Annotated in this window: 84 protein-coding genes and 1 riboswitch; of the genes, 34 read left to right on the top strand and 50 right to left on the bottom strand. The window is 73.9% G+C overall.

Translation table 11 applies throughout. From position 1 onward, the window contains the following. Positions 1 to 419: 419 nt before the first annotated feature. The gene (tyrS, locus tag ABZY91_RS11740; protein ID WP_355401709.1) at positions 420 to 1,685 is read right to left on the bottom strand and encodes a tyrosine--tRNA ligase; all 1,266 of its coding nucleotides are present in this window, start codon (positions 1,683 to 1,685) and stop codon (positions 420 to 422) included. A 316-nt stretch (positions 1,686 to 2,001) separates the two neighbouring features. On the opposite strand from tyrS, the gene ABZY91_RS11735 reads away from it, so the two are divergent. Next, positions 2,002 to 2,538, top strand: coding sequence for an HNH endonuclease (locus ABZY91_RS11735; RefSeq protein WP_355401705.1), 537 nt, complete (start codon positions 2,002 to 2,004; stop codon positions 2,536 to 2,538). An 85-nt stretch (positions 2,539 to 2,623) separates the two neighbouring features. Here the strand turns inward: ABZY91_RS11735 and ABZY91_RS11730 are convergent, their stop codons facing one another. From ABZY91_RS11730 to ABZY91_RS11700, 7 genes are all read right to left on the bottom strand, one after another. Next, entirely contained in the window at positions 2,624 to 4,537 is a 1,914-nt protein-coding gene (locus ABZY91_RS11730; protein WP_355401703.1) for a PQQ-binding-like beta-propeller repeat protein, read from the bottom strand. A 160-nt stretch (positions 4,538 to 4,697) separates the two neighbouring features. Further along, positions 4,698 to 5,000, bottom strand: a complete 303-nt coding sequence (locus ABZY91_RS11725) for a 4a-hydroxytetrahydrobiopterin dehydratase (protein ID WP_329883459.1) — start codon at positions 4,998 to 5,000, stop codon at positions 4,698 to 4,700. A gap of 42 nt (positions 5,001 to 5,042) precedes the next feature. Further along, on the bottom strand, positions 5,043 to 5,219 hold the full coding sequence (locus tag ABZY91_RS11720) for a DUF1272 domain-containing protein (RefSeq protein ID WP_355401701.1): 177 nt from the start codon (positions 5,217 to 5,219) through the stop codon (positions 5,043 to 5,045). Between the two features lie 17 nt (positions 5,220 to 5,236). Further along, on the bottom strand, positions 5,237 to 5,995 hold the full coding sequence (locus ABZY91_RS11715) for a sulfite exporter TauE/SafE family protein (protein ID WP_329883457.1): 759 nt from the start codon (positions 5,993 to 5,995) through the stop codon (positions 5,237 to 5,239). Positions 5,996 to 6,193: 198 nt separating this feature from the next. After that, the gene (locus ABZY91_RS11710; protein WP_327682004.1) at positions 6,194 to 7,249 is read right to left on the bottom strand and encodes an SPFH domain-containing protein; all 1,056 of its coding nucleotides are present in this window, start codon (positions 7,247 to 7,249) and stop codon (positions 6,194 to 6,196) included. Positions 7,250 to 7,259: 10 nt separating this feature from the next. Beyond that, positions 7,260 to 7,682 carry an NfeD family protein gene (locus ABZY91_RS11705; RefSeq protein WP_329883456.1) on the bottom strand — a complete coding sequence of 141 codons (423 nt, stop codon included), beginning with the start codon at positions 7,680 to 7,682 and terminating at the stop codon, positions 7,260 to 7,262. 215 nt (positions 7,683 to 7,897) lie between these two features. After that, a complete protein-coding gene (locus ABZY91_RS11700; RefSeq protein ID WP_329883455.1) occupies positions 7,898 to 8,689 on the bottom strand; it encodes an ABC transporter ATP-binding protein in 792 nt (263 codons plus the stop codon). Positions 8,690 to 8,837: 148 nt separating this feature from the next. Here ABZY91_RS11700 and ABZY91_RS11695 point away from each other — a divergent pair, with 148 nt between their 5' ends. Further along, entirely contained in the window at positions 8,838 to 9,635 is a 798-nt protein-coding gene (locus ABZY91_RS11695; protein WP_355401698.1) for a hypothetical protein, read from the top strand. A 131-nt stretch (positions 9,636 to 9,766) separates the two neighbouring features. On the opposite strand, the gene ABZY91_RS11690 is transcribed toward ABZY91_RS11695, so the two are convergent. The 3 genes from ABZY91_RS11690 to ABZY91_RS11680 all read right to left on the bottom strand — a co-directional run bounded on the left by ABZY91_RS11690 (position 9,767) and on the right by ABZY91_RS11680 (position 14,424). Next, positions 9,767 to 10,420 (bottom strand): response regulator transcription factor, encoded by a 654-nt coding sequence (locus tag ABZY91_RS11690; protein ID WP_329883453.1) that lies wholly within the window; start codon positions 10,418 to 10,420, stop codon positions 9,767 to 9,769. Continuing rightward, the gene (locus ABZY91_RS11685) at positions 10,413 to 11,510 is read right to left on the bottom strand and encodes a GAF domain-containing sensor histidine kinase (RefSeq protein ID WP_329883465.1); all 1,098 of its coding nucleotides are present in this window, start codon (positions 11,508 to 11,510) and stop codon (positions 10,413 to 10,415) included. Before ABZY91_RS11685 ends, ABZY91_RS11690 begins: the two co-directional genes overlap by 8 nt. Before the next feature lie 337 nt (positions 11,511 to 11,847). Then, positions 11,848 to 14,424 (bottom strand): FHA domain-containing protein, encoded by a 2,577-nt coding sequence (locus ABZY91_RS11680; RefSeq protein WP_355401696.1) that lies wholly within the window; start codon positions 14,422 to 14,424, stop codon positions 11,848 to 11,850. Positions 14,425 to 14,739: 315 nt separating this feature from the next. On the opposite strand from ABZY91_RS11680, the gene serB reads away from it, so the two are divergent. After that, positions 14,740 to 15,996 carry a phosphoserine phosphatase SerB gene (serB, locus tag ABZY91_RS11675; protein WP_355401694.1) on the top strand — a complete coding sequence of 419 codons (1,257 nt, stop codon included), beginning with the start codon at positions 14,740 to 14,742 and terminating at the stop codon, positions 15,994 to 15,996. Positions 15,997 to 16,135: 139 nt separating this feature from the next. Here the strand turns inward: serB and ABZY91_RS11670 are convergent, their stop codons facing one another. The 3 genes from ABZY91_RS11670 to ABZY91_RS11660 all read right to left on the bottom strand — a co-directional run bounded on the left by ABZY91_RS11670 (position 16,136) and on the right by ABZY91_RS11660 (position 18,335). Continuing rightward, positions 16,136 to 16,663 (bottom strand): histidine phosphatase family protein, encoded by a 528-nt coding sequence (locus ABZY91_RS11670; RefSeq protein WP_329883450.1) that lies wholly within the window; start codon positions 16,661 to 16,663, stop codon positions 16,136 to 16,138. Between the two features lie 111 nt (positions 16,664 to 16,774). Further along, complete coding sequence (locus ABZY91_RS11665) at positions 16,775 to 16,897, bottom strand: SGM_5486 family transporter-associated protein (RefSeq protein ID WP_329883449.1); 123 nt, start codon at positions 16,895 to 16,897, stop codon at positions 16,775 to 16,777. A 118-nt stretch (positions 16,898 to 17,015) separates the two neighbouring features. After that, positions 17,016 to 18,335, bottom strand: coding sequence for an MFS transporter (locus ABZY91_RS11660; protein ID WP_355401692.1), 1,320 nt, complete (start codon positions 18,333 to 18,335; stop codon positions 17,016 to 17,018). 86 nt (positions 18,336 to 18,421) lie between these two features. Here ABZY91_RS11660 and ABZY91_RS11655 point away from each other — a divergent pair, with 86 nt between their 5' ends. The 3 genes from ABZY91_RS11655 to ABZY91_RS11645 all read left to right on the top strand — a co-directional run bounded on the left by ABZY91_RS11655 (position 18,422) and on the right by ABZY91_RS11645 (position 21,759). Next, positions 18,422 to 19,096, top strand: coding sequence for a FadR/GntR family transcriptional regulator (locus ABZY91_RS11655; protein ID WP_329883447.1), 675 nt, complete (start codon positions 18,422 to 18,424; stop codon positions 19,094 to 19,096). Positions 19,097 to 19,249: 153 nt separating this feature from the next. Then, positions 19,250 to 19,597 (top strand): hypothetical protein, encoded by a 348-nt coding sequence (locus ABZY91_RS11650; RefSeq protein WP_329883446.1) that lies wholly within the window; start codon positions 19,250 to 19,252, stop codon positions 19,595 to 19,597. A 2-nt stretch (positions 19,598 to 19,599) separates the two neighbouring features. Then, positions 19,600 to 21,759, top strand: coding sequence for a DUF6571 family protein (locus ABZY91_RS11645; protein ID WP_355401690.1), 2,160 nt, complete (start codon positions 19,600 to 19,602; stop codon positions 21,757 to 21,759). 174 nt (positions 21,760 to 21,933) lie between these two features. Here ABZY91_RS11645 and fabI read toward each other — a convergent pair whose 3' ends face one another. Both fabI and fabG read right to left on the bottom strand, forming a co-directional pair. After that, on the bottom strand, positions 21,934 to 22,701 hold the full coding sequence (gene fabI / locus ABZY91_RS11640) for an enoyl-ACP reductase FabI (protein ID WP_329883444.1): 768 nt from the start codon (positions 22,699 to 22,701) through the stop codon (positions 21,934 to 21,936). A 1-nt stretch (position 22,702) separates the two neighbouring features. Continuing rightward, positions 22,703 to 23,422: a 3-oxoacyl-[acyl-carrier-protein] reductase gene (fabG, locus tag ABZY91_RS11635; protein WP_355401688.1), complete on the bottom strand. Its 720-nt coding sequence runs from the start codon at positions 23,420 to 23,422 to the stop codon at positions 22,703 to 22,705. A 333-nt stretch (positions 23,423 to 23,755) separates the two neighbouring features. Between fabG and ABZY91_RS11630 the strand changes: the two genes are divergently transcribed. The 6 genes from ABZY91_RS11630 to ABZY91_RS11605 all read left to right on the top strand — a co-directional run bounded on the left by ABZY91_RS11630 (position 23,756) and on the right by ABZY91_RS11605 (position 29,617). Beyond that, positions 23,756 to 24,901 (top strand): MBL fold metallo-hydrolase, encoded by a 1,146-nt coding sequence (locus tag ABZY91_RS11630; RefSeq protein ID WP_355401686.1) that lies wholly within the window; start codon positions 23,756 to 23,758, stop codon positions 24,899 to 24,901. A gap of 141 nt (positions 24,902 to 25,042) precedes the next feature. Further along, the gene (locus ABZY91_RS11625) at positions 25,043 to 26,590 is read left to right on the top strand and encodes a TldD/PmbA family protein (RefSeq protein WP_355401707.1); all 1,548 of its coding nucleotides are present in this window, start codon (positions 25,043 to 25,045) and stop codon (positions 26,588 to 26,590) included. Next, positions 26,590 to 27,993, top strand: coding sequence for a metallopeptidase TldD-related protein (locus ABZY91_RS11620; RefSeq protein WP_355401684.1), 1,404 nt, complete (start codon positions 26,590 to 26,592; stop codon positions 27,991 to 27,993). Before ABZY91_RS11625 ends, ABZY91_RS11620 begins: the two co-directional genes overlap by 1 nt. Positions 27,994 to 28,023: 30 nt before the next feature. Then, positions 28,024 to 28,569 (top strand): RNA 2'-phosphotransferase, encoded by a 546-nt coding sequence (locus ABZY91_RS11615; RefSeq protein WP_355401682.1) that lies wholly within the window; start codon positions 28,024 to 28,026, stop codon positions 28,567 to 28,569. A gap of 105 nt (positions 28,570 to 28,674) precedes the next feature. Beyond that, entirely contained in the window at positions 28,675 to 29,058 is a 384-nt protein-coding gene (locus ABZY91_RS11610) for a DUF3099 domain-containing protein (protein ID WP_329883439.1), read from the top strand. Positions 29,059 to 29,356: 298 nt separating this feature from the next. Next, a complete protein-coding gene (locus tag ABZY91_RS11605) occupies positions 29,357 to 29,617 on the top strand; it encodes a hypothetical protein (RefSeq protein WP_329949593.1) in 261 nt (86 codons plus the stop codon). Positions 29,618 to 29,653: 36 nt separating this feature from the next. Here the strand turns inward: ABZY91_RS11605 and moaA are convergent, their stop codons facing one another. From moaA to ABZY91_RS11585, 4 genes are all read right to left on the bottom strand, one after another. Continuing rightward, positions 29,654 to 30,643 carry a GTP 3',8-cyclase MoaA gene (moaA, locus tag ABZY91_RS11600; protein ID WP_355401680.1) on the bottom strand — a complete coding sequence of 330 codons (990 nt, stop codon included), beginning with the start codon at positions 30,641 to 30,643 and terminating at the stop codon, positions 29,654 to 29,656. 92 nt (positions 30,644 to 30,735) lie between these two features. Then, the gene (locus ABZY91_RS11595; RefSeq protein WP_355401678.1) at positions 30,736 to 32,394 is read right to left on the bottom strand and encodes a cation acetate symporter; all 1,659 of its coding nucleotides are present in this window, start codon (positions 32,392 to 32,394) and stop codon (positions 30,736 to 30,738) included. Further along, a complete protein-coding gene (locus ABZY91_RS11590; protein WP_355401676.1) occupies positions 32,391 to 32,747 on the bottom strand; it encodes a DUF485 domain-containing protein in 357 nt (118 codons plus the stop codon). The genes ABZY91_RS11595 and ABZY91_RS11590 overlap by 4 nt, the downstream gene beginning before the upstream one ends. Positions 32,748 to 32,996: 249 nt before the next feature. Further along, positions 32,997 to 34,040, bottom strand: coding sequence for a zinc-dependent alcohol dehydrogenase family protein (locus tag ABZY91_RS11585; RefSeq protein ID WP_355401674.1), 1,044 nt, complete (start codon positions 34,038 to 34,040; stop codon positions 32,997 to 32,999). Between the two features lie 182 nt (positions 34,041 to 34,222). Between ABZY91_RS11585 and ABZY91_RS11580 the strand changes: the two genes are divergently transcribed. Beyond that, positions 34,223 to 35,221 (top strand): DEDDh family exonuclease, encoded by a 999-nt coding sequence (locus ABZY91_RS11580; RefSeq protein ID WP_355401672.1) that lies wholly within the window; start codon positions 34,223 to 34,225, stop codon positions 35,219 to 35,221. Between the two features lie 31 nt (positions 35,222 to 35,252). Further along, positions 35,253 to 36,050, top strand: a complete 798-nt coding sequence (locus ABZY91_RS11575) for an SURF1 family protein (RefSeq protein ID WP_329883432.1) — start codon at positions 35,253 to 35,255, stop codon at positions 36,048 to 36,050. A 25-nt stretch (positions 36,051 to 36,075) separates the two neighbouring features. Here the strand turns inward: ABZY91_RS11575 and trxA are convergent, their stop codons facing one another. Both trxA and ABZY91_RS11565 read right to left on the bottom strand, forming a co-directional pair. Further along, positions 36,076 to 36,408: a thioredoxin gene (trxA, locus tag ABZY91_RS11570; RefSeq protein WP_329949590.1), complete on the bottom strand. Its 333-nt coding sequence runs from the start codon at positions 36,406 to 36,408 to the stop codon at positions 36,076 to 36,078. Between the two features lie 3 nt (positions 36,409 to 36,411). Continuing rightward, positions 36,412 to 36,849 (bottom strand): MerR family transcriptional regulator, encoded by a 438-nt coding sequence (locus ABZY91_RS11565; protein ID WP_355401670.1) that lies wholly within the window; start codon positions 36,847 to 36,849, stop codon positions 36,412 to 36,414. A 165-nt stretch (positions 36,850 to 37,014) separates the two neighbouring features. Here ABZY91_RS11565 and ABZY91_RS11560 point away from each other — a divergent pair, with 165 nt between their 5' ends. Next, positions 37,015 to 37,788 (top strand): SDR family oxidoreductase, encoded by a 774-nt coding sequence (locus ABZY91_RS11560; protein WP_355401668.1) that lies wholly within the window; start codon positions 37,015 to 37,017, stop codon positions 37,786 to 37,788. Positions 37,789 to 37,854: 66 nt separating this feature from the next. On the opposite strand, the gene ABZY91_RS11555 is transcribed toward ABZY91_RS11560, so the two are convergent. The 9 genes from ABZY91_RS11555 to ABZY91_RS11515 form a co-directional block, all read right to left on the bottom strand. Continuing rightward, positions 37,855 to 38,499 carry an alkaline shock response membrane anchor protein AmaP gene (locus ABZY91_RS11555; RefSeq protein ID WP_355401666.1) on the bottom strand — a complete coding sequence of 215 codons (645 nt, stop codon included), beginning with the start codon at positions 38,497 to 38,499 and terminating at the stop codon, positions 37,855 to 37,857. After that, positions 38,496 to 39,029 (bottom strand): DUF6286 domain-containing protein, encoded by a 534-nt coding sequence (locus ABZY91_RS11550; RefSeq protein WP_355401665.1) that lies wholly within the window; start codon positions 39,027 to 39,029, stop codon positions 38,496 to 38,498. Before ABZY91_RS11550 ends, ABZY91_RS11555 begins: the two co-directional genes overlap by 4 nt. A 245-nt stretch (positions 39,030 to 39,274) precedes the next feature. Then, a complete protein-coding gene (locus tag ABZY91_RS11545) occupies positions 39,275 to 39,634 on the bottom strand; it encodes a hypothetical protein (RefSeq protein WP_355401663.1) in 360 nt (119 codons plus the stop codon). Further along, positions 39,634 to 39,825 (bottom strand): hypothetical protein, encoded by a 192-nt coding sequence (locus ABZY91_RS11540; RefSeq protein ID WP_329883425.1) that lies wholly within the window; start codon positions 39,823 to 39,825, stop codon positions 39,634 to 39,636. The genes ABZY91_RS11545 and ABZY91_RS11540 overlap by 1 nt, the downstream gene beginning before the upstream one ends. Positions 39,826 to 39,880: 55 nt before the next feature. After that, a complete protein-coding gene (locus tag ABZY91_RS11535) occupies positions 39,881 to 40,393 on the bottom strand; it encodes an Asp23/Gls24 family envelope stress response protein (protein ID WP_355401661.1) in 513 nt (170 codons plus the stop codon). A 158-nt stretch (positions 40,394 to 40,551) separates the two neighbouring features. Next, on the bottom strand, positions 40,552 to 41,358 hold the full coding sequence (locus tag ABZY91_RS11530) for an enoyl-CoA hydratase/isomerase family protein (RefSeq protein ID WP_355401659.1): 807 nt from the start codon (positions 41,356 to 41,358) through the stop codon (positions 40,552 to 40,554). A 222-nt stretch (positions 41,359 to 41,580) separates the two neighbouring features. Then, positions 41,581 to 41,814, bottom strand: a complete 234-nt coding sequence (locus ABZY91_RS11525) for a helix-turn-helix domain-containing protein (protein ID WP_030059940.1) — start codon at positions 41,812 to 41,814, stop codon at positions 41,581 to 41,583. Positions 41,815 to 42,205: 391 nt separating this feature from the next. Continuing rightward, a complete protein-coding gene (gene abc-f, locus ABZY91_RS11520) occupies positions 42,206 to 43,804 on the bottom strand; it encodes a ribosomal protection-like ABC-F family protein (protein ID WP_329883422.1) in 1,599 nt (532 codons plus the stop codon). Between the two features lie 211 nt (positions 43,805 to 44,015). After that, positions 44,016 to 44,945, bottom strand: coding sequence for a hypothetical protein (locus tag ABZY91_RS11515; protein ID WP_329883421.1), 930 nt, complete (start codon positions 44,943 to 44,945; stop codon positions 44,016 to 44,018). A 360-nt stretch (positions 44,946 to 45,305) separates the two neighbouring features. Here ABZY91_RS11515 and ABZY91_RS11510 point away from each other — a divergent pair, with 360 nt between their 5' ends. After that, positions 45,306 to 46,592 (top strand): glycosyl hydrolase, encoded by a 1,287-nt coding sequence (locus ABZY91_RS11510; RefSeq protein ID WP_355401656.1) that lies wholly within the window; start codon positions 45,306 to 45,308, stop codon positions 46,590 to 46,592. 33 nt (positions 46,593 to 46,625) lie between these two features. Here the strand turns inward: ABZY91_RS11510 and ABZY91_RS11505 are convergent, their stop codons facing one another. The 9 genes from ABZY91_RS11505 to ABZY91_RS11465 all read right to left on the bottom strand — a co-directional run bounded on the left by ABZY91_RS11505 (position 46,626) and on the right by ABZY91_RS11465 (position 57,822). Then, the gene (locus ABZY91_RS11505; RefSeq protein WP_355401654.1) at positions 46,626 to 47,792 is read right to left on the bottom strand and encodes a GNAT family N-acetyltransferase; all 1,167 of its coding nucleotides are present in this window, start codon (positions 47,790 to 47,792) and stop codon (positions 46,626 to 46,628) included. Continuing rightward, positions 47,789 to 48,625, bottom strand: coding sequence for a hypothetical protein (locus ABZY91_RS11500; RefSeq protein WP_355401652.1), 837 nt, complete (start codon positions 48,623 to 48,625; stop codon positions 47,789 to 47,791). Before ABZY91_RS11500 ends, ABZY91_RS11505 begins: the two co-directional genes overlap by 4 nt. Before the next feature lie 61 nt (positions 48,626 to 48,686). Continuing rightward, complete coding sequence (locus tag ABZY91_RS11495) at positions 48,687 to 49,802, bottom strand: glycosyltransferase (RefSeq protein ID WP_329883417.1); 1,116 nt, start codon at positions 49,800 to 49,802, stop codon at positions 48,687 to 48,689. Then, the gene (locus tag ABZY91_RS11490; protein ID WP_355401650.1) at positions 49,799 to 51,016 is read right to left on the bottom strand and encodes a polysaccharide deacetylase family protein; all 1,218 of its coding nucleotides are present in this window, start codon (positions 51,014 to 51,016) and stop codon (positions 49,799 to 49,801) included. Before ABZY91_RS11490 ends, ABZY91_RS11495 begins: the two co-directional genes overlap by 4 nt. Continuing rightward, positions 51,006 to 52,739 carry a lipid II flippase MurJ gene (locus ABZY91_RS11485; RefSeq protein WP_355401649.1) on the bottom strand — a complete coding sequence of 578 codons (1,734 nt, stop codon included), beginning with the start codon at positions 52,737 to 52,739 and terminating at the stop codon, positions 51,006 to 51,008. Before ABZY91_RS11485 ends, ABZY91_RS11490 begins: the two co-directional genes overlap by 11 nt. Then, a complete protein-coding gene (locus ABZY91_RS11480) occupies positions 52,736 to 54,070 on the bottom strand; it encodes an O-antigen ligase family protein (protein ID WP_355401647.1) in 1,335 nt (444 codons plus the stop codon). The genes ABZY91_RS11485 and ABZY91_RS11480 overlap by 4 nt, the downstream gene beginning before the upstream one ends. A gap of 63 nt (positions 54,071 to 54,133) precedes the next feature. Then, positions 54,134 to 55,657 carry a sugar transferase gene (locus tag ABZY91_RS11475; protein ID WP_355401645.1) on the bottom strand — a complete coding sequence of 508 codons (1,524 nt, stop codon included), beginning with the start codon at positions 55,655 to 55,657 and terminating at the stop codon, positions 54,134 to 54,136. 333 nt (positions 55,658 to 55,990) lie between these two features. Beyond that, entirely contained in the window at positions 55,991 to 57,145 is a 1,155-nt protein-coding gene (locus ABZY91_RS11470) for a glycosyltransferase (protein WP_355401643.1), read from the bottom strand. A 236-nt stretch (positions 57,146 to 57,381) separates the two neighbouring features. Next, positions 57,382 to 57,822: an SRPBCC family protein gene (locus tag ABZY91_RS11465; RefSeq protein WP_329883411.1), complete on the bottom strand. Its 441-nt coding sequence runs from the start codon at positions 57,820 to 57,822 to the stop codon at positions 57,382 to 57,384. Positions 57,823 to 58,004: 182 nt separating this feature from the next. Between ABZY91_RS11465 and ABZY91_RS11460 the strand changes: the two genes are divergently transcribed. Next, entirely contained in the window at positions 58,005 to 58,898 is an 894-nt protein-coding gene (locus ABZY91_RS11460) for a HipA family kinase (RefSeq protein WP_329949576.1), read from the top strand. A 125-nt stretch (positions 58,899 to 59,023) separates the two neighbouring features. Here ABZY91_RS11460 and ABZY91_RS11455 read toward each other — a convergent pair whose 3' ends face one another. From ABZY91_RS11455 to ABZY91_RS11445, 3 genes are all read right to left on the bottom strand, one after another. After that, positions 59,024 to 60,511, bottom strand: a complete 1,488-nt coding sequence (locus tag ABZY91_RS11455) for a S8 family serine peptidase (protein WP_329883409.1) — start codon at positions 60,509 to 60,511, stop codon at positions 59,024 to 59,026. Between the two features lie 405 nt (positions 60,512 to 60,916). Next, positions 60,917 to 62,035, bottom strand: a complete 1,119-nt coding sequence (locus ABZY91_RS11450; protein WP_355401641.1) for an amidohydrolase family protein — start codon at positions 62,033 to 62,035, stop codon at positions 60,917 to 60,919. 2 nt (positions 62,036 to 62,037) lie between these two features. Beyond that, entirely contained in the window at positions 62,038 to 63,501 is a 1,464-nt protein-coding gene (locus ABZY91_RS11445; RefSeq protein ID WP_355401639.1) for a glutamine synthetase family protein, read from the bottom strand. Between the two features lie 507 nt (positions 63,502 to 64,008). On the opposite strand from ABZY91_RS11445, the gene ABZY91_RS11440 reads away from it, so the two are divergent. The 9 genes from ABZY91_RS11440 (at position 64,009) to ABZY91_RS11400 (ending at position 75,564) form a co-directional block, all read left to right on the top strand. Next, positions 64,009 to 65,784, top strand: coding sequence for a 3-hydroxybutyryl-CoA dehydrogenase (locus ABZY91_RS11440; RefSeq protein ID WP_355401637.1), 1,776 nt, complete (start codon positions 64,009 to 64,011; stop codon positions 65,782 to 65,784). A 185-nt stretch (positions 65,785 to 65,969) separates the two neighbouring features. Next, positions 65,970 to 66,878: a TetR family transcriptional regulator gene (locus ABZY91_RS11435; protein ID WP_355401636.1), complete on the top strand. Its 909-nt coding sequence runs from the start codon at positions 65,970 to 65,972 to the stop codon at positions 66,876 to 66,878. A 375-nt stretch (positions 66,879 to 67,253) separates the two neighbouring features. Next, a complete protein-coding gene (gene ccrA / locus ABZY91_RS11430; RefSeq protein WP_355401634.1) occupies positions 67,254 to 68,591 on the top strand; it encodes a crotonyl-CoA carboxylase/reductase in 1,338 nt (445 codons plus the stop codon). Continuing rightward, complete coding sequence (locus tag ABZY91_RS11425) at positions 68,591 to 70,666, top strand: protein meaA (protein WP_355401632.1); 2,076 nt, start codon at positions 68,591 to 68,593, stop codon at positions 70,664 to 70,666. The genes ccrA and ABZY91_RS11425 overlap by 1 nt, the downstream gene beginning before the upstream one ends. 25 nt (positions 70,667 to 70,691) lie before the next feature. After that, on the top strand, positions 70,692 to 71,663 hold the full coding sequence (locus tag ABZY91_RS11420) for a CoA ester lyase (RefSeq protein ID WP_329949570.1): 972 nt from the start codon (positions 70,692 to 70,694) through the stop codon (positions 71,661 to 71,663). A gap of 22 nt (positions 71,664 to 71,685) precedes the next feature. After that, entirely contained in the window at positions 71,686 to 72,189 is a 504-nt protein-coding gene (locus ABZY91_RS11415) for a MaoC family dehydratase (RefSeq protein WP_329883401.1), read from the top strand. Between the two features lie 147 nt (positions 72,190 to 72,336). Then, positions 72,337 to 73,539 carry an acyl-CoA dehydrogenase family protein gene (locus ABZY91_RS11410; RefSeq protein WP_355401629.1) on the top strand — a complete coding sequence of 401 codons (1,203 nt, stop codon included), beginning with the start codon at positions 72,337 to 72,339 and terminating at the stop codon, positions 73,537 to 73,539. Between the two features lie 467 nt (positions 73,540 to 74,006). After that, on the top strand, positions 74,007 to 74,699 hold the full coding sequence (locus ABZY91_RS11405; RefSeq protein WP_329883399.1) for a phosphatidylserine decarboxylase: 693 nt from the start codon (positions 74,007 to 74,009) through the stop codon (positions 74,697 to 74,699). Positions 74,700 to 74,739: 40 nt separating this feature from the next. Then, entirely contained in the window at positions 74,740 to 75,564 is an 825-nt protein-coding gene (locus ABZY91_RS11400; protein ID WP_329883463.1) for a CDP-alcohol phosphatidyltransferase family protein, read from the top strand. 96 nt (positions 75,565 to 75,660) lie between these two features. Here ABZY91_RS11400 and ABZY91_RS11395 read toward each other — a convergent pair whose 3' ends face one another. Next, positions 75,661 to 77,163: a hypothetical protein gene (locus ABZY91_RS11395; protein WP_329883398.1), complete on the bottom strand. Its 1,503-nt coding sequence runs from the start codon at positions 77,161 to 77,163 to the stop codon at positions 75,661 to 75,663. Between the two features lie 247 nt (positions 77,164 to 77,410). Next, positions 77,411 to 78,526 carry an alpha/beta hydrolase gene (locus ABZY91_RS11390; RefSeq protein ID WP_355401627.1) on the bottom strand — a complete coding sequence of 372 codons (1,116 nt, stop codon included), beginning with the start codon at positions 78,524 to 78,526 and terminating at the stop codon, positions 77,411 to 77,413. Between the two features lie 264 nt (positions 78,527 to 78,790). Next, positions 78,791 to 78,922, top strand: a riboswitch (cobalamin riboswitch). Positions 78,923 to 79,020: 98 nt separating this feature from the next. Between ABZY91_RS11390 and ABZY91_RS11385 the strand changes: the two genes are divergently transcribed. The 7 genes from ABZY91_RS11385 (at position 79,021) to ABZY91_RS11355 (ending at position 88,298) form a co-directional block, all read left to right on the top strand. Next, positions 79,021 to 79,989: a cobalamin biosynthesis protein gene (locus ABZY91_RS11385; protein WP_355401625.1), complete on the top strand. Its 969-nt coding sequence runs from the start codon at positions 79,021 to 79,023 to the stop codon at positions 79,987 to 79,989. Beyond that, on the top strand, positions 79,986 to 81,500 hold the full coding sequence (locus ABZY91_RS11380; protein ID WP_329883395.1) for a cobyric acid synthase: 1,515 nt from the start codon (positions 79,986 to 79,988) through the stop codon (positions 81,498 to 81,500). Before ABZY91_RS11385 ends, ABZY91_RS11380 begins: the two co-directional genes overlap by 4 nt. Before the next feature lie 9 nt (positions 81,501 to 81,509). After that, positions 81,510 to 83,651 carry a putative cobaltochelatase gene (locus ABZY91_RS11375; RefSeq protein ID WP_355401623.1) on the top strand — a complete coding sequence of 714 codons (2,142 nt, stop codon included), beginning with the start codon at positions 81,510 to 81,512 and terminating at the stop codon, positions 83,649 to 83,651. 6 nt (positions 83,652 to 83,657) lie between these two features. Further along, positions 83,658 to 84,263, top strand: coding sequence for a cob(I)yrinic acid a,c-diamide adenosyltransferase (cobO, locus tag ABZY91_RS11370; protein ID WP_329883393.1), 606 nt, complete (start codon positions 83,658 to 83,660; stop codon positions 84,261 to 84,263). Positions 84,264 to 84,279: 16 nt separating this feature from the next. Continuing rightward, positions 84,280 to 85,710: a cobyrinate a,c-diamide synthase gene (locus ABZY91_RS11365; RefSeq protein WP_355401621.1), complete on the top strand. Its 1,431-nt coding sequence runs from the start codon at positions 84,280 to 84,282 to the stop codon at positions 85,708 to 85,710. Between the two features lie 204 nt (positions 85,711 to 85,914). Further along, on the top strand, positions 85,915 to 87,393 hold the full coding sequence (locus tag ABZY91_RS11360) for a M6 family metalloprotease domain-containing protein (RefSeq protein ID WP_355401619.1): 1,479 nt from the start codon (positions 85,915 to 85,917) through the stop codon (positions 87,391 to 87,393). Positions 87,394 to 87,821: 428 nt separating this feature from the next. After that, positions 87,822 to 88,298 (top strand): OsmC family protein, encoded by a 477-nt coding sequence (locus ABZY91_RS11355; protein ID WP_355401618.1) that lies wholly within the window; start codon positions 87,822 to 87,824, stop codon positions 88,296 to 88,298. 20 nt (positions 88,299 to 88,318) lie between these two features. Here the strand turns inward: ABZY91_RS11355 and ABZY91_RS11350 are convergent, their stop codons facing one another. After that, positions 88,319 to 89,359 (bottom strand): oxidoreductase, encoded by a 1,041-nt coding sequence (locus ABZY91_RS11350; protein WP_355401616.1) that lies wholly within the window; start codon positions 89,357 to 89,359, stop codon positions 88,319 to 88,321. A 115-nt stretch (positions 89,360 to 89,474) separates the two neighbouring features. On the opposite strand from ABZY91_RS11350, the gene ABZY91_RS11345 reads away from it, so the two are divergent. Beyond that, positions 89,475 to 90,095 carry a TetR family transcriptional regulator gene (locus tag ABZY91_RS11345; RefSeq protein ID WP_355401614.1) on the top strand — a complete coding sequence of 207 codons (621 nt, stop codon included), beginning with the start codon at positions 89,475 to 89,477 and terminating at the stop codon, positions 90,093 to 90,095. Positions 90,096 to 90,538: 443 nt separating this feature from the next. Here ABZY91_RS11345 and ABZY91_RS11340 read toward each other — a convergent pair whose 3' ends face one another. The 4 genes from ABZY91_RS11340 to ABZY91_RS11325 form a co-directional block, all read right to left on the bottom strand. Beyond that, complete coding sequence (locus tag ABZY91_RS11340; protein WP_355401612.1) at positions 90,539 to 91,813, bottom strand: HAMP domain-containing sensor histidine kinase; 1,275 nt, start codon at positions 91,811 to 91,813, stop codon at positions 90,539 to 90,541. Next, positions 91,810 to 92,598 carry a response regulator transcription factor gene (locus tag ABZY91_RS11335; protein WP_355401610.1) on the bottom strand — a complete coding sequence of 263 codons (789 nt, stop codon included), beginning with the start codon at positions 92,596 to 92,598 and terminating at the stop codon, positions 91,810 to 91,812. Before ABZY91_RS11335 ends, ABZY91_RS11340 begins: the two co-directional genes overlap by 4 nt. Continuing rightward, entirely contained in the window at positions 92,595 to 93,521 is a 927-nt protein-coding gene (locus ABZY91_RS11330) for a hypothetical protein (RefSeq protein ID WP_355401608.1), read from the bottom strand. The genes ABZY91_RS11335 and ABZY91_RS11330 overlap by 4 nt, the downstream gene beginning before the upstream one ends. 264 nt (positions 93,522 to 93,785) lie before the next feature. Beyond that, on the bottom strand, positions 93,786 to 94,613 hold an 828-nt coding region (locus ABZY91_RS11325; protein WP_355401606.1), incomplete at its 5' end, for a class F sortase.

Here is a 94,613-nt window from a genome sequence, read left to right as displayed (position 1 = left end):
TTTTGGCACGCTGTTGAGTTCTCAAGGAACGGACACTTCCTTCAGGCGGCTTTCACACCGGCCCTCCGGGCGCTTCGTTCTTTCGTGTTTCCAGCTTACCAGACGTTTTCCGCTCCGTTTTCCGGAGTTTCATTCATCCGATTTCCCGAACTGGCCGGGTCCGCTTTTTGCGGCGACCTCCACATTAGCGCATTCCGAGTGTTGCTCGAAATTCACTCCCGCCTCGGCCGGCGGAAAAGCCGACCGACCCAATCGAAATGAGATTCGAGTGGGAGTGGGACTTGCTGAGTGGGGTGGCCGCTCCAGCGACTCGTTCAACACTAGGCCACCTGGAGGACATCGTCAAACATCGAGGGCGGGATCCGGCTGGATCCCGCCCTCGATGGTCGAAGCCGCAGCTCAGCGGCGTCGAGATTCAGTCACGAAGCGGTCAGCTCCGCCGCCGCCAGGTTCCGCTTGCCCCGACGCAGGACCAGCCACCGCCCGTGCAGCAGATCGGCCTCGGTCGGGACCGCCTCCTCGTCCGTCACCTTGACGTTGTTGAGGTAGGCGCCGCCTTCCTTGATCGTCCGACGGGCCGCCGAACGGCTGGGCGCCAGACCGACGGCGACCAGCAGGTCGACGATCTGCTGAAGCTCACCGACCTGGGCCTTCGGGACCTCGGCCAGTGCCGCCGCCAGGGTCGGGGCCTCCAGGTCGGCAAGATCGCCCTGGCCGAACAACGCCTTGGACGCGGCCACCGCGCGCTCGTACTGCTCGGCGCCGTGGACGAGGGTGGTCAGCTCCTCGGCGAGCGCGCGCTGGGCGAGGCGGGCGGCGGGGCGCTCGCCGGTCTCGCGCTCCAGTTCCTCGACCTCCTCCTTCGAACGGAAGCTGAAGATCCGCAGGAAGTTGGAGACGTCCCGGTCGTCCGCGTTCAGCCAGAACTGGTAGAAGGCGTACGGAGTGGTCAGCTCCGGGTCGAGCCAGACCGTGCCGGACTCCGTCTTGCCGAACTTGGTGCCGTCCGCCTTGACGATCAGCGGCGTGGCCAGCGCGTGCACCGACTTGCCGTCGGCCTTGCGGATCAGGTCCGTGCCGGCGGTGAGGTTGCCCCACTGGTCGCTGCCGCCGGTCTGCAGCGCACAGCCGTAGCGGCGGTTCAGCTCCAGGTAGTCCATGCCCTGGAGGATCTGGTAGCTGAACTCGGTGTAGCTGATACCCGCGTCGGAGTTGAGCCGCCGGGAGACGGCCTCCTTGGCGATCATGTTGTTGACCCGGAAGTACTTGCCCACGTCGCGCAGCAGGCTGATCGCGGACATCCCGGAGGTCCAGTCGAGGTTGTTGACCATGCGCGCCGCGTACGGGCCCTCGAAGTCGAGGAAGCGCGAGATCTGGCCACGCAGGCGCTCCACCCAGCCGGCCACCGTCTCGGGGTCGTTGAGCACGCGCTCGGCGGTGGGCTTCGGGTCGCCGATCAGGCCGGTGGCACCGCCGACCAGGCCCAGCGGGAGGTTCCCCGCCTGCTGGATGCGGCGCATGGTGAGGATCTGCACCAGGTTGCCGAGGTGCAGGCTGGGGGCCGTCGGGTCGAAGCCGCAATAGAACGTGACCGGGCCGTCCGCGAACGCCTTGCGCAGTGCGTCCTCGTCGGTGGACAGGGCGATCAGCCCACGCCACCGCAGCTCGTCGACGATGTCCGTCACGGTCACGCTTCTCCTTCGGTCGGACGTCCGCCCGGTGTGGGCCCGGTCCGGTCGGGCCCCGGTGCAGGACGGCTCCAGCGTGGTAGAGCCTACGCGGTCGGGGCCAGCGAGTTTCGCCCGGACCGACATGAACACGCTCCCGCCTCGGGCTTCGCGGGAACGGCCCCGGAAGGGCCCGGCCCCGCACCGCCACCGGAAATTCCGTTGTTCGACTGCCTTGAGCCCCTTCACAGTGGTCCCACCGCCGTGCGGCGGCAGTGACGTGTGTAGAGACGGTCGTGCCGCCGTGGCACGCCCGTTGAGAAGGGTGGCCGAGGTGCGCAGCACGCTGGTTCTGAACGCAAGCTACGAGCCGCTGACGACGGTGTCGCTCCAGCGCGCCGTGGTCCTGGTGCTCCAGGACAAGGCCGTGGTGGAACAGGCGCATCCCCTGCGCACCATCCGCGGGACGGGGGTCTCCGTGCCGGTACCCCGGGTGATCAGACTCCAGCGGTACGTCCGGGTGCCGTTCCGACAACAGGCTCCGTGGTCACGGCGTGGGGTGCTCGTCCGGGACCAGTACCTGTGCGCCTACTGCGGGCGGCGGGCCACCACCGTGGACCACCTGCACCCCAAGTCGCGGGGCGGTGAGGACAGTTGGCTAAACACCGTGGCCGCCTGCGCCGAGGACAACCAGCGGAAGGCCGCCCGGACGCCCGAGCAGGCGGGGATGAAGCTGCTGCGCAAGCCGTTCGTGCCGACGCCGCAGGCCACCCTGATGATGGCGCTGGGGCTGCGTGGCTCGGACGTCCGGGAGCTGGCCGACTGGCTGCCCGCCCAGGTCGTCCCGGCCGCCGCGCACTCCGCGGCCTGAGCCCGGAGCCCGGCCCGACCGCGCCACGCACGAGCGGTCGGGCCGGGCGGGTGAGCTGGCCGGACGGGCGAACCGACCGGCCCGGTCAGCCCTTGGCCTGGTATCCGGTCGCGGTGCCGAAGTTGGTGGAGTGCTCGGGGACGGCGACGACCCGGCCGCCGCCGATCAGCACCCGGCCGGAGACCAGCAGGGAGCCCGTCCCCGGCGGGAAGTTGCCGCCGACCGTCTCCCGGCCGCCGTCCAGGGCGAAGCGGCTGAGGTGCGCGGGCTGGTCCAGGCGTTCGTCGAAGGCGAGCACCAGCGCGCCGCCGTCGATGCCGACCGCCCTGGCCGCTCCCTTGCCGGAGGCGACCGTCCTCCAGCGCTGCTTGCCGCTGTCCAGGTCGTAGCCGACCACCGCGGCCTGACCGCCGCCGTTCGGCACCGGTGTGACGGTGGTGACCATGGTGCGCTCCCGGAAGTACACCCCCGGGGTGGCCGAGAACGCGCCGTGGGCGACCTCCAGCCGGCCCCCGGTGTCGGCGACCGGGATCTCGACCGCCGGGTCGCCGGCCCGGCCCCAGGCGAACACCCGGTCGTCCTCGGGCTTCTCCCCGGTGGTGAGGACGACAGCCGGCTCGGCGGAGAGCACCGTCGCCGTCCTCGGCCGGTTGTTCAGGCCGCGCCACCAGGCGACCGTGCCGTCGACGGTGTTCAGCGCGACGGCCTGGTCGACGGGAGTGGAGTCGGCGCAGGAGCTGGCCACCAGGACGGTCCGGCCGGCCACGCCACCGGACAGCGTGCAGAACTTGCCCTGCCCGGTGTACTGCCAGACGTCCTTGCCGTCCGCCGACTCCCACGCGACGACGTGGTCGTCGCCGACGGCTATCACCTTGTCCTCGGTGACGCCGATCCGGGAGTTGTAGGGGCCCTTGGCCTCGGAGAGCGTCTTGGTCCAGGTGGTCTTCCCGGCCTTGGTGTCGACGGCGGTCACCAGGGCGCAGGGGCTCTTCGGGTCGGCCTGGGCCCGGAACAGCACCGCTCCCACGCCCGCCGCGTTGACGTCCGGGGAGAGCCCGCAGGGCACCGCACCCGCGGCGGGGGGCTCGACCGACCAGACGGGCGTGCCGGCCTCCAGGTCGTACGCGTGCACGCCGGTCGCGTCGGCGCGCACCACCGAGTCGGCGAGCAGCCAGCTGCCGACCAGGGTGTCGTCACCGACCGGCCGGTCGGACCCGGTCCGGGCGGACCACGTCTTGGCATGGGCGACGGTGAACCCCGGCTCCCCGCCGGCGGCGGCGCCGGCGGACGCGCGGCCGCCGCCCTCCGAGCCGACCGTCAGTCCGGCCGCGACCAGGACGCCGAGCGCGGCGACCCCGGCTCCGGTCCGGACGGCCAGGGCCCGCCTGCTCGGCGCGTGCTCGGCTGAGACGACGGCGCCGGTGGCGGCCCGGGCCCTGGCCGCGAGGCCGGTCCGGGTGGGCGACGCGACGGCGGGACCGGCGGCCGGTACCGGCCGCTCCGCCTCCGGGTCGGCGTCGGGAGCCGGCTCGGGACCGGGCTCCGGTTCCGGTTCGCGATCGGGTTCCACGTGCACGTAGCCGTCGGCGGAGTACTCGGCACCGACGGGCGCGTACAGCTCCTCCCCCGCCGGCTGCGGCTGCTGCGGGACGGCGTACGGGGCGTACTGCTGCTGCTCGTAGTCGGTGTACTGGTAGTACGGCTGGTACTGCTGATAGGGCTGGTACGGCCGGTTCTGGTCGTACTGGCTCTGGTCGTACTGGCTCTGGCCGTACTGACCGTAGGGCCCCTCGACGTACCCGCCCTGCCCGTAGGCGGCCTCGCCGTACCCCTGTTCCGGGTGCGGCGTGCCGGGACCGTGCGCGTACCCGGGCTCGCCCGGCCGGCTCTGGTCGGCGTACTCGCCGTACCCGGCGGGCCACTCCTGCGGCGCCTGCTGCGTCTGCCACTGGTCCTGGTACTGCTGCGGCCGACCGTCACCGAGGGGGTCCTGAGCCATCCGTTCCGTCCCTCCCGACCGCCTGTACTACGGCAGTCAGCATCTCACGGCCCCGGAGCGGACGGTTCCGGTGTGCCCGCAGGGGCATCGGACCGCCGGCCGGGGCAGCGGAAGGGGCGGGACCGGGCAGGACGGGGCAGGGCGGACCGGGCGTCGCGCGCTAGCGGGCGGACTCCGTCCGCAGGATGGTGTCGATCCGGGCCGCGAGGGCGAGGTCGAGGGCGGTGAGCCCGCCGGCGCTGTGGGTGGAGAGGGCGAAGCGCAGCGTGCGCCAGCGGATGTCGATGTCGGGGTGGTGGTCCATCGCCTCGGCGGCCTCGGCGACGGCGGTCACGGCCCGGATCCCGGCCGGGAAGTCGGGCGCCTCGGCGGTGCGGACCAGGGAGTCCCCGTCGCGCGACCAGTCGGGCAGGCCGGCCAGTCCGGCCTCGATCTCGTCCTCGGTCAGCCGTGCTCGGCTCATCGGCCCGCTCCCATCACCAGAACCAGAAGGAGAAAAGGGGTGTCAGCTCCGCCGGCGCGGACGGGGCAGCAGTTCGCCGCCGCAGTTGGGGCAGCCGGCGGCCATCGCCTCGGTGCACGCCGGACAGAAGGTGCACTCGTAGGAACATATAGAGGCCGGGCCGTCCGGCGTCAGCGACACCTCGCAGCGCTCGCAGATCTCCCGCATCTCCAGGGCCATCGGGGTCCTTCCCGGTTCTAGGTCGCGAGCAGTTTGACGACGGCCGCGAGGCCGACGACGACGATCACGGCGCGCAGGGCCTGCGGCGGCAGCTTCCGGCCGACCTTGGCGCCGACCAGGCCGCCGACGAGCGAGCCGACCGCGATCAGTCCGGCGGCGGCCCAGTTCACGGTCGACGTGAAGAGGAAGAACAGGGCGGCGACGCCGTTGACGATCATCGCCAGGGCGTTCTTCACCCCGTTGATCCGCTGCAGGTCCTCCTGGAGCATCATCCCCATCAGGGCCAGCAGCAGGACGCCCTGGGCGGCGCCGAAGTAGCCGCCGTAGATGCCGGTGAGGAAGATGCCGACGAGCAGCAGCGGGCCGCCGTGCGGGTCGCCGTCGGGCCGGCGGCGGGCGGCGACGGCCTTGGCCACCCGGGGCTGGACGATCACCAGGACCAGGGCGAGCAGGATCAGGACCGGGACGATCGCGTCGAAGGCGCTGCTGGGCAGCTCGATCAGCAGGTAGGCGCCGAGTACGCCGCCGAGCAGGGAGGCCGTGCCGAAGCGGGCGAGCCGGCGGCCCTGGCCCGCCAGCTCCCGGCGGTAGCCGATCACGCCGCTGAGCGAGCCGGGGACCAGGCCGAAGGAGTTGGAGACGTTGGCGGTGACCGGGGGGAGCCCGACGGCGAGCAGGACGGGGAAGGTGATCAGGGTTCCCGAACCGACGATCACATTGATCATTCCGGCACCGACACCTGCCACCAGGACGGCGATCGCCTCCCAGGTCGTCATGAGCCACCTCCCGCGCTGGTCCTGTCCCGTCCGCGGCGATCATGCCGGACCACGGGGTGGGCGATCCAGCCTCGCCCACGATTCGGGATGTTCGACACACCCTCGCGGAAAACGCCCGAGGGCCCGCCCCGTGCGGTACGGGAGGCGGGCCCTCGGGCCTCGGGCGGTCCCCCGGCCACCGGGGCCGGGGGCGGAGGATCACTCCGGGTCGCTCTTGCGGTACTCGCGGAGCGGGTCGATCCGGGGCCGGGCGGAGCCCTTGGTGTCGGTGTCCAGCGGGCGCGGACCGGCCGCCGGGTCGAGCGGCACCTGGGTGGCGGCCGGCGGCGCGGCCGGGGCACTCGGGGCGGCGACCGCGGCGCCGTTGGCACCGCCGCCGAGGCCGGACGCACCGGTGAACGCGCCGCCGATGCCCTTGAGCGCGTCGCCGATCTCGCTCGGGATGATCCAGAGCTTGTTGGCGTCGCCCTTGGCCAGCTCGGGCAGCGTCTGCAGGTACTGGTAGGCGAGCAGCTTCTGGTCGGCGTCGCCCTCGTGGATCGCCTCGAAGACGGTCCGGATGGCGGCAGCCTCACCGTCGGCGCGCAGCACCGCGGCCTGGGCCTCACCCTCGGCCTTGAGCACCTCGGCCTGCTTCTCACCCTCGGCGCGCAGGATCTGGGACTGCCGGTTGCCCTCGGCGGTGAGGATCGCGGCGCGCTTGTCACGCTCGGCGCGCATCTGCTTCTCCATCGAGTCCTGGATGGAGGTCGGCGGCTCGATCGCCTTCAGCTCGACGCGGTTGACGCGGATGCCCCACTTGCCGGTGGCCTCGTCCAGCACCCCGCGCAGGCCGGCGTTGATGACCTCGCGCGAGGTGAGGGTGGACTCCAGGTCCATGGAGCCGATGATGTTGCGCAGCGTGGTGACGGTGAGCTGCTCGATGGCCTGGATGTAGCTGGCGACCTCGTAGGTGGCCGCGCGGGCGTCGGTGACCTGGTAATAGATCACCGTGTCGATGTTGACCACCAGGTTGTCCTGGGTGATCACCGGCTGCGGCGGGAACGGCACGACCTGCTCACGCAGGTCGATCCGGTTGCGGACGCGGTCGATGAACGGGACGACGATGTTCAGCCCCGCGTTGAGCGTCCGGGTGTAGCGGCCGAAGCGCTCCACGATCGCGGCGCTGGCCTGCGGGATGACCTGAATCGTCTTGATCAGCGCGATGAAGGCCACCACGACCAGGACGACCAGGACGATAAGGACGGGTTCCACGGACTCTCCCCTAGACGACCAGGGCGGTCGCGCCCTGGATTTCGACGACGTCGACCTGCTGCCCCGGCTGGTAGACCTGCTCGGGGTGGAGCGCGCGGGCCGACCAGATCTCACCGTTGAGCTTGATCCGTCCGCCCTCCCCGTCGACCCTTTCCGCGACGACCGCGGTGGCGCCCTTCAGCGCCTCGATGCCCATTCTGATCTGCGGGCCCTTCCGCAGCGCCCGGTACGCGATGGGGCGGACGACGACCAGCTGCGCGACCGTGGCCGCGACGAAGGCCAGTACCTGCCAGACCGGGTCGGCGCCCAGACCGGCCACGCCGGCCGCGACGAGCGCGCCGACGGCGAACATGGCGAACTCCGGCATCACCGTGATCACCAGCGGTATACCGAGGCCGACGGCGACCAGAAGCCACCAGATCCAGCTGTCCACGTGTCCATCCTAGGGAGGGAAGGGCCTACCAGGCGGTCAGTTCCCGCAGGTGGAGGGGCGGAAACCGGTCGCACGTGCGACCGGTTCCAGTTCAGTGGAGTTCAGTGGGTCCGGTGCCTCCCCGGGGCGGCCCCGGCCCGGCCCCGGGAACCCGCCGTTCGCCGGCCCTTCCCGGACGCCGCCGACCGCCGCCGACCGCCGCCGACCGCCGCCGGTCAGCCGAGCGGCAGGCCCTGGGCGGACCAGCGGTCGCCGTGCCGCTCCAGCATGAGCGGCAGGCCGAAGCACCTGGACAGGTTGCGCGCGGTCAGCTCGGTGTCGATCGGCCCGGCGGTGAGCACCTTGCCCTGGCGGATCATCAGCACGTGGGTGAAGCCCGGGGCGATCTCCTCGACGTGGTGGGTGACCATGGCCATGGCCGGCGCGAACTCGTCCTGGGCCAGGGCGCCGAGGCGGCGGACGAGGTCCTCCCGGCCGCCGAGGTCGAGGCCGGCGGCGGGCTCGTCCAGCAGCAGCAGCTCGGGGTCGGTCATCAGGGCGCGGGCGATCAGGGTGCGCTTGCGCTCGCCCTCGGAGAGGGTGCCGAACTTGCGGCCGGTCAGGGCCGACATGCCGAGGCGGTCGAGCAGCGCCAGCGCCCGGGACTCGTCGGACTGCTCGTAGGTCTCCCGCCAGCTGACCGTCATGCCGTAGGCGGCGGTGAGGACGGTCTGCAGCACGGTCTGCTCGGCGGGCAGCTTGTCGAACATGGCGGCGCCGGCCAGGCCGACCCGGGAGCGCAGCTCGAAGACGTCGACCTCGCCGAGCTTCTCGCCGAGCACGGTGACCTTGCCGGAGGTCGGGAAGAGGTACGTGGAGGCGATCTGCAACAGGGTGGTCTTGCCGGCGCCGTTCGGGCCGAGGATGACCCAGCGCTCGCCCTCGGAGATGGACCACGAGACCTGGTCGACCAGCGCGCGCTCCTCCCGGACCACGGATACGTCCACCAGCTCCAGCACGTCGCTCATGACCTACGCCTTCCCCAAAACAGAAATACGGCCGTCGGTGCGGGCGGGCAGCCTACTCCGGCGGCCGGTGGGCACGGAGTGGGTGCGCCGCACGCGCATGGGCAAACCTACGCCACGCGGATGACCGCCGATTCCGTAGGCTGGCCGGATGCTCGCGACTCCTGCCGACAATCCGTACGAAGAGCCCCGTTCGGGACGGCTGGCCGCCTGGGGCAACGCCCTGCTGGCCGGTCTGGTGCCGCCCGACAACGCCGCCGCGGCGGTCCTGGGGGACGACGAGAGCCACCGGGTGGCCGGTCTGCCCGGGGACGGCCCGGGCGAGCGGCACGGGCTCACCTGGGCCCTGGGCCGGCTGCGCGTCCTCGGTGTGAAGGGGCTGCGGCTGGCGCTGCCGTCGGCCGGGCACCCGCTGGGCCTGACCGGACCGGCCCCGTTCAACGCGAGCGCGCTGGCCGCCGGCGAGGCGGTGCTGGCCGTCGGGGTGCCGCTGGGGCTGGTGCCCGAGGTCGAGGTGTTCGGCCCGCCCGGGGACCGCTCGGCTACCGTGCTCTGGCGCTGCCTCGACGTGAACGACGCCCCGCCGGCCGACGTGCCGTCGCTGCACGAGGCCGAGTTCGAGCTGACCGACGGGCTGCGCCAGGCGACGCTGCTGCTGACCCGGCTGGACGTGGCCGGAGCGGGGCCGGAGGCGCTGCGGGCGCTGGAGGCGTACCGCCGGCGCGGGCACGCCGAGCTGCTCGCACCGGGTTACCCGCCGCGCGCCGTCCGGGTGCTGGAGTCCGCGCGCCAGGTCGCGGCGTTGTTGTCGATCGCCTCCGGCAGCCACGGCGCGGCGGTCAGCGCCTCCGAGATCGCGGCCCGGCAGGCGGTGCTGGCGCCGCTCTGGCGGACCGCCCGCCGCGCGCAGGTGGCGGCCTACAACGCGCTGGTGGACGAGCGCCCCTAGGAGCGGTGCGGCCCCGGGAGCGGTGCGGCCCCGGCGGGCCTCCCCGGGGCCGACCCCGCCGACGTCCGCCGAGATCGGCCGGAATCGGCCGGGTCGGCCGGGTCGGCCGGCCCGGGCCTCGGCCCGCGGGTCTACGGCCGGGACTCACCATGCCGGACGGCCCAGAGCGCGGCCTGGGTGCGGTCGGCGAGGTCCAGCTTCATCAGGATGTTGGAGACGTGCGTCTTCACCGTCTTCTCGGACAGGTGCAGGCTGCGCGCGATCTCCCGGTTGGAGCGGCCGTCCGCGATGTGCCCGAGCACCTCGCGCTCGCGCTCGGTGAGGGTGCCGCCGCGGCCCTGCGGGGCACGCGGGCCGTCGTCGGCGAGCAGGGCCTCGGCCAGCTCCGGCTGGAGCAGCACGTGGCCCGCGTGGACCGAGCGGATCGCACCGGCCAGCGCCTCCGGGTCGACGTCCTTGTAGACGTACCCGGCGGCGCCGGCCCGCAGGGCGGGAACCATCGTGCGGTGCTCGGTGAAGCTGGTGACGATCAGGATCCGGGCCCGGCTGCCCTCCTCCTTGAGCGTGCGCAGCGCCTCGATGCCGTCCACGCCCGGCATCTTGAGGTCCATCAGCACGACGTCCGGGTCGAGCGCGCGGGCCCGGTCGACGCCCTCCGCGCCGTCGGCGGCCTCGCCGACCACCTCGATGTCGTCCTGCACCTCCAGGAAGGTGCGCAGGCCCCGGCGGACCACCTGGTGGTCGTCGACCAGCAGGACCCGGATCGCGGACACGGTGTCAGGCACCGGGGACCTCCATCTCGACGACCGTTCCCCTGCCGGGGGCCGAGTCCAGGGTGAGCCGGCCGCCGACGGCGGCGGCGCGGTCGCGCATCGAGGCCAGGCCGAGGTGACGGCCGGCCCGGCGTACGGAGTCGGGGTCGAAGCCCCGGCCGTTGTCGCTGACCCGCAGCACGGCGCCGCGACCGGGCGTGCCGGCCAGGGTGACGGTGACGCGGCGGGCCTCGGAGTGGCGCAGCGCGTTGTGCAGGGCCTCCTGGGCGACCCGCAGCATGGCCGCCTCCTGGGCCGCCGGCAGGGCGCGCACGCCGTCGGCGGCGAAGGCGATGTCGGCGCCGTGGGCGCGGTCGAGGACCTGTACCTGGGAGGCGAGGGTGGCGCTGAGGCCGTCCTCCTCCAGGGCCGCGGGGCGCAGCTCGACGACGACGGCGCGCAGTTCGTCGGCGGCCTCCGCGGCGAGCCGGCCGACCTCGGCGAGTTCGGCGCGGGCGCGGACGGGGTCGCGGTCGACGAGCTTGGCGGCGGCCTTGGCGGTGAGGCGCAGCGAGAACAGCTTCTGCGAGACGGCGTCGTGCAGGTCGTGGGCGATCCGGGCGCGTTCGCCGGCGAGGGTGAGCTCGCGGCTGCGCTCGTACAGGCGGGCGTTGTAGAGGGCGAGGGCCGCGTGGGCGGCGAGTATCCGCAGGAGTTCCTCGTCGTGGTCGGTGAAGCCGCCGCCGCCCTGCTTGTTGGCGAGGTAGATGACGCCGAGGACCTCGGGTTCGTCGTCGGCGTGGTCGGTGTCGACGATGGGCATGCCGAGGAAGGCGCCGAGCTCGGGGTGGGCGGAGGGCCAGCCGCCGAAGGAGGGGGCCTGCCGGACGTCGGCGAGCCGGACCGGGCCGCTCTCGTGGAGCATCGCGGCGAGGACGCCGTGCTGGCGGGGCAGCGGGCCGATGGCCTTCCACTGCTCGTCGGTGACGCCGTCGACGACGAACTGGGCGAAGCCGCCGTGGTCGTCGGGGACGCCGAGGGCCGCGTACTCGGCGCCGAGCAGGCGACGGGCGGAGGCGGTGATCCGGCGCAGGACCTCGCGGACCTCCAGGTGGCGGCTCATCCCGAGGAGGGCCTGGCTGACGGCCTCGATGCCGGCGAGGCACGGTTCACAGGCGGGCAGGGAGCCGTCCGGCGGCGGGCCGACCGGGATGCGGTCGACGGGCAGCAGGCCGGCGTGCCGGTGGTTGCTGGGCACGGGGGGCATACGGCCAACCTACCGCCGCCCGCGCGGCGGTCGCGTCGGTCCCCGGCAGGGCGGGGCCCGGGTCCGGAGACCTAGGTCGCACGGCGCGGTCGTGCCCGGGCACTGCCCTGAAACGGTCCGGGAACGGCCCGGGAACGCCGGGGGGCGGCCCACCCCGGTCGGGTGGGCCGCCCCTCGGCGGAACGTGAAGGGGTCAGCCCTTCTGCATGACCTCGGGCTCGTGCCGGCGCTGGAGGCGGGTCACGATGACGCCGATGACGACCGACATCGCGATCAGCACGCCGGCGTCGAACCAGAACTGGCCCGAGTTGTGGCCCCAGAGCGCGTCGTACTCGGGGTTCTGGAAGTCCTTGTTCCAGGGGCCGAGCAGGTGCGAGAGGTCGAGCGTGGTGGCGACCATGCCGGTGCCCCAGCGGGCGGGCATCAGCCAGGCGAACTGCTCCAGGCCGGGCTTGGAGAAGATCTGGAAGAGGCAGCCGGTGAAGACGACCTGGATGATCGCGAACATGACCAGCAGCGGCATGGTCTTCTCGGCGGTCTTGACCAGGGCCGAGATCGCCAGGCCGAACATCATCGAGGCGAAGCTCAGCAGGATGAGGCCGAAGCTCATCTCGATGATGGGCAGGTCCTTGAAGACCAGGCCGTGCTCGGGCAGCTTGCGCGGCAGGAAGCCGACGGCGGAGATGATCGCGCCCTGGATCACGCTGAAGAACCCCAGCACGATGATCTTGGACATCATGTACGCCGAGCGGGAGAGCCCGGTGGCCCGTTCCCGTTCGTAGATCGCCCGTTCCTTGATCAGCTCGCGGACCGAGTTGGCCGCCCCGGAGAAGCACGCCCCGATCGCCAGGATCAGCATGATCGTCGCCGCGCCGCTGTTGAGGCCGAGCTGCGACTTCGGGTTCGGGGCGAGGCCGGGTTCGTTCGGGATCAGCACGCTGACCGCGCCGAGCACCGCGGGCAGCAGCACCGACAGGGCCAGGAAGCCGCGGTCGGAGGCGAGCACCGAGGCGTAGCGGCGGATCAGCGTCCACAGCTGCGAGCCCCAGCTCTGCGGCTTCGGCGGGCGGACCGCCTCCTGCACGATCTGGGCGGACTGCACGGCACCGGATTCCACGTCGGCCGAGTACTGCTGGTAGTGCACCGAACCGCGGTAGCGGCCGGCCCAGTCGTGGTCCGGGTAGTTCTCGAAGGCCTGGAAGACGTCGGCCCAGGTCTCGTACCCGAAGAAGTGCAGCGCCTCGTCCGGCGGGCCGAAGTAGGCCACCGAACCGCCCGGCGCCATCACCAGCAGCCGGTCGCAGAGCGCGAGTTCGGCCACCGAGTGGGTGACGACCAGGATGGTGCGGCCGTCGTCGGCGAGGCCGCGCAGCATCTGCATGACCTCGCGGTCCATGCCCGGGTCGAGGCCCGAGGTGGGCTCGTCCAGGAAGATCAGCGACGGCTTGGTGAGCAGCTCCAGGGCGACCGAGACGCGCTTCTGCTGACCGCCGGAGAGCGCCGTGATCCGGTTGTCCGCGCGCTTGTCCAGGCGCAGCTCGTAGAGCACCTCGTCGATCCGCGCCTCGCGCTCGCGCGCCTCGGTGTCACCGGGGAAGCGCAGCCGGGCCGCGTACTTGAGGCCGTTGCGGACGGTCAGTTCCTTGTGCAGGATCTCCGACTGCGGCACCAGGCCGATGCGCGAACGCAGCTCGGCGAACTGCTTGTAGAGGTTGCGGCCGTCGTAGAGGACGTCGCCGCGGTCGGCCGGGCGGTAGCCGGTGAGGGCGCGCAGCAGGGTCGACTTGCCGGAGCCGGACGGGCCGATGACGGCGACCAGGGACTTCTCCGGGACGCCGAAGCTGACGTCGTTGAGCAGGACCTTCTTGCCGCCCTTGAAGTCGACCTCGACGGTCAGGTGGCGGGCGGAGAAGGAGACCGCGCCGGTGTCGACGAACTCCTGGAGCTGGTCCCCGACCAGGACGAAGCTGGAGTGGCCGACGGTCAGGCGGTCCTGCGGGCCGATGAGCTGGCGCTCGACCCGCTGGCCGTTGAGGAAGATGCCGTTGTGGCTGCCGAGGTCGACGATCTCGTACCGGCCGTCGGGCAGCTGGCGCAGCTCGGCGTGGTGGCGGGAGACCTGGAGGTCGGAGACGACGATGTCGTTGTCGAGCGCGCGGCCGATCCGGATGGTGTTCATGCCGGCGGTCAGGTTGCGGATGACCGTCGGCTGCGGGCCGCCGGGGCCCTCGTGCGGCGCGGCGCCCTGCTGCGGGAACCCCTGCTGGTGCGGGAAGCCCTGCTGCGGCGGGTACGGCTGCTGCGCCTGCTGCTGCGGGAACGGCTGCTGCTGACCCGGCCACTGGGGCTGGGCCTGCTGCGGGTACGGCTGCTGGGCCCACGGCTGCTGCGCCTGCTGCTGGGCGGCGTGGGCCTCCGGTGCGGCGCTGCGGCTGGTGGCGGCCTCGTGCCAGGCCGGGGCCTGGGCGGCGGCCTGGGCCGGCGCGGAGAAGGAGAGCCGGGGGCCGTTCTCGGCGTTGCCGAGGTTGACCACGGCTCCCGGGAAGAGCTGGGCCTGCATGGTGCGGGCGCCGGCGGTGTAGGTCCCGTTGGTGCTCCCGTGGTCGTCCAGCTGCCAGCCGGCCCCGTTGAAGGAGATGGTGGCGTGGTGCCACGACACCCGCGCGTCGTCGAACGGGAAGTCCGACTGCGGGTTGCGACCGATGGTGTAGGACCGCCCGGGCTCCAGAGTCCGCTGCTGTCCGTTGATCTCGATGACGAGTTGCGGCACTGCTCGCCTGCCCCGCTCTCTCGGTTCCCCCGATGGTGCGCCCCGTCCCGGGGCGAAATGATCGTCAATCTGACGGGGGAATCATTCCAGCCCCCCGGTCGTCCGTGAAAGTCACCCCCGGTGACTGTGACCAGGCGGCAACGATTCGCGGACGGCCCCCGAACCGTGCGTCCACGGCGCGTACGCGGCGCACACGCGGCACGTCCACCGCATGTCCACGGGCGCGCGCCCGGCGCCGCCCGGTGCGTCCCGGTGCGTCCACGACGCGGACGGGTGCCGTGGCCCCGTCGGGCGGCGGGTAGCGTGGGAGGCACCATGAACGCATCGCCCTTGGCCGCAGAGCCGTTCCCCGCCCCGCAGCCCCGGACCGAGGACGAGCGCACCCTGCTCGTCAAGGTGTTCGGCAAGGACCGCCCCGGCATCACCGCCGGCCTCTTCGCCACCCTGGCCGGGTTCGGCGTCGACGTCATCGACATCGAGCAGGTGGTGACCCGTGGCCGGATAACGCTCTGCGCCCTGGTCACTCCTCCCGGCGCCCCCGGCGCCGAGGGCGGGCTGCGGTCCGTCGTGCACCGCTGGGCCGAGGAGCAGAAGCTCCAGGCCGAGATCCTCTCCGGCATCGGCGACAACCGGCCGCGCCGCGAGGGCCGCTCGCACGTCACCGTCCTCGGCCACCCGCTGACCGCCGCCGCCGTCGCCGCGCTCACCTCCCGGATCACCGCCGCCGACGGCAACATCGACCGTGTCTTCCGGCTCGCCAAGTACCCGGTGACCGCCGTCGAGCTGACCGTCTCGGGTGTGGCCACCGACCGGCTGCGCGCCGAGCTGGCGCAGGAGGCGGCCACCCAGCGGGTGGACGTCGCGGTGGTGGCGTCCGGGCTGGAGCGGCGGGCCAAGCGGCTGGTGGTCATGGACGTCGACTCGACCCTGATCCAGGACGAGGTGATCGAGCTGTTCGCCGCCCACGCGGGCTGCGAGCAGGAGGTCGCCGAGGTGACCGCGGCGGCGATGCGCGGCGAGCTGGACTTCGCGGAGTCGCTGCGCGCCCGCGTGGCGCTCCTGGCCGGCCTGGACGCCGGGGTGACGGAGAAGGTGCGCGCGGAGGTCCGGTTCACGCCGGGGGCGCGCACGCTGATCCGGACGCTTCAGCGGCTGGGATACCAGGTCGCGGTGGTCTCCGGCGGGTTCACCCAGGTCACCGACCACCTGGTGGAGCAGCTGGGGCTGGACTACGCGGCGGCCAACACCCTGGAGGAGAAGGACGGCAAGTTCACCGGCCGGGTGGTGGGCGACATCGTCGACCGGGCGGGCAAGGCGCGCTGGCTGGCCAGGTTCGCCGAGCAGGCCAAGGTGCCGCTGGAGCAGACGGTGGCGATCGGCGACGGCGCCAACGACCTGGACATGCTGAACGCGGCCGGGCTGGGCGTGGCGTTCAACGCCAAGCCGGTGGTGCGGGAGGCCGCGGACACCGCGGTGAACGTGCCGTTCCTGGACACCGTGCTGTACCTGCTCGGGATCACCCGCGAGGAGGTCGAGGCGGCCGACGTGCTGGACGGCCAGCCGGCCGAGTAGCCCGTACCCGGCACGGAGAACGACGAGGGGCGCGCGGACCAGATCCGCGCGCCCCCTTGTGCGTCGGCCGTCCGTCAGCGACGCATCAGCTGTCCGTCCGCCGTGCGCGTCCGTCGCACGGCCGCACCGGCGTCCCGGCTCACTCCTGCGGCGTGAAGTACGAGACCAGTGCGGCGACGCCCGGCTCGACGTTCTTCCACGAGCCGCTGAAGCTGAGCACCGCGACGCCCGCGGTGGGGAAGCCCCCGAGCCGCAGCCGCTCCAGCGCCTCGCGGTCCCCCTCGTCGCCGGCCAGGACCTGGGTCAGACCGAGCACACCCGGGTTGTGGCCGACCAGGACGAGGTCGGCGTGGTCGTCCGGGGTCTCCTGGAGGACGGCGATGATCTCGCCGGGGCTGGCCTCGTACACCCGGTCCTCGTACACCGTCTTGCGGGAGCGCTTGGGCAGCTCGTGGGCGGCGAGCTTCCACGTCTCACGGGTGCGCAGGGCGGTGGAGCAGAGCACGTAGTCGGGGTTGAGGGCGGAGTCGGCGAGCCAGCGTCCGGCCTCCGGTGCCTGGTGTCGGCCCCGATCGGCCAGCGGCCGCTCGTGGTCGTCGACGCCGTTCGGCCAGTCGGCCTTGGCGTGGCGGAGAACGATGATCCTGCGGGGCGTGTCGGCGCTCATACCCAGCAAGCTTGGCAGAAAAGCCGCCCGGGAGCGCGGTGCTGCCCGATGCCACCACTCTCCGGAGTGGGAGTGCCGTCCTGCGTGTTCACCCGGACGTGGGTGCGGGGTTCAGCCCAGGTTCCGGGCGATGATCGCCACGATCACCAGGAGCACGACGATGCCGCCGATCGCGGCGGCGAGCTGGCCCAGCTTCTTGTGGCCGTCGGTGGGGTTCGGGTCGAGTACGGGCATGACCGGATTCTCCCACCCCGGTCGTCCCCGCCCGTCACCGGCCCCGGGCCGGTGACGGGGCCGGACCGGGATCGGACCGGGGCCCGCGCCCGTCCCGTCCCGGCCGCGCGGCGCGGCCTCAGGCCCCCGCCGCCGCCGGCAGGACCGCCTCGTCCTCGATGTACCGGGCCCGCGCCGCCCGCAGGCCGAACAGCATCTGCGGCACCAGCAGCACCGCCAGGAAGCCCAGCGGCAGGTACCACTCGCCGGTGGCCTCGTAGAGGCGGCCGATCAGGATCGGCCCCGGGATCGAGATCAGGTAGCCGACGCCCTGGGCGAAGGCCGAGAGCTGGGCCACGCCGCCGGCCGTCCGGGCGCGCAGGCCGATCATGGTCAGCACCAGCGGGAACGCGCAGTTGGAGAGGCCCACCAGGATCGCCCACGCCCACGGCGCGGTGGACGGGGCCAGCGCGAGCCCGGAGTACCCGGCGATGCCGCAGGAGGCCAGGACCACCACGAAGAGCCGCTGGTCGCCCCGGCGGGCGGCCAGGTTGGGCAGGACGAAGGAGACCGGCACGCCGATCACCATGGTCAGCGCCAGCAGCACGCCCGACGTGCCCTCGGAGACGCCGGCGTCCTGGAAGATCTTCGGCAGCCAGCCCATCACCACGTACGCGCCGGTGGCCTGGAAGCCGAAGAAGCAGGCCAGCGCCCACGCGGTCCGGCTGCGGGTGATCGGCAGCTTCCCGGCCCCCCGGCCGTTGGCCTGCCCACCGCTCTCGCGCCGCCGGGACAGCAGGACGGGCAGCCAGAGCAGCAGGGCGACCGCACCGAGCGCGGCCCAGACGCCCAGGCCGAACCGCCAGTCCCCGCCGAGCGCGCCGGTCAGCGGCACGGTGACGGCGGCGGCGAGCGCGGTGCCGGCCGACAGTGCCATCGAGTACAGGCCGATCATCGGCCCGACCTTCTCCGGGAAGTACCGCTTGATCACCACCGGGATCAGCACGTTGGCGACCGCGACACCGGCCAGCGCCAGCGCGGTGAGCAGCAGGAAGACGGCCGTGCCACCGGCGAAGGAACGGGCCAGCACGCCCGCGGTGATCGCCCCGAGCCCGGCCGTGACCACCGCGATCGGGCCGAGCCGGCGCGCGAGGCCGGGCGCGGCGAAGCCGAAGAGGGCGAAGCAGAGCGAGGGCACGGCGGTGAGCAGCCCGGCCACGGTGGGGTTCATCCCGAGGTCGGCCCGGACCTGGTCGAGCAGCGGCCCGAGGCTGGTGACCACCGGGCGGAGGTTGAAGGCCGCGGCGGCGATCGCGACGGCGAAGAGCCAGCCGAGGTGGCTGCGGCGGGGCGGGGCGGGCCGCTCGGTCTGCGGTCGGGTCCCGGTACCGGCACCGGGACCAGCGTCGGTATCGGTATCGGTATCGGGCGAGGCTGCGGTGTCTGCTGCGGACGACATGCCGGCCATCATAGAATGATGGGATGAATTAGCGCATCCTTGAGTTGGCATGATGGCCCGACCCACTCGACCCCAAGGAGTCCCCCGTGGCGCTGTCCTCGCCGAGGCGCACCCCGCTGTCCGACCAGGTGATCGCCCAGCTGCGCGCCCAGATCACCTCCGGCGAGTGGCCCGTCGGCTCCCGCATCCCCACCGAGGCCGCCCTCGTCGAGCAGCTGGGTGTGGCGCGGAACACCGTCCGCGAGGCCGTCCGCGCCCTCGCCCACAACGGGTTGCTCGACATCCGCCAGGGCTCCGGCACCTACGTCCTCGCCACCAGCGAACTGGCCGGCGTCATGCACCGCCGCTTCGCCGACGCCGACCAGGCCCACGTCGCGGAACTGCGCGTCACCCTGGAGACCTCCGCCGCCGGCCTCGCCGCCGACCGCCGCACCGACCGCGACCTCGCCCTCCTCGACGCCGCCCTGGCACGCCGCGAGGACGCCTGGCGCTCCGGCGACGCCGAGGACTTCATCCAGGCCGACGCCGCCTTCCACCAGGCCGTCGTCGCCGCCGCGCACAACGACGTCCTCGCCGCCGTCTACGCCGACCTCGGCGAGGTCACCCGCGCCCACCTGCGCCACGACGTTGGCCCCGAGCTCATCGCCGAGCGCTACCTCGGCCACGACAAGATCGTCGACGCCATCCGCGCCCGCGACCCCCGGCGCGCCTCCCACGAGGCCGGCCGCGCCATCGGCACCTGCACCGACGGCCGGCCCTGACCCGCACGGACCCAGCCGGTCCGGACCCCGGCCGGAACGCCCCCGGAACGGCCCGCGAACCCGGCGGGAGGGGGGTTTCGGCGTGCTAACGTCCCGTCACACTTCGTAGACGGCCGGGTTGCGACCCGGGTGCGGGCACGACGGGGAGCAGCGATGGCGGATCCGGACCTGAAGTCGGGCCAGGGCCAGGGCCCGGGCGGCGGAACGCCGACGAAGGTGTCCACGGCGGCGATCGACCGGGCGGCCACCGCGCTCGACGGCATCGCCGGCGACAGCACCGCGGCCGGGAGGACCGCCGACGAGGCGACCGGAGCGGCCGCGGCGGGGCTGAGCGGGTGGGACACCGCCGCCGCGTTGCGCGGAGCACTCCGGGAGTGGCACGAGCAGGTGTCCCAGCTGAACGGCCGGCTCAACCAGGAGGCCGGGATGATGCGCCAGACCCACACCAATTACCTGGACGTCGAGCACGGCATCGCCACCTCGTTCACCGGAAAGGCTTGACCGTGCTCGGCTTCGAGGACGTCGTCGGGGCGGACCTCTCCGCCATGGCCAAGGCCGCCGCCGACTGGACCGAGATGGCCCGCAGGTACCGGCTCGTCCAGCACCGGCTGGAGAACGAGGTGCTCTCCGTCACCGGCAACCAGGGCCTCTGGCTCGGCTACACCGCGCTCACCGCCCACCGGCACGTCGGCCACACCCGGCAGCAGACCCTCGACGCGCAGACCGAGGCCGCGGCCGTCGCCTCGATCATCGGCGACGCGCACGACGACTTCGGGTCGGCGCAGCAGAAGCTCAGGCGGACCGTCACGGACGCCCAGGCAGACGGCATGAAGGTGACCGGCACCGGCGCCGTCGTGTTCGACGTCACCACGCTCGACGAGGGGGGCAGGTCCGCCTACCGCCACGAGCCCGACTACCGGCGCGAGCGTGACCGAGCGGCCGTCGCCTGGGCGCAGAAGATCAAGACCTACCTGGAGGAGGCGACCGCCGCCGACTCCCGGGCCGCCCGCGGACTCCGGCGCGCCGCCAAGGTCGGCGACCTGGTGAACGAGTTCAACGGCCGGGCGGTCGGCGGCGGGGACGAGGCCGACGGCAGGCGTGCCGCCTCGCTCGCCCGGAAGCTCAAGGACGGCAGGACCCTCGGCCCGGAGGAGCTCGCCGAGCTCGACAACCTGATGAAGGCCGGCTCCGGCAACCCCGTGTACGGCCGGACCCTGCTCGGCGCGCTCGGCGCCGAGGGCACCCTGCTGCTCGCCGACGAGCTGGACCTGCGGATCAACGACCGGAGCGGCAGGCTCAAGGGCGAGTACGACGGGTTGCGGGCCAACCTGGCCGACACCGTCGCCGGCGCCACCCGCGACACCGGGTCCACGTTCTACCGGGAGTTCCGCGAGGGCCTGCGGGAAGCGGGCGTCAGGAACATCGACGACCGCCACCTCGGCGGCGGTCCGGCGCCGGTCCACGGCTACCAGGCTCTCGTCACCCTGCTCCGGAAGGGCACCGCCGGGTACGGCGCGCAGTTCCTCGACGACCTCGGCACCGACGTCCTCGCGGCCGACCGCAGGGGCAACCACTGGAGGGTCCACCAGTTCAACGGCCCGCGCCCCGACCTGGTGCACGACCCGGTGGACGGCGTGCTCGGGCTGATGGGCCGGAGCCCCGAGGCCGCCACCCGGTTCCTCGACCCGAGGGCGCCCGGGGCCGAGGACCGCCTCGGGTACCTGCTGCGCGAGCGCGACTGGCCCACCTCCTGCACCACCGCCCTCGTCGGCCCGCCGATCCAGGACAGGGGCACCCACCAGGCCGGCCTCGCCGCCGCCCTGGAGGCCGCCGCCACCGGCGACGCCCCCGGCGGGGGCAGCCACCGCGGAGGCCCGCACACCCCGGCGCAGGCACGGGTCATGCAGGGCGTCGTCGACGCGCTGGACGCGGACGGCAGGGGCGCCGAGGTCCACGAGGACCTTCGCGTGCCGCTGGCCAACGCCCTGTCCGACTACGTGGCCGACACCCACCCGGTCCTCGGTCAGCACCACACCGGCGCGCGCCGCACCGGCGCGTGGGAACAGGACGGCGAGGGCCACCTCGGCGGCAGCGCCGACCACCTCGTCCGGGTCATGCGCGGTGCCTCCGAGGAGCCGGAGGCGTACGCCACGCTCTACAACGCCGAACGGGCCGAGGCCGCCGTGGCCCTGGCCGCCGTCCCGCCCGATCCGCAGGCCGGACCGGCGGAGCGGCAGGGGCCAGCACGGAACATCGGGACGGCGCTCGGGGCGTTCGACGCCATCCGGTCGGACATCGTCCTGGACGAGAAGGACGACCGGATGGAGTGGGCCGAGAAGGCCGGCGCGTTCGCCTCCTCGGTGAGCGGCACCGTGACCGGGTTCGTCCCCGAGGTCGGAGGCGTCGCCGGCGCCTTCGTCGACGCGGGGATCAGCGGCTGGGTGGAGGACGTCAGGAAGGACGCCCAGGACGCGGGCAACACCGCGAACTCCCAGGCGCACTTCGCCTCGCTGACCGAGAGCCAGGAGATGGCCGGCGCCTGGGGCAGGGCCAACCACCTGAACGAGGACGAGACCGAGCTGATCTCGACCGAGCTGGGGACCGGCCACACGAGCGGCAACACCAACGCGCTGATCGCCCTCGGACGGAACGTCCAGCAGTGAGGCAGCCCCGACGCACCCGGACGATCCGCGCCGGCCCCCTCCCGGGCCGGCGCCGTGGCCGCCCGGCTCGGGAGCGAACCGACCGCCCCGCAGTCGTGCCGCGCCGCGGACAGCACACCGCCCGGCCCCTTCCTCGACGAAGGAGAGCCGGGCGGTGGCGCGGGACGCGGGTGGTCAGGCGCCGATGGCGTGCAGTCCGCCGTCCACGTGGACGATCTCGCCGGTGGTCTTCGGGAACCAGTCCGAGAGCAGGGCGACGACGCCGCGGCCGGCCGGCTCCGGGTCGCTCACGTCCCACTTCAGCGGCGAGCGGTTGTCCCAGGTGGCGGCCAGGTCGCCGAAGCCCGGGATGGACTTGGCGGCCATCGAGCCGATCGGACCGGCCGAGACCAGGTTGACGCGGATGTCGCGCGGGCCGAGGTCACGGGCCAGGTAGCGGGAGGTGGCCTCCAGCGCGGCCTTGGCCGGGCCCATCCAGTCGTACTTCGGCCAGGCGAACTGGGCGTCGAAGGTCAGACCGACGACCGAGCCGCCGTCCTGCATCAGCGGAAGCAGCGCCATGGTCAGCGACTTCAGCGAGAACGCCGAGACCTGCATGGCGGTCGCCACGGACTCCCACGGGGTGTTGAGGAAGTTCCCGCCGAGGGCGTCCTGCGGGGCGAACCCGATCGAGTGGACGATGCCGTCCAGGCTCGGCAGGTGCTCGCGGACCTGGTCGGCGATGCCGGCCAGCTGCTCCTCGCTGGAGACGTCCAGTTCGAGGACCTTCACCGGGTGGGGCAGCTTCTTGGCGATGCGCTCGGTGAGGCTCGGCCGCGGGAAGGCGGTGAGGATGATCTCCGCGCCCTGCTCCTGGGCCAGCCGGGCCGTGTGGAACGCGATGGAAGACTCCATCAGCACACCGGTGACGAGGATCCGCTTGCCCTCAAGGATTCCGCTCATGTCAGTGACCCATGCCCAATCCGCCGTCGACGGGAATGACGGCTCCGGTGATGTACGCGGCCTCGTCCGAACCGAGGAACCGCACGGTGGAAGCGACCTCGGCGGGCGCCGCGTAGCGGCCCAGGGGCACGCCGGCGACGATCTCCGCGCGGCGCTCGTCACTGAGCACCGCGGTCATGTCGGTGTCCACGAAGCCGGGGGCGACCACGTTGACGGTGATGTTGCGCGGGCCGAGCTCGCGCGCCAGCGAGCGGGCGAAGCCGACCAGACCGGCCTTGGAGGCGGCGTAGTTGGACTGGCCCGGCGAGCCGGAGAGGCCGACCACCGAGGAGATCAGCACGATGCGGCCCTTGCGGGCGCGCATCATCAGCCGGGAGGCGCGCTTGACGACGCGGAACGTACCGGTGAGGTTGGTGTCCAGGACGGAGGTGAAGTCCTCCTCCGACATGCGCAGCAGCAGCGTGTCGTGGGTGATCCCGGCGTTGGCGACCAGCACCTCGACCGCGCCGTGCGCGCCCTCGACCTCGGTCAGTGCCGCGTCGACCTGGGCGCTGTCGGTGATGTCGCAGCGAACCGCGAGCACGTCGTACTTGGCCAGCTGCTCGGGCACCTCGCCCGACCGGCTGGTGATGGCGACCTTGTCGCCCGCCTCGGCGAAGGCCAGGGCGATCGCGAGGCCGATGCCCCGGTTACCTCCGGTGACGAGAACCGAGCGGCTCAACGATCCACCTCTCTCCGTAGTGTGCGTACGCCGTGATGTCCGCGTACGTCGCAATCATGTACGCGGTGTGACGCTATCGGTCGGCCCGGCGCGGCGGCGAATCGAGCTCCCACAGCGCCGCACCAAAGGAACTGTCGGTATCCGACAATCCGTGCCCATGCCATTTTCGCCCGATCCGCCGGACCGCCGGCGCGGCGTTGTGGTGTCCGCTGCGTGCCGGATCGGGAACCCGGCGGCGGGGTGCACCCGTTGCCCCCGTGGTGCGGTACGAGTCGGGGCCGCCGCACAGCAACGCCGGACCAGGCCCCGGCGACGAGCGGAGGCAGAGCGCGGATGAGCGAGGCACAGCCGGGGACCACCCACCGGCGCGGACGACTGCTGGCCCTGGCCGCGCTGGCGGCCGGTGCGGGAGCGGTCGCCTGGGCGCTGCGCGACCTGCCGGCGGCGTTCGGTCGGCGGCCGGACGGGGAGCGGGAGGAGCGGCTGCGCAACTCGCCGCAGTACCGCGACGGCGTCTTCCACAACGCGCCCTCCGAGCTGGCCCGGCCGGCCGGCGCTCCGTCCTTCGACGGGGACACGGTGCGCCGGATGCTGTTCCAGCGCGAGGGCCGGACGCCGCGCCTCCCGGTGCCGACCGTCCGGCCGGCCGGCGGGGCGGGCCCGGCCGCCGAGGGTGTCGCGATCACCTGGTACGGGCACGCCTCGGCGCTGGTCGAGATCGAGGGCTCCCGCGTGCTGCTCGACCCGATCTGGAGCGAGCGCTGCTCCCCCGCCACGCAGGTCGGCCCGCGCCGGCTGCACCCGGTACCGGTGGAGCTGGAGGAGCTGCCGCAGGTCGACGCGGTGCTGATCTCGCACGACCACTACGACCACCTGGACATGGCGACCGTCCGCCGGCTGGTGCGCAGCCAGTCGGCACCGTTCGCGGTGCCGCTCGGCATCGGCGCCCACCTGCGCCGCTGGGGGGTGCCGGAGCACCGGATCATCGAGCTGGACTGGGACGAGACCTGCACGCTCGGCGAGCTGGCGCTCACGCTGACCGCCGCCCACCACTTCTCCGGCCGCGGTCTGACCCGCAACACGACGCTCTGGGGTTCGTGGGTGGTCGCGGGGGCGAGCCGCAAGGTCTTCTACACCGGCGACTCCGGCTACTTCGAGGGCTACGGGCGGATCGGCGCCGAGCACGGCCCGTTCGACGCCGCGCTGGTCCAGGTCGGCGCCTACGACCCGGCCTGGGCGGACATCCACATGACGCCGGAGGACGCCGTGCTCGCCCACCGCGAGCTGGGCGCGGACCTGCTGGTGCCGGTCCACTGGTGCACCTTCAACCTCGGCCTGCACCCGTGGGCCGAGCCGGTCGAGCGGCTGCTGGTCGAGGCCAAGGAGCAGGGCGTACGGCTGGCGGTGCCGCGCCCCGGTGAGCGCGTGGACGTCGACAACCCGCCGGAGCTGGACGGCTGGTGGGAGGCGGTCGGGTAGCGGAACCGCGGAGCTGCGCGTGTCACGGGGGAAATGCGCTGGCCCAAAGCCCTTTGACGGGAAATGATGCCGTGCGGGTACCCCTGCATCCCGGGTGCCCGCACCGCCATTCCGCCCGACCAGGGAGCCCGATTGCCTCCGCTGCCCCCGACCAGCAGCGCCGGCGCCCCGCGCGCCGTCGACCCGCTCTTCCTCGGCTATCCGCTGCGCGCCCTCGCCGACGCCGCCCTGGACCGCGCGCGCCGGCTCGGCGCCGAGCACGCCGACTTCCGCCTGGAGCGGGTCCGCAGCGCCTCGTGGCGGCTGCGCGACGCCCGGCCGTCCGGCACCTCCGACAGCCTCCAGCTCGGTTTCGCCGTCCGGGTGCTGCTGGACGGCGCCTGGGGCTTCGCCGCCGGGGTCGACCTCACCCCGGAGGCGGCGGCGGGCGTCGCCGAGCAGGCCGTCGCGGTGGCCCGGCTCTCCGGCGGGATCAGCCGTGCGGCCGGGTCGACCGACCGGGTGGAGCTGGCCGACGAGCCGGTCTACCCGGACGCCACCTGGGTCTCTGCCTACGACGTGAACCCGTTCGAGGTGCCGGACGCCGAGAAGACGGCGCTGCTGGCCGACTGGAGCTCGCGGCTGCTGGCCGCCGGGGGCGTCTCGCACGTCCAGGCCACCCTGCTGACCGTCCAGGAGAACAAGTTCTACGCGGACACCGCCGGCACCGTCACCACCCAGCAGCGGATCCGGCTGCACCCGGTGCTGGAGGCCACCTCGGTGGACGAGCGCACCGGCGCCTTCGACTCGATGCGGACGCTGGCCCCGCCGGTCGGGCGCGGATTCGAGTACCTGACGGGCACCGGCTGGGACTGGGACGCCGAGCTGGCCGAGCTGCCGGTCCTGCTGGCCGAGAAGATGAAGGCGCCGGGCGTCCGGCCGGGCCGCTACGACCTGGTCGTCGACCCGTCCAACCTCTGGCTGACCATCCACGAGTCGATCGGCCACGCCACCGAACTGGACCGCGCGCTCGGCTACGAGGCGGCCTACGCCGGGACGTCCTTCGCCACCTTCGACAAGCTCGGCTCGCTGAAGTACGGCTCCGAGCTGATGCACGTCACCGGCGACCGCACCGCCGAGCACGGCCTGTCCACCATCGGCTTCGACGACGAGGGTGTCGCCACCCGGTCGTGGGACCTCGTGAAGGACGGCGTCCTGACCGGCTACCAGCTCGACCGCGGCATGGCGAAGCTGAAGGGTTTCGAGCGTTCCAACGGCTGCGCCTTCGCCGACTCGCCGGCGCACGTCCCGGTCCAGCGGATGGCCAACGTCTCGCTCCGGCCGGCCGCCGACGGCCCGTCCACCGAGGGCCTGTTCGAGGGCGTCGAGAACGGCCTGTACATCGTCGGGGACCGCTCCTGGTCGATCGACATGCAGCGGTACAACTTCCAGTTCACCGGGCAGCGCGCCTACGCCATCCGGAACGGCGAACTCGCCGGCCAGGTCAAGGACTTCGCCTACCAGGCCACCACCACCGACTTCTGGGGCTCGATGACGGCCGTCGGCGGGCCGCAGACCTACGTGCTGGGCGGCGCCTTCAACTGCGGCAAGGCGCAGCCGGGCCAGGTCGCGGCGGTCAGCCACGGCTGCCCCTCGGCGCTGTTCCGCAACGTCAACGTGCTCAACACCCAGCAGGAGGCGGGTCACTGATGACCGCGATGCAGCCCCACGAACTCGTCGAGCTGGCACTCGGACTCTCCCGCGCCGACGGCTGCGTGGTGATCGCCGACGAGGAGTCGACCGCCAACCTCCGCTGGGCGGGCAACGCGCTGACCACCAACGGCGTCACCCGGGGCCGCCGGCTCACCGTGATCGCCACGGTGGCCGGCGCCGAGGGCACCGCCTCCGGCGTGGTCTCCCGCGAGGCCGTCACGTCCGACGACGTGGCGGACCTGGTCCGGGCCGCCGAGGAGGCCGCCCGCGCGGCCGGGCCGGCCGAGGACGCCCAGCCCCTGGTCACGGTCGCCGACCAGCCGGCCTCTCCGCACTTCACCGAGCCCCCGGCGGAGACGTCGGTCGCGGTCTTCGAGGAGTTCGCGCCGGCCCTCGGCACCGCCTTCGCCCGGGCCGCCGCCCAGGGCGAACTGCTGTACGGCTTCGCCCGGCACGAGCTGGTCTCCAGCTACCTGGGCACCTCCACCGGCCTGCGGCTGCGCCACGACCAGCCGACCGGCACGGTCGAGCTGAACGCCAAGACCGCCGACCTGTCCGGCTCGGCCTGGGCCGGCGCCGCCACCCGGGACTTCTCCGACGTGGACGTCACCGCCCTGCACGCCGGGCTGACCACCCGGCTCGGCTGGGGCGCCCGGCGGATCGACCTGCCGGCCGGCCGGTACGAGACGCTGCTGCCGCCCTCCGCCGTCGCCGACCTGATGGTCTACCTGAACTGGTCCGCCGGCGGCCGGGACGCCTTCGAGGGCCGGACGGTCTTCTCCCGGCCCGGCGGCGGCACCCGGATCGGCGACAAGCTCAGCGGGCTGCCGCTGACGCTGCGCTCCGACCCGGACGAGCCCGGCCTGGAGGCGGCGCCGTTCGTGCTGGCGCACGCCACCGAGGGCGACGCCTCGGTCTTCGACAACGGCCTGCCGCTGTCGAGGACCGACTGGATCCGGGACGGCGAGCTGGCCGGGCTGGTCACCAGCCGCCACTCGGCCGGCCTGACGTCGCTCGCCCTGCGCCCGGCGGTCGACAACCTGGTCCTGGAGACGGCCGACCAGGCGGCGGCGCCGACCCTGGAGGAGATGATCGCCCGGACCGAGCGGGGGCTGCTGCTCACCTGCCTCTGGTACATCCGCGAGGTGGACCCGGCGACGCTGCTGCTCACCGGTCTGACCCGGGACGGCGTCTACCTGGTGGAGAACGGCCGGGTGGTCGGTGCGGTGAACAACTTCCGGTTCAACGAGTCGCCGGTGGAACTGCTCGGCCGGATCACCGAGGTGGGCCGCACCGAGCGCTGCCTGCCGCGCGAGTGGAGCGACTGGTTCACCCGGACCGCGATGCCGCCGGTGCGGGTCGAGGGCTTCAACATGAGTTCGGTCAGCCAGGCGTCGTAGCCGGGCCGGCCGGGGGAGGGAACGAGGAACGTGGACGAGAAGCGCACGGTCAGGACCAGCAAGATGCTGTCCCGCATCCTGCGGCACGAGCCCGAGCGGGTGGGGGTGACGCTGGACGGGGCCGGCTGGGTCCGGGTGGACGTCCTGCTGGCCGCCCTGGCGGCCCGGGGCACCCGGCTCACCCGGGTCGAGCTGGACCACGTGGTGGCGACCAACAACAAACGCCGCTTCGCCTACTCGGAGGACGGCCTCTCGATCCGGGCCAGCCAGGGGCACACGGTGGCGGTCGACCTCGGTCTGGCCGCCGCCGCGCCCCCGGCGGTGCTGTTCCACGGCACCGCCGCCCGGAGCCTGGACGCGATATTCCGCGAGGGCCTGCGGCCGATGGCCCGGCAGGACGTCCACCTGTCCGCCGACACCGGGACGGCCACCCGGGTGGGCGCCCGGCACGGCCGTCCGGTGGTGCTGGAGGTCGACGCCGCCGCGATGGCGGCGGCCGGCCACGAGTTCCGGATCAGCGCCAACGGCGTCTGGCTGACCGACGTGGTGCCGCCGGAGTACCTCTCCCAGCCGTAGGGGCGCGTGTCCGTCCGACCCGGTCTCGTCGCCGGTCGCCCCGCGGCGTACCGTGAGAAGGCCGCGCGGCGAGGCGCGCGGGTGCGCGGACGAGGGCGGTTGGACATGGGAAAGAGCGCCGGCGACGACGAGGTCTTCCGGATCACGGGGGCCCGCAGCAGCCTGACCGAGGACGTCCGCGGGCGGCAGCGCCGCTACGTGGCCTCGATGCTGCTGCGCACGGTCTGCGTGCTGCTCGCGGTGGTGCTGTGGGACGTCCAGCGCTGGGTGGCGGTCGCGGCGCTGGCGGGCGGGGTGCTGCTGCCGTACTTCGCGGTGCTGATCGCCAACGCGGGCCGGGAACGGGCGCCGGGTCTGCCCTCCACCTTCGACGTGCCGCCGACCACTCCGCTGATGCTCGGCCCCGGCGGGAGGGGCGGGTCCGGTGTGACGCACGGTACCGATGTGGCCGAGCGCATGCCCACCGATTCTTCACAGACGTCGAACTGACTGCCCGTTTTGAGCTGTTTTCCACCGTTGCATTCCACAGAAAGCTCAGAAGAAGCTCAGATTAATCATGCAAGACCTCCCCATGCCCGGGTCGGACCGTGACATACTGCGTACGCGCTCCGCATCCCCCGTCGGAGCGACGGACCGACGCCGGGCGGCTCCCCCCGTGGCTGCCCGGCGTCGCCATGCCCGCGCGCACCGCGGGGCCGCAGGCCCGCCGGACGGCGGACGGACCCCCTCCGGGCGCGTGACAGACTGGCGGTGACGACCCACCCGCCGACCGCCTGAGGACGACGCCATGCTGTTCCCGGACACCCAGCCGCAGACCCCGATCTGCTCCGCCAAGGGCTGCCGGTCCGACGCCGCGTGGGTGCTGGTCTGGAACAACCCCAAGCTGCACACCCCGGACCGCCGCAAGACCTGGCTCGCCTGCCCGGAGCACCGCGAGCACCTCTCCCAGTTCCTGGGCGTGCGCGGCTTCCTCAAGGAGGTCGTCGCCTTCACCGACCGGAGCGCCGAAGAGGGCGCCCCCACGGACGGCACCCCCGCAGAGGGCTGAGCCCGGCACGGTCCGACCGGCGACCAGGGCCGGACCCTAGCCGCCGATCGCCGACATCGGGCGGTCGGGCTGGTGGAACTCCGGGTCGTCGATCCCGGCACCGGCCTTCTTGCCCCACATCGCCTGGCGCCAGAGCGCCCCCAGCTCGGCGTCGTCGGCCCCCGAGCGCAGCGCCGTCCGCAGGTCGGTCTCGCCACTCGCGAAGAGGCAGTTGCGCACCTGCCCGTCGGCGGTCAGCCGGGTCCGGTCGCAGGCGCGGCAGAACGGGCGGGTCACCGAGGCGATCACCCCGACCCGGGCCGGACCCCCGTCCACGACCCAGCGCTCCGCGGGAGCGGCGCCCCGGCCTGCGGACGACTCGGGGGTGAGCGTGAACCTGGTGGTCAGCCGGTCCAGGATCTCCTCCGCGGTGACCATGGCCGAGCGGTCCCAGCCGTGCTGGGCGTCCAGCGGCATCTGCTCGATGAACCGCAGCTCGTAGCCGCGCTCCAGGCACCAGGCGAGCAGCTCGGGCGCCTCGTGGTCGTTGACCCCGCGCATCAGCACCGCGTTGAGCTTGACCGGCGTCAGCCCGGCGTCCTCGGCGGCGGCCAGTCCGTCCAGCACGTCCTGGTGGCGGCGGCGCCGGGTGAGGGTGTGGAAGGTGTCCGGGTCCAGCGTGTCGAGCGAGACGTTGACCCGGTCGAGGCCGGCGGCGCGCAGCGCCCCCGCGGTCCGCGCCAGGCCGATGCCGTTGGTGGTGAGCGAAAGCTCGGGGCGCGGCGCCAGCTCGGCGCAGGCGGCGACGACGGCCACCAGGCCGGGCCGCAGCAGCGGCTCCCCGCCGGTGAAGCGGACCTCCTGGACGCCGAGGTCGCGGACGGCGACGGTCACCAGCCGGACGATCTCCTCGTCGGTGAGCAGCTCCGGCTTGGCCAACCACTGCAGGCCCTCCTCCGGCATGCAGTAGGTGCAGCGCAGGTTGCACCGGTCGGTGAGGGAGACCCGCAGGTCGACGGCGCGGCGGCCGAAGGTGTCGAGCAGCACGGCAGTCCCTTCCCGAGAGTGGCGGCCCTGGACAGCGACCGGCCCGGCCCGCCGTCGCGGCGGGCCGGGCCAGCTTAGCCATCGGCCGTTCGTCAGTGGGCGCCCAGTCCGGTCAGCGAGCGGACCTCCAGTTCAGCGTACTTCGCCGGGTCGGCCGGCTCGCGCGAGAGCACGGTGCCGATCCAGCCCGCCAGGAAGCCGACCGGGATGGAGACCAGGCCGGGGTTCTCCAGTGGGAACCACTGGAAGTCGGAGTGCGGGAAGAGCGAGTTCTTGCCACCCGAGACGACCGGGGAGAACGCCACCAGCACCACCGAGCTGATCAGACCGGCGTAGACCGAGCTGACCGCGCCCGCGGTGTTGAAGCGCTTCCAGAACAGCGAGAAGAGCAGCGTGGGCAGGTTGGCCGAGGCGGCCACCGCGAAGGCCAGTGCGACCAGGGCGGCGGTGTTGAGCTTGTCCGCGAAGAGGCTCAGCACGATCGCCACCGCGCCGATCGCGGCGGCGGCCCACTTGGCCGCGTTGACCTCCTCCCGCTCGGTGACCTTGCCCCGCCGGATGACGTTGGCGTAGAGGTCGTGCGCGAAGGAGGCCGAGGAGGCCAGGGTGAGGCCGGCCACCACGGCGAGGATGGTGGCGAAGGCGACCGCGGAGATCACCGCCAGCAGGACGGCCCCGCCGGTGGTGCCCGAGCCGCCGCCGAGCGTCTCGGCGAGCTGCGGGGCCGCGGTGTTGCCGGCCGCGTTGGCCGCCTTGATCGCCTTGGGCCCGACCAGGGCCGCCGCGCCGAAGCCGAGCGCCAGGGTCATCAGGTAGAAGCCGCCGATGATCCCGATGGCCCAGAGCACCGACTTCCGGGCCGCCTTGGCGGTGGGCACGGTGTAGAAGCGGACCAGGATGTGCGGCAGGCCCGCGGTGCCCAGCACGAGCGCCAGGCCGAGGCTGATGAAGTCGAGTTTGCTGGTCCCGGTGGCGCCGTACTTCAGCCCGGGTTCGAGGAAGGCGTTGGCCTTGCCGCTGGCGTCGGCGGCGGCGCCGAGCAGTGCGGAGATGTTGAAGTTGTACTTGGCCAGCACCAGGACGGTCATCAGGGCGGTGCCGGCGATCAGCAGCACGGCCTTGACGATCTGCACCCAGGTGGTGCCCTTCATGCCCCCTATGGCGACGTAGACGACCATCAGGGCGCCGACGGCGACGATCGTCCACCGCTTGGCGCTGTCCCCGCTGACGCCGAGCAGCAGGGCGACCAGGGTGCCCGCGCCGACCATCTGGGCGAGCAGGTAGAAGATCGACACCACGATGGTGGAGATGCCCGCGGCGGTGCGGACGGGCCGCTGGCGCATCCGGAAGGCCAGCACGTCGGCCATGGTGTAGCGGCCGGCGTTGCGCAGCGGCTCGGCGACCAGCAGCAGCGCGACCAGCCAGGCGACCAGGAAGCCGATCGAGTAGAGGAAGCCGTCGTAGCCGAAGAGCGCGATGGCTCCGGCGATACCGAGGAAGGACGCGGCCGACATGTAGTCGCCGGAGATGGCCAGACCGTTCTGGAAGCCGGAGAAGCTGCGGCCGCCGGCGTAGAAGTCGGCAGCGTCCTTGGTCTGCCGCCCGGCCCAGACGGTGATGCCGAGGGTGGCGAGCACGAAGAGGCCGAACAGGGTCATCGTCAGACCGCGGTGCTCGGTGGCGCCCGCGGCGAGGGTGAGGGGGTCGGCGAGCGCGACGGCGCTCGCGGTATGGCTGGCGAGCAGGGTCATTCGGCGGCCTCCCGGGGGGCGTGGACCACCGCGCCGCGCGCCTCGCGGATGGCGGCGGCAGGTGGGTCGAGCCTCCGGTCCGCGTAGCGCGCGTACCAGGCCGCGATGGCGAAAGTGGTGACGAACTGCAGTAGTCCGAGGACCAGGGCGATGTTGATGTGCCCGACGACCTTGGTGCCCATCAGGCCGGGGGCGTAACTGGAGAGCAGCACGTAGAGCAGGTACCAGAGGACGAAGCCGATGGTGACCGGGAACGCGAAGTTCCGGAACGAGCGCCGGAGGGCGCGGAACTCCGCGCCCTCCTCGATGAGTTGGGTTTCCCTAGCGGTGGTGGTGATCGGCGGCGATTCCACTCTGACTCCTCACTCCTTCGGCGTAGTGGTCGCACCAGTGGAACGATCGGACGTGAGCGGCGTCACAGTCCGGATGCGCGCCGCGCAATGCTAGGAGGGTGGCGCGCGGGCCGAAAGAGGTTGACCGTGATCAGCCAGACGTTCACTCCGTTGCACTAGCCGATTGGCCGAAAACAGACGTATCCGGACATGCCGAAGGGCGGCACCGGACTGCGGTGCCGCCCCTCGAAAAGCGTCAACTTGGAGGCGTCAGAACGTGATCCGCACCTTCAGCGCCGAGCGGTCGTCCATCGCCCGGTAGCCGTCCGGCACGCCCTCCAGGTCCACCGTGCGGTCGAACACGAGGCCCGGCTCGATGGCCCCTGAGAGGACGTCCGGCAGCAGCTCGGGGATGTAGGCGCGGGCCGGCGCGACCCCGCCGTTCAGCGAAACGTTTCGGCCGAACATCTGCCCGATGTCGACGCCGGCGCTGCCGCCGTGCGGCACCCCGACGTAACCGACCGCGCCGCCGTCCCGGGCGATCGAGACGGCGGTGCGCATCGACTCCTCGGTGCCGACCGCCTCCAGCACGGAGTGCGCGCCCTGGCCGCCGGTCAGCTCCCGGACCGCCTCGATCGCCGCGTCGCCGCGCTCCGCGACCACGTCGGTGGCCCCGAACCGCCGGGCCAGGTCGGTCCGGGCGGTGTGCCGGCCGAGCGCGATGATCCGCCCGGCGCCGAGCCGGTGCGCGGCCAGCACGCCGCACAGGCCCACCGCGCCGTCACCGACCACCGCCACGGTGGATCCCGGCCGGACCCGCGCGGAGACCGCGGCGTGGTGCCCGGTCGCCATCACGTCCGAGAGCGCCAGCAGGCCCGGCAGCAGCTTCTCGTCGCCCTGGGCCTCCCTGGGCAGCTTCACCAGCGTGCCGTCCGCCCACGGGACGCGCACCGCCTCGCCCTGCCCGCCGTCCGAGCCGACCTGACCCCAGAAGCCGCCGTGCGGGCAGGAGGTCTGCAGCCCCTCGCGACAGAAATCACACCTGCCGTCCGACCAGACGAACGGCGCGACCACCAGATCGCCGACCTCGAAGTCGCGCACCTCGGCGCCCGTCTCCTCGATCACACCGAGAAATTCGTGCCCGATCCGTTGCCCGGCGACCCGCGCCGCGACACCGCGGTACGCCCACAGGTCGCTGCCGCAGATGCAGGCGTTCACCACCCGCACCACCGCGTCGGTCGGCTGCTGCACGACCGGGTCCGGCACCTGCTCGATCCGGATGTCACTGGGGCCGTGGATCACGGTGGCGCGCATGAGGGTTCGTCCTTCGGAGAGGCGCCCGCGGGGTGCGGCGGGCGACCGGCAGATATTCGACCAGGTGTACGACGAATACTCCGCCCACTCTATTCCGGCCCGCCCCGTCCAACATTCCGAGCGGCACCGGTCCCACCCGTATCGCGGCGGCGCACCGCCCGCGGGCCTTATTCTGTTGGACCATGTACGCGATCCAGCCCGAGACGCCCGGCGCGGTACCGCGGACGGCTCCCGTCCCGGCCCAGCGCTCCGCCGCCCCCGCCGAGGGCTTCGCGGTGGTGGACGTCGAGACCACCGGCCTCGGCCGCTCGGACCGCGTCATCTCGGCGGGCGTCTACCAACTGGACGAGGACGGCACCGTCACCGACCACTGGTACACGCTGGTGAACCCCGAGCGCGACCCCGGACCGGTCTGGATCCACGGCCTCACCAGCGACCTGCTGGTGGGCGCGCCCACCTTCCCGGAGATCGCCGGCGAGTTCGCCGAGCGGCTGCGCGGCCGGGTGATGGTCGCCCACAACGCGCTCTTCGACTGGAACATGATCTCCCGCGAGTTCTCCCGGGCCGGCCTGCGCGCCCCGGTCGACCAGCGGATCTGCACCATGGTGCTGGCCCGCGACCTCCGGCTGCCGCTGCCCAACGGCAAGCTCTCGTCGCTCGCCCGGCACTTCGGCGTCCTCCAGCAGCAGGCGCACAACGCGCTGGACGACGCCCGGGTGCTCGCCGAGGCGTTCCGGCCCAGCCTGCACCTGGCCCGTCAGGGGGGCGTCCCGCTGCCGCTGCAGACCTGCGTGGCCGTCACCGACCTCGGCGACGACCAGCCGGCCTCGCCCGCCCGGGGCAACTGGACCGGTGCCGCCTACCGCCAGGCCCGCAAGCGCCCCGCCTGCCCGTACCCGAACCCCGGGCGCTGGGAGGACGGCGGGCCGCTGGTCCAGGGCATGCGCGTGGCGTTCACCGGCGACACCTCCACCGACCGCGAGCTGTTGGAGGACCGCGCCGTCGAGGCGGGCCTGCACATCGCCTCGTCGGTGAGCCGGCTCACCAGCCTGCTGGTCACCAACGAACCGGGCAGCTGGAGCGGCAAGGCCCGCAAGGCCCGCGAGGTCGGCACCCCGGTGATCGGCGAGGACGCCTTCCTCCAGCTCCTGCGCGAGGTCGCCCCGCACCCCGGTGCGTGAGCCGGTTGTGAGGTGGGCGTACCGTGCCCATGTGTACCGTTTTCTGCTCTCCCGGCGCTGGCTGATCACCCTGTTGGTCGCCGTGCTGCTGATCCCCACCACCATCCGGCTGGGGTTCTGGCAACTGCACCGCCACGAGGCGCGGGTGGACCGCAACGAGCTGATCGCCCGGGCCCTCACCGACCGGCCCGTCCCGTACGAGACCCTTTCGGCGGAACCCGGCTTCGCCGTCCCCAAGGGGCTCACCTGGCGCGCGGTGACCACCACCGGGCAGTACGACCCGGAGCACGAGTTCGTGGTCCGCAAGCGGACCGACTCCAGCGGTGACAAGATCGGCTACTTCGTGATCACCCCGCTGGTGCTCGACGGCGGCAGGGGCACCGTCCTGGTCAACCGCGGCTGGGTGGCCTCCGGCACCTCCGCCGTCACCTACCCGGACGTCCCGGCCGCGCCGTCCGGCCAGGTCACCCTGACCGGACGGCTGCGCGCCGACGAGGCCGCCGGCAACGGCCTCAAGGACCGCGCCGGCCTGCCGGACCGGCAGTTCAACCTGATCAGCTCCACCCAGCAGGCCAGGGAGACCGGTGCCGCCCTCCTCGGCGGCTACCTGGAGCTCACCGCGACCGTGCCGGCGCCGGCCGACGAGCCCGAGCTGCTGCCCGAGCCCAACCACTCCGACATCGGCCCGCACATGGCGTACGCGATCCAGTGGTGGCTGTTCACCGCGATGATCCCGGTCGGGTTCTGGGTGATGGCGCGGCGCGAGGCCAAGGACCGGCGCAAGGAGGCCGGCGAGGCCGAGGTCGCCCCGGTCGCCGTCCCCGCCTGAGCCCGCCTGAGCCCGCCTGAGCCCGTTACAGGACGTCCGCGAGGTCGCGGAGCAGCCGGGCCTTGGCCCGGGCACCGACCACCGACTTCACCGGCTCCCCGCCCCTGAACACCATCAGCGTCGGCATCGAGAGCACCCCGTACGCGGCCTGGGTCTCCGGGTTGCGGTCGACGTCCAGGCTGACCACGGTCAGCCGGTGCGCCTCCTCCCTCGCGATGTCCGCCAGCACCGGCACCATCTGCCGGCAGGGCGGGCACCAGTCCGCCGTGAAGTCCACCAGCACCGGCCCCTCGGCCGCCAGGACCTCCGCGGCGAAGGTCTCGTCCGTGACCTCCGCGACCCCTGCGATCTGCACCATGGTCTACTTCTCCTCCCACTCGACTGCCGGCTGCGCGGCCCATTCGCACTGCGGCGGCTCTCCGACGGTGCCGACCGCCAGCTCGTCCCGCTCCCGCTCGGCCCGGGCGAACTGCCCGGCCACCTGGGTACGGACCTCCTGGAGCCGGTCGATGCACTCGTCCAGTTCGGCCAGCTTCCTCCGGTAGACCTCCAGCGAGGCCGGGCAGGAGTCCCCGTGCGGGTGACCGGCCTGCAGGCACTCCACGAACGGCCTGGTCTCCTCCAGGCCGAACCCGAAGTCCTGCAGCGTGCGGATCTGCCGGAGCAGCCGCAGGTCCTCCTCGCCGTACGCGCGGTAGCCGTTGCCGGCCCGCCGGGCCGGGAGCAGCCCGAGCTGCTCGTAGTACCGCAGTGCCCGGGTGGTCGTCCCCGCCCGCCTCGCCAGTTCACCGATCCGCATGACCGCATCCTCGCCCTTCCGGCCGCCGTCCGAAGGCCGCTGTCCGAAGGGCGCCGGGAACGACGGTAGACCTTGACGCCGACGTCAACGCCAGGGGCGGCGCGGGCCCGGGCCCCGCCGCGTCCGCACTACCTTCCGCCCGCCCTCACCCGGCAGGATGGCCCCATGGATCTTGGACTGCAGGACAAGGTGTACGTGGTCACCGGCGCCACCCGGGGCCTGGGCCTCGCGACCGCCCGCGAGCTGGCCGCCGACGGTGCGCGGGTGCTGGTGAGCGGCCGGAGCCGGGAGTCGGTGGACGCGGCGGTCGCCGAACTCGCCGGACTCGGCGGCGGAGCGGACGCGGTGCACGGGCTGGTGGCCGACAACGCCGCCCCGGAGACCGCCGAGCGGCTGGTCCGCGAGGCCGTCGAGCGGTTCGGCCGGCTGGACGGCGTGCTGATCAGCGTCGGCGGTCCGCAGGCGGGCCCGGTGGGCACCGTCCCCGAGGAGGCCTGGCGCGACGCGTTCGAGTCGGTGTTCCTCGGCGCGCTGCGGATCGCCCGGACCGCCGCCGCGACGCTCGGCGAGGGCGGGGTGATCGGGTTCGTGCTCTCCGGCTCGGTCCGCCAGCCCATCCCGGGTCTCGGCATCTCGAACGGTCTGCGCCCCGGCCTGGCGATGGCCGCCAAGTCGCTGGCCGCCGAGCTCGGTCCGCGCGGCATCCGGGTGGTCGGCCTGCTCCCGGCCCGGATCGACACCGACCGGGTGCGCGAGCTCGACGCGCTCGGCGGCGACGCGGAGGCCTCCCGCGTCCACCACAGCGCCGCCATCCCGCTCGGCCGCTACGGCACCCCGGAGGAGTTCGGGAAGGTCGCCGCGTTCCTGCTCTCCCCCGCCGCTTCCTACCTCACCGGTGTGATGATCCCGGTCGACGGCGGCGCACTGCCCGGGCTGTAGGACGGCGTTCGCCGGCCGCGCGTGGAGGCATCCGCCCGGCGCGCGGCCGGCGGATGCGCCGGGCGGTCAGAGCACGCGCGGGTGCTTGTCGCGCCGTCCGCCGCGCCGCGCGGCGGTCTCGTGCCTCGCCGGCACCACCCGGATCCGCAGGTCGGCCGGAAGGTCCGACAGCCCGAGACTGACCAGTGCATCGGTACGCGGGCCGGTCTCGAAGTGCTCGGCGAGCGCCGCCGGATCGCCGCCGGACGTCATCCGGACGGCCGCCCGCAACCGGGGGTGCCGGGCTCCGCGCAGCAGCCGGACACCCACCCGCTCGACCTCGGGGAGCGCCACGGTGCCGGTCTCCAGAGCGTCCTCCAGTGCTCCGGTGCGCAGCCGCAGCCGCAGCCCCGGCGTGCCGGGGGTCGGCACCGGCACGGTCGCCGGCCCGCTCCGCCGCAGCTGGGCGAGCAGCCACCAGGCGGTCCCGACGACCACCACGGCCAGCCCGGCGATCACCGCAGGCCACCACCAGGCCTCGGCCACCCAGCGGGTCCGCGCCCGCGCACCGATCACCGGCCGGTCCGGCGAGGCCTGCGGCCACCGGTCCGGCAGATCCACGCCCAGCCTCCGGTACAGGTCGAGGCCCCCGGCCAGGACCAGCAGCCCGGCCACCAGCAGGACCACCCCGACCGCACCCACCAGCACCCGGTTGACGGTGCTCCGGCTCACCCGCTCCCACCACCCTCCACGACGGCGCCCTGCACTCCCCCGCCGGACCCGCGCCGGCGCCCGCGCCGGGTCCTGACGTCCAGCCGCAGCGGTCTCGCCAACCCGACGACCGCCAGCTCGTCCCGCAGCTTCCGCTGCACCGAGGCCGGATCGGCCGGGCCGGTGAGGGTGATCCGGACCCGTCGGCGGCCGGTCCGCACGCGCAGGTGCTCGACGCCCGGCAGGTCGGCGGCCCGGTGGACCAGCAACGCGGTCACGCCGGACCGGTCGATGGCCGCGGAGGTGCCGCCGACCGGGCGGAGCGGGAGCCAGCGGCTCAGGCCGGGGGCGAGGGCGAGCCAGAGCAGCCAGCCGCCGAGCAGGGTGGCCGCGCCCGCTCCGAGCAGCACCCAGGTGTCGTCGAGGTGCCGGGTGGCCAGTTCGTCGGCGATCTCGGCACGCCAGCGGCGGGCGGCGTGCCCGGTGCGGACGGCGACCACGTCGTAGAGCAGCGCCACCGCGGCCACCAGGACCACCGTCGCGACCACCACGGCGGCCGTGGTCCGCGGTGCCCGCAGCCGCGGCACCCGGACCGCGGCGGGCCCGGGCTCCGGAGCCGGTCCCCCGGCCGCACCGGCCTCCGCCGGCACGGCGGGCCCCGCAGGCCCCTCAGGACCCCCAAGCACCTCATGCGCTCCGGACTGCGTATGCGCTCCTGACGCCGCCGCCCCGGCAGCCTCCGCCGGTACGGCGGGCTCCACGGGCGGCGCCCCCGGCTCCCCCTCCGCCGGCCCGGTCATCCCGTGCCCTCGGTGACGAGCCGTTCCACCACGACCACCACCTCGGCCACCCGGGTCCCGGTCAGCGCACCGACCTGGGCGGCCACCCGGTCGCGGACGGCCCGGGCGAGGGCGGCGAGGTCGGCGGGGAACGGCAGGTCGACGGCGACCCTGACGGTGACGGCGGCGGAGGGCGAAGCGGGGCCGGTGACGGAGACCTTCGGCGGCCCGCCCGGTCCGCTCCGGCCCGGCCGGACCTCGGCGAGCGCCTCACCGGCGGCCCGGGCGGCGATCCGCGCGTAGACGCGGTCGGCGATGCGCAGCCGGCCGCGCGCTCCGGGTTCGCGGGTGGCGGGCACCGGGACGAGGGCCGCCATCAGCGGCGCCGGTCGCGGCCGCGCAGGAGGTCGCCGAGGTCACCGAGTTCGAGGTCGCCCTCCAGCAGGCGGCCGACCACGAAGCCGACCACCCCGAGGGCCGCCACCAGCAGGAACGCCGCGAACCCGCCGAAGTAGCCGGCGAAGCCGAGGGCCATTCCCACCACCAGGCCGATGAGGGCCAGGTTCATCCGTTCCACCTCGTCTTCCGCCGCCCGCCGCTCCGGGCGTGCTGCCGCACAGGGACTACTTCAGCTTGGGCCGCTGCTGGCCGGAGGAGGGGAGCTCCTCTTCCTCCTCCTCGATGTCCGGCTCGTCGGGCAGGTGGACGTCGTTGACGGCGATGTTGACCTCGACGACTTCCAGCCCGGTCATCCGCTCGACCGCGTCGACGATGTTCTCCCGTACCTGCCGGGCGAGTTCGGGGATGACGACGCCGTACTCGACGACCAGCGCGATGTCGATGGCGGTCTGCTTCTCCCCCACCTCCGCCTTGATGCCGCGTCCGATGTTGCCGCGCCCGCCGGGGACCCGGTCGCGCATCGCGGCGAAGGTGCGGGCGAGCCCGGAGCCGAGGGAGTGGATGCCGGTCACCTCGCGGGCCGCCATCCCGGCGATCTTCTCGACCACGCCGACGGCGAGCGCGGTGCGACCGCGTTCACCGGCGGCCCCGCCGAGGCCGGCGGTCGAGGAGCCACCGGTGGAGGCACCGGTGGAGGGGTTCTTGTGCAGGGTGGCGGGCGTCGGAGTGTCAGGCATGGGCTCATCTCCCGTCGTACGGCTCCAGCTATATCGCAAATCGCTCCAACTCTGGCATTTCGCCACGAATCTCGCCCCCGGAACCGGCCGGTACGGCGAAGGCCCTGCCCCCCGAGGTCGCCTCGGGGGGCAGGGCCTTCGCCGGCCGGGGAGGCCGGTCAGTCCCCGATGCCGGCCAGGTCGCGCAGACGGCGGGCCTGGGCCGCCCGTTCGGCCGAGCGCTGCTCGTCGTAGGAGCGGCCACCGGCGCCCTGGAGCAGGGCCTTGGTCTCGATCACGGCGTTGCGCGGTGCGGCGAGCAGGGCGGCGGCGAGGTCGCGGGCGGCGGCGTCCAGCTCGCCCGCGGGGACGGCCAGGTTGGCCAGACCGATCGCCGCGGCCTCCTCGGCGCCGACCCAGCGCCCGGTCGCGCAGATCTCCAGCGCCCGCGCGTAACCGACGAGTTCGGTGAGCGGTTTGGTGCCGGCGAGGTCGGGGACGAGGCCCAGCGAGGTCTCCTTCATGGAGAACTGCACGTCGTCGGCGACCACCCGCAGGTCACAGCCGAGGGCGAGCTGGAAGCCGGCGCCGACCGCGTGGCCCTGGACGACGGCGATGGTGACCAGGTCGGGGCGGCGCCACCAGCTGAAGGCCTCCTGGTAACCGGCGATGATCCCGTCGAGCTCCTCGGGCTCGGCGGCGGCGAGCTGGAGGAAGCTGGGCTCGCCGGGGATGCCCTCGGGGGTGAACATCGCACGGTCGAGGCCCGCCGAGAAGGAGACGCCCTCGGCGCGGAGCAGCACCACCCGGACGGTGCCGGGCAGGTCGCGGCCGACGGCGGACAGGGCGCGCCACAGGGCGGGCGACTGGGCGTTGCGCCGCTCGGGCTGACAGAGGGTGACGACGGCGAGTGCGCCGTCGATCTCCAGGCGGACGCCGTCCCGCTCCCGGCTCGGGGTCTGCGGATCGGTGGCGGGAGCGGTCATGAGGGGACCTCCGGTGGCGAGGATGCTTGGCTACCGGAGAGTAACAAAACTGGTGGAGCGACGGCAGGGGGCAGCACGGAGCGGCGGACGGCCCGCCCGCGCACCGGTCGCGGATATGACGATCGGCGGCCGGTTCACTCGGACCGGGGAGTGGACGACCCTCGGTCGCCTCCCCGGCCGGCGCCCTGCCGCCGAGTCATCCGTCCGTTGACCGACGGAGCGTCAGGAACCTGCCCCGGCAGTAGCTTTGTTCTTGCCCCGCGTGGCACCGCCGCGGCCCCGGAGAATCACTCCGGACTCGCTCAGCATCCGGTGCACGAAGCCGTACGAGCGGCCGGTCTCCTCCGCGAGAGCGCGAATGCTCGCCCCGGAGTCGTACTTCTTCTTGAGATCGGCCGCGAGCTTCTCACGCGCGGCACCGGTTACCCGGCTGCCCTTTTTCAGAGTCTCGGCCACCCGTGCCTCCTCGTAGCGTTGCTCGGTCAGATTCCCATGATCACCCATCCACCGCGTCCTGGCCACCCATTCGACAAGGTCCATGTCGGGAATGCGCGGTCCTTCGGTAGTGATCCGAGCGCACAAGGGCGCTCACGCAGAGTGCACGCCCCCGGACGAATACCGCCGTCCGGCGAGAAAGGGCTGATCAGCAGCGTCGGCCCGGCCACGATCGAGTGGCGGGCCGACGGAAGCTCCTTAAACGGAATGCGGGACCTCTTCATTCCCGGACACGCCGAAGGGACTAGTTTTTCTGGTCCAAAATGTGGATGGAATGTCTAGTTCCGGCCAGACGGACAGGCGGATGCCCGGCCGTCCGTACGGGCGACCGGGCACCGGGAGGTCGGCGGGATCAGGCCAGCGTGACCAGGTCGTTGTAGGCGGGGCTCCAGAGGTCCTCCACGCCGTCCGGCAGCAGGATGATCCGCTCCGGCTGGAGCGCGTCGACCGCGCCCTCGTCGTGGGTGACCAGCACGACCGCGCCGCTGAACTCGCGCAGCGCGCCGAGGATCTCCTCGCGGCTGGCCGGGTCCAGGTTGTTGGTGGGCTCGTCGAGCAGCAGCACGTTGGCACTGGAGACCACCAGCGCGGCCAGCGCGAGACGGGTCTTCTCACCGCCGGAGAGCACCCCGGCCGGCTTGTCGACGTCGTCGCCGGAGAAGAGGAACGAGCCGAGGATCTTCCGGATCTGCACCAGGTCGGTGTCGGGCGCGGAGGAACGCATGTTCTCCAGCACCGTCCGCTCCGGGTCCAGGGTCTCGTGCTCCTGGGCGTAGTAACCGACCTTCAGGCCGTGGCCCGGGATCACCTCGCCGGTGTCCGGCTTCTCCACCCCGGCCAGCATCCGCAGCAGCGTGGTCTTGCCCGCACCGTTGAGCCCGAGCACCACGACGCGCGAACCGCGGTCGATGGCCAGGTCCACGCCGGCGAAGATCTCCAGCGAGCCGTAGGACTTCGACAGGTCGCGCGCCGTCATCGGGGTCTTGCCGCAGGGCGCCGGGTCCGGGAACCGCAGCTTGGCGACCTTGTCGCTCTGCCGGACCTGGTCCAGGCCGGAGAGCAGCTTCTCGGCGCGGCGGGCCATGTTCTGCGCGGCCACCGTCTTGGTCGCCTTGGCGCGCATCTTGTCCGCCTGCGCGTTCAGCGTCGCGGCCTTCTTCTCGGCGTTGGTCCGCTCGCGCCTGCGGCGCTTCTCGTCGTCCTCGCGCTGCTGCTGGTACTGCTTCCAGCCCATGTTGTAGACGTCGATCGCGGAGCGGTTGGCGTCCAGGTAGAAGACCTTGTTGACGACCGTCTCGACCAGCTCGACATCGTGCGAGATGACGATGAAGCCGCCCTTGTAGGTCTTCAGGAAGTCCCGCAGCCAGACGATCGAGTCCGCGTCGAGGTGGTTGGTGGGCTCGTCGAGCAGCAGCACGTCGGAGTCGGAGAACAGGATCCGGGCCAGCTCGACGCGGCGGCGCTGACCACCGGAGAGCGTGTGCAGCTCCTGGTTGAGGATGCGATCCGGCAGGCCCAGGGCGGCGGCGATGGTGGCGGCCTCGGCCTCGGCCGCGTACCCGCCCTTGGTCAGGAACTCCGTCTCCAGGCGCGCGTACTTCTTCATCGCGTTCTCCTGGGTGGCGCCCTTGCCGTTCGCCATCCGGTCCTCGTTCTCGCGCATCTTCTTCAGCACGGTGTCGAGGCCGCGGGCGGAGAGGATGCGGTCCTTGGCGAGGACGTCGAGGTCGCCGGTGCGGGGGTCCTGCGGCAGGTAGCCGACCTCGCCCGAGCGGGTCACCGTGCCGGAGGCGGGGATGCCCTCGCCGGCCAGCACCTTGGTGAGCGTGGTCTTGCCGGCGCCGTTGCGACCGACCAGGCCGATCCGGTCGCCGGGGGCGACCTTGAAGCTCGCCGACTCGATCAGGATCCGGGCACCGGCACGCAGCTCAAGGGCGTTGGCGGAAATCATGGCTGGGGACTACTCCTGGGGCGTGGGCGGGCGCCCGGACGGGGCACGGGCCGGGACGGCGGGTGAAGGGCGTCGGCGGAGGCTCGGCGGACCGCACGGCGCGGCGCCGCTCGCCCGCTAGTGCACGGAGAGAACAGCCATGACGGCAAGTCTACCGGGCCGCGCGAGCGAACCCCGAGGGATTACCGGCCGGGGGTACCCGGAGGGCCGGCTACCGCGGCTGCTGCCCGTCCGCCGGCGCCGCGCAGCTGCCCTCCGGGCGGACGGCGGCGAACGGCTCGGCCGGGCTGCCACAGGCGGCCTCGGGCGCGGCCGCGCGGGTGTCGAAGACCTTGGGAGCGACGATCGGGCCGTCCGAGATCAGCACCCGGCGGCCGTCCAGCGCCTTCATCGAGACGCCCGGGCCGGCGTTGAGCTGCCAGCCGCTGCTGTCCAGCCGGTAGCCGGAGATCCCGCCGGAGACCGACTGGCCGCTGCTGTTGGAGCAGCTGCGCGGAACCAGCACCGCGAAGTCGCTGGCCACCGTGCGGGTCGGGTCGTAGACGCAGTTGCCGGCCGGCTTGGAGTTGTAGCGCAGGTCCCCGTCCGCGTCGCGGAAGCCCATCGTCAGATTGGGTGTGACCACCGCCACCCAGGGCGCGGACTGCTGGACCGTCCGCAGCGAGGCCGCCGCCCGCTCGGTCGCGAGCTGCTTGCGCTGCTCCTCGGTGCGCTTGTCGGCGCCGGGCTCGCCGTCGGCGCGCAGCCAGTCGGCCAGGCCGGGCACCGCGCGGTGCCAGCGCACCTCGTGGTCGCCGGGCCGCACGGAGGTGACCAGGCCGTCGTCCCAGACCACCACGGCGTTCTCGCCCGCCATCGACAGGTAGAGCGCGGTGGCGCCCTCCCGCTGGTACGACCAGGCGTGCTCCCCGGTGGCCTTGTGGTACGCCTCCAGGCCCGGTCCGACCCTCAGGTCGAGGTCGGCCGCGTCCAGGGACTTCACGGCGTCCGGGCTCGCGTCCGAGGCGCCCGGTGCGGCCACCCGGTCACCGAACGGAACCGGCTTGTTGGCGTGCGCGGCCGCGCCCGCCACAAGGACCAGCAGCACCGCCAGGGCAGGCAGGATCGATCGGGGGCTGAGGGCGCGCGACTTCCAGGACACGGGCGGAGCGTACCTTTCACCGCCCGCGCGAGTCAGCCGGACCTCTCCGTACGGCCGGACGGCGGAACCTCGCCGGCCGGTTTCGCACGGGCCGGCCGACGCCGCCCACCGACCTGCGCCGTCGGGCCCGGCGGCGCCCCGGGCCCCGCCCGGGCCCGGGGCGCGGGTAGGGCTCCCCGGGCCTCCGGGACTGTTACAGAGGTGATACACGGCACACCGCCGGACGGCGTTCGAATAGCGCCCACTTTAGGGTGACATTCGGCTTTTCCTCCGCCCGGCGGGCCTACTGTCGGCAATCGGGGCGTCACGTTGCGTCGCCCTCCGCCCTGCCCCACCGAGGCCCCCGCCCGAGGAGAGACCATGCGATTCGGCCGCCTGGCGCTGGCCGCCGCCGCCCTGCTGCTGCTCACCACCGCCAGCGTCCCCGCCGGCACCCCGCTGAGCCAGACCGAACGGCACGCGCTCTCCTCCGACGCCATCTCGCCGCGCGGCGCCGCACCACGCCCGGTCGTCCAGCGGCCCAAGCACGAGCCCCCGTTCGGGGCGTTCGTCGGCTCCTGGGACCGGTACATCCCGCAGATCGGCCGCTACGCGCAGTGGCTCAACAACGCCAACCTCCAGGTCGGCCACACCTATCTGGCGGGCAACGGCTGGGCCGACGTCGAGGGCGAGGCGATGGTGCTCGGCATGTGGTCGCAGTGGCGCCAGGCGGACCCGTCCCGCACGCTCGTCCTCGGCGTGCCGATGCTCGTCCCCAACGAGGCGAACGTGCCGGACGGCGAGGTCGCGAAGCTGCTCGCCCAGGGCGCGCGCGGGGACTTCGACCGGCACTTCCTCAAGCTGGCCCGCCGGCTGGTGGCGCTCGGCGGCGCGGACACCGTCCTCACCCTCGGCTGGGAGATGAACGGGGTCACCTACACCCACCGCTGCAAGCCCGACCCCGCGGCCTGGAAGACGTACTGGCGGCGGATCGTCACCGTGATGCGGTCGGTGCCCGGGCAGCGGTTCCGTTTCGACTTCACGCCCAACCGCGGGCTGGACGCGATCCCGTGGACCAAGTGCTACCCGGGCGACGACGTGGTGGACATCATCGGCATGGACAGCTACGACCAGCCGGCCGGCGCGACCTTCGACGACTACGTGCACGAGCCGTACGGGCTGCTGGACCAGGTGGAGTTCGCCGCCAAGCGCGGCAAGCCGGTCTCGTACCCGGAGTGGGGGCTGTTCCGGAACGGCGACAACCCGGAGTTCGTGCAGCGGATGGTGGAGTGGATCCGCACCCACGACACCGCCTACCAGACGGTCACCGACTACTGCCCGCACGGCTTCTGGCAGTGCGACCGCAACCCGCGGTCCAGCGCCCGGTTCCGGCAGCTGATGGGCGGCTCCCCGGGGGCACCGGCCGCGGCCGTGCCGACGGCGCCCCCGGCACCGGCGGCGCCCACGATGCCGTCCGCACCGCCGGCGCCGGCCGGCGCACCGACCGGTCCCCCGGCCTCGCCCACCACCCCGGCCCCGGCCTCGGCCTCGGCGGCGGCCTCCGCGCAGCCGTCCGCCACGGCGAGCCCGTCGGCGAGCCCCTCACCGAGCCCGTCGGCCGGTCCCTCACCGAGCGCCTCGCCGACCGCCGCCCCCGCGCGGCGCTAGGACGTGTCCGGCAGACGCCCCCGGAGTGTCCGTTCAGCTCCGGCGGCGGGCGAGCAGGGACTCCTTCAGCTTCGGCAGCCGGCTGCTGAGCACGCGCACCGCGGCCTGCCGGGAGCGGACGGCCCCGCACCGGACCGCGGCGGCCGGGGCCGGGCCGCGCGGGCCGAACAGCAGCCGCTGGTTCGGCAGCCGGTCCGGCCGCCAGCGCTGCTTGTACGGCTCCTGGCCCCGCAGCAGGCCCAGCACCGGGATGCCCGCGCCGACCGTCTCGTCCAGCGCGGCGCCGAACAGCAGGCCCGCGATGTCCAGCCGCTCGCGCAGCCTCGGGTGCGCGCCGTACATGTAGAGGCCGCCGAAGGACGGGCAGAGCAGCAGCAGGTTGACCGCGACCAGCTCGCCGTCCAGCCAGTACTGGTGGACGGCGGCCCGGCCGGTGGCCACCAGGCCGGTGGTCGACTCGTCCAGGTGACGCGCGAACCGCTCGGTGCGGTGCTCCGGGGTGACCCCGCGGTCGGCCCACTGGAGGAAGTGCAGCCGCAGCAGCCCGGCCAGGGCCTCCGGCACCTCCGCCGGGGGCGTCGAGCGCACCTCCACGCCCGATTCGGCGATCTTGCGCAGCTTGACCCGGCTGCGCTGGGCGGTCTTGCCCGGCACCCGCTTGAGCAGCTGCTCCATCGGGACGGCCGGCAGGTACTGGCAGAGCGAGTCGGTGAACCGCCGGCGCCGGCCGCGCCAGTGCGCGAAGACCCGCTGGACGGCGGCCTCCGGGTGGACCTCGCGCAGGTCCAGGCTGTGCCAGGGGCGGGTGAGCGGGAGCGCGGCGGCGAACTCGGCGGCGGCGCGGTCGGCGCAGGAGTCGTCGAGCAGGATGTCCGTGAAGTCGATCAGCCCGTCACCGAGGCCGGTCAGGCCGCCCAGCGGGCCGCCGCGGCGCTGGAACGCGCCCGCGCCGACCAGCCGGCCGTCACGGCGGACCAGGATCACCAGCAGGGCGCCGGGGCGTCCGTAGTTGCGCCACCAGGAACGCTGCCAGACGGCGGCCTGGAAGAAGGTGGCGGTCCGGCAGCGGGTGACGAGGTCGTCCCACTCCTCGGCGAGGGTGTCGAGCGCGTCGTCCTCGCGGCGCAGCTCGGTGGTCCAGCGCGGTGCGCAGGCCTGGGCGGGGAGCCCCGTGGTCGGGGCGGCTGCCTCGGTGCTCATCGTCCGCTCCCGGCCACGGTCTTGGTCCTGTTCTCCGACTCGGCCGGAGCCGCGTCCGCGGCGGGCCCGGCCTTTCCGGCCCGGTCCGGCTTTCCGGCCCGGGCCGCCGTGTCGCCGGTCCCGGACGCGGCCGTGACCTCGGCCGTGCCCTCGGTCCCGGCCTCGGGCCGGGGCTCCGGGCCGTGGCCGGCCACGGGTTCCGCCCCGGGCTCGGCGGTGCGCGGGCGCGGAGCGGTCGGGACGGGCGCCGCCCCGGCCGCGGGGCCGGCGGCGCTGTCGCTCCGGCGGCGGGTCATCATCACCAGCGCGCCGATCAGCACGCCCGCCGCACCGCCGACCGCCACGTCCAGCCGCCCGGAGGGGGTGGTGGGCCGCTCGGGCTCGGCGGCGGCCGCGAGCGGGACCAGCCGGACGCCGGTCTCCTTGGTGCTGCCGTTGGCGAAGGCGACCAGGGAGCGGGCCACCGCGTCGGCCGTCAGGACGGCCTCCTGCGGGTCCGCCCCGGTGCCGGTGATCTCGATCATCGGGGCGTCCGGCGAGGTGGTGCCGTGCACCAGGGCCTCCAGCTCGGACCGGCTGTGCCCGGTCTCCGCGGCGGCTGCCGCGAGCACCTGCGGCCGGCCGGCAAGCCGGCCGTACGCCTGGGCGAAGTTGACGGCCGTGACGCTCTCGCCCGGGTTCTCCGCCACCACGATCACGTAGGAGTCGGCGGCGTACGAGGGGTGGGCGACGACGGCGTACCCGGCGCCGGCGGCGGCACCCAGGGGCACCGCGAGGGCCAGCGGCCACCAGCGGCGGACCAGGAGACGGGCGCTTCGGCGCGGTTCGGTCATCGGGACTCCTTGGATACGGGGGCCGCCCGGCCGGCGGCCCGGCGACTGGGGAGCTGCCGGCTCAGGCGGGGACCAGGCGGTCGTAGAGGGCGCCGAGGTCGGCGGCCACCCGGACGATGTCGTAGTGGCCGACCGCGGGGGGCCGGGGCAGCGGGTCGGTGCTGTGGTCGTTGAGGTGGCGCAGCTCGCCCAGCGCGGTGGCGTACGCGGCGGCGTCCGACGGGATCCGGCGGGCCTGCGGGGCGGCGCTGGGCGGCAGTTCGTCCAGGGCCGGACAGGCGCTGTGGCGGACCGGGAGGCCGGCCGCCAGCCCCTCCAGGACGCCGAGTCCGAAGGTCTCCTCGGTGGAGGGCGCGGCGAGCACGTCCAGCGCGGTGAGCAGGTCGGGGACGTCGTCACGCTCGCCGGTGAGCACCAGCCGGTCGCGGACGCCGAGTTCGGCGGCCCGGCGCTCCAGGGCGGCGCGTTCCGGACCCTCGCCGACCAGCACCAGGCGGGCCGCGCCGTCGAGTTCGGCGAGCGCCTCCAGCAGCACCGGGAAGCGCTTGCCGGGGACCAGGCGGCCGACTCCGCCGACCACCCAGCTCCCGGGCGGCAGGCCGAGTTCGGCGCGCAGCCGGGCGCGGGTGGCAGCCCGGTCGGCATCCTGCCGGCGGTAGCGGTCGGCGTCGATGCCGTTGGGGATCAGCTCCACCCGGCCCGGCGGGACGCCCCAGCCGTGCAGGGTCTGGGCGACCTGCCGGGAGACCGCGACGGTGGTGGTGCCGAGCCGTTCGGCGGCCAGGTAGAGGCCCTTGACGCCGCGGGTGACCGGCCGGCCCTCGATCACCCCGGCGTGCAGCGAGTGTTCGGTGGCCACCACGGCCCGGACCCCGGCCAGCCTGGCGGCCAGCCGGCCGTACAGTCCGGCCCGGTAGAGGTGGGTGTGCACCACGTCGTAGCGGCCGGCCCGGATCAGGCGGGCCAGCCGGGGCAGCGCGCCGACGTCCCGGTTGCCGCGCATGCCGAGGTGGTGCACGGTGACGCCCTCGGCGCGCAGGGCGGCGGCGACCGTGCCGGGGTTGGTCAGCGCCAGGACCTCGCAGTGCTGGTGCGCGGGCAGGTACCGGAGCACCAGCTGGAGCTGGCGTTCGGCGCCGCCCGAGGCGAGGCCGGTGACGATGTGCAGCACCTTCATCGGGCGGCCCTGCCGTGGCCCGCCCGCTCTCCGCCGGGGCGCTCGGACCCGCGGGCGGCACCGTCCGCGGGTCCGGCGGGCGGGAGGTGCGTCCGGGCCCCGCCGGGTTCGCCGGACCGCCGGACGGGTGCGACCGCGTCGTTCCCGGGCCGCTGGTCGCCCTCGGCGGCGCGGACCTTCGGCTCGGCGCGGACCTTCGGCTCGGCGCGGACCTTCGGCTCGGGGCGGTCCGCACGGTCCGTACGGTCGGCCCGGACCGGGCGCTCGGCCTGGTCCGGACGCTCGGGGCGGGTGCGGGCGGCGAGACGGGTACGGCGCAGTTCGGTGACGGTGTCGCGGAGGCGGTGCCGGCCGCGCTTGGCGCGCAGCCGCCAGGCGCCGTCGCGGTCGCCGACGTAGCAGCGCGGCAACGCGTACCTGCCGGTGAGCGGGGAGTGCGCGATCGCGCAGGCGTAGTCGTAGCCGGCGTCCCGGACGGCGTGGGTGGCGGCCAGGTCGACGGCGCCGTACGGGTAGCAGAAGCCGGTGACCGGACCGCCGACCATCTCCTCCAGGGCCCGGCGGCTCTCCCGGGTCTGGTCGGCGAGCACGTCGGCGGGCAGGCCGGACAGCGCCCGGTGGCCGAGGCCGTGCGAACCGATCTCCCAGCCGGCCGCGGCGAGGTCGGTGACCTCCTGGACGGTGAGCAGCTTCTTGCGCGGGCCCTCGGTGTCCCAGTCGTTGGCCCGGCCCAGCAGGTCGGCGACCACGTAGGCGGTGGCGGTGAAGCCGTAGGCCTGAAGGATCGGCACGGCGTAGCGGCCGAAGTCGGCGTAGCCGTCGTCGAAGGTGAGGCCGACCAGCTTGTCGTCCCGGCCGGCGGCCCTGGCCCGCATCAGCTCGCGGACCGAGACGCCGCGCCGGCCGCACCGGTGCAGCCAGGCGATCTGTTCGGCGAACCGTTCGGGGCTGACGGTCAGCTGGTAGGGGTCCTCGTCCTCGACGGCCACCGAGTGGTACATCAGGATCCACGGCGAGGAGGGCTCCGGTGCGGGTGCCTCGGCGATCGGGCGGCGGCTCCTCGGCAGCTGTGCCGGTGGTCGGCGGGTGCCCGGCCGTGGTGCGTCGGGGCGCGGCGCGTCGGTGTGCGGGCCGACCGCGGCCGGCGCACCGGGTGCGGCGGGGCGGCGGACGCCCGACAGGACCGGCCGGACGAATCCCCGTTCAGCGTCCATGGGGAGGCTTCCCTTCATCGGCGACAGGTGACGGGCCCAGGGCCCGGGCTGCGGCGCGGACCGGTCCGCGCACCTCGCGGGCGCCGAGGACGGTGCCCAGGGCGGCGAAGACCAGCGCCACGGTGAGGCCCCCGCACAGGGTCGAGAGCAGGGGGTCGGCGGTGAGGCCGGCGACGGGGGTGCCGAGCGCGACGGCGCCGGCGGCGGAGGCCAGCAGCCGGGCGTGGCCGCCGAGGACGAGGCGCAGGCGCAGCGGGATGCCGCGCAGGACCAGGCCGTGCAGCAGGAGCGCCGCGGTGGCGGTGATGCCGACCGCGTTCCCGGCCGCCAGCCCCGGGGCACCGAACCGGGGGGTGGCGAGCAGACCGCCGACGACGGTGACGACCAGGCCGAACGCCATCGCGGCGGCCGGGTACCAGTCGAGCAGCCGGCGTCCGCCGTCGTCGGGGCTGGGGTCGCCGGCCCGGCGGACCACCGGGCGGAGCGAGAAGTAGGGGCGGATCATCACGCCGATCAGCGCCTGCGCGGGCAGGCCGAAGCTGTAGACGCGGATGACGGCGGCGGTGGCGGAGGTGTCCCGGGGGCCGAAAGCGCCGCGTTCGAAGAGCAGCGCGACCACCGACGGCGCGCAGGCGAGCAGGAAGGCGGTGCCGAGCAGGACGACGGCGGCGGCCTGGCCCAGGTCCTTCTCGACGCGGTCGCGGGCGGCGGTGAGGTCGCCGGCGGCGAGCGCCCGGGCGACCAGGGGGAAGGTGACGGTGCAGATCAGGATGCCGGCGGTCATGGCGAGCTGGGAGACCTTGGCGGCGTAGTTGAGGTGCGAGATGGTGCCGGCCGGCAGCTCGGAGCCGAGGAACCGCTCGATGAAGACCTGGGACTGGCGGGTCAGGGTGAAGGCGGCGACCGGCAGCAGGGCGAGCGGGATCAGCACGAGGGCCTTGCTGCGGGGGCGGCGGCCGCGGGCGGGGCGGGCGCCCGGTCCGGTGCGCAGCCCGTGCAGGAAGGGGACGATCAGCAGGCCCGCCATCAGCAGGCTGCCGAGGGCGACGCCGAGGGCGGCGGAGCGGACGCCCCAGATCGCGTGGCAGCTGAGCAGGACGCCGAGGATGCCGACGTTGTAGGCGACGTAGATCCCGGCCGGGGCGGTGAAGCGGTGGTGGGCGCGCAGGGCTGCGGCGAGGTAGCCGGCCACGCCGAAGGGCAGCACGGTGATCGCGGTGATCCGGGTGCAGGTGACGGCGAGTCCGGGGTTGGCCAGGCCCGGGGCCAGCACGTCGACGAACCAGGGGGCGCCGAGTGCCGCGCCGAGGGAGAGCGTGGAGAGCGCGAGCAGCAGCCAGGGCAGGGTGGCGCGGACCAGTTGGCGGACCGGGTCGGGGCCGTCGGGGTTCTCCTCGCGGAGCACCAGGGCGAGGGCGAAGGCGGGCACCATGAGGAAGGACATGGCGTCCTCGATCAGCAGCGGTGCGGCGGTCTCGGGGACGGTCCAGGCGACCAGGAAGGCGTCGGTGCCCTGGTTGGCGCCGAAGTAGCGGGCCAGCAGGAGGTCGCGGAGCAGGCCGAGGGCGGAACCGGCGGCACTGAGGACGGCGGTGACGCCGAAGGCCTTGGCGAGGAAGCCGCGCCGGGGGGCGGCTGCGGGGTCGGCGACGGCGGGGTCGGCGGGCGCGGACCGGGGGGCCGGCAGGGCCGGGGTGAGCGCGGTGGGCTGGTCGGTGCTCATCGGGCCGCCGCCTCCGGGCCCGCGCCGCGGGGGGCTCCGGCGGTTCGGGGGGCTCCGGCGGTTCGGGGGGCTCCGGCGCCGCGGGGGGCTCTGGCGGCTCGGGCGGCGAGGCCGAGGACCACGGAGGTCAGCACGGTCGTGGTGCCGCCGATGTCGGCGTAGAGGAAGTCGACCAGGACCCAGGTGAGCAGGGCGAGCGCCGCCAGGCCCGGGCCGCGGGCGTGCCGGAGGCAGCCGAGGAGGAGGCCGAGGAAGAGCACGCCGTAGGCGACGATGCCGGTCAGCCCCTGCTCGCTGAGCACCAGGAAGTACATGTTGTGCGGGGAGAGCAGCGGTTCGCGCTGGAACCCGATGGTGGCGTCCGCGGCGTCGCTGCCGGAGGAGAGCCGCAACGGGGCGTGGCTGTCGCGCAGTTGCTGGAAGGCCTTGGGTCCGGCGCCGGAGAACGGGTGGTCCTGCCAGATCCGCCCTGCGGTGGCCCACAGGTCGTAGCGGTCGGAGACCGACTGGTCGGGGGCCTCGGAGACGGAGCCGATCGAGCTGATCCGGGCGGTGACACCGGAGCCGCCGAGGCCGAGGCCGCCGACCAGGACGACGGCGGCGGCCAGGCCGAGGACGGCGCTGCGCACGGCGAGCCGGGCGTCGGCGCGCAGCAGCAGGACGGCGGCGGCCGCGGCGGTGGCGATCCAGCTGCCGCGGCTGAAGGAGACGGCGAGCGGGAAGGTCAGGAAGGCGGCGGCCGTGAACAGCGCCCGCCGGAGCCGGGGGTCGCCGGCCGGGCCGCGTTCGCCCAGGGCGAGGGCGAGGGCGGCGAGCAGGCCGTAGGCGACGACGGTGGACATCGCCATGATGTCCAGCGCGCCGAAGGTGCCGACGGCGCGGATCGGCCGGCCCGTGTAGGAGGCGCCCGTCCCGGTGAGGAACTGGTGGACGCCGACGACGCCCTGGACCAGCGCGGCGACCACGAAGGAGCCGAGGACGAGGCGCTGGTCGGTGCGGTCGCGCAGGGAGCAGAGCACGGCGGCGGGGACGAGCACGAAGACCTGGGTGAGCCGGACGAAGCCGGTGAGGCTGGTGGCCGGGTCGATCGAGCCCACGGTGGCGACGGCCGCGGCGGCGACCACGGCGCCGAACCGGACGGCGTCGGCGCGGCCGATCGCGGGCGTCCGGCCGCGCAGCAGGTTGACGGCGGTGAGGGCGACCAGTGCGAGCGAGGCGAGGTCCGCGGCGGTGACGTGGACGGCGGCGGCCACGTCCTTCTCCCCGGTGGGGACGCAGACCAGCAGCACGGTGGCGGCGGCGAGCAGGGCGGGGCGGTCCTGGAGGAGCACCCCCGCACGCCGTAAGAGGTGTGCGGGGCGGGGAGGTGTGGCAAGGGTCAGGGCCACGCTGGGTCAGCTCCCGTCCGGGTGGAGCATCAGGACCGCGGTGCGGCACAGGATCTTGACGTCCTGCCAGAGGCTCCAGCTCTCGATGTAGCGGTTGTCGAAGCGGGCCCGGTCCTCGATCGAGGTGTCCCCGCGCAGGCCGTTGACCTGGGCGAGGCCGGTGAGGCCGACCGGGACGCGGTGGCGGTCCGCGTACTCGGGGTAGGCCTGGCTGAACCGCATGACGAAGTAGGGGCGCTCGGGGCGCGGGCCGACCAGGCTCATGTCGCCGCGCAGGACGTTCCAGAGCTGCGGGAGCTCGTCCAGGGAGCTGCGGCGCATCAGGCGGCCGACGGCGCCCATCCGGTGGTCCTGGGAGATGTTCCAGCGGGTGGCGGACTCGTGCTCGTTGCTGGGCCGCAGGGTGCGGAACTTGAGGACGGTGAAGACCCGTCCGTCGAGGCCGGTGCGCTGCTGGCGGAAGAGCACGCCGGGGCCGGTGTCGAAGCGGACCGCGAGCGCGCAGAGGACGAGGACGGGGGCGAGCAGCAGCAGGCCGAGCCCGGCGGCGGTGACGTCCAGGGTGCGCTTGGCGATCCAGCCGGGGCGGCGCATCGCCGCGCGCCCGACGCGCAGACAGGGGAAGCCCCAGAGGTGGTCGGCGCCGGCGAGCCGTCCGGCGCCGAGCGATCCGTACTCGCGCAGGGCGGGGACCAGCCAGACCTGGCAGCCGAGCCGGGCGGCGTCGCGCAGGGCGGCGGCGGTCTCGGCCTCGTCGGCGGCGCCGGCGGTGGCGACCACGTGGTGGACGCGGTGGCGCCGGATCTCGCGCTCCAGGACCTCACGGCCGCCGAGGACGGGCAGGTCGGTGTCGCCGGCGAGCAGCGCCGGGTCGGCGTCGAGGAAGCCGACCGGGCGCATCCCGTACTCGCCGCGCTCGCTGAGGGCGGCGGCGACCCGCCGGCCGAGCCGGCCGGCGCCGAGCACCAGCACGGGGCTGGGGCGGCTGCGGCGGATCCGGCGGACCAGGTGGTAGAGCACCGCGCGGACGCAGACGGCGAGCAGCAGCTGGGTACCCAGCAGGACGGTCAGCCGGGCCGGGGTGGCGGGACCGGAGTCGGGCCAGTGGCCTTCGAGGCAGCCGGCCAGGGTGACGGCGAAGGCGGTGGCGACGACGGCCCGGACGGTCAGCGCGGGCAGCTCGTCGAGGACGGAGAGGGTGAGCCGGCTGCGGTACAGGCCGCCGGCCAGGTTGAGGAGCAGCAGCAGCGGCAGCAGGGCGGCCACGCCGAGCAGCGGCGCGACCCGGACGGCGGGGTCGAGGGCGCGGTTGGCGATCCCGGTGGCGGTGCACAGGGCGAAGGCGTCGACGACGACCAGGGCGACGGGCAGGGCGATCCGGGAGCGGACCGGGCGGCGGCGGCGCCTGGCCGCCGGGGCGCTGCGGGTCTGGGCGGTCCCTGCCGGGCGGTCGAGCAGCCCGGTGGCGGGCCTGCGCTGGCCGGACAGGGGCCGGCCGGGCCGTGGCACGCTGTCGTGGTCAATGGTCATCAGCGCACGAACTCCCCTGCTGTGTGCCCGGGGTGACGGCGGTCCGGCACCGGTTGGCCCGGGGCGGCCGTCCCGACCCGGTGGGCGCGGTCCTGACTGCACCTGCCACCGCTGGCGGCTTTCGGATTTCTCGCGAATTCCCGGCGTGAAATCGAAATGAAGCAGGCAAAATCAGACAATACCGAACGCCGGCCGGAATGCTGGAAGTCGACTTGCCATTTCATTCCAGCCGCCCATTAATAGGTATTTCTGATTTCACGCCTCACCCACAACCGGCTGAGGGTGCGAATACGACAGCGCCGGACCGGCGGGCATTCACGGCATGTGAAACGATCAGATCCGCTGCGGGACACGGGCGCGGCGGCGCCCGGCCGCAGGACCGGCCCCCAGCAGATCCCGGTAGAGCGCGTCCACCTGTTCGACCACCGAGCGAACATCATGGCGAGCCGCCGCGTGCTCACGCAGGCGTGCGCCGCGTCGCTCGCACTCGATCGGATCGGACAATGCTTCGGCCATTCGGGTGGCGAGCGCGGCGGCGTCCTCCGGCGGTACCACGGCGGACTTCCGTTCGACCGGCGGCAGGCATTCACGGGCCCCCGGAACGTCGGTCAGCAGCACCGGACGGCCGGAGGCCATCGCCTCCAGCGGGGCGAGCGCCATGCCCTCCCAGCGCGAGGGCAGCACCACCAGGTCGGCCGCGGCGAGCCACGGCCGCGGATCCGCGACGTCCCCGACCAGCCGGACCCGGGCCGGCTCGGCCGACTCCCGGACGACGGCGGCCAGCCGGGCCTCCTCCGGCCCGCCGCCGACCAGCGCCAGCCGGGCCGACGGCACCCGGCGCTGCACCTCCGGCCAGGCGTCGAGCAGCACGTCCTGCCCCTTCTGGCGACAGAGCCGGCCCACGCAGACCGCGAGCGGGGCGTCCAGCTCCAGGCCGAGCATGACCCGGGCGGCCCGGCGCTCGGCCGGTGCGTAGTGGCGGACGTCGACACCGTTGGGCACCACCGCCCAGTCGGCGTGCAGGCCCGCCGCGACACCGTCGGCCCGCTCCTGGACCGAGACGCAGAGCAGCCGGTGCGCCCAGCGGGTCGCGTACCGCTCCCAGCGCAGGGTCGCGGCGGCCAGCGCGCCGTCCACGGCGGCGAACGACCAGGCGTGCGGCTGGAAGACGGTCGGCGCGGCGCCCCGGACCGCGAGCCGGCCGGCCAGCCCGGCCTTGGCGCTGTGCAGGTGGACCATGTCGGGCGCGGCCGCCCGGACGATCCGGCGCAGCCGCCACGCCTCGGCGGCGGTGGCCGGGCCGGGCGAGCGCCGGGCCGGCCAGTCCAGGACCAGCGCGCCGACCGCGCCGGCCTCCTCGGCCAGCCGGCCGCCGCGCGGACAGGCGACCAGCACCCGGTGGCCGGCCTCGCGCTGGCCCCGGACGAGGTCGACGACGACGCGGGCGACCCCGCCGTCGACGGGCTGCGAAATGTGAAGGATCGTCATATGCACGGCGGCGAGCCTAGGGTGGGCGCACCGTGCCGCGGGGCCGCCGTCACCCGCACGTGGCGGGCGTCCACCCGTACGGCTTTCCGCTCGTACGGGTGGACGGACCGGTCGAAATCCCGAGCGAGCCGAAGGACGGTTTCAGCAGGCCCGGGCCGTCGCACCCGGGGCCGTCACGGCCCGGGGCGGGTCGTGACGGGCCGGCCCGGGACCGGTCGTGAGGGGTCGGGTCGGCGTCAGCGGACCTCGGCGGCCAGGTTGGCCAGCACCTGGTCGTGGATCCGGTTCAGGCCCTTCGGGGCGAAGGTCCGCTCGAAGAAGCCGCCGATGCCGGTCGCGCCCCGCCAGGACGCCGTGACGGTGACCTTCGACCGGCCCTCGCCGACCGCCGAGACGGTCCAGGTGATCACCATGGTGGAGTTCGCGTCCCGCTCCACCAGCTGGTCCGGCTGCGGCGCCGAGACGGTGAACAGGCAGTCGCGGATCCGCTTCTCGGTGGCCTGCAGCTTCCAGTGCACCTGGGTGCCCGCGCCCGTGCCGCCGACCCGGACCTCGTACTCGCTGTACTGCTCGGGCAGCAGCTTGGGGCGGGTCACCTGGTAGTCGGCCAGCGCCTCGTACACCCGCTCGGGGGCCGCGTCGTAGACCCGCTCGGTGGTGGCCTGCACCTGTCCCATGGTCGTGCTCTCCTCGTCAGGTCGTCCGGTGTGGTGGAGTCGCCCGGCGCGTGCCGCGGCCGTCCGGTCCGTGTGGTCCCCGGTGGCGCGCGATCGTCCGGGCCACCGGCAAGCCAATCACAGGAGCCCCGCCGCACCGGCCGCCGCCCTGGTCTCCGGGGGCGGGCATTAGGGTGGCAGGTGTGCTCGATCAGGTGACAGCAGTGCGCTACGTCGACCCCCTGCGGGCCGGCGGTTCCGTCCCCGGTGTCGTGGAGACCGACGACCTGGGCACCTACGTGGTCAAGTTCTCCGGGGCCGCGCAGGGCCGCAAGGCGCTGGTGGCCGAGGTGATCGTCGGCGAGCTGGCCCGGCGGCTCGGCCTGCCGGTGCCCGAGCTGCGACTCGTCGACTTCGACCCGGCGGTCGCCGACGGCGAACCGGACGCCGAGATCCAGGACATCCTGCGGTCCAGTCGCGGGATCAACCTCGGCATGGACCTGCTGCCCGGCGCCCGCGACTTCAGGCCCGGCATGATCGACGTCGACCCGGTCCTGGCCGGGCGGGTCGTCTGGCTGGACGCGCTGACCGGCAACGTCGACCGGACCGTGCACAACCCCAACCTGATGGTCTGGCACGGCGCCCTCTGGTTGATCGACAACGGCGCCGCGCTGATCTTCCACCACCGCTGGTCCGCCGCCGCGTCCGCCGTCGGCAAGCGGTACGACCTGAGCGCGCACGCCCTCGGCGGGTACCGGCCGGACGTCCGGCTCGCCGACGAGGAGCTCGGGCCGCTGGTCACCGCCGGACTGCTGGCGGAGGTGCTGGCGCTCGTCCCGGACGAGTGGCTGGCCGGCGAGCCCGGCTTCGACTCGGTGGCGGAGCTGCGCGGCGCCTACGTCGCGCACCTGGCCGCCCGGGCCGCGCGCTCCGCGCAGTGGCTGCCGGAGGGGTTCGCCACGCCCGACCAGCTGCGCGAGACCGAGCAGCGGCGGGCCGCCCGGACCAGGGCCGGCCGGCCCGCCTGGCTCCAGGACGTCCCGGACCTGCACGGCAAGCCCTCGGTGGAGACCGCCTGGGAGCAGCACGTCGAGTGAGCGGCCCGGTGGCGCGCCGGGCCGGACGGCTCGGCACGCCGCCCGGGCGCGGACACGCGGAACGGGGGCGGGACTGGTGTCCCGCCCCCGTCGGGGGTTCAGCGGCCGATCAGCGTGTCAGCTGCTCAGCGCCACCACTGGACCGCCTTCTCGGCGTTGATGATGCCGGCGCCGTAGAAGCCGTTGTCGTCCACGCCGCCCTCACAGGTGGCGGCCCAGACGCCGGTGCCGCCCGGGTTGTACGGGCCCGACGGGCAGGCGTGCGACTCGGCCTGGTTGGTGATCAGCTCGGTGAGCTCCTCCGGGCTGGCCCACGGGAAGGTGCTCGCCAGCAGGGCGAGCACACCGGCGGCGTGCGGCGAGGCCATCGAGGTGCCCTGCATGTAGCCGTAGCCGCCACCCGGGATGGTGGACAGCACGCGGCCGTTCTTGTCCGGGGTGTCCGGGATCTGGTAGATCCGGTCGCCACCGGGGGCGGCGACGGTGACCTTGTTCTTGCCGTAGCTGGAGTAGTACGACTTGTCGCCCTTGACGCCCACCGAGGAGACCGTCACGACGCCGTCCAGCTCGGTCGGCAGGTTGAGGCAGTTCTGGTTGATCGGGCGCTCGGCCGGCGTGGTGTCGTCCGGGCTCGCGACGTCCTTGGTCTTGTGGGCGAGGTCGATGTTCTCGTTGCCCGCCGCGGCGACGTTGAGGACGCCCTTGCGCTGCGAGAACTCGACGGCGCGGCGGACGGCGGTGGTGATCGCCGCCTGGTCCGCGTCCTCCTGGCAGTTGAACATCCACGGGTCGACGAAGTAGCTGTTGTTCGTGACCTCGAACTTGTGCTCACCGGCCCAGACGAAGCCGCAGATGGCGTACTCCGGGTAGATGAAGCCGCCGTCGTCGACGACCTTGACCGCGGCCAGCTTGACGTTCGGGGCGATGCCCTCGATGCCCTTGCCGTTCTTGGCGGCGGCGATGGTGCCGGCCACGTGGGTGCCGTGGGCGCCGTCCACGCCGGGCTGCCAGGCGTCCCAGGCGGTGTTCGGCTTGCCGCCGTCGATGCAGGAGACCGACTTCGAGGCGTCGACGTTCGCGGCGAGGTCCTCGTGGGTGCCGTCGATGCCGGAGTCCAGGACGCCGACGGTGACGTTGCGGCTGCCCAGGGACAGCTTGTGGGCCTTGTCGACACCGATCTGACGCATGTCCCACTGGTTGGCCCAGTAGGGCTCCTCGCCGGCGGCGGGAGCGGCGGTCGGCGCGGCGGCGACCTCCGCGGTCCGGTCCTCGGAGGCCGTGATGCCCTTGGTGCGGCTGGCACCGACCGACTCGACGCCCTTGGCCTTGCGCAGCTTCGCGGCGAACTGGGTGTCGGTCGAGCGGGCGATCACCACGCCGATCTGCTCGTAGGAGTACACGACGGAGCCGCCGAGGGTCTTGACCGCGGTCTCGACCTTCTGCACCTGGCCGTGGTTGGCCTTGGTGTTGACGACGTAGCTGAGCAGCGGACCGGTCGTCGACTCCGCACCGGCGGCGAAGGCGGTGCCGGCCGGCAGCGCGAGGGCGCCGGCGGTGGCGAGGACGACGCCCACCGCCGCGAACCGGGTCCGGCTGATCCGAGGAACACTCATAGGGGTTGGCCCTCCCGAGTCGTCATGCAACTGCGGTTGGCAGGTGCACTGGAATGATCGGGACGCTAGTGAACATGTGTCGTAATCCGCAAGGGGTAGTCATCTAATCGACACCGTTCGGTCACTTGCGAAGGTTGCGGCTCCGGGGCGAGCGACACCTCGTCAATCCATACGGTGAATAACCGGCCTTCGTGCCCGCACCGGATCCGTGTGACGAAGGATTCTGTTCGAACAACCGTCACGGGCCGCCGCGGACTGGCATGATCCATCGGGTCCTGATCGACACCACGGGAGAGCTCGGCACAGCCATGTCCGTCGACCCCCCGGGCGGCGGGCGCGGTCACCCCTGCCCCGGGCTCCGCCCGTCCGGGACCGGCGCGACGGACCTCACGCCCTGCCGGCCGCTCAGAGCGCGTACAGCCGTCGGGCGTTGCCGGCGGCCACCCGGCGGGTGAGGCGCTCGGCGTCGGCCGCGGTGCAGGCGCCGTCGGCCCGCCAGCCGTCCAGCAGGGTGCCCAGGCCGTGCCGGAACTGGGCCGCGCCGACCAGGTACAGCTCCGGCAGGCCGTAGGCGTCGGTGGAGAACAGCAGCTTGCCGAACGGCGCCAGCTCCAGCATCTCCCCGAGCACCGTCGCCACCCGGGGGCCGACGTAGGAGGCGGTCAGCCCGAGGTCGGTGTGGACGAGCGGGAAGACGTGCGCCAGCCACGCGGCCTGCCGGTGGTACGGGTAGCCGTGCAGCAGGACCAGCGGGACACCCGTCGGCTCGGCGGCCCGGACGAAGCCCGCCAGCAGCGACGGGTCGGCCCGGTGCAGGGTGAGGTCCGGATCACCGAAGCCGGTGTGGAGCTGGAGCGGCAGACCGAGGTCGGCGCAGACGTCCACCGCCGTCCAGAGCAGGTGGTGCAGCAGCACCCGGTCGGTCAGCCGGCCGCCCCCGGCCCGCAGCCGCTCCCCCGCGGCCGCCGCCACCTCGGCCGGACCGGGGCGTTCGGCGGGCACCTCCAGGCCGGTCCGGTAGGCCAGCACGGACTTCACGGCGACCGCGCCGGACGCCGCCGCGGCCAGCGCCTCGCGCACCGACCGCGCCCAGTCCCCCGCCGGGCCCGCGACGGCCTCGGCGATCCGCTCCAGCCGGACCACCTCACGGACCCGGACGCCGGCCGCCTCGGCGAACGCGTCGAGCGGCAGCAGGGGACGGCCTGCGGCGGCGGTCAGCCCGGTGTCGACCAGGCAGGTCTCCAGCCCGGCCGCCGCCAGCAGCCGGCGTGTCGCCTCCGGCGCGCCCAGCTCCCGCCGGCGGGCCAGGTACTCCTCGGCCGGGGCGTGCGCGGGCAGCCCGAGCGCGGGCGGACACCAGCGGCGGACGGCGAGGCCGAGCGCGCTGTCGAACGGCGAGGTGCCGGGCGCGGGCGGGCGGTCGGACTCGGTGAGCAGCCCCGCCAGGTCCTCGTCGGCGAGCTCGGCCGTCAGCACGCTGTGGCAGTGGTGGTCGACCAGCGCGGGGACGTCCGGCGGGGGCACCGTCAGTACCGCCAGCGGGTCGCCGCCACCAGCTGCTCGGGGGTGGCGCCCGCGTACTGCTCGCTCTCGGCCAGACGGACCGCCAGCACCGCCTCGTACAGCGGCTCGCCGAGCGCCTCCCGGAGCACCGCCGACCGCCGGTAGGCGGCGAGCGCCTCGGCCGGTTCGGCGGGGAGCCTGGGGACCGTGCCGGGCTCGGCCTGCGCCGGGTCACCGGTGACCTCCGGCGGCAGCGTGAGCCCCCGGTCGAGGCCGGCGAGGCCCGCGGCGAGCACCCCGCCGAGCGCCAGGTAGGGGTTGGCGGTGGCGTCGAAGCACTTGATCTCGGCGTTGGCGGCGGTGGAGCGCTCGCCGGTGGAACCGGTCACCAGCCGGAGCGCCGCCTCCCGGTTCTCCAGGCCCCAGCACCGGTAGGCACCGGCCCAGTGCGAGGGGACCAGCCGCAGGTAGCCGGCCGGGCTGGAGGAGCCGAGCACCAGCAGCTCGGGCAGCGCGCCGAGCACCCCGGCGAGGAAGCCCTCGGCCTCGGCGGTCAGCCCGTGCGGGCCCGACCCGCCGCGGGCGAGGTTGCGGCCGTCCCGCCAGAGGCTGAGGTGGAGGTGGCCGCCGTTGCCGACCGAGCCGGCCTCGACCACCGGGGCGAAGGAGACCCGCAGTCCGTGCCGGGCCGAGACGGCGCGGACGGTCTGCCGGACCAGGACCGAGGTGTCGGCGGCCTCGACCAGGCCCTCGGGGGCGACCGAGACCTCGAACTGGCCGGCCGCGTACTCGGGGTGGATCTGGAGCACGGTCAGCCCCTGCGCGGCGAGGGCGCGGAGCAGCTCGCGCAGGTACCCGGAGAGGTCGGTGAGCCGCTGCAGGCCGTACGCGGCGCCGGCCGTCGGGTACCGGGGCTCCTCCTCCGGCGGGCCGGCCAGCGCGACGACCCACTCGATCTCGATCCCGGCCTTCAGACCCAGGCCGCGCTCGGCCGCCGCCGCGACCGCCCGGCGGGCGAAGAGCCGCTGACAGCCCGGGTGCGGGGCGCCGCCCTGGGTGTACCGGTCACCCGGTGCCCAGGCCCAGCCGGGCTGGGCGGCGAGCGGGACGAGCCGGTCGACGTCGGGGTAGAGCCGCAGGTCCCCGGTGGGGCCGCCGGTCAGCGGGCTGGAGACGATGGTGTCGTCGGCCAGGAAGACGTCGAAGCAGGGCGCCGTGCCGACGCCCCACTGCGCGGCGTGCACCAGGCCGGTCAACGGCACGGCCTTGACCCGCGCGATGCCGGCGTTGTCCACCCAGGTGACGGCCACCGCGTCGACGTCGGCGGCCCGCAGCCGCTCGACCGCGGCCCGGGCGCGCTCCCCGCGCTCCGCCCGGTCGGCCCTCGGCGGCAGCGCGACGCCGGCCGGCCGGCCGGCGTCCTCGACGGTGGGCTCCTGCTCGGCGGCGGGCTCGCCACGACCCGCGGTCACGGTTCCGGTGCTCATGCCCCCATGCTGCCCGGCCCCACCACCTCGCGTAATTCCCCTATCGGGTGGTCCGAACGGACGTCCGTCCCCTCCGTCACCCGTTCCGGCGACGCGGTCCCGGCGGCGAAATACCGGCTCCCACCCCCTTCCTACCGGCGAGTAGCTCGGTTACAGTGTCGGCACGCATCACCGCCGGGCTTCGGGAGCCGCACCGGCGGGGGCGTCGACCGGCGCGCGGGACCGCGCGGACCGGACGGCACCGGAACGGTGTGTTCACCCACCGGCCGTTTTCGCGGATCGCGGACGAAGGCCGGGGTTTCCCTCCTTTTCTCTTCTCTGCTTCAGAGTCGCTTCCTTCACGCCGAGCGCCTGAGTACCACGGCACACCCGCAGCACCGCCGGAGCGGACCGGCGGCTGCGCGGTGGCCGCAACCGTCATCTCCCCAGCCCCCGCGCGCGGACCCCCCTCCGTCGGCGCGTCCGCCGGAGCGCGCGCGGGCTTCCCATGACAAGGAGTCAGGACAGATGGAGCGTCCCTTTCCCACGGTCGCCGTGGTCGGCCTCGGCACGATGGGTGCCGGCGTCGCGGTCGCCGTCGCCAGGAGCGGCCGCCGGGTGATCGGCATCGAAGCCGACGAGGAGCAGGCCGCCCGGGCACTGGCCCGGATCCAGGAGGCCACGGCGTACGCGGTGACCCGCGAGCGGCTCACCCCCGAGGAGCGCACCGCGCTGCTCGACCTGATCTCGGTGGGCCACGCGCTGGAGGCCGCCGCCGACGCCGACCTGGTCGTCGAGGAGGTGCCCGAGCAACTGGAGCTGAAGCGGGAGCTCTTCGCCGAGCTGGACCGGATCTGCCCGCCGGAGACGGTGCTGGCCACCGGGACCACCGCGCTCTCGGTGACCCGGATCGCCGCCGCCACGGCCCGCCCGGAGCGGGTGCTCGGCCTGCACTTCTTCAACCCGGTGCACACCATGAAGCTGGTCGAGGTGGTCCGCACCGTGCTCACCTCCCCGCAGGTGGCCGAGGACGCCGCCGGGTTCGCCCGGGACCTCGGCAAGGAGCCGGTGGCCGCCGGCGACCGGGCCGGCTTCGTGGTCAACGGCCTGCTCTTCGCGTACCTGAACCAGGCCGCCGCGATGTACGAGTCCAAGTACGCCACCCGGGAGGACATCGACGCCGCGATGCGGCTCGGCTGCGGTCTGCCGATGGGCCCGCTGGCGCTGCTCGACCTGATCGGCGTGGACACCGCCCGGACCGTCCTGGAGGCCATGTACGAGCAGTCCCGGGACCGGCTGCACGCCCCCGCGCCGATCCTCGGCCAGCTGGTCTCGGCGGGCCTGCTGGGCCGCAAGAGCGGCCGCGGCTTCTACACCTACGCGGCGCCCGGCTCCTCCAGGCCGGTCGACGCGGCCGACGGTCCGGCGCTGCCGAAGGTGCCGGGCCGGACGGTCCGCACGGTCGGCGTCTGCGGTTCGGGGACGATGGCCACCGGCATCGCCGAGGTGTTCGCCAAGGCGGGCCGCCCGGTGCTGCTGGCCGCCCGCAGCCAGGAGAAGGCGGACAAGGCCAAGGCGCAGCTGGCGCGGTCGCTGGAGCGTTCGGTGACCCGGGGCCGGCTGAGCGCGGAGCAGCGGGACGCGGCGCTCGCGCTGGTCACGCCGGTCGGGCAGTACGGCGAGCTGGCCGAGGTGGACCTGGTGGTCGAGGCGGTGGCCGAGGACCTGGCGGTCAAGCGCGAGCTGTTCGCCACCCTGGACGAGATCGTCAAGCCGGGTGCGGTGCTCGCCACCACCACCTCCTCGCTGCCGGTGATCAGCTGCGCCTCGGCCACCTCCCGGCCGCAGGACGTGATCGGGATGCACTTCTTCAACCCGGCGCCGGCCATGAAGCTGGTCGAGGTGGTGTCCACGGTGCTGACCGCGCCGGACGTCACCGCGACCGTGCTGGAGCTGTGCGCCGAGGTGCGCAAGCACCCGGTGGAGTGCGGGGACCGGGCCGGGTTCATCGTGAACGCGCTGCTCTTCCCCTACCTGAACGACGCGGTGCGGATGCTGCAGGAGCACTACGCGACGGTGGACGACATCGACACCGCGATGAAGCTGGGCTGCGGCTACCCGATGGGCCCGTTCGAGCTGCTGGACGTGGTCGGCCTGGACGTCTCGCTGACCATCGAGCAGGTCCTGCACCAGGAGTTCCGCGAGCCGGGCCTGGCGGCTGCTCCGCTGCTGGAGCACCTGGTGGCGGCCGGCTGTCTGGGCCGCAAGACCGGCCGCGGCTTCCGCGACCACGCACGCCGGTGACCACACAGCCGTCCTACGGGCAGCCCGGACAGCCCGGGCACCCGCCGCCCGGACCGGACCGGTCCGCCTGGGGGCAGGGGGCCGTCTCCGGCCGCTGGCCCAGACCGGCCGTGACCGGCCCGGTCGCCCCCGTGCGCCGGGGAAGGCCCCCTGCTCCGGCCCCCGGGACGTGTAGCGTTCCGGCCATGGATCGGGTTCAGGCAGTCTCCCCGCAGCAGTCCGTCCTCCCGCGCGACGCCCGGGCGGCCGGCCCGGCGGGGCAGGAGGGGGGCCCGGGCAGCCGCCGGGCGGCGGCGCAGCGGCAGCAGATGCGCCAGGACCTGGCCACCGCCGCCATGGAGCTGTTCGCCTCGCAGGGCTACGAGGAGACCACCGTCGACCAGATCGCGGCGGCGGCCGGGGTGGCCCGGCGGACCTTCTTCCGCTACTTCCGGTCCAAGGAGGAGGCGATCTTCCCGGACCACGACGACACCCTGGTCCGGGTGGCCGACCTGCTGGCCAGCGCCGAGCCCGAGGAGCACCCGCTGGACGTGGTCTGCCGGGGCATCAAGGAGGTGCTGCGGATGTACGCCTCCACCCCCGCGGTCTCGGTGGCCCGGTACCAGTTGATCCGTCAGGTGCCCGCGCTGCGCGAGCGGGAGATCGCGGTGGTGGCGCGGTACGAGCGGCTGTTCACCCGGTACCTGCTGGGCCGGTTCGACCCCGGCGAGGAGATCCCGGCGGGCTGGCAGCGCGGCGGCGAGGACGACTCGATGCTGGCCGAGGTGTCGGCGGCGGCCGTCGTCGCGGCCCACAACCACGTGTTGCGGCGCTGGCTGAGGGCCGGCGGCCGGGGCGACGTGGAGGCGCAGCTGGACCACTCGTTCGAGGTGACCCGGCGGACCTTCTGGGCGTCCAACGCGCCGGGCGCGCGCCGGCGCGGGGCCCTGGTGGCACCCGGTGCCAGCGGGGTGGGGTCGGAGGCGGCCGTCGCCAGCGCACTGAGTGCCAGCCCCGGCGGTGAGGTCCTCATCACAGTGGCCCGCACCGACGCCCCGCTGGAGGTGGTGGTGGACTCGATCAGAGCCGCCCTGGAAGGCGCCCGGCGGGTCTGAGGTCGATAGTTTCCGCAGGTCAACGAGGTAATTGAGGGCCCGTACCGACACGTCGGTACGGGCCCTCCCCATGCCCGCCGAGTGACATGTGAACGCCGGTGCGGCGCGCCGGAAATTCGTGACACCCGGTGTCTTTACGAGTGGCACAGGGTGCCACTACCTTGTTACCAACCAGTCGCGGCGCCGCGGCTCCCCACCTCGGTGCGCCGTCGTACCGGCGTTCCCACACCCCGGGAACGACGCCCTGAAGGCCAGGCCCGCAGGCCGGCCCGCCAGCCACGTTCCACCCACCACCCAACCCAGCGAAGCCGGTGTCCGCGCCCGGCTCCCCCAGACGCCCTGTGCCCTCACACAGGTACGCCTTCGGAGGCAGCCATGAAGGAAATCCTCGACGCGATCCTCAGCCCCGACAGCACCCCGGCGGACTTCGCCGCCCTGGCGCTGCCGGAGTCCTACCGAGCGGTGACGCTCCACAAGGACGAGGAGCAGATGTTCGCGGGCCTCGACAGCCGCGACAAGGACCCTCGCAAGTCACTCCACCTCGACGACGTCGCGCTGCCCGAGCTGGGCCCGGGCGAGGCCCTGGTCGCCGTCATGGCGAGCGCCGTGAACTACAACACGGTGTGGAGCTCGATCTTCGAGCCGGTCTCCACCTTCGGCTTCCTGGAGCGCTACGGCCGGCTCTCGCCGCTCACCAAGCGCCACGACCTGCCGTACCACGTGCTCGGTTCGGACCTCGCCGGAGTGGTGCTGCGCACCGGTGCCGGGGTCAACGCCTGGAAGCCCGGCGACGAGGTCGTCGCGCACTGCCTCTCGGTCGAGCTGGAGTCCTCCGACGGCCACAACGACACGATGATGGACCCGGAGCAGCGGATCTGGGGCTTCGAGACCAACTTCGGCGGCCTGGCCCAGCTGGCGCTGGTGAAGACCAACCAGCTGATGCCCAAGCCGGCCCACCTGACCTGGGAGGAGGCCGCCTCCCCCGGCCTGGTCAACTCCACCGCCTACCGCCAGCTGGTCTCGCGGAACGGCGCGGGCATGAAGCAGGGCGACAACGTGCTGATCTGGGGCGCCAGCGGCGGCCTCGGCTCGTACGCCACCCAGTACGCCCTGGCCGGCGGCGCCACCCCGATCTGCGTGGTCTCCAGCGACCAGAAGGCCGAGATCTGCCGGGCGATGGGCGCCGAGGCGATCATCGACCGCTCCGCCGAGGGCTACCGGTTCTGGAAGGACGAGCAGACCCAGGACCCGCGCGAGTGGAAGCGCCTGGGCGGGCGGATCCGCGAGCTGACCGGCGGCGAGGACGTCGACATCGTCTTCGAGCACCCGGGCCGCGAGACCTTCGGCGCCTCGGTGTACGTCACCCGCAAGGGCGGCACCATCGTCACCTGCGCCTCCACCTCCGGCTTCATGCACCAGTACGACAACCGCTACCTGTGGATGTCGCTCAAGCGGATCGTCGGCTCGCACTTCGCCAACTACCGGGAGGCCTGGGAGGCCAACCGCCTGGTGGCCAAGGGCAAGATCCACCCGACGGTCTCCAAGGTGTACTCGCTCGACCAGACCGGCCAGGCCTCGCTGGACGTCCACCAGAACAAGCACCAGGGCAAGGTCGGCGTGCTCTGCCTGGCCCCGCAGGAGGGCCTGGGCGTGCGCGACGCCGAACTGCGCGAGAAGCACCTGCCGGCCATCAACCGCTTCAGGAACGTCTGATGACTGCCCGGGCGGGCGGGCCGGAGGGCGCGCCGACGGCGGCGGCGGGCGGGCGCGTGCCGCGCGACCGGCCGTGGCTGATGCGCACGTACGCCGGCCACTCGACCGCGAGCGACTCCAACGCGCTCTACCGGAAGAACCTCGCCAAGGGGCAGACCGGTCTCTCCGTCGCCTTCGACCTGCCGACCCAGACCGGCTACGACTCCGACCACATCCTCGCCCGCGGCGAGGTCGGCCGGGTCGGCGTGCCGGTGGGTCACGTCGGCGACATGCGGGCCCTGTTCGACGGGATCCCGCTCGAACAGACCAACACCTCGATGACGATCAACGCCACCGCGATGTGGCTGTTGGCGCTCTACCAGGTGGTCGCCGAGGAGCAGGGCGCCGACATCGCCAAGCTCACCGGCACCACCCAGAACGACATCGTCAAGGAGTACCTGTCGCGCGGGACGCACGTCTTCCCGCCCGGGCCGTCGGTGCGCCTGATCACCGACATGATCGCCTACACCGTCGGGAACATCCCGAAGTGGAACCCGATCAACATCTGCAGCTACCACCTCCAGGAGGCCGGGGCCACCCCCGTCCAGGAGATCGCCTACGCGATGTGCACGGCGATCGAGGTGCTGGACGCCGTCCGCGACTCCGGCCAGGTGCCGGCCGAGCGGATGGGCGAGGTGGTCGCCCGGATCTCCTTCTTCGTGAACGCCGGCGTGCGGTTCGTCGAGGAGATGTGCAAGATGCGCGCCTTCGGCCGGCTCTGGGAGAAGGTCACCCGGGAGCGGTACGGCATCGAGGACGCCAAGCAGCGCCGGTTCCGCTACGGCGTCCAGGTCAACTCGCTCGGCCTGACCGAGGCCCAGCCGGAGAACAACGTCCAGCGGATCGTGCTGGAGATGCTCGCCGTCACGCTCTCCAAGGACGCCCGCGCCCGCGCCGTCCAGCTGCCCGCCTGGAACGAGGCGCTCGGCCTGCCCCGCCCCTGGGACCAGCAGTGGTCGCTGCGGATCCAGCAGGTGCTCGCCTACGAGTCCGACCTGCTGGAGTACGGGGACATCTTCAACGGCTCCGAGGTGATCGAGGCCAAGACCGCCGACCTGCTGGCCGGCGCCGAGGCCGAGATCGCCAAGGTGCTGGAGATGGGCGGGGTCATCCCGGCCGTCGAGTCCGGCTACCTCAAGTCCAACCTGGTCGCCTCGCACGCCGCCCGCCGGGCCCGGATCGAGTCCGGCGAGGACCGGATCATCGGGGTGAACTGCTTCGACACGACCGAGGAGAGCCCGCTCACGGCCGACCTCGACACCGCGATCATGGTCGTCGACCCGGCCTCCGAGCAGTCCGTGCTCAACGCCCTGGAGGCCTGGCGCGGGCAGCGCGACGAGCCCGCGGCACTGCGGGCCCTGGAGGACCTCAAGACCGTCGCCGCCACCGGCGACAACCTGATGCCGGCCACCCTGGTCTGTGCCCGCGCCGGGGTCACCACCGGCGAGTGGGCGTTCGCCCTGCGCGAGGTCTTCGGCGAGTACCGCGCCCCCACCGGCGTCGGCGGCGCCCCGGTCGCGGTGACCGCCGAACCCGGCGGCGAACTGGCCGCGGTCCGCGAGGCGGTCGCCGCGACCGCCGCCGAACTGGGCGCCGGAAAGCTGCGCCTGCTGGTCGGCAAGCCCGGCCTGGACGGGCACTCCAACGGCGCCGAGCAGATCGCCGTCCGGGCCCGCGACGCCGGGTTCGAGGTGGTCTACCAGGGCATCCGGCTCACCCCGGAGCAGATCGTCTCGGCGGCCGTCGCCGAGGACGTGCACTGCGTGGGCCTGTCCATCCTCTCCGGTGCCCATTCCGAGCTGGTGCCCGACGTCCTGCACCGGCTCCGCCGGGCCGGGGTGGAGGATGTCCCGGTGATCGTGGGTGGCATCATCCCGGCAGCGGACGGCGAGGCCCTCAAGGCCGCCGGCATCGCCGCCGTGTTCACCCCGAAGGACTTCGGCATCACGACCATCATCGGCCGGATCGTGGACGAGATCCGGCTGGCCAACAGGCTCCAGCCCTGGACGTCCTGCACCGCCGCGTCCAGCAGCTGACCCCGGAAGGAACCGACCACCCCTCATGAGCACTCCCGCCGCCCCCCACCGTCTGCGCCCCCGCCGCTCCTGCCTGGCCGTGCCCGGCTCCAACCCGCGGTTCCTGGAGAAGGCCCAGGGCCTCGACGCCGACCAGGTCTTCCTCGACCTGGAGGACGCCTGCGCCCCGCTGGTCAAGGAGAGCGCCCGGCACACCATCGTCGACGCCCTGAACAACGGCGACTGGGGCACGAAGACCAAGGTCGTCCGGGTCAACGACTGGACCACCCACTGGACCTACCGCGACGTGATCACCGTGGTCGAGGGCGCCGGCCCCAACCTCGACTGCATCATGCTGCCGAAGGTCCAGGACGCCGAGCAGGTCAGGGCGCTCGACCTGCTGCTCACCCAGATCGAGAAGACCATGGGCTTCGAGGTCGGCAGGATCGGCATCGAGGCGCAGATCGAGAACGCCAAGGGCCTGATCAACGTCGACGCGATCGCCGAGTCCTCGCCCCGGCTGGAGACCATCATCTTCGGCCCGGCCGACTTCATGGCCTCGATCAACATGAAGTCCCTGGTGGTCGGCGAGCAGCCGCCCGGCTACCCGGCCGACGCCTACCACTACATCCTGATGCGCATCCTGATGGCCGCACGCGCCAACGACCTCCAGGCGATCGACGGCCCGTACCTCCAGATCCGCAACCAGGAGGGCTACCGCGAGGTGGCCGGCCGCGCCGCCGCCCTCGGCTTCGACGGCAAGTGGGTGCTCCACCCGGACCAGGTCGCCGCCGCCAACGAGCTCTTCTCGCCCTCCCAGGAGGACTACGACCACGCCGAGCTGATCCTCGACGCCTACGACTGGTGCACCTCCGAGGCGGGCGGCGCCAAGGGTTCGGCGATGCTCGGCGACGAGATGATCGACGAGGCCAGCCGCAAGATGGCGCTGGTCATCGCCGGCAAGGGCCGGGCCGCGGGCTTCCGCCGCACCTCCAAGTTCGAGCCCCCGCAGGCCTGAGACCGGTAAGGAACCATCGATCATGCAGTTCGGACGCACCTACGAGGAGTTCGAGGTCGGCGCGGTCTACAAGCACTGGCCCGGCAAGACGGTCACCGAGTACGACGACCACCTCTTCTGCCTCCTCACCATGAACCACCACCCGCTCCACCTGGACGCCCACTACGCCGAGCACACCACCGACTTCGGCCGGAACGTCGTCGTGGGCAACTACGTCTACTCGCTGCTGCTCGGCATGTCCGTCCCGGACGTCTCCGGCAAGGCGATCGCCAACCTGGAGATCGAGTCGCTGCGGCACGTCGCGCCGACCTTCCACGGCGACACGATCTACGGCGAGACCACCGTGCTCGACAAGTGGCCGTCCAAGTCCAAGGACGACCGCGGCATCGTGTACGTCGAGACCAAGGGCTACAAGCAGGACGGCACGGTCGTCTGCCTCTTCCGCCGCAAGGTGATGGTCCCGACCGCGACCTACACCACCGCGCGCGGCGGGGAGCAGCCCGGCCGCCCCACCCCGTCGGCCTGAGCACGGCCCGCCCCAAGGACCCCGGACGGGCCGGCCGCCGTCATCGGCCGTGGCCCCACCCGGTACACGGGGGCTCCGCGGAAGTCACGCCCGCGGAGCCCCCGTACCCCCACCCTCTTCTTCTTCAGGCATGACAGGAGCCGCACGATGGGACGCCTCGCACAGACCGACGGCCTCACCGAGATCCAGCGGGACATCCTCGCCACCGTGCGCGAGTTCGTCGACAAGGAGATCATCCCGGTCGCGACCGAGCTGGAGCACAAGGACGAGTACCCGACCGCGATCGTCGAGGGCATGAAGCAGCTCGGGCTCTTCGGCCTGACCATCCCCGAGGAGTACGGCGGCCTCGGGGAGTCGCTGCTCACCTACGCCCTGGTGGTCGAGGAGATCGCCCGCGGCTGGATGTCGGTCTCCGGCATCGTCAACACGCACTTCATCGTGGCGCACATGATCAACGCGCACGGCACCCAGGAGCAGAAGGACTACTTCCTGCCGAAGATGGCGGCCGGCGAGATCCGCGGCGCCTTCTCGATGTCCGAGCCGGGCCTCGGCTCCGACGTCGCCGCGATCTCCACCAAGGGCGTCCGGGACGGCGACTTCTACGTCCTCAACGGCCAGAAGATGTGGCTGACCAACGGCGGCACGTCCACCCTGGTCGCGGTGCTCTGCAAGACCGACGAGGGCGGCTCCACCCCGTACCGGAACATGACCACCTTCCTGATCGAGAAGACGGCGGGATTCGGCCCGAACCCGACCGTCCCCGGCCTCACGGTGCCCGGGAAGATCGAGAAGATGGGCTACAAGGGCGTCGACACCACCGAGCTGGTCCTCCAGGACGTCCGGATCCCGGCCGACCGGGTCCTCGGCGGCGTCCCGGGCAAGGGCTTCTACCAGATGATGGACGGCGTCGAGGTCGGCCGGGTCAACGTGGCCGCGCGCGGCTGCGGCGTCGCGCGGCGCGCCTTCGAGCTGGGCATCACCTACGCCCAGCAGCGGAGCACCTTCGGCAAGAAGATCGCCGAGCACCAGGCGATCCAGTTCAAGCTCGCCGAGATGGCCACCAAGGTCGAGGCCGCGCACCAGATGATGGTGATGGCCGCCCGCAAGAAGGACGGCGGCGAGCGGAACGACCTGGAGGCCGGCATGGCCAAGTACCTCGCCTCCGAGTACTGCAAGGAGGTCGTCGAGGACTCCTTCCGCATCCACGGCGGCTACGGCTTCTCCAAGGAGTACGAGATCGAGCGGCTCTACCGGGAGGCCCCGATGCTGCTGATCGGTGAAGGTACTGCGGAGATCCAGAAGATGATCGTCGGGCGCCGGCTGCTGGAGGAGTACCGCATCGCGGAGTGAACCCGACCCGTTCCGTCGTACCCGACCCGTGCCGCGTGACCTGCGGCACGCCGGGCGGACGGTCCGAGGACGGCCGGTCGACGGGCGTGCGGGCCCGTCCCGGCACCGGGCCGTGCACCGGTCCCGCGCCTGGTCCGCCCGGGCCCGGCACGGCCCTCGGGGCGGCCCCGGGGCGTACGACTGCCGTCACGCGCCCCGGGGCCGCTCCGGCATGCCCTGCCGGACACTCTGCTGAGACAAGTGTCACCAGCTCTGCCCGGTCCCTTGGGAACCGGACGGGGGCGAGCTACGGTCGTATACACAGAGGCGCACCGGCGCCTCCAGCAGGACACATGAACGAGCAGGCGGGTTGCCCACCCACCGTGTGCTCCCGATAGCATCCACCGGGACAGCAGACGTCCCTCTATTACCCGATCCCGCGGTGGCCCCCGTCCAGCGGCCATGATCCCCCGCGACAAAGGTTTTCGATGCCCATCAGCCCGTCCCCTCACACCTCCGTCACGGACCGCGATGCCCTCGCAGCTCCGGCGGCCGGTCGGCGACCCCGCGTGACCATCGCGCGCGGAGCCACCCCCTGGTTCGTCCCCACCCTCGCCACGGCCGCCGTGACCACCGCCCTCACCCGGCGCAACGGCACGTGGGCCCTGGCGGCGGTGCCCGCCTGTGCGCTCGGCGCCGGCATGCTGTGGTTCTTCCGCGACCCCGAGCGTGAGATCGGCACGGGCAGAGTGATCTCCCCCGCCGACGGCGTGGTTCAGAGCATCGACGCGTGGCCGGACGGCCGCACCCGCGTCGCGATCTTCATGAGCCCGCTCAACGTCCACGTCAACCGCGCACCGCTGCCCGGCACGGTGACCTCCGTGGAGCACGTGCCCGGCGGCTTCGTCCCCGCCTTCAACAAGGACAGCGACCAGAACGAGCGGGTCGTCTGGCACTTCGACACCGAGCTCGGCGACATCGAGATGGTGCAGATCGCGGGGGCCGTGGCCCGTCGCATCGTGCCGTACGTCGACGCCGGTACCAAGGTCGAGCAGGGCGAGCGGATCGGTCTGATCCGCTTCGGCTCCCGGGTCGACACCTACCTGCCGGCCGGCGTCGAGGTCGGCGTCGAGGTCGGCCAGAAGACCACAGCCGGGGTGACGCGCCTTGACCGTGACTGATCCTGAAACGATCGTCGGCCTGGACGACGAGGAGACGGCGCTGCGCCGCCGCCGCTGGGCACGCGACCGCGAGCTGCGTGCTCCGCGTTCGCCGCAGCACCTCTCCACCGCCGACTTCCTGACCCTGGGGAACGCCGTCTGCGGCTTCCTGGCGATCTACTCGATCACCACCGGGGTGCTCGTCCCGCACATCACCAACCCGGGCGCCGCGCCGGACAAGCACAGTGCCGCCACCGCGGTGACGCTGCTGCTGATCGGCTCGATGTGCGACCTCTTCGACGGGCTGGTGGCGCGCAAGCTGCGCTCCTCCGCCCTCGGGGCGGAACTCGACAACCTGGCCGACCTGATCAGCTTCGGCATCGCGCCGGCCTACTTCGTCGCCGTCTGGGGCATGGTCTCGCCGGGCTCCAACAGCCGGCTCTCGGCGCTGATCGCGCTGACCGTGCTGCTCGCGGTGGTGCTGCGGCTCGCCCGCTTCTCCGCCGTGAAGATGCGACCCGGGGTGTTCCAGGGCATGCCCTGCCCGATGGGTGCGATGACGGTGATCGCCATCGTGCTGCTCGACCCGCCGTTCCTGCCCGGTCTGCTCGCCATCTTCGGCGTGGCGTACCTGATGGTCAGCCGGATCGAGTACCCGAAGCCGCAGGGGCTGCTGGCCACCGCGACGCTCTGCTGGATCGTGCTCTCCATCGGCTGCCTGGCGGCCTGGGCGACCGGCCTGAAGGGCGGCGACTACCTGCTGCACATCGGCGCGTTCGGCCAGATCGCGCTGGCCGCGATGGCCCCGCTGCTGGTCATCCGCCGCAAGGTGGGCCAGAAGGTCGGGGACGTGCGGGCACGCCGCGCGGAGTCCCGGATCGGCTGACGACCGACGAGACGCATGACGAAGGGCCCGGATCCCCCAGGGATCCGGGCCCTTCGTCATGTCGTGCGCCGCGCCGGGGGATCCCGGGCGGACCGCTCAGGCGCCGCCGCGGTGGACGCTGAAGGCCGAACGGCGCGCCGCGCGGGCCACCGCCGGGTCCGGGTGGACGCCGGAGACGGCGGTCAGCACCGAGGCCGCCCGCGGGTGTCCGGACTGCCGGGCCCGGGCGAACAGTCGCACCGGGTCACCGGCCGAGGCGCCCTCGACGTGGCCGACCAGCAGCTCCGTCTCCCCGTGGTCCAGCACGGCGGCGGCGGTGTCCACCCAGAGCCAGGCGGCGTCCTCCGCCCCCAGCACGTCGGCCGGCGAGACCCCCTCGTCCGAGCGCTCGGCGAGCCAGAGGAGCGCGTACGGGCGCAGCACCGGCTCGTCGACGGCGGCCCGGACGGCCTGCTCGGCGGTGGACCCGGCGACCCGGAGCGCCTCGAAGGCCAGGCCGCGGACCAGCGCGTCCTCGCCCTGCGCCGCCTCCAGCAGCTCGGCCACCGCCCGGTCGGCCGGGCGGGCCGCCAGCCAGGCGCGGTACTCGGCGCGGGCCGGGCCCGGCGAGTAGTCGGCGCAGGCGCTCAGCAGTTCCGGCGCGCTCTGCTCGATGTGGCCGGCGGCGGTCTGCGCGACGGTGCAGATCTCCTCCAGCTTGGCCCGCACCGCCCAGTGTCCGAGCGGCGACAGGTCGGCGGCGTTGTCCCGGCGGACCAGGGCGCCGACGGCGGCGAGGCCGTCCAGCATCCAGTCGAGGACGGCCGCCACGTCGGCGGGCGAGGCCGGGGTGTCGATCTGCGGCTCGCGGCAGGTGCCGCGGACCGCGGAGATCGCCGAGGCCGCGTGCGGGACGGGCGAGAGGCCGAAGGTGCTCTCGCCACCGCCGACCCGGCGCTCGTCCAGACCGCGCCGGAGCAGCTCCAGCAGCTCCATGTCGGCGACCGGGCCGTCCACCAGGTGCAGGAAGGAGAGCAGTTGCGGGGCCTGGTCGACGGCCTGCCCGGCGAGCACCGCGAAGACGCCGCGCAGGGCGGCGGGCGGGACCGGCGCGAGCAGGGTCCAGGCGTCGAACAGTGCCGACCAGCCGCGGACCACCGCCTCGTCGTCGTGCTCCCAGGCGTGCAGGCGCCAGCCGGGGACGGCGCCGCCGTCCCTGGCCTCGACCAGGCCGACCAGCAGCGCCTGGCCCCAGGCCTTGGCCGCGGCGCCCACCGTCATGGCGAGGGCGCGGCCGGCGGCCCGGGCGTCGTCGGGGAGCAGCTCGCCGCGCTTGTCGACCTCGTCGAGGTCGCCGGCCCAACGGGCGATCCGGACGGCGTCGACCAGCATGCGGCGGGCCAGCGGGGCGAGTTCGGCGGGTGCGGGGAAGCCCTCCGGCACGGGGACCCGGCCGCGGCCGGGTGCGGGGGCCGGGCCTCGTCGGCGGGGTACGCCGGAGGTCCCCGGCCTGGCGCCGGCGGGGCGGTGGGCAGTTCCGGGGAGACGGGTCACCGTCGCACCGGTACCGATCGTCGGCGGGAGCGGGGCATCACGGTCGCGCGGGTTCCGAGACGTCACGTCGAGCAGTCTTCCCCTTGTACCGGCCATCTGTCACATCCGGTTGCACGCGCGGGCCGGGCGGCGGGCGCGGGGCCTCCACAAGATCGGGCAACAGAGGCCAAACCGACTGGCTTGATCTTAGTGGCGGGTCCATGCCACTCGTGACCGGGGGAGGGAGGGAAGGGGAAGCGGGGAGGAAAGGGAGAGGGGAAGCGGCCGCGGCGACGGGGAGCCGCCGCGGCCGGGTGGACCGGGCCGGGCGCGCTCAGAGGAAGGGCGTGAGCCAACGGCGGAGGGTCTCCTCGTAGCGCTCCGGGTCGGTGTTCCAGAGTGCGGCGTGGTCACCGCCGGGAAAGGCCTGGAGGTTGACCACGTCCGGGCGCCTCCCGGCGAGGCGCTCGGCCGCGCGGAACGGGGCCACCGGGTCGTCCGGGCCGTGCAGCACCAGGGTGGGGACGCGCAGGTCGGTGCCGTCGGCGAGGCGCGCGAAGTCGGCCAGATCCAGGCCGGTGCGTCCCTCGGCGGCGAGCGCGCCCAGTTCGGCGGCCACGCCCCGGTAGCCGGCCCGGGCCGCACCGCGCCGCGCGCCGGCCGGCCAGTCCAGCACCGGCGAGTCCAGGATCAGGCTGCTGATCGAGCCTGCCCAGCCGGAGCGGGCCGCGGTCTGCAGGGCCGTGGTGGCGCCGAGCGACCAGCCGTAGAGGACGACCTTGCCGGCGCCGCTGTCCAGCGCGCGCCGGATCGCCGCCTCGACGTCGCGCCACTCGGTCTCGCCGAAGTGGCCGAGGCCGTCCGGGGAGGCCGGCGCACCCGCGTCGCCCCGGTAGCTGACGGCGAGCACCGGCAGGGCCAGCCGCCGGAGCAGCGGGAGCACCGGGAGAGCCTGGGAGCGGTCGGCGCCAGGGCCGTGCACCAGGATCACCCAGGTGCCCCGCGCGCCGTCCAGCCGCCAGGCGGGCAGCGCACCCAGCTCGCCCTCGACGGCGGTCTCGGTGAACGGGATCCCGAGCGCGGTGGTCGGGTCCCCGAGATGGACCCGGGGGGTGAAGCGGACCTCGGTACCGGGCGTGAGGGTGCCCCGGTCCGCCCGGAGCAGGCGGCGGGTGACGCCCTTCCCGTCGCTGTGCAGGACCTCGCCGACGACCGCGTGCCCGCCCTCTCCCCACTCCACGGCCCAGCGGCCGGGGCGTTCGCTCTCCGGGCCGCGGGTGAAGCCGACCCGCCCCGCGCCGAGGGTCAGGACCTGCACCGGGCCGGACCTCGCCCGGGCCGCGACGGCCGGGTGGACCATCCGCTCGGACGCCCGCCGGCCGATCACCAGCACGGCCGCCCCCGTACCGACGGCGGCGGCGGCCACGGTGGCCGCGATTCCCCAACGCATACTCGCTCCCCGCAGTTAAGTCCCGGTGCCGGAGGGTGTTCTGGCCCCAGTCCACTAGCGGCGGCGGCCGGTGGCCAGTAGGACACGGCCGTCCGTGTCAGATCGGGAGCAACGTCACACCGGGGCGAGAGCCTCCGGGGCGGGCCCGCGCGGGGCCGGGACGGGGGCCGCGCGAGGACCGGCGGTGTGACCGAACGCTCCGTGACCTCGGTTGACTCCCGGTTCGGGGGCGTGATGGGATCCTTCAGCCATACGGAGGCAAGCAGAGGAAGCCGGTGCGAGTCCGGCGCGGTCCCGCCACTGTCACCGGGGAGCACGTCCGGACAATGCCACGGCGAGCCGTCAGAAGCCGCTGGAAGGCCCGGGCGTGCGTCCGACCCGGAAGCCAGGAGACTCTCGCCCCCGGTACGTCGATCCAGGGCGCGGACCCTGAGTGAGGACACCCACGCGATGCAGCCTGCCCCGGCCGCGACGACCCGCCACCGCACCCCGCCGTGCGTCCGCTGACCCGCGCCGCCGCGTTCGCCGCGGGCGCAGTCGCCGGATACCTCGCCGACACCCGGCTCGGCGATCCTCGCCGCGGCCACCCGGTCGCCGTCTTCGGCACCGCCGCGAACCGGCTGGAACGGCGGATCTGGCGCGACGACCGCGCCACCGGCACCGCCTACACCGCGCTCTGCGTGGGCACCGTCACGGCCGGCGCCGTGGCCGCCGACCGGCTGCTCGGCCGCCGGCCGCTCGGGCGGGCCGCCCTGGCCGCCGCCGCGACCTGGACCGTGCTCGGCGGCACCTCGCTGACCCGGGAGGCCCGGACCATCGGCCGCTCGCTCGCCGCGGGCGACCTGACGGCGGCCCGGGAGCGGCTGCCGCACCTGTGCGGCCGCGACCCGAGCACCCTGGACGAGGCCCAGCTGGCCCGCGCGGTGGTCGAGTCGGTCGCCGAGAACACCGCCGACGCCGTGGTCAACGCGCTGGTCTGGGGCGGGCTCGCGGGCACACCGGGCCTGCTGGCGTTCCGCGCCGTCAACACCCTGGACGCGATGGTCGGCCACCGCTCGCCCCGGTACGCCCGGTTCGGCTGGGCCTCCGCGCGGCTGGACGACGTGGCCGGCTGGCCGGGCGCCCGGCTGACCGCGCTGCTGACCGTCGCCGCCGCGCCCGAACCGCGCACCGCCTGGCGGGTCTGGCGGCGGGACGGCTCCGCACACCCCAGCCCGAACGCGGGCCAGGCCGAATCGGCCTTCGCCGGTGCGGTCGGCGTCCGCCTGGGCGGGACGCTCCGGTACGGCGAGCGCGTCGAGCACCGGCCGGTGCTCGGCGAGGAGCTCCGGCCGGTCGGGGTGGACGACATCGAGCGGGCCTGCGTGCTCTCCCGACGGGTGGGCGCGCTGGCGCTGGGTACGACGGTCGCCGGGCATCTGCTGCTCCGGGCGGCCCTGAGCAGGAGAAGGGGTGGGGCATGAGCAACGCACTGCTGGTCGCCGGGACGACCTCGGACGCCGGGAAGAGCGTGGTCACCGCCGGCATCTGCCGCTGGCTGGCCCGTCAGGGCGTCCGCGTCGCGCCGTTCAAGGCGCAGAACATGTCGCTGAACTCCTTCGTCACCGCGGACGGCGCCGAGATCGGCCGCGCGCAGGCGATGCAGGCGCAGGCCGCCCGGGTGGAGCCCGAGGCGGCCATGAACCCGGTGCTGCTCAAGCCCGGCGCGAACGGCCGCAGCCAGGTCGTGCTGCTCGGCCGGGCGGTCGCCGAGGTCGGCGCGCTGGACTACCGCGACCGCAAGCCGGTGCTGCTGGAGCGGGCCCTGGAGTGCCTCGCGGACCTGCGCCGCCGGTACGACGTGGTGATCTGCGAGGGCGCCGGCTCGCCCGCCGAGATCAACCTGCGGGACCGGGACATCGCCAACATGGGCCTGGCCACCGCCGCCGGGCTGCCGGTCGTCGTGGTCGGGGACATCGACCGGGGCGGGGTGTTCGCGGCGATGTACGGGACGCTGGCGCTGCTCTCGGCCGAGGACCAGCGGCACGTGGCCGGCTGGTTCGTCAACAAGTTCCGCGGCGACGCGCGACTGCTCGCCCCCGGGCTGGAGATGCTCCGCGAGCTGACCGGCCGCCCGGTGCTGGGCACCCTGCCGATGCTGCCCGACCTCTGGCTGGACGCCGAGGACTCGCTCGACCTGTCCACCGTGGTCGACCGCACGGCCGGCCGCGGGCCGCTCGGCGCGGACGTGCTGCGGGTGACCGTGGTGCGCTTCCCCCGGCTGTCGAACTTCACCGACCTGGACGCGCTGGCCCAGGAGCCCGGGGTGCTGGTCCGCTGGGCCACCCGGCCCGAGGAGCTGGCCGACGCCGACCTCGTCGTGCTCCCCGGCACCCGGGCCACCGTCGCGGACCTCGCCTGGCTGCGCGAGCGCGGCCTGGAGACGGCGCTGAAGGCGCGGGCGGCGCAGGGCCGTCCGGTCCTCGGCGTCTGCGGCGGCTACCAGATGCTGGCGCGGACCGTCGTGGACGAGGTCGAGTCGAAGGCCGGCGCCGTGGAGGGGCTCGGCCTGCTGCCGACGCACGTCCGGTTCGGCGTCGAGAAGGTGCTGGGCCGGCCGGTCGGCGAGGCGTACGGGCAGCGGGTCGAGGGCTACGAGATCCACCACGGCGTGGTCACCGTCGAGGGCGGCACCCCCTTCCTGGACGGCTGCCGGGTGGGCTCCGTCTGGGGGACGACCTGGCACGGCGCGCTGGAGAACGACGGCTTCCGGCGCGAACTGCTGCGCGACGTCGCCGCATCGGCCGGCCGGGCGTTCGTCCCCGCGCCGGACACCTCGTTCGCGGCGGCGCGCGAGGCCCGGCTGGACCGACTGGGGGAGCTGATCGAGGAACACGCGGACACCGACGCACTGTGGAAGCTGATCGAAGGCGGGGTGCCGGCGGCCGGATCGCTGCCGTTCCTGCCGCCCGGGGCCCCTTGGGGAGAATCGTGAGCGAGAATCATGAGTGACGTCCGCTACCCGTTCACCGCGATCGTCGGCATGGCCGACCTACGGCTCGGGCTGCTGCTCAACGCCGTCTCGCCGGCGGTCGGCGGGGTGCTCGTCCGCGGCGAGAAGGGCACCGCCAAGTCGACCATGGTGCGCGCGCTGGCCGGCCTGCTGCCGTCCATCGCCACCGTCGACGGCTGCCGCTTCGCCTGCGACCCGGCCGCGCCCGACCCGCAGTGCCCGGACGGCGCGCACGCCGGCGCCGGGGCGTCCGCGCGCCCGGCCCGGCTGGTCGAGCTGCCGGTCGGCGTCTCCGAGGACCGGATCGTCGGCTCGCTGGACCTGGAGCGGGCGCTCGCCGAGGGCGTCAAGGCGTACGAGCCGGGCCTGCTGGCGCAGGCGCACCGCGGCGTGCTCTACATCGACGAGGTCAACCTGCTCCAGGACCACGTGGTGGACCTGCTGCTGGACGCCGCCGCGATGGGCCGCTCGTACGTCGAGCGCGAGGGCGTCTCGGTGCGGCACGCGGCCCGGTTCCTGCTGGTCGGCACGATGAACCCGGAGGAGGGCGAGCTGCGGCCGCAGCTGCTCGACCGGTTCGGCCTGACCGTCGAGATCGCCGCCACCCGGGAGCCGGTGGAGCGGGCCGAGGTCGTGCGCCGCCGCCTCGCCTACGACGCCGACCCGGCGGGCTTCGCCGACCGGTTCGAGGAGGACGAGCGGGCGCTCGCCCTGCGGATCACCACCGCCCGGGAGCTGCTGCCGAAGGTGGAGCTGACCGACGCGGCACTCCGCCGGATCACCGCCGTCTGCGCCGCGTTCGAGGTGGACGGGCTGCGCGCGGACATCGTGATGGCGCGCACCGCCGTCGCGCTGGCCGCCTGGTCCGGGCGCACCGAGGTGCTGGAGGAGGACGTCCGCAAGGCCGCGCAGCTGGCGCTGCCGCACCGGCGCCGGCGCAACCCCTTCGACGCGCCCGGGCTGGACGAGGAGCTGCTGGACCGGACGCTGGAGGAGCAGGCCCGGCAGGAGCAGGAGGAGGCCCGCGAGGAGCAGGCCCGGCAGGACGAGGAGGAGGCCCTCGCGGAGGGGCGGGCCGAGGCCCGGGAGTCGGACGAGGACCCCGACCCGGACCCCGGGGACGGCCCGGACGGCCCCGAGGGCGACGGACCCGGCCCCGACGGCGGTGGCGGCGCCCCCGAGCCGACCGGCCCGGACGGCCCGCCCGCCGGCGCCGACGCCACCTCCCCCGACGAGGACCCGGCGCTCCCGCAGCCCGTCCCGGCCCAGCACCCCTCCCCCGCCCGGGAGTCGGCGCCCGTCGCGGCCGGCGACCCGTACCGGACCCGGCTGTTCGCCGTCGACGGCACCGGGCGCGGCGCACAGGGCCGCCGATCCCCCGCCGAGACCGACGGCGGCCACACCATCAGGTCCCGCCGCCCGCAGGGCCGGCTGGCCCGGCTGCACCTGAGCGCCACCCTGCGGGCCGCCGCACCGCACCAGGTGGCGCGCGGCCGGGCGTCCCGCGCCCTGGTGCTGCACAAGGACGACTTCCGCGAACAGGTCCGCCAGGGGCGGGAGTCCAACCTGGTGCTGTTCGTGGTCGACGCCTCCGGCTCGATGGCGGCCCGGCAGCGGATGACCGCCGTCAAGGGCGCGGTGCTGTCCCTGCTGATGGACGCCTACCAGCGCCGGGACAAGATCGGCATGATCACCTTCCGGGGCGGGTCCGCCGAACTGGCGCTGCCGCCCACCTCCTCGGTCGAGGTCGGCGCGGCCCGGCTGGAGACGCTGCCCACCGGCGGCCGGACCCCCCTGGCCGCCGGGCTGCTCCGCGCCCACGAGGTGCTGCGGGTCGAGCGGCTGCGCGACCCCGACCGCCGCCCGCTGCTGGTCGTGGTCACCGACGGCCGGGCCACCGGCGCCCGCGACGCCGTCGCGCAGTCGCACCGGGCGGCCGGGCTGCTGGCCGGGCAGGGCGTGGCGAGCGTGGTGCTGGACTGCGAGTCCGGACCGGTCCGGCTCGGCCTGGCCCGCACGCTGGCCGCACGGCTCCGCGCCACCGCCGTGACCCTGGACGAGCTGCGGGCCGAGGGCGTGGCCTCCCTCGTCCGCGACAACCGCCCCACCACCACTACGCGAAAGGCGGCCTGAGCCGACATGCCCAAGGGTGTTCCCGAGAGTGTCCCCGACGACGGCCTGACGACCCGCCAGCGCCGTACGATGCCGATCACCGCCGTCCACACCGGACCCGGCAAGGGCAAGTCCACCGCGGCCTTCGGCATGGCGCTGCGCGCCTGGAACCAGGGCTGGTCGGTCGGGGTGTTCCAGTTCGTGAAGTCCGCCAAGTGGAAGGTCGGCGAGGAGAACGCGTTGCGCGTGCTCGGCGCCTCCGGCGAGGGCGGCACGGTCGACTGGCACAAGATGGGCTCCGGCTGGTCCTGGATCCAGCGCTCCTCCGAGATGGAGATGGACAGCGAGGCGGCGGCCAAGGAGGGCTGGGAGCAGGTCAAGCGCGACCTCGCCGCCGAGACCTACCGCTTCTACGTGCTGGACGAGTTCACCTACCCGATGCACTGGGGCTGGGTGGACCCGGAGGAGGTGGTGGCCGTCCTGAAGGACCGTCCGGGCAGCCAGCACGTCGTCGTCACCGGCCGGTACGCGCCCGAGGCGCTCACCGGCTTCGCCGACCTGGTCACCGAGATGACCAAGGTCAAGCACCCCATGGACGCCGGCCGCAAGGGCCAGCGCGGTATCGAGTGGTAGACCGGAAACCCTGAACGTGAACATCCCCCGTCTCGTCGTCGCGGCGCCGTCCTCCGGCGCCGGCAAGACCACCGTCGCCACCGGCCTGATCGCGGCACTCGCCGCGCGCGGGCTGGCCGTCTCCCCGCACAAGGTCGGCCCGGACTACATCGACCCGGGCTACCACGGGCTGGCGGCCGGGCGGCCGGGCCGCAACCTGGACGCGTTCATGTGCGGACCGGAACGGATCGCGCCGCTCTTCCTGCACGGCGCGGCCGGTGCGGACGTGGCGGTGGTCGAGGGCGTGATGGGCCTGTACGACGGCGCCTCGGGGCGCGGCGAGCTGGCGTCCACCGCGCACGTCGCCAAGCTGCTGCGGGCACCGGTGGTGCTGGTGGTGGACGCCTCGTCGCAGTCCCGGTCGGTGGCCGCGCTGGTGCACGGATTCGCGTCCTGGGACCCGGAGGTCCGACTGGCCGGGGTGATCCTCAACCGGGTCGCCTCCGACCGGCACGAGCAGCTGCTGCGCGAGGCCCTGGAGGAGGGCTCGGGCGTGCCGGTGCTGGGCTCGGTCCGGCGCTCGGCGGCGGTCGCCACGCCGTCCCGCCACCTCGGCCTGATCCCGGCTGTGGAGCGCTCGGCGGAGGCACTCCGGGCGGTCGCCGACATGGGCGAGCTGGTCGCCGCCTCGGTGGACCTGGACGCGGTGCTGGCGCTGGCGCGGACCGCGCCGCCGCTGGACGCCGAGCCGTGGGACCCCGCCGCGGAGATGGCCGAGCTCGTGGCGGCGGGCTTTCCGGTGGCCGGGGCGCCCCGGGCGGGGGCGCCGCAGGCGGGGGCGCCGCAGGCGGGGGCGCCGCGGATCGCGGTGGCCGGCGGCGCCGCGTTCTCCTTCTCGTACGCGGAGAACACCGAGCTGCTGACCGCCGCCGGCGCCGAGGTGGTCCCGTTCGACCCGCTGCACGCCGACGGGCTGCCGGAGGGCACGGCGGGCCTGGTGATCGGCGGCGGATTCCCCGAACTGTACGTCCGGGAACTCAGCGCGAACGGGCAACTCCGTTCCGCGATCGCCGCGTTCGCCGCCTCGGGCGGGCCGGTCGCCGCCGAGTGCGCCGGACTGCTCTACCTCGGCCGCGAGTTGGACGGCCTGCCGATGTGCGGCGTGCTGGACACCTCGGCCCGGATGACCGAGCGGCTGACCCTCGGGTACCGGGAGGCGGTGGCGCTGCACGACTCGCCGCTGGCACCGACCGGCACCCGGGTGCGCGGGCACGAGTTCCACCGGACCGTCTGCGAACCGGGGGCCGGCGAACGGGCCGCCTGGGGCTGGCGGTTGCCGACCGGCCCGCGCACCGAGGGCTTCGCGGCCGGAAACGTTCACGCTTCGTATCTGCATCTGCACTGGGCGGGATCTCCGCAGCTCGCCGCCTCGTTCGCGGCCGCCGCGGCGGCCCACCGGGCGAACTGAGGGGAACCGACCCCCCTTCGACCCTGGTGCTTTCACCGCCCGGGGCGTCAAAATAGGGACTGATAACCGCATATCGCCCCATTCGCGACCGGTACCGGCCAGACCCGACCCACTCGGCGAGCCGACCGATTGCCGGCGACCGCCCACTCGGCGGGGCGCCGAACACGCCCCCGCGGGGTGAACAGGCTCTAAGGAGCCGTCACTATGCGTCACACCTTAACCCCGCTGCATCACCGCCCCCACCATTCCCTCGACGACCACCACCCCTGCCCCGTGCCGATGTCACCCGACGCCCTCGCCGCTCTCCGTGCCCACTACCGGGAGCTGATCAGGACCCGCCGGCTGCCGCGGGACATCACCTTCGAGCAGTACTACTACGTCTGGCGCTCCCAGCGCCGCGGCGAGAACCTCATCGGCCTCGACGACGGGGCCGTCCGCCCCGGTCCCAGCACCGGGGCCCAGTTGATCACCCGTCCGTCCAGGAAGCTCAAGGGCGAGATCCGCACCCTCGTCCTCCTGGTCGACTTCCCCGACCGGCCGCACGACCCCGCCCACACCGTCGAACACTTCGAGCAGCTGCTCTTCGGCCCGGGCACCTTCGCCACCGGCTCGATGCGCGACTACTACCGGCGGATCAGCGGCTTCGACCCCGCCCGCCCGACCGCGCACGGCATCGACGTCCAGGGCGAGGTGCACGGCTGGTTCCGCCTGCCGCACCCGCTCTCCTTCTACGCCGACAACCGGTCCGGCATGGGCGACCCGCCCGGCAACGCCCAGGGCATGGCCGCGGACACCCTCGACATCGCGCTCCGGGAGGGCATCGACTTCACCGGCGGCTTCGACGCCCTCGACGAGGGCCTCGTCACCGCGCTGTTCATCGTCCACGCGGGCCGCGGGGCCGAGGAGCTCCGGGAGTCCGACCAGCCGGGCAACCTGTGGAGCCTCAAGTGGAACCCGCCCGGCGAGAACGGGGTAAAGGTCGCACCGAACCTGCGGGTGCAGACGTTCCTGACCGTCCCCGAGGACTGCAAGGTCGGCGTCTGCGCCCACGAATGGGGTCACCTGGCCGCCCGCTGGGCCGACTTCTACGACACCGGACGCGTCACCACCACCGTCTCCAACGGTCTCGGGAACTACTGCCTGATGGCGGGCGGCTCCTGGGGCAACAAGGGCACCACCCCGGTCTACCCGAACAGCATGCTCCGGATGTTCCACGGCTGGGCCACCCCGCAGGAGATCGACGGCACCACCGCGGGCATCTCCCTGCGGCCCGTCGCCGAAGGCGGCGACTCGCTGTTCGTCCGCAACCCGAACCCGGGGCGGATGCGGGAGAGCCAGTACATCGTCGTCGAGTACCGCCGCCAGAGCGGCCAGGACGAGTTCCTGCCCGACGAGGGCATCGCGGCCTACGTCGTCGACGAGGCCATCGACAACGTCAACGACGAGCGCCGGCTCGCCATCGAGCTCCTCCAGGCCGACGGCCGGCGTGACCTGGCGAAGATCTTCGGCGCGGACGAACGCGGCGACGCGGACGACCTCTACCCGTCGCTCGACAACTCCAGCATCGGGGAGAACACCAAGCCGCCGCTGGACCTGCCCGACGGGACCTGGAGCGGCGTCACCCTCGCCGTCTCCGGCACACCCGGGGCGGACCGGATGGAGGTGGACGTCACCGTCGAGTGAGGCCGTGGCCGCGCGCCTCCGCGCGCACCCGTCCGCAGGACCGCTCAGGAGGACCGTTCAGGAAGACCGTTCAGGAAGACCGTTCAGGAAGACCGTTCAGGAAGACCGTTCAGGAAGACCGTTCAGGAGGACCACTGCCGCACCAAGTGATCGCCGCCCCCGCCCGACGCGCCGCCCGTGCGGCTCCGACGGTGGCTCCGGCGGAGCCGCGCCCGGCGCGGGAGGTGAGGCCGGACCGGGCGGCGGCGGCGATCACGGCCGGGGTCCGGCGCACACGGCCGGCCGGACCCCGGCCCGGGGACCGCGCGTCCGGGCCGGGCGACGGGCCACCGGCCCGCGGTCGCGGGTCCCTGCCGAACGGGACCTCCGGGGGCTGTTGTTGACTGGGTGCCGAAATCCCCACCGACCTCAGCTCGGAGAGGCACCCGATGGCCAAACTGCACACCTACACCGCCGAGATCACCTGGACCGGCAACCAGGGCACCGGCACCAGCGACTACCGCTCCTACCGCCGGGACCACGAGGTCGCGGCGGACGGGCGCCCGCCCATCCCCGGCTCCTCCGACCCCGCCTTCCGGGGCGACCCGACCCGGTGGAACCCCGAGCAGCTGCTCCTCGCGTCGATCTCCCAGTGCCACCTGCTCTGGTACCTGCACCTGTGCGCGGTGAACGGCGTCGTGGTCACCGCGTACACCGACCGCCCGACCGGCACGATGGCCGAGACCGCCGAAGGAGGCCACTTCACGGAGGCGGTGCTGCACCCCCGGGTCGAGGTCGCCGAGAAGGGGATGGCGGAGAAGGCGCTCGCCCTGCACGCCGACGCGCACCGGGCCTGTTACATCGCCAACTCGGTGAACTTCCCGGTCCGGCACGAGCCGGCGGTGACGGTGGCGCAGCCCGCCTGACGGACCGGGCGGCGGCGCGGTCAGGCCGGAAGCCCGTACCTCACCCCGGTCAGTTCCTCCGACAGCGCCCAGAGGCGGCCGCCGGTCCCGGGATCGGCCGCCGCCGGGGCCAACGGGACGCGGACCGGGGCGCCGCGCAGCTCGCCGCGCCCGTCCGGGCCGAGGAACTCACCACCCCGCACGTCCGGGGCGGTCGCCGCGTACAGCTGCGGCAGTGCGCCGTCGGCCGCCGTCTGGGCGAGCGGCCGGAGGATCCGGCCGAAGAGCAGCCGGACGAGGCCGGTCGGCGCGCCGGTCTGGAGACCGGTGGCGGCGTAGCCGGGGTGGGCCAGCAGGCTGCGGACCGGGCTGCCTGCGGCGACCAGCCTCCGGTGCAGTTCCCGGGCGTGCACCGCGTTGGCGAACTTCGACTGGTCGTAGAACGCCATCGGCGCGTAGGCGCGGGCACCGTCGAGGTCGTCGAAGCGGATGCGCCCCTTGCGGTGGTTGACCGAGCTGACGGTGACCACGCGGGGGTCGGGCGCTGCCGCCAGCGCGCCGAGCAGCAGCCCGGTGAGCGCGAAGTGGCCGAGGTGGTTGGCGGCGAACTGCAGCTCGTGGCCCTGGGCACTGAGCGTCCGGGGCGGGGCCATCACGCCCGCGTTGTTGACGAGCACGTCCAGCCTCGGACGGTCGGCGCGCAGCCCCCGGGCGAAGGCCCGGACGGCGTCGAGGTCGGCCAGGTCGAGGCGGCGGACTTCGAGCCGGGCCTCCAGTGCCCGGGTGTCGGTGACGTCCCAGGCCGTGTCGGGGGTGTCCGCGCTCTCGGCGATCAGGCCGGCGACGACCGCGTCGGCCGCCCTGCGCCCCTTCTCCTCGTCCCGCACGGCGAGGACGACGTGCCCTCCCCTGCGGACCAGTGCCCTGGTGGTCGCCAGCCCGAGACCGCCGTTGGCTCCGGTGACCACGAAGACCCGGCCGGTCTGGTCCGGGATGTCCACGGCGCCCCACCGCCCTTGCTGCTGCCGCGGCCTCGGCCGCTCCGACACCGACTCCGGACGTCCTTCCGGTTCCCCTGTCATGTGACACATGCTGGCTTCGGTGTCACCGAGTGTCAAGACGCGCCCTGGTGTCATTACGTCACTTGGTAACGGATCGCGCCTTGGTGTCGTCGGTGACATGCCGTACCATCACGACATGACCTCCCGCCCCGCCGTCAGCCTGGCCCAGCGCAAGCGGCAGCTCGTCGTGGACGAGCTCACCGAGGCCGCGTTCCAGCTGCTGACGGCCCGGGGGTTCGACGCCGTCACCGTGGACGACATCGCGACCGACGCCGGCGTGTCCAAGCGGACGTTCTTCCGGTACTTCGCGTCCAAGGAGGACGTGGTCGTCCGGTTCCTGGCCGATCTGGGCACCGGCATCCGCGAGGGCCTGGCGGCCCGACCGGCCGACGAGCGCCCCTCGGCGGCGCTGCGCGCGGCGGTCGGCGCCCCGCTCGCCCACTGCGGCGACCGCGGGGACCGGGCGCTGCGGGTCGTCCAGCTGATCCTGCGCACGCCGGCCCTGCGCGCCCGGCTCCTGGAACACCAGGACCGCTGGCGCGACGAGTTGACGGAGGAGCTGGCGGTACGGCTCGGACTCGACACCCGCACCGACCTCTACCCGCGCCTCGCCGCGGGGATGGCGCTCACCGCCTTCGGCGCGGTACTGGAGCGCTGGAGCGAGAGCGACGGCACCGCGGATCCGACCGCCCTGACCGACCGGGCCTTCGCCGTCCTCGCACCGTCACTCGACGCACCGTCACTCGACACGGTCTGACGCCCCGCCTCCACCGCTCCCCCGGCCCCGCAAGAGCCCGTGCCCGCACCGTCGGTGACGGGGCGGGCACGGCACAGACCGCGGCGACGGCGAGCGGGCGGGCCTTCCTCTCGCGGCCCATCAGCCCGAGCACGAGCAGCACGGTACCGGCGAGGGGGCGACGATCCCCAGGAGAACGGCGGCCTCCGCCCCCTTCGGGCAGGGGCCGTACCGGCCCCCGCACCCGTCCCCGACCACCGACCACCGACCACCGACCAGGGGAGGATGTTCGCCACGACGCCCGGGGCGATCAGACCCCCGCCCACGCCCGCGTACACCACTCCTCGCACGACCGCGCTTCCCATCGCCCACCCCGTCGTCGACCGTTCACCGAATCCCGGCGCACTCCAGCGAGCCTCCGGGGCCGGCCCGTCGGGGTGATGGTGGCCGCCGACCCGGCGGGTTCAGACCTCCTGCCGCTGCCCTGCCGACCCGGGCTCGGGCTCCCCGTCCCGGTCGGGTGCGGTCGCCGGCGGCAGGACCAGGGTCGCCACCGCCCCGCCGTCGGGGTGGTTGGCGAACGTCAGCTCCGCGCCGATCACGCGGGCGTGGCCCCGGGCGATCGTCAGGCCGAGGCCGTGCCCCTTCCCCCGCTCGCGCACGCTGGTGCGGAAGCGCTGCGGCCCGTCCCTGAGCAGTTCGTCCGGGAAGCCCGGTCCGTGGTCGCGGACGGTGATCCGCGAACCGTCGACGTGCAGCCGGACCGTGCCGCCGCCGTGCCGGTCGGCGTTCACCAGCAGGTTGCCCAGGATGCGGTCCAGCCGGCGCAGGTCGGTGCGCACCGACGCGCCGGCCGCCGTGTCCGTCAACTCGACCGCCACGTCCAGGCCGGTGAGCGTGACGGTGCGGCGCACCGCCCGTTCCAGCGGCACGGCCGACAGGTCCGGCGTCTCGGCGTCCGCGTCCAGCCGGGACACCTCCAGCAGGTCCTCCACCAGCGAGCGCAGCGCCTGGACCCGGTTCCGGACGAGCTGGGTGGGGCGGCCGGGCGGCAGCAGTTCGGCCGCGGTGACCAGCCCGGTCAGCGGGGTCCGCAGCTCGTGGGCAACGTCTGCGGTGAACCGCTGCTCGTCCTCCAGCCGGCGGTGCAGGGCCCGCGACATCAGGTCGACGGCCGCCGCCAGGTCGGCGACCTCGTCGCGTCCGTCGACCAGCTCCCCGATCCGGGTGTCCGTGCGCCCGGCGGCGATGCCCCGGGCAGCGGTCGCCGCCGTCCGCAGCCGCCGGCTGATCCGGTCCGCGACCAGCACCCCGACCAGCACCGTCGTGAAGACCGAGGCGACGACGGTGATGAGGATGATCCGGTCCAGGTCGGCGATCGCCCGCCGGTCCTGCGTGAAGTCGACCCGGACGGAGAGCACCCCGCCGTGGACGCCTCCCGCCGCCCACATCGACTCGCCGCCCTGCGGTCCGGCCGCCAGCTGTGAGCCGTGCCGGCCGGCCGCCGCGAGGGCGCGCAGCCGGTCCGGCGTCGCGGGGTCGTCCAGCGCGGTGCCGCCGCCGACCGGCTCGCCGCGCTTGTAGGACGCGAGGGCCGAGTCGAGCGCGGTGAGCGCCGAACGGCGGGCCTGGTCGACGTGCTGACGGACCATCGCCTGGTGGACCAGCAGTCCGACCGCCACCGCGACCAGGACGGAGATGGCGGCGACGGCGGTCGCGATCTGTCGGCGCAGCGTCATTCGGGACGCCGGAACTTGTAGCCGAAGCCGCGGACCGTCTCGATCCGCCCGCCGCCGATCTTGGCGCGCAGCCGCTGCACGTGGACGTCGACGACGCGGGTGTCGGCGCCCCACTCGTAGTCCCACACCCGCTCCAGCAGGCTCGACCGCTCCAGCACGATGCCGGGCGCGGCGGTGAACTCCAGCAGCAGCCGCAGTTCGGTCGGGGTCAGCGGGACCAGCCGGCCGTTGACCCGGACCTCCATGGAATCGGTGTCCACCTCCATGCCGTCGAAGCTGCGGACGGCAGCCCTCGGCGCCGGGGCGGGGGCTGCGGCGGCGGGTGCTGCCGGTACGGCGGACGCGTCGGGGCCGGTGACGGGCGCGGCGGCGGGGGCCACCGGGGCTTCCGTGGCCGGAACGACCCGGATCCGGCGCAGCACGGTACGGATCCGCGCCACCAGCACGGCGCTCTCGAACGGCTTGACCACGTAGTCGTCCGCGCCCGCCTCCAGGCCGGACACCACGTCCACCGGGTCGGTGCGCGCCGACATCATCAGGATCGGCAGCTGGCTCTCCTCCCGGATCCGCCGGCAGAGGCCGACGCCGTCGAGCAGCGGCAGCATCACGTCCAGCAGCAGCAGGTCGGGGCGGACGGCGTGGAACACCTCCAGCCCCTCCAGGCCGTCCGCGGCCGTGGAGACGGGGAAGCCGTAACGTTCCAGGGCCATCCGGGTCGCCTCCCGGATCACCTCGTCGTCCTCGACGATCAGGATGTGCGGGTGGGTGGGCGCTGCGCGGTTCAAGGCTTGGCCTCCGGGGGAGCCGCGGGGGTCGTCGGACGGACGGGCTGGGCGGGTACCGGCACGGGCGGAGTGGCACCGGCACGCGGGGAGGCCGGCGCCGCACCGGAGTCCGCCGTGGGCCGCGCGGTCGGGGTGAGCGCGGAGGGGGCCGCCCCCGGGGCGGAGGGCGTCACGGGAGGTTTGACGACCGGTCCCACCGTCGGTTGCACCTGCCGCTCCGGGGTGGGCTGCCTGGACGGCGTGGGCACGGGACCGAGGTCCTGGCTCGTCTGCTCCACCAGGACGAGGCGCACGCCGTCCCAGCGGTAGTGACTGGTGGTCCGGACCCACACGCTGGTCGACTCGTGCAGCCGCAGGTCCGTACCGACGGTCTCCGCGCTGAACCTCGCCAGCGCCTGCACCCGCAGGACGGGCACGAGGCCCTCGCCGGTCAGGGTGTAGACGTGCAGGACCACCGGCCCGGCGGTGCCCGCCGTGCCGACGGCGAGGATCAGCTCGGGGCGTCCGTCACCGGTGAGGTCGCGGTACTCGGGGCTGCGGAGCTCGCAGGCCGGACAGGCACTGAGGGCCCGCTGCTCGTCCTGGCTCACCCCGGGGTCCTTCGCGAGCAGGCCGTGGACGTCGACGGACATGATGTCCCGCCCGGCGGCGGTGACGTCCGGGACGGGCTGGGGCGGCGGCTCCGGGGCCTGGCCCGTGCCGGCCGCGGGCGCGGTCGGCGGCGGCACCGTGGCCAGACCGGGCCAGAGCGGCTGCGGCACCGGGGGCGGCGTCACCGGCTGGGCCGCACCGTGGTCGCGCAGGCCGCCGGGGGCGGCGCAGCCGACCGGCAGGGTGAGCGCGAGGACGGCGAGGAGAGCTGCCAGGGCGGCCCGTGGTGCGGCGCCGAACCGGCTGCGGCGGGGTGGAGGCAGTGCTGCCACGGTCGGTTCTCTTCTCCTGGTCTGGCCCGGTCCGGCGCGGTCCGGTCCGGCGCGGTCTGCGGCGATGCGCCGGTTCGTCCCCGGTGGTAGGTCGCCGGTGGTAGGTCGCCGGGGCGGCGCTCGGTGGTTCCGCCCGGCGGCTTGCGGGCCGCCGGGCGGGGTGCGACGGCAACGGCCGCCGCCGGCACGCGGGCCGTCGAAGCGCGGCGGCCCGCGTGCCGGTCCGTCGTGGTGATCATTGTCCCGGTGCGCCGGACGGCACCGTCAGCCGGCCGGACCCGCCGGGTCGGCCAGGTCCGCCACGACGATGATGTTGTCCGTCCAGTGGCCGTCCGCGCCGATCCGGCCGCCGCAGGTGATCAGTCGCAGCTCGGGTGCTGCCGTGTCGCCGTAGACCGCCTCGGTCGGGAACCGGTCCTTGGCCGCCTGGAGCAGCGAACGGACCCGGAAGTCCACCGTGCTGCCGTCCTCCCGCCGCACCTGGATCAGGTCTCCGGGCCGCAGCTTCGGCAGTCTGTGGAAGACCGCCGGGCCGTTCGCGGTGTCGTAGTGCCCGATCAGGACGGCGGGTCCGTTCTCCCCCGGCGTCGGGCCGTTGCGGTACCAGCCGGCCTCGTCGGCCCGGGCCACGGTCGGCACCTCGACCGTCCCGTCCGCGTTCAGGCCGAGGCCGGGCACCGGGGCGTCGACGCCCGCCGCCGGGACGAGGAGGCGGGTCGGCGCGGACGCCGCGAAGGGCTTCCGGGGTGCGGCGGACGTGGAGGTGCCCGGGGCGGCCGTCGGGGAGGTGGCCGGGGAGGTGGCCGCCGCCCCGGTGGCGGTCCCGGTTCCGGGACCGGTCCCGGCGCTCCCGGCGGTGGCCGCCGGGCCGGTGGCCTCGCGGGCCGAGGTCTCCACCCGCACCACCGGGGTGCGGGTGCTGTTGAACGCCATCGAGGTACCGAGGACCACGCAGATCAGGCCCGCCGCACCGAAGGCGGTGCGGCGCAGCCCTGCCGCACCGGGTCCGTCGGAACGGGGGCGCCGGTGCCCCCGGGTGCTCCGGCCCCGGCCGCCGTCGCGGGCGGCGGCCGGACCGGCGGCCCGGCCGGC

It is taken from the genome of Kitasatospora sp. NPDC002965 (genome assembly GCF_040611255.1).
In the GTDB taxonomy this organism is placed as follows: domain Bacteria; phylum Actinomycetota; class Actinomycetes; order Streptomycetales; family Streptomycetaceae; genus Kitasatospora.
Note: the sequence above shows the minus strand (reverse complement) of the source record. Positions and strands in the feature narration are given on the sequence as shown.

What these genes read in the sequence shown, in the direction of transcription:
- ABZY91_RS11730 (WP_355401703.1), bottom strand. Translation starts at nt 4,537, where the DNA reads ATGGCTCAGGACCCCCTCGGTGACGGTCGGCCGCAGCAGTACCAGGAC.
- ABZY91_RS11725 (WP_329883459.1), bottom strand. Translation starts at nt 5,000, where the DNA reads ATGAGCCGAGCACGGCTGACCGAGGACGAGATCGAGGCCGGACTGGCC.
- ABZY91_RS11720 (WP_355401701.1), bottom strand. Translation starts at nt 5,219, where the DNA reads ATGGCCCTGGAGATGCGGGAGATCTGCGAGCGCTGCGAGGTGTCGCTG.
- ABZY91_RS11715 (WP_329883457.1), bottom strand. Translation starts at nt 5,995, where the DNA reads ATGACGACCTGGGAGGCGATCGCCGTCCTGGTGGCAGGTGTCGGTGCC.
- ABZY91_RS11700 (WP_329883455.1), bottom strand. Translation starts at nt 8,689, where the DNA reads ATGAGCGACGTGCTGGAGCTGGTGGACGTATCCGTGGTCCGGGAGGAG.
- ABZY91_RS11695 (WP_355401698.1), top strand. Translation starts at nt 8,838, where the DNA reads ATGCTCGCGACTCCTGCCGACAATCCGTACGAAGAGCCCCGTTCGGGA.
- ABZY91_RS11685 (WP_329883465.1), bottom strand. Translation starts at nt 11,510, where the DNA reads ATGAGCCGCCACCTGGAGGTCCGCGAGGTCCTGCGCCGGATCACCGCC.
- serB (WP_355401694.1), top strand. Translation starts at nt 14,740, where the DNA reads ATGAACGCATCGCCCTTGGCCGCAGAGCCGTTCCCCGCCCCGCAGCCC.
- ABZY91_RS11670 (WP_329883450.1), bottom strand. Translation starts at nt 16,663, where the DNA reads ATGAGCGCCGACACGCCCCGCAGGATCATCGTTCTCCGCCACGCCAAG.
- ABZY91_RS11665 (WP_329883449.1), bottom strand. Translation starts at nt 16,897, where the DNA reads ATGCCCGTACTCGACCCGAACCCCACCGACGGCCACAAGAAGCTGGGC.
- ABZY91_RS11660 (WP_355401692.1), bottom strand. Translation starts at nt 18,335, where the DNA reads ATGTCGTCCGCAGCAGACACCGCAGCCTCGCCCGATACCGATACCGAT.
- ABZY91_RS11650 (WP_329883446.1), top strand. Translation starts at nt 19,250, where the DNA reads ATGGCGGATCCGGACCTGAAGTCGGGCCAGGGCCAGGGCCCGGGCGGC.
- fabI (WP_329883444.1), bottom strand. Translation starts at nt 22,701, where the DNA reads ATGAGCGGAATCCTTGAGGGCAAGCGGATCCTCGTCACCGGTGTGCTG.
- ABZY91_RS11630 (WP_355401686.1), top strand. Translation starts at nt 23,756, where the DNA reads ATGAGCGAGGCACAGCCGGGGACCACCCACCGGCGCGGACGACTGCTG.
- ABZY91_RS11620 (WP_355401684.1), top strand. Translation starts at nt 26,590, where the DNA reads ATGACCGCGATGCAGCCCCACGAACTCGTCGAGCTGGCACTCGGACTC.
- ABZY91_RS11610 (WP_329883439.1), top strand. Translation starts at nt 28,675, where the DNA reads ATGGGAAAGAGCGCCGGCGACGACGAGGTCTTCCGGATCACGGGGGCC.
- ABZY91_RS11605 (WP_329949593.1), top strand. Translation starts at nt 29,357, where the DNA reads ATGCTGTTCCCGGACACCCAGCCGCAGACCCCGATCTGCTCCGCCAAG.
- ABZY91_RS11595 (WP_355401678.1), bottom strand. Translation starts at nt 32,394, where the DNA reads ATGACCCTGCTCGCCAGCCATACCGCGAGCGCCGTCGCGCTCGCCGAC.
- ABZY91_RS11585 (WP_355401674.1), bottom strand. Translation starts at nt 34,040, where the DNA reads ATGCGCGCCACCGTGATCCACGGCCCCAGTGACATCCGGATCGAGCAG.
- ABZY91_RS11580 (WP_355401672.1), top strand. Translation starts at nt 34,223, where the DNA reads ATGTACGCGATCCAGCCCGAGACGCCCGGCGCGGTACCGCGGACGGCT.
- trxA (WP_329949590.1), bottom strand. Translation starts at nt 36,408, where the DNA reads ATGGTGCAGATCGCAGGGGTCGCGGAGGTCACGGACGAGACCTTCGCC.
- ABZY91_RS11565 (WP_355401670.1), bottom strand. Translation starts at nt 36,849, where the DNA reads ATGCGGATCGGTGAACTGGCGAGGCGGGCGGGGACGACCACCCGGGCA.
- ABZY91_RS11560 (WP_355401668.1), top strand. Translation starts at nt 37,015, where the DNA reads ATGGATCTTGGACTGCAGGACAAGGTGTACGTGGTCACCGGCGCCACC.
- ABZY91_RS11545 (WP_355401663.1), bottom strand. Translation starts at nt 39,634, where the DNA reads ATGGCGGCCCTCGTCCCGGTGCCCGCCACCCGCGAACCCGGAGCGCGC.
- ABZY91_RS11540 (WP_329883425.1), bottom strand. Translation starts at nt 39,825, where the DNA reads ATGAACCTGGCCCTCATCGGCCTGGTGGTGGGAATGGCCCTCGGCTTC.
- ABZY91_RS11535 (WP_355401661.1), bottom strand. Translation starts at nt 40,393, where the DNA reads ATGCCTGACACTCCGACGCCCGCCACCCTGCACAAGAACCCCTCCACC.
- ABZY91_RS11530 (WP_355401659.1), bottom strand. Translation starts at nt 41,358, where the DNA reads ATGACCGCTCCCGCCACCGATCCGCAGACCCCGAGCCGGGAGCGGGAC.
- abc-f (WP_329883422.1), bottom strand. Translation starts at nt 43,804, where the DNA reads ATGATTTCCGCCAACGCCCTTGAGCTGCGTGCCGGTGCCCGGATCCTG.
- ABZY91_RS11510 (WP_355401656.1), top strand. Translation starts at nt 45,306, where the DNA reads ATGCGATTCGGCCGCCTGGCGCTGGCCGCCGCCGCCCTGCTGCTGCTC.
- ABZY91_RS11505 (WP_355401654.1), bottom strand. Translation starts at nt 47,792, where the DNA reads ATGAGCACCGAGGCAGCCGCCCCGACCACGGGGCTCCCCGCCCAGGCC.
- ABZY91_RS11500 (WP_355401652.1), bottom strand. Translation starts at nt 48,625, where the DNA reads ATGACCGAACCGCGCCGAAGCGCCCGTCTCCTGGTCCGCCGCTGGTGG.
- ABZY91_RS11495 (WP_329883417.1), bottom strand. Translation starts at nt 49,802, where the DNA reads ATGAAGGTGCTGCACATCGTCACCGGCCTCGCCTCGGGCGGCGCCGAA.
- ABZY91_RS11490 (WP_355401650.1), bottom strand. Translation starts at nt 51,016, where the DNA reads ATGGACGCTGAACGGGGATTCGTCCGGCCGGTCCTGTCGGGCGTCCGC.
- ABZY91_RS11485 (WP_355401649.1), bottom strand. Translation starts at nt 52,739, where the DNA reads ATGAGCACCGACCAGCCCACCGCGCTCACCCCGGCCCTGCCGGCCCCC.
- ABZY91_RS11475 (WP_355401645.1), bottom strand. Translation starts at nt 55,657, where the DNA reads ATGACCATTGACCACGACAGCGTGCCACGGCCCGGCCGGCCCCTGTCC.
- ABZY91_RS11470 (WP_355401643.1), bottom strand. Translation starts at nt 57,145, where the DNA reads ATGACGATCCTTCACATTTCGCAGCCCGTCGACGGCGGGGTCGCCCGC.
- ABZY91_RS11465 (WP_329883411.1), bottom strand. Translation starts at nt 57,822, where the DNA reads ATGGGACAGGTGCAGGCCACCACCGAGCGGGTCTACGACGCGGCCCCC.
- ABZY91_RS11455 (WP_329883409.1), bottom strand. Translation starts at nt 60,511, where the DNA reads ATGAGTGTTCCTCGGATCAGCCGGACCCGGTTCGCGGCGGTGGGCGTC.
- ABZY91_RS11445 (WP_355401639.1), bottom strand. Translation starts at nt 63,501, where the DNA reads ATGAGCACCGGAACCGTGACCGCGGGTCGTGGCGAGCCCGCCGCCGAG.
- ABZY91_RS11440 (WP_355401637.1), top strand. Translation starts at nt 64,009, where the DNA reads ATGGAGCGTCCCTTTCCCACGGTCGCCGTGGTCGGCCTCGGCACGATG.
- ABZY91_RS11435 (WP_355401636.1), top strand. Translation starts at nt 65,970, where the DNA reads ATGGATCGGGTTCAGGCAGTCTCCCCGCAGCAGTCCGTCCTCCCGCGC.
- ccrA (WP_355401634.1), top strand. Translation starts at nt 67,254, where the DNA reads ATGAAGGAAATCCTCGACGCGATCCTCAGCCCCGACAGCACCCCGGCG.
- ABZY91_RS11425 (WP_355401632.1), top strand. Translation starts at nt 68,591, where the DNA reads ATGACTGCCCGGGCGGGCGGGCCGGAGGGCGCGCCGACGGCGGCGGCG.
- ABZY91_RS11420 (WP_329949570.1), top strand. Translation starts at nt 70,692, where the DNA reads ATGAGCACTCCCGCCGCCCCCCACCGTCTGCGCCCCCGCCGCTCCTGC.
- ABZY91_RS11415 (WP_329883401.1), top strand. Translation starts at nt 71,686, where the DNA reads ATGCAGTTCGGACGCACCTACGAGGAGTTCGAGGTCGGCGCGGTCTAC.
- ABZY91_RS11410 (WP_355401629.1), top strand. Translation starts at nt 72,337, where the DNA reads ATGGGACGCCTCGCACAGACCGACGGCCTCACCGAGATCCAGCGGGAC.
- ABZY91_RS11405 (WP_329883399.1), top strand. Translation starts at nt 74,007, where the DNA reads ATGCCCATCAGCCCGTCCCCTCACACCTCCGTCACGGACCGCGATGCC.
- ABZY91_RS11390 (WP_355401627.1), bottom strand. Translation starts at nt 78,526, where the DNA reads ATGCGTTGGGGAATCGCGGCCACCGTGGCCGCCGCCGCCGTCGGTACG.
- ABZY91_RS11380 (WP_329883395.1), top strand. Translation starts at nt 79,986, where the DNA reads ATGAGCAACGCACTGCTGGTCGCCGGGACGACCTCGGACGCCGGGAAG.
- ABZY91_RS11375 (WP_355401623.1), top strand. Translation starts at nt 81,510, where the DNA reads ATGAGTGACGTCCGCTACCCGTTCACCGCGATCGTCGGCATGGCCGAC.
- cobO (WP_329883393.1), top strand. Translation starts at nt 83,658, where the DNA reads ATGCCCAAGGGTGTTCCCGAGAGTGTCCCCGACGACGGCCTGACGACC.
- ABZY91_RS11360 (WP_355401619.1), top strand. Translation starts at nt 85,915, where the DNA reads ATGCGTCACACCTTAACCCCGCTGCATCACCGCCCCCACCATTCCCTC.
- ABZY91_RS11355 (WP_355401618.1), top strand. Translation starts at nt 87,822, where the DNA reads ATGGCCAAACTGCACACCTACACCGCCGAGATCACCTGGACCGGCAAC.
- ABZY91_RS11350 (WP_355401616.1), bottom strand. Translation starts at nt 89,359, where the DNA reads ATGACAGGGGAACCGGAAGGACGTCCGGAGTCGGTGTCGGAGCGGCCG.
- ABZY91_RS11345 (WP_355401614.1), top strand. Translation starts at nt 89,475, where the DNA reads ATGACCTCCCGCCCCGCCGTCAGCCTGGCCCAGCGCAAGCGGCAGCTC.
- ABZY91_RS11340 (WP_355401612.1), bottom strand. Translation starts at nt 91,813, where the DNA reads ATGACGCTGCGCCGACAGATCGCGACCGCCGTCGCCGCCATCTCCGTC.